Source organism: Pseudomonas fortuita (assembly GCF_026898135.2).
Lineage (GTDB): Bacteria > Pseudomonadota > Gammaproteobacteria > Pseudomonadales > Pseudomonadaceae > Aquipseudomonas > Aquipseudomonas fortuita.
This window is the reverse complement of the sequence record NZ_CP114035.2, coordinates 5303849-5419191: the sequence shown is the minus strand read 5'-3', so window position 1 is coordinate 5419191 and position 115343 is coordinate 5303849. Positions and strand designations below refer to the sequence as shown.

General features: G+C 62.1%; 94 protein-coding genes, 4 tRNA genes, 3 rRNA genes and 1 pseudogene (2 of these 102 running past the window's edge). 61 read left to right on the top strand and 41 right to left on the bottom strand.

What is annotated here, in order from left to right:
* The 15 genes from ftsH to OZ911_RS24755 form a co-directional block, all read left to right on the top strand.
* A protein-coding gene (gene ftsH / locus OZ911_RS24825) for an ATP-dependent zinc metalloprotease FtsH (RefSeq protein ID WP_016489173.1) crosses the window boundary here: on the top strand, window positions 1-829 show its end. It extends 1076 nt beyond the left edge of the window; the window shows 829 of its 1905 coding nt (coding positions 1077-1905); the start codon falls outside the window, past its left edge; the stop codon is at window positions 827-829.
* A gap of 8 nt (window positions 830-837) precedes the next feature.
* A complete protein-coding gene (folP, locus tag OZ911_RS24820) occupies window positions 838-1689 on the top strand; it encodes a dihydropteroate synthase (protein WP_023047603.1) in 852 nt (283 codons plus the stop codon).
* Between the two features lie 16 nt (window positions 1690-1705).
* Window positions 1706-3046, top strand: a complete 1341-nt coding sequence (gene glmM / locus OZ911_RS24815; protein ID WP_016489171.1) for a phosphoglucosamine mutase — start codon at window positions 1706-1708, stop codon at window positions 3044-3046.
* A gap of 65 nt (window positions 3047-3111) precedes the next feature.
* Entirely contained in the window at window positions 3112-3867 is a 756-nt protein-coding gene (gene tpiA / locus OZ911_RS24810; RefSeq protein ID WP_016489170.1) for a triose-phosphate isomerase, read from the top strand.
* A 4-nt stretch (window positions 3868-3871) separates the two neighbouring features.
* Window positions 3872-4270, top strand: a complete 399-nt coding sequence (gene secG / locus OZ911_RS24805; RefSeq protein WP_016489169.1) for a preprotein translocase subunit SecG — start codon at window positions 3872-3874, stop codon at window positions 4268-4270.
* 21 nt (window positions 4271-4291) lie between these two features.
* Window positions 4292-4377 (top strand) — tRNA-Leu (locus OZ911_RS24800).
* A 100-nt stretch (window positions 4378-4477) separates the two neighbouring features.
* Window positions 4478-4554, top strand: a tRNA-Met gene (locus OZ911_RS24795).
* Window positions 4555-4684: 130 nt separating this feature from the next.
* Entirely contained in the window at window positions 4685-5143 is a 459-nt protein-coding gene (gene rimP, locus OZ911_RS24790) for a ribosome maturation factor RimP (protein ID WP_024717415.1), read from the top strand.
* A 59-nt stretch (window positions 5144-5202) separates the two neighbouring features.
* Complete coding sequence (gene nusA, locus OZ911_RS24785) at window positions 5203-6684, top strand: transcription termination factor NusA (protein WP_016489167.1); 1482 nt, start codon at window positions 5203-5205, stop codon at window positions 6682-6684.
* Between the two features lie 27 nt (window positions 6685-6711).
* Entirely contained in the window at window positions 6712-9240 is a 2529-nt protein-coding gene (gene infB, locus OZ911_RS24780; RefSeq protein WP_070086914.1) for a translation initiation factor IF-2, read from the top strand.
* 116 nt (window positions 9241-9356) lie between these two features.
* Entirely contained in the window at window positions 9357-9755 is a 399-nt protein-coding gene (gene rbfA / locus OZ911_RS24775; RefSeq protein WP_016489165.1) for a 30S ribosome-binding factor RbfA, read from the top strand.
* 3 nt (window positions 9756-9758) lie between these two features.
* Window positions 9759-10676 carry a tRNA pseudouridine(55) synthase TruB gene (truB, locus tag OZ911_RS24770; RefSeq protein WP_016489164.1) on the top strand — a complete coding sequence of 306 codons (918 nt, stop codon included), beginning with the start codon at window positions 9759-9761 and terminating at the stop codon, window positions 10674-10676.
* Between the two features lie 147 nt (window positions 10677-10823).
* Window positions 10824-11093, top strand: a complete 270-nt coding sequence (gene rpsO, locus OZ911_RS24765; RefSeq protein WP_016489163.1) for a 30S ribosomal protein S15 — start codon at window positions 10824-10826, stop codon at window positions 11091-11093.
* A 249-nt stretch (window positions 11094-11342) separates the two neighbouring features.
* The gene (pnp, locus tag OZ911_RS24760; RefSeq protein ID WP_023048994.1) at window positions 11343-13448 is read left to right on the top strand and encodes a polyribonucleotide nucleotidyltransferase; all 2106 of its coding nucleotides are present in this window, start codon (window positions 11343-11345) and stop codon (window positions 13446-13448) included.
* 262 nt (window positions 13449-13710) lie between these two features.
* A complete protein-coding gene (locus tag OZ911_RS24755; RefSeq protein WP_016489161.1) occupies window positions 13711-14061 on the top strand; it encodes a BON domain-containing protein in 351 nt (116 codons plus the stop codon).
* Between the two features lie 77 nt (window positions 14062-14138).
* Here the strand turns inward: OZ911_RS24755 and OZ911_RS24750 are convergent, their stop codons facing one another.
* The gene (locus tag OZ911_RS24750; protein ID WP_023048995.1) at window positions 14139-14441 is read right to left on the bottom strand and encodes a heme-binding protein; all 303 of its coding nucleotides are present in this window, start codon (window positions 14439-14441) and stop codon (window positions 14139-14141) included.
* A gap of 60 nt (window positions 14442-14501) precedes the next feature.
* On the opposite strand from OZ911_RS24750, the gene OZ911_RS24745 reads away from it, so the two are divergent.
* A complete protein-coding gene (locus OZ911_RS24745; RefSeq protein ID WP_010955354.1) occupies window positions 14502-14915 on the top strand; it encodes a VOC family protein in 414 nt (137 codons plus the stop codon).
* A gap of 59 nt (window positions 14916-14974) precedes the next feature.
* Here the strand turns inward: OZ911_RS24745 and OZ911_RS24740 are convergent, their stop codons facing one another.
* From OZ911_RS24740 to dksA, 13 genes are all read right to left on the bottom strand, one after another.
* Window positions 14975-17911: a DUF748 domain-containing protein gene (locus tag OZ911_RS24740; protein WP_070087006.1), complete on the bottom strand. Its 2937-nt coding sequence runs from the start codon at window positions 17909-17911 to the stop codon at window positions 14975-14977.
* A gap of 78 nt (window positions 17912-17989) precedes the next feature.
* The gene (locus OZ911_RS24735) at window positions 17990-18859 is read right to left on the bottom strand and encodes an oxygenase MpaB family protein (protein WP_016489159.1); all 870 of its coding nucleotides are present in this window, start codon (window positions 18857-18859) and stop codon (window positions 17990-17992) included.
* A gap of 42 nt (window positions 18860-18901) precedes the next feature.
* A complete protein-coding gene (acs, locus tag OZ911_RS24730; RefSeq protein WP_016489158.1) occupies window positions 18902-20836 on the bottom strand; it encodes an acetate--CoA ligase in 1935 nt (644 codons plus the stop codon).
* Window positions 20837-21034: 198 nt separating this feature from the next.
* Window positions 21035-22699, bottom strand: a complete 1665-nt coding sequence (gene pgi, locus OZ911_RS24725; RefSeq protein WP_096426765.1) for a glucose-6-phosphate isomerase — start codon at window positions 22697-22699, stop codon at window positions 21035-21037.
* 237 nt (window positions 22700-22936) lie between these two features.
* Entirely contained in the window at window positions 22937-23800 is an 864-nt protein-coding gene (panC, locus tag OZ911_RS24720) for a pantoate--beta-alanine ligase (protein WP_060519959.1), read from the bottom strand.
* A complete protein-coding gene (panB, locus tag OZ911_RS24715) occupies window positions 23797-24597 on the bottom strand; it encodes a 3-methyl-2-oxobutanoate hydroxymethyltransferase (RefSeq protein WP_060519961.1) in 801 nt (266 codons plus the stop codon). The genes panC and panB overlap by 4 nt, the downstream gene beginning before the upstream one ends.
* 262 nt (window positions 24598-24859) lie before the next feature.
* Window positions 24860-25339: a 2-amino-4-hydroxy-6-hydroxymethyldihydropteridine diphosphokinase gene (gene folK, locus OZ911_RS24710; RefSeq protein ID WP_016489154.1), complete on the bottom strand. Its 480-nt coding sequence runs from the start codon at window positions 25337-25339 to the stop codon at window positions 24860-24862.
* The gene (locus OZ911_RS24705; protein ID WP_268968495.1) at window positions 25336-26718 is read right to left on the bottom strand and encodes a polynucleotide adenylyltransferase PcnB; all 1383 of its coding nucleotides are present in this window, start codon (window positions 26716-26718) and stop codon (window positions 25336-25338) included. The genes folK and OZ911_RS24705 overlap by 4 nt, the downstream gene beginning before the upstream one ends.
* Window positions 26719-27691: 973 nt before the next feature.
* Window positions 27692-29137, bottom strand: a complete 1446-nt coding sequence (locus tag OZ911_RS24700) for a sigma-54-dependent transcriptional regulator (protein WP_016489152.1) — start codon at window positions 29135-29137, stop codon at window positions 27692-27694.
* A 4-nt stretch (window positions 29138-29141) separates the two neighbouring features.
* Window positions 29142-32117, bottom strand: coding sequence for a sensor histidine kinase (locus OZ911_RS24695; protein WP_016489151.1), 2976 nt, complete (start codon window positions 32115-32117; stop codon window positions 29142-29144).
* Entirely contained in the window at window positions 32101-32277 is a 177-nt protein-coding gene (locus tag OZ911_RS24690; RefSeq protein WP_003250005.1) for a hypothetical protein, read from the bottom strand. The genes OZ911_RS24695 and OZ911_RS24690 overlap by 17 nt, the downstream gene beginning before the upstream one ends.
* A 157-nt stretch (window positions 32278-32434) precedes the next feature.
* On the bottom strand, window positions 32435-33322 hold the full coding sequence (gene gluQRS, locus OZ911_RS24685) for a tRNA glutamyl-Q(34) synthetase GluQRS (RefSeq protein WP_016489150.1): 888 nt from the start codon (window positions 33320-33322) through the stop codon (window positions 32435-32437).
* A 62-nt stretch (window positions 33323-33384) separates the two neighbouring features.
* A complete protein-coding gene (gene dksA / locus OZ911_RS24680; RefSeq protein WP_016489149.1) occupies window positions 33385-33828 on the bottom strand; it encodes an RNA polymerase-binding protein DksA in 444 nt (147 codons plus the stop codon).
* 210 nt (window positions 33829-34038) lie between these two features.
* On the opposite strand from dksA, the gene OZ911_RS24675 reads away from it, so the two are divergent.
* Both OZ911_RS24675 and sfsA read left to right on the top strand, forming a co-directional pair.
* On the top strand, window positions 34039-35211 hold the full coding sequence (locus OZ911_RS24675) for a pyridoxal phosphate-dependent aminotransferase (protein WP_016489148.1): 1173 nt from the start codon (window positions 34039-34041) through the stop codon (window positions 35209-35211).
* On the top strand, window positions 35211-35924 hold the full coding sequence (gene sfsA, locus OZ911_RS24670; protein WP_023049291.1) for a DNA/RNA nuclease SfsA: 714 nt from the start codon (window positions 35211-35213) through the stop codon (window positions 35922-35924). The genes OZ911_RS24675 and sfsA overlap by 1 nt, the downstream gene beginning before the upstream one ends.
* Here the strand turns inward: sfsA and OZ911_RS24665 are convergent.
* Window positions 35914-36231, bottom strand: a complete 318-nt coding sequence (locus tag OZ911_RS24665) for a Rieske (2Fe-2S) protein (RefSeq protein WP_016489146.1) — start codon at window positions 36229-36231, stop codon at window positions 35914-35916. The genes sfsA and OZ911_RS24665 overlap by 11 nt on opposite strands.
* Before the next feature lie 147 nt (window positions 36232-36378).
* On the opposite strand from OZ911_RS24665, the gene OZ911_RS24660 reads away from it, so the two are divergent.
* Genes OZ911_RS24660 through OZ911_RS24645 form a run of 4 tightly spaced genes read left to right on the top strand, consistent with a single transcriptional unit; the run spans window position 36379 to window position 39967 of the window.
* Window positions 36379-37263 carry a heme/hemin ABC transporter substrate-binding protein gene (locus OZ911_RS24660; protein WP_023049290.1) on the top strand — a complete coding sequence of 295 codons (885 nt, stop codon included), beginning with the start codon at window positions 36379-36381 and terminating at the stop codon, window positions 37261-37263.
* A gap of 50 nt (window positions 37264-37313) precedes the next feature.
* Window positions 37314-38297 (top strand): FecCD family ABC transporter permease, encoded by a 984-nt coding sequence (locus tag OZ911_RS24655; RefSeq protein WP_161775545.1) that lies wholly within the window; start codon window positions 37314-37316, stop codon window positions 38295-38297.
* Window positions 38297-39064, top strand: coding sequence for a heme ABC transporter ATP-binding protein (locus OZ911_RS24650; RefSeq protein WP_016489143.1), 768 nt, complete (start codon window positions 38297-38299; stop codon window positions 39062-39064). Before OZ911_RS24655 ends, OZ911_RS24650 begins: the two co-directional genes overlap by 1 nt.
* Before the next feature lie 12 nt (window positions 39065-39076).
* Complete coding sequence (locus OZ911_RS24645; RefSeq protein ID WP_070086834.1) at window positions 39077-39967, top strand: ChaN family lipoprotein; 891 nt, start codon at window positions 39077-39079, stop codon at window positions 39965-39967.
* A gap of 191 nt (window positions 39968-40158) precedes the next feature.
* On the opposite strand, the gene OZ911_RS24640 is transcribed toward OZ911_RS24645, so the two are convergent.
* Window positions 40159-40437 carry a TfoX/Sxy family protein gene (locus OZ911_RS24640; RefSeq protein WP_016489141.1) on the bottom strand — a complete coding sequence of 93 codons (279 nt, stop codon included), beginning with the start codon at window positions 40435-40437 and terminating at the stop codon, window positions 40159-40161.
* A 252-nt stretch (window positions 40438-40689) separates the two neighbouring features.
* On the bottom strand, window positions 40690-42252 hold the full coding sequence (locus OZ911_RS24635; protein WP_070086835.1) for a bifunctional aminoglycoside phosphotransferase/ATP-binding protein: 1563 nt from the start codon (window positions 42250-42252) through the stop codon (window positions 40690-40692).
* Between the two features lie 114 nt (window positions 42253-42366).
* Between OZ911_RS24635 and mrcB the strand changes: the two genes are divergently transcribed.
* The 20 genes from mrcB to yfiB all read left to right on the top strand — a co-directional run bounded on the left by mrcB (window position 42367) and on the right by yfiB (window position 70380).
* A complete protein-coding gene (gene mrcB / locus OZ911_RS24630) occupies window positions 42367-44688 on the top strand; it encodes a penicillin-binding protein 1B (protein ID WP_016489139.1) in 2322 nt (773 codons plus the stop codon).
* 15 nt (window positions 44689-44703) lie between these two features.
* Window positions 44704-45507, top strand: coding sequence for a tetratricopeptide repeat protein (locus OZ911_RS24625; protein WP_016489138.1), 804 nt, complete (start codon window positions 44704-44706; stop codon window positions 45505-45507).
* Window positions 45507-45839 (top strand): YqcC family protein, encoded by a 333-nt coding sequence (locus OZ911_RS24620; protein WP_016489137.1) that lies wholly within the window; start codon window positions 45507-45509, stop codon window positions 45837-45839. Before OZ911_RS24625 ends, OZ911_RS24620 begins: the two co-directional genes overlap by 1 nt.
* A 410-nt stretch (window positions 45840-46249) precedes the next feature.
* A complete protein-coding gene (locus OZ911_RS24615) occupies window positions 46250-47974 on the top strand; it encodes an acetolactate synthase 3 large subunit (RefSeq protein ID WP_031311555.1) in 1725 nt (574 codons plus the stop codon).
* A 1-nt stretch (window position 47975) separates the two neighbouring features.
* Window positions 47976-48467 (top strand): acetolactate synthase small subunit, encoded by a 492-nt coding sequence (gene ilvN, locus OZ911_RS24610; protein ID WP_003250040.1) that lies wholly within the window; start codon window positions 47976-47978, stop codon window positions 48465-48467.
* 54 nt (window positions 48468-48521) lie between these two features.
* Window positions 48522-49538, top strand: coding sequence for a ketol-acid reductoisomerase (gene ilvC / locus OZ911_RS24605; protein WP_003250043.1), 1017 nt, complete (start codon window positions 48522-48524; stop codon window positions 49536-49538).
* 150 nt (window positions 49539-49688) lie between these two features.
* The gene (gene pssA / locus OZ911_RS24600; RefSeq protein ID WP_003250045.1) at window positions 49689-50540 is read left to right on the top strand and encodes a CDP-diacylglycerol--serine O-phosphatidyltransferase; all 852 of its coding nucleotides are present in this window, start codon (window positions 49689-49691) and stop codon (window positions 50538-50540) included.
* 79 nt (window positions 50541-50619) lie between these two features.
* On the top strand, window positions 50620-51633 hold the full coding sequence (gene msrP, locus OZ911_RS24595; RefSeq protein ID WP_070086836.1) for a protein-methionine-sulfoxide reductase catalytic subunit MsrP: 1014 nt from the start codon (window positions 50620-50622) through the stop codon (window positions 51631-51633).
* Window positions 51633-52244, top strand: a complete 612-nt coding sequence (gene msrQ / locus OZ911_RS24590) for a protein-methionine-sulfoxide reductase heme-binding subunit MsrQ (protein ID WP_023046899.1) — start codon at window positions 51633-51635, stop codon at window positions 52242-52244. Before msrP ends, msrQ begins: the two co-directional genes overlap by 1 nt.
* Before the next feature lie 902 nt (window positions 52245-53146).
* Window positions 53147-54683 (top strand): 16S ribosomal RNA (locus OZ911_RS24585).
* A gap of 87 nt (window positions 54684-54770) precedes the next feature.
* A tRNA-Ile gene (locus OZ911_RS24580) sits at window positions 54771-54847 on the top strand.
* A gap of 96 nt (window positions 54848-54943) precedes the next feature.
* Window positions 54944-55019: transfer RNA gene (locus OZ911_RS24575), tRNA-Ala, on the top strand.
* Between the two features lie 235 nt (window positions 55020-55254).
* Window positions 55255-58147, top strand: a 23S ribosomal RNA gene (locus OZ911_RS24570).
* Window positions 58148-58281: 134 nt separating this feature from the next.
* A 5S ribosomal RNA gene (rrf, locus tag OZ911_RS24565) occupies window positions 58282-58397 on the top strand.
* The 16S, 23S and 5S rRNA genes sit together here with 2 tRNA genes alongside, the layout of an rRNA operon.
* A gap of 279 nt (window positions 58398-58676) precedes the next feature.
* Entirely contained in the window at window positions 58677-62159 is a 3483-nt protein-coding gene (gene recC / locus OZ911_RS24560; RefSeq protein WP_102690053.1) for an exodeoxyribonuclease V subunit gamma, read from the top strand.
* Window positions 62156-65830 (top strand): exodeoxyribonuclease V subunit beta, encoded by a 3675-nt coding sequence (gene recB / locus OZ911_RS24555; protein ID WP_210668239.1) that lies wholly within the window; start codon window positions 62156-62158, stop codon window positions 65828-65830. The genes recC and recB overlap by 4 nt, the downstream gene beginning before the upstream one ends.
* The gene (recD, locus tag OZ911_RS24550; protein WP_023046900.1) at window positions 65827-67914 is read left to right on the top strand and encodes an exodeoxyribonuclease V subunit alpha; all 2088 of its coding nucleotides are present in this window, start codon (window positions 65827-65829) and stop codon (window positions 67912-67914) included. Before recB ends, recD begins: the two co-directional genes overlap by 4 nt.
* Window positions 67915-68049: 135 nt before the next feature.
* Window positions 68050-68616, top strand: coding sequence for a regulatory sequestration protein YfiR (gene yfiR / locus OZ911_RS24545; protein ID WP_016489130.1), 567 nt, complete (start codon window positions 68050-68052; stop codon window positions 68614-68616).
* A complete protein-coding gene (dgcN, locus tag OZ911_RS24540; protein ID WP_023046901.1) occupies window positions 68613-69884 on the top strand; it encodes a diguanylate cyclase DgcN/YfiN in 1272 nt (423 codons plus the stop codon). Before yfiR ends, dgcN begins: the two co-directional genes overlap by 4 nt.
* Before the next feature lie 4 nt (window positions 69885-69888).
* Window positions 69889-70380 carry an outer membrane lipoprotein YfiB gene (yfiB, locus tag OZ911_RS24535; protein ID WP_016489128.1) on the top strand — a complete coding sequence of 164 codons (492 nt, stop codon included), beginning with the start codon at window positions 69889-69891 and terminating at the stop codon, window positions 70378-70380.
* Between the two features lie 142 nt (window positions 70381-70522).
* On the opposite strand, the gene OZ911_RS24530 is transcribed toward yfiB, so the two are convergent.
* A complete protein-coding gene (locus tag OZ911_RS24530) occupies window positions 70523-71473 on the bottom strand; it encodes a LysR family transcriptional regulator (RefSeq protein WP_023046902.1) in 951 nt (316 codons plus the stop codon).
* Window positions 71474-71605: 132 nt separating this feature from the next.
* Here OZ911_RS24530 and OZ911_RS24525 point away from each other — a divergent pair, with 132 nt between their 5' ends.
* Together OZ911_RS24525 and mmsB are read left to right on the top strand one after the other, a co-directional pair.
* Window positions 71606-73132 (top strand): CoA-acylating methylmalonate-semialdehyde dehydrogenase, encoded by a 1527-nt coding sequence (locus tag OZ911_RS24525; RefSeq protein ID WP_016489126.1) that lies wholly within the window; start codon window positions 71606-71608, stop codon window positions 73130-73132.
* Between the two features lie 9 nt (window positions 73133-73141).
* Window positions 73142-74029 (top strand): 3-hydroxyisobutyrate dehydrogenase, encoded by an 888-nt coding sequence (gene mmsB, locus OZ911_RS24520; RefSeq protein WP_016489125.1) that lies wholly within the window; start codon window positions 73142-73144, stop codon window positions 74027-74029.
* A 232-nt stretch (window positions 74030-74261) separates the two neighbouring features.
* Here the strand turns inward: mmsB and OZ911_RS24515 are convergent, their stop codons facing one another.
* The 8 genes from OZ911_RS24515 to OZ911_RS24480 all read right to left on the bottom strand — a co-directional run bounded on the left by OZ911_RS24515 (window position 74262) and on the right by OZ911_RS24480 (window position 81530).
* A complete protein-coding gene (locus OZ911_RS24515; protein ID WP_003258412.1) occupies window positions 74262-74606 on the bottom strand; it encodes a cupin domain-containing protein in 345 nt (114 codons plus the stop codon).
* A gap of 119 nt (window positions 74607-74725) precedes the next feature.
* Window positions 74726-75658 (bottom strand): phosphatidate cytidylyltransferase, encoded by a 933-nt coding sequence (locus OZ911_RS24510; RefSeq protein WP_016489124.1) that lies wholly within the window; start codon window positions 75656-75658, stop codon window positions 74726-74728.
* A gap of 1 nt (window position 75659) precedes the next feature.
* Window positions 75660-76283, bottom strand: coding sequence for a lysophospholipid acyltransferase family protein (locus OZ911_RS24505; protein WP_016489123.1), 624 nt, complete (start codon window positions 76281-76283; stop codon window positions 75660-75662).
* A gap of 10 nt (window positions 76284-76293) precedes the next feature.
* Window positions 76294-76725 carry a hypothetical protein gene (locus OZ911_RS24500; protein WP_023046903.1) on the bottom strand — a complete coding sequence of 144 codons (432 nt, stop codon included), beginning with the start codon at window positions 76723-76725 and terminating at the stop codon, window positions 76294-76296.
* Complete coding sequence (locus tag OZ911_RS24495; RefSeq protein WP_070086422.1) at window positions 76722-78173, bottom strand: phosphatase PAP2/dual specificity phosphatase family protein; 1452 nt, start codon at window positions 78171-78173, stop codon at window positions 76722-76724. The genes OZ911_RS24500 and OZ911_RS24495 overlap by 4 nt, the downstream gene beginning before the upstream one ends.
* On the bottom strand, window positions 78174-79928 hold the full coding sequence (locus OZ911_RS24490) for a bifunctional alpha/beta hydrolase/class I SAM-dependent methyltransferase (RefSeq protein WP_016489120.1): 1755 nt from the start codon (window positions 79926-79928) through the stop codon (window positions 78174-78176).
* Window positions 79929-79959: 31 nt separating this feature from the next.
* A complete protein-coding gene (locus OZ911_RS24485; protein ID WP_023046905.1) occupies window positions 79960-80565 on the bottom strand; it encodes a CDP-alcohol phosphatidyltransferase family protein in 606 nt (201 codons plus the stop codon).
* A gap of 83 nt (window positions 80566-80648) precedes the next feature.
* Window positions 80649-81530: a LysR substrate-binding domain-containing protein gene (locus OZ911_RS24480; RefSeq protein WP_023046906.1), complete on the bottom strand. Its 882-nt coding sequence runs from the start codon at window positions 81528-81530 to the stop codon at window positions 80649-80651.
* Between the two features lie 77 nt (window positions 81531-81607).
* Between OZ911_RS24480 and OZ911_RS24475 the strand changes: the two genes are divergently transcribed.
* A complete protein-coding gene (locus OZ911_RS24475) occupies window positions 81608-82372 on the top strand; it encodes a sulfite exporter TauE/SafE family protein (RefSeq protein WP_023046907.1) in 765 nt (254 codons plus the stop codon).
* Here the strand turns inward: OZ911_RS24475 and OZ911_RS24470 are convergent.
* Window positions 82362-82676, bottom strand: coding sequence for a putative quinol monooxygenase (locus OZ911_RS24470; RefSeq protein WP_023046908.1), 315 nt, complete (start codon window positions 82674-82676; stop codon window positions 82362-82364). The two genes, OZ911_RS24475 and OZ911_RS24470, sit on opposite strands and share 11 nt — an antisense overlap.
* A 163-nt stretch (window positions 82677-82839) precedes the next feature.
* Between OZ911_RS24470 and mdaB the strand changes: the two genes are divergently transcribed.
* The 3 genes from mdaB to ggt all read left to right on the top strand — a co-directional run bounded on the left by mdaB (window position 82840) and on the right by ggt (window position 86297).
* Window positions 82840-83433: an NADPH:quinone oxidoreductase MdaB gene (mdaB, locus tag OZ911_RS24465; protein ID WP_016489115.1), complete on the top strand. Its 594-nt coding sequence runs from the start codon at window positions 82840-82842 to the stop codon at window positions 83431-83433.
* A gap of 182 nt (window positions 83434-83615) precedes the next feature.
* Window positions 83616-84512, top strand: coding sequence for a LysR family transcriptional regulator (locus tag OZ911_RS24460; protein ID WP_016489114.1), 897 nt, complete (start codon window positions 83616-83618; stop codon window positions 84510-84512).
* A gap of 117 nt (window positions 84513-84629) precedes the next feature.
* Entirely contained in the window at window positions 84630-86297 is a 1668-nt protein-coding gene (gene ggt, locus OZ911_RS24455; RefSeq protein ID WP_023046909.1) for a gamma-glutamyltransferase, read from the top strand.
* A gap of 134 nt (window positions 86298-86431) precedes the next feature.
* On the opposite strand, the gene OZ911_RS24450 is transcribed toward ggt, so the two are convergent.
* Together OZ911_RS24450 and ypfJ are read right to left on the bottom strand one after the other, a co-directional pair.
* Complete coding sequence (locus OZ911_RS24450) at window positions 86432-88351, bottom strand: HAMP domain-containing methyl-accepting chemotaxis protein (RefSeq protein WP_060517399.1); 1920 nt, start codon at window positions 88349-88351, stop codon at window positions 86432-86434.
* Window positions 88352-88524: 173 nt separating this feature from the next.
* Window positions 88525-89418 carry a KPN_02809 family neutral zinc metallopeptidase gene (gene ypfJ, locus OZ911_RS24445; protein ID WP_016489111.1) on the bottom strand — a complete coding sequence of 298 codons (894 nt, stop codon included), beginning with the start codon at window positions 89416-89418 and terminating at the stop codon, window positions 88525-88527.
* 201 nt (window positions 89419-89619) lie between these two features.
* On the opposite strand from ypfJ, the gene pcaH reads away from it, so the two are divergent.
* Together pcaH and pcaG are read left to right on the top strand one after the other, a co-directional pair.
* Window positions 89620-90339, top strand: coding sequence for a protocatechuate 3,4-dioxygenase subunit beta (gene pcaH, locus OZ911_RS24440; protein ID WP_023048643.1), 720 nt, complete (start codon window positions 89620-89622; stop codon window positions 90337-90339).
* Window positions 90340-90349: 10 nt separating this feature from the next.
* Window positions 90350-90955: a protocatechuate 3,4-dioxygenase subunit alpha gene (gene pcaG / locus OZ911_RS24435; protein WP_003251601.1), complete on the top strand. Its 606-nt coding sequence runs from the start codon at window positions 90350-90352 to the stop codon at window positions 90953-90955.
* A gap of 98 nt (window positions 90956-91053) precedes the next feature.
* Here pcaG and trmA read toward each other — a convergent pair whose 3' ends face one another.
* The 3 genes from trmA to OZ911_RS24420 all read right to left on the bottom strand — a co-directional run bounded on the left by trmA (window position 91054) and on the right by OZ911_RS24420 (window position 94874).
* A complete protein-coding gene (gene trmA, locus OZ911_RS24430; RefSeq protein ID WP_268968494.1) occupies window positions 91054-92139 on the bottom strand; it encodes a tRNA (uridine(54)-C5)-methyltransferase TrmA in 1086 nt (361 codons plus the stop codon).
* A complete protein-coding gene (locus tag OZ911_RS24425) occupies window positions 92136-93431 on the bottom strand; it encodes an NCS2 family permease (protein WP_016489108.1) in 1296 nt (431 codons plus the stop codon). Before OZ911_RS24425 ends, trmA begins: the two co-directional genes overlap by 4 nt.
* Before the next feature lie 222 nt (window positions 93432-93653).
* Complete coding sequence (locus OZ911_RS24420) at window positions 93654-94874, bottom strand: MFS transporter (RefSeq protein WP_016489107.1); 1221 nt, start codon at window positions 94872-94874, stop codon at window positions 93654-93656.
* Window positions 94875-95230: 356 nt separating this feature from the next.
* Here OZ911_RS24420 and OZ911_RS24415 point away from each other — a divergent pair, with 356 nt between their 5' ends.
* The 3 genes from OZ911_RS24415 to OZ911_RS24405 are packed head-to-tail and all read left to right on the top strand — an operon-like array spanning window position 95231 to window position 97843.
* Window positions 95231-96667, top strand: coding sequence for a cytochrome ubiquinol oxidase subunit I (locus tag OZ911_RS24415; RefSeq protein WP_016489106.1), 1437 nt, complete (start codon window positions 95231-95233; stop codon window positions 96665-96667).
* Window positions 96668-96670: 3 nt separating this feature from the next.
* The gene (cydB, locus tag OZ911_RS24410) at window positions 96671-97678 is read left to right on the top strand and encodes a cytochrome d ubiquinol oxidase subunit II (RefSeq protein ID WP_016489105.1); all 1008 of its coding nucleotides are present in this window, start codon (window positions 96671-96673) and stop codon (window positions 97676-97678) included.
* Window positions 97679-97687: 9 nt separating this feature from the next.
* A complete protein-coding gene (locus tag OZ911_RS24405; RefSeq protein WP_016489104.1) occupies window positions 97688-97843 on the top strand; it encodes a DUF2474 domain-containing protein in 156 nt (51 codons plus the stop codon).
* Between the two features lie 174 nt (window positions 97844-98017).
* Here the strand turns inward: OZ911_RS24405 and OZ911_RS24400 are convergent, their stop codons facing one another.
* Both OZ911_RS24400 and OZ911_RS24395 read right to left on the bottom strand, forming a co-directional pair.
* Window positions 98018-99142: a methyltransferase gene (locus OZ911_RS24400; protein WP_023047385.1), complete on the bottom strand. Its 1125-nt coding sequence runs from the start codon at window positions 99140-99142 to the stop codon at window positions 98018-98020.
* Window positions 99143-99238: 96 nt separating this feature from the next.
* Window positions 99239-99946 (bottom strand): annotated as a pseudogene (locus tag OZ911_RS24395) (autoinducer binding domain-containing protein).
* A 212-nt stretch (window positions 99947-100158) separates the two neighbouring features.
* Here OZ911_RS24395 and OZ911_RS24390 point away from each other — a divergent pair.
* On the top strand, window positions 100159-100935 hold the full coding sequence (locus OZ911_RS24390) for a ferredoxin--NADP reductase (protein WP_024718028.1): 777 nt from the start codon (window positions 100159-100161) through the stop codon (window positions 100933-100935).
* 33 nt (window positions 100936-100968) lie between these two features.
* Here the strand turns inward: OZ911_RS24390 and mscL are convergent, their stop codons facing one another.
* The gene (gene mscL, locus OZ911_RS24385; protein WP_016489100.1) at window positions 100969-101388 is read right to left on the bottom strand and encodes a large-conductance mechanosensitive channel protein MscL; all 420 of its coding nucleotides are present in this window, start codon (window positions 101386-101388) and stop codon (window positions 100969-100971) included.
* A gap of 176 nt (window positions 101389-101564) precedes the next feature.
* Here mscL and radA point away from each other — a divergent pair, with 176 nt between their 5' ends.
* Window positions 101565-102935: a DNA repair protein RadA gene (gene radA, locus OZ911_RS24380; RefSeq protein WP_016489099.1), complete on the top strand. Its 1371-nt coding sequence runs from the start codon at window positions 101565-101567 to the stop codon at window positions 102933-102935.
* A gap of 171 nt (window positions 102936-103106) precedes the next feature.
* Here the strand turns inward: radA and OZ911_RS24375 are convergent, their stop codons facing one another.
* Together OZ911_RS24375 and OZ911_RS24370 are read right to left on the bottom strand one after the other, a co-directional pair.
* Complete coding sequence (locus OZ911_RS24375) at window positions 103107-104624, bottom strand: nucleobase:cation symporter-2 family protein (RefSeq protein ID WP_016489098.1); 1518 nt, start codon at window positions 104622-104624, stop codon at window positions 103107-103109.
* Window positions 104625-104887: 263 nt separating this feature from the next.
* A complete protein-coding gene (locus tag OZ911_RS24370) occupies window positions 104888-105253 on the bottom strand; it encodes a PilZ domain-containing protein (protein ID WP_023047384.1) in 366 nt (121 codons plus the stop codon).
* A 177-nt stretch (window positions 105254-105430) separates the two neighbouring features.
* On the opposite strand from OZ911_RS24370, the gene OZ911_RS24365 reads away from it, so the two are divergent.
* The 3 genes from OZ911_RS24365 (at window position 105431) to yjiA (ending at window position 108834) form a co-directional block, all read left to right on the top strand.
* A complete protein-coding gene (locus tag OZ911_RS24365; RefSeq protein WP_016489096.1) occupies window positions 105431-107497 on the top strand; it encodes a carbon starvation CstA family protein in 2067 nt (688 codons plus the stop codon).
* Between the two features lie 17 nt (window positions 107498-107514).
* Window positions 107515-107712 carry a YbdD/YjiX family protein gene (locus OZ911_RS24360; protein ID WP_003251633.1) on the top strand — a complete coding sequence of 66 codons (198 nt, stop codon included), beginning with the start codon at window positions 107515-107517 and terminating at the stop codon, window positions 107710-107712.
* Window positions 107713-107856: 144 nt separating this feature from the next.
* The gene (yjiA, locus tag OZ911_RS24355; RefSeq protein WP_031311797.1) at window positions 107857-108834 is read left to right on the top strand and encodes a GTPase; all 978 of its coding nucleotides are present in this window, start codon (window positions 107857-107859) and stop codon (window positions 108832-108834) included.
* On the opposite strand, the gene OZ911_RS24350 is transcribed toward yjiA, so the two are convergent.
* Window positions 108794-110281 carry a methylenetetrahydrofolate reductase C-terminal domain-containing protein gene (locus OZ911_RS24350; RefSeq protein ID WP_023047382.1) on the bottom strand — a complete coding sequence of 496 codons (1488 nt, stop codon included), beginning with the start codon at window positions 110279-110281 and terminating at the stop codon, window positions 108794-108796. The genes yjiA and OZ911_RS24350 overlap by 41 nt on opposite strands.
* 208 nt (window positions 110282-110489) lie before the next feature.
* Between OZ911_RS24350 and OZ911_RS24345 the strand changes: the two genes are divergently transcribed.
* Window positions 110490-111290, top strand: coding sequence for a 5-methyltetrahydropteroyltriglutamate--homocysteine methyltransferase (locus tag OZ911_RS24345; RefSeq protein WP_375341490.1), 801 nt, complete (start codon window positions 110490-110492; stop codon window positions 111288-111290).
* 168 nt (window positions 111291-111458) lie between these two features.
* Here OZ911_RS24345 and OZ911_RS24340 read toward each other — a convergent pair whose 3' ends face one another.
* Window positions 111459-112637 (bottom strand): acetyl-CoA C-acetyltransferase, encoded by a 1179-nt coding sequence (locus tag OZ911_RS24340; RefSeq protein ID WP_024718026.1) that lies wholly within the window; start codon window positions 112635-112637, stop codon window positions 111459-111461.
* Between the two features lie 175 nt (window positions 112638-112812).
* On the opposite strand from OZ911_RS24340, the gene OZ911_RS24335 reads away from it, so the two are divergent.
* Window positions 112813-113079 carry a PepSY domain-containing protein gene (locus tag OZ911_RS24335; RefSeq protein WP_016489091.1) on the top strand — a complete coding sequence of 89 codons (267 nt, stop codon included), beginning with the start codon at window positions 112813-112815 and terminating at the stop codon, window positions 113077-113079.
* Complete coding sequence (locus OZ911_RS24330; protein ID WP_023047704.1) at window positions 113076-113609, top strand: cytochrome b/b6 domain-containing protein; 534 nt, start codon at window positions 113076-113078, stop codon at window positions 113607-113609. Before OZ911_RS24335 ends, OZ911_RS24330 begins: the two co-directional genes overlap by 4 nt.
* 124 nt (window positions 113610-113733) lie before the next feature.
* Here the strand turns inward: OZ911_RS24330 and OZ911_RS24325 are convergent, their stop codons facing one another.
* Window positions 113734-114843, bottom strand: a complete 1110-nt coding sequence (locus OZ911_RS24325) for an agmatine deiminase family protein (protein ID WP_016489089.1) — start codon at window positions 114841-114843, stop codon at window positions 113734-113736.
* A 3-nt stretch (window positions 114844-114846) separates the two neighbouring features.
* Window positions 114847-115343, bottom strand: partial view of an extracellular solute-binding protein gene (locus OZ911_RS24320; protein WP_031311934.1) — the 3' end only. Its footprint extends 589 nt past the window's final position; only the last 497 of its 1086 coding nucleotides appear in the window; the start codon falls outside the window, past its right edge — the gene reads right to left on this strand; its stop codon occupies window positions 114847-114849.

Below are 115343 nucleotides of genomic sequence, written 5' to 3'. Positions count from 1 at the left end.
CGGTGCCGACCTGGCCAACCTGGTCAACGAGGCCTCGCTGTTTGCTGCGCGTTCCAACAAGCGCCTGGTCGAAATGAAAGAGTTCGAACTGGCCAAAGACAAGATCATGATGGGCGCCGAGCGCAAGACCATGGTCATGTCCGAGAAAGAAAAGAGGAACACTGCGTACCACGAGGCGGGTCATGCCATCGTTGGTCGCCTGGTGCCTGAGCACGACCCGGTCTACAAGGTTTCGATCATTCCGCGCGGTCGCGCCTTGGGCGTGACCATGTTCCTGCCGGAAGAAGACCGCTACAGCCTGTCCAAGCGTGCGCTGATCAGCCAGATCTGCTCGCTGTACGGTGGCCGTATCGCTGAGGAAATGACCCTGGGCTTCGATGGCGTCACCACGGGCGCTTCCAACGACATCATGCGGGCCAGCCAGCTCGCTCGCAACATGGTGACCAAGTGGGGCTTGTCGGAAAAACTCGGCCCGTTGATGTATGCAGAAGAAGAGGGTGAGGTGTTCCTGGGTCGTAGCGCGGGCAGCCAGCACGCCAGTGTTTCTGGCGAGACTGCCAAGCTGATCGACTCTGAAGTGCGCAGCATCATCGACCAGTGCTACGCCACCGCCAAGCAGCTGCTGATTGAAAATCGCGACAAGCTCGAGGCGATGACTGAAGCGCTGATGAAGTATGAGACCATTGATGCCGATCAGATCGATGACATCATGGCTGGCCGTACGCCACGCGAACCGCGTGATTGGGACGACGACAAGCATTCGGGCACCCCTGCTGCCCAGGATGATCGCCCTGAATCGCCAATTGGCGGTCCGGCAGCTCAACACTAAGGGCGTTTATGAGCTCAGTGCAGTACCCGACCCGGTTGCCTTGCGGCAACCGGGTTCTTGATTTGTCGCGTACCCATGTCATGGGTATTCTCAATATCACCCCCGATTCCTTCTCCGATGGCGGGCGCTTCAGTCAGCGCGACGAGGCCCTGCGCCATGCCGAAGCGATGGTTGCGGCCGGCGCCACGCTGATCGACATCGGCGGTGAGTCCACGCGCCCCGGCGCGCGAGCGGTATCGGTGACCGAGGAGCTGGAGCGTGTGGCGCCGATGGTGGAGGCCATCAACGGTCGCCTCGATGTCGTCATCTCGGTCGATACCTCGACGCCTGCCGTCATGCGTGAATCGGCGCGCCTCGGTGCCGGGTTGATCAACGACGTACGTGCCCTGGAGCGCGATGGCGCCCTGGACGCCGCTGCGGATACCGGCCTGCCGGTGTGCCTCATGCACATGCGCGGCGAGCCGGGTAACATGCAGGACGACCCGCACTACGATGATGTGACCGCTGACGTCACGCGTTATCTAGAGCAGCGGATGGCTGCCTGCGCTTCGGCGGGCATTGATGCGAGCAGAATCATCCTTGACCCGGGCTTTGGTTTCGCCAAGACACTGGCGCACAACCTGAGCCTGTTCAAGCACATGGAAGCGCTCTATCGCCTTGGGCGCCCGCTACTGGTGGGCGTATCACGAAAGAGCATGATCGGCCTGACGCTGGAACGTCCGGTCGGCGAGCGCTTGTACGGCAGCCTTGCGCTGGCGGCGTTGGCCATGACTAAAGGGGCGAGCATCCTTCGAGTCCATGATGTGGCTGAAACTGTCGATGTGGTACGCATGATTGCTGCGGTGCAAAACGCCGAATAAGAACATTGGAGTCCCTATGAGCAGAAAATACTTTGGTACCGACGGCATTCGTGGCCGCGTCGGCGAATTCCCGATCACGCCTGACTTCATGCTGAAGCTTGGCTGGGCGGCCGGCATGGCGTTCCGCAAGCAGGGCCATTGCCGGGTGTTGGTGGGCAAGGACACGCGTATTTCCGGCTACATGTTCGAGTCTGCACTCGAAGCCGGCCTGGCTGCGGCAGGTGCCGACGTCATGCTGCTGGGGCCAATGCCTACACCGGCCATCGCCTACCTGACCCGTACCTTCCATGCGCAGGCGGGCATTGTCATCAGTGCCTCGCACAACCCACACGAAGACAACGGCATCAAGTTTTTCTCGGGCCAAGGCACCAAACTGCCGGACGAAGTCGAGCTGATGATCGAAGAGCTGCTCGATCAGCCGATGACGGTTGTCGACTCGGGCAAGCTGGGCAAGGTGTCGCGCATCAACGATGCTGCCGGCCGCTACATCGAGTTCTGCAAGAGCAGCGTGCCTAGCAGCACCAGCTTCGACGGCCTCAAGCTGGTGGTCGATTGCGCCCACGGTGCAACCTACAAGGTGGCGCCGAGCGTGTTCCGTGAGCTGGGCGCCGATGTGACCGTGCTGCATGCGCAGCCAGACGGCCTGAACATCAACGAAGGTTGCGGCTCGACCCACATCGAATCGCTGCAGGCCGCCGTGCTGGTTGGCCATGCCGACCTCGGCATTGCCTTCGACGGTGACGGCGATCGCGTGTTGATGGTCGACCATACTGGCGCCATCGTCGACGGTGACGAGCTGCTGTTCATCATTGCCCGCGACCTGCACGATCGTGGCAAGCTGCAGGGCGGGGTGGTGGGTACGCTGATGAGCAACCTCGGCCTGGAGCTTGCGCTGAAGGACCTGGATATTCCGTTCGTACGGGCCAAGGTCGGCGACCGCTACGTCATGGCCGAGCTGCTGGAGCGTGAGTGGCTGATCGGTGGTGAAAACTCCGGGCACGTCGTGTGCTGCAACCACACCACCACCGGTGACGCGATCATTGCCGCGCTGCAGGTGCTGATGGCGCTCAAGCGCCGTGGCGAAACCCTGGCACAGGCCCGTCAGGCCCTGCGCAAGTGCCCGCAGGTACTGATCAACGTGCGCTTCGGCGCCAGCAAGGTCGACCCGCTGGAGCACCCGGCAGTCAAGGAAGCCAGTGCCAAGGTGACCGAGGCACTGGCGGGGCGCGGCCGTGTTCTGTTGCGCAAGTCGGGTACAGAGCCGCTGGTGCGGGTTATGGTCGAAGGCGAAGACGAAAGCCAGGTGCGCACGCACGCTGAAGCGTTGGCCAAACTGGTCGGCGAAGTTTGTGCCTGAAGGCGCTTGCCAGCGCAGATCTGGTTGGGTAAGATCTGCGCCCACTTTGACCGACGAGGTAAAGCATGCGTCGCCCTATGGTAGCTGGTAACTGGAAGATGCACGGTACCCGCGCTAGCGTCGCTGAGCTGACCGAAGGCTTGAGCAATCTCGCCTTGCCGAGCGAAGTGGAAGTCGCAGTGTTTCCATCGGCCCTGTTCATCAATCAAGTGATCGATGGCCTGGCGGGTAAAGAAATTACTGTCGGTGCACAGAATTCTGCTGTACAACCCGAACAGGGTGCGCTGACCGGGGAAGTTGCTCCGGAGCAGCTGGTCGAGGCAGGTTGCAAGTTGGTGTTGGTTGGCCATTCGGAGCGTCGCCAGATCATTGGTGAAACCGACGAAGTGCTCAATCGCAAGTTTGCAGCGGCCCAGGCCAAAGGTTTGAAGCCAGTGCTTTGCATAGGGGAAACCCTTGAAGAGCGCGAGGCTGGCAAAACGCTTGAAGTTGTCGGGCGTCAACTAAGCAGTATCATCGAGGCATTCGGTGTTAAGGCTTTTGCCAATGCAGTAATTGCCTATGAGCCTGTATGGGCCATCGGCACCGGCCTCACGGCCACGCCACAGCAGGCCCAGGATGTGCACGCCGCCATCCGCAGCCAGCTGGCGGCAGAAGATGCTGAAGTAGCTGCGAAGGTGCAGTTGCTCTACGGCGGCAGCGTGAAGGCGGCCAATGCGGCCGAACTGTTCGGCATGCCGGATATCGATGGGGGTCTCATTGGTGGGGCTTCCCTGAACGCAGACGAATTCGGTGCAATTTGTCGCGCCGCAGGAAACTGAACAAATGCTGGAAACAGTCATCGTTGTTTTTCATCTGTTGGCAGCGCTGTCGCTTGTAGTGCTGGTTCTGTTGCAACAGGGTAAGGGTGCGGAAGCAGGTGCATCTTTCGGCGCGGGTGCTTCAAACACCGTGTTCGGGAGCCAAGGCTCTGCAACGTTCCTAAGTAAATTCACTGCTATACTCGCTGCCACTTTCTTTTTGACAGCACTTGGGTTAGGATACTTCGCGAAGCAACAAGCTCACCAGCTTAGCCAAGCAGGTCTTCCAGATCCAGCAGTGCTAGAAGTGAAAGAGCCGCAAAAACCGGCAGTTAATGATGATGTACCGGTGCTCCAACAGCAGAAGAGCGAAACCACCAATAACACTGGTGATGTACCTCCTCCGGCTCAAGAGCAGAAGTAACGGGTTTCAAGTAGTAATATTGCCGAGGTGGTGGAATTGGTAGACACGCAACCTTGAGGTGGTTGTGCCCATAGGGTGTAGGGGTTCGAGTCCCCTTCTCGGTACCAATTGAAGCTTGAGAGCCCGCTTTAGCGGGCTTTCTTGTAGGTGAACGTTTGGATTTGACCCTTAACAGGGTTCGGTCTTATACTTTCGCCCCAGCTTTGTCGCGGGGTGGAGCAGCTTGGTAGCTCGTCGGGCTCATAACCCGAAGGTCGTTGGTTCAAATCCAGCCCCCGCAACCAGCTTCAGCGGAGCCCCTTTTCAGGGGCTTTTTGCTAACCGAACAGTTTTCGGCGTCGTTGTCCAACGGCGCTTTCAGGGATGGGCGCTTTGCCCATTTTTTATTTGCACAGCATGCACGAGGGGGTTCAGGTGTCGAGCAAGCTAGAACAGTTGCAGGCCTTGTTGGCCCCGGTTGTCGAGGGTCTGGGCTATCAGTGCTGGGGGATCGAATTCGTTTCCCAGGGTAAGCATTCGGTACTGCGCATCTACATCGACAAAGACGGCGGCATCCTGGTGGAGGACTGCGAAGCGGTCAGTCGTCAGGCCAGCGCCATTCTCGATGTGGAAGATCCAATCAGCAGTGAGTACACCCTCGAGGTGTCTTCTCCAGGCATGGATCGCCCACTGTTCACTCTGGAACAGTTTGCCTCGCATGCCGGCGAACAAGTGAAGATCAAGCTGCGCTCACCCTTCGAGGGTCGTCGTAACTTCCAGGGCCTTCTCCGCGGTGTGGAGGAGCAGGATGTGGTTGTCCAGGTGGACAATCAGGAGTTCCTGTTGCCGATCGACTCGATCGACAAGGCCAATATTATTCCCAGTTTTGACTGAGACGTGCCGGGCCCGGCGGACTATCCGGGCCCAATGGCTTGCGCAAGGCGAGGCGTACGATGAGCAAAGAAGTACTGCTGGTTGTTGAATCGGTATCCAACGAAAAAGGTGTACCGCCCGGCGTCATTTTCGAAGCGCTGGAGGTGGCCCTGGCCACTGCGACCAAAAAACGTTTTGAAGACGAAGTTGATCTGCGTGTGGAAATCAACCGCCACACCGGTAGCTACGAGACCTTCCGTCGCTGGACCGTGGTCGACGAAGCCGATCTTGACGACCCGGCGATCGAAACCTGGTTGGACAAGATCAAGGACACTCATCCGGAAGCCAAGATTGGTGACGTGATCGAGGAGAAGATCGAGTCCATCGAGTTCGGTCGTATCGCCGCCCAGACCGCCAAGCAGGTCATCGTGCAGAAGGTCCGTGAGGCCGAGCGTGCCCAGGTGGTCGATGCCTACCGCGAACGCGTAGGCGAGATCATTTCCGGTACCGTCAAAAAGGTTACCCGCGACAACGTCATCGTTGACCTGGGCAACAACGCCGAGGCCTTGCTGGCCCGCGAAGATATCATTCCGCGCGAAACCTTCCGTGTGGGTGTGCGCCTGCGTGCACTGCTCAAGGAAATTCGCACTGAAAACCGTGGTCCTCAGCTGATCCTGTCGCGCACCGCGCCACAGATGCTGATCGAGCTTTTCCGCATTGAAGTGCCGGAAATTGCCGAGGGCCTCATTGAAGTCATGGCTGCCTCCCGTGATCCGGGTTCGCGAGCCAAGATCGCCGTCCGCTCCAAGGACAAGCGCATCGACCCGCAAGGCGCCTGTATCGGCATGCGTGGTTCGCGCGTCCAAGCTGTATCCGGGGAGTTGGGTGGTGAGCGTGTGGATATCGTCCTCTGGGACGATAACCCGGCGCAGTTCGTCATCAACGCCATGTCGCCGGCTGAAGTCGCGGCGATCATCGTTGATGAAGATGCCCATGCCATGGACATCGCCGTCGCCGAGGATAACCTGGCCCAGGCCATTGGTCGTGGCGGTCAGAACGTTCGTCTTGCCAGTCAGTTGACCGGCTGGACGCTGAACGTGATGACCGAGAAGGACATTCAGGCCAAGCAGCAGGCCGAAACCGGTGACATCCTGCGCAATTTCATTGATGAGCTGGAAGTCGACGAGGAGCTGGCCCAAGTGCTGGTCGACGAAGGCTTTACCAGCCTCGAAGAAATTGCCTACGTACCGTTGGAAGAAATGCTCAACATCGATGGCTTTGACGAAGATATCGTCAATGAGCTCCGCGCTCGAGCCAAGGACCGTTTGTTGACCAAGGCCATCGCTACCGAAGAAAAACTGGCAGACGCCCACCCGGCCGAAGACCTGCTCTCTCTTGAGGGTATGGACAAAGACCTGGCGGCTGAACTGGCGGTGCGCGGCGTGGTTAACCGCGAAGACCTGGCCGAGCAGTCGATCGACGATCTGCTCGACATCGACGGCATCGACGAAGAGCGTGCCGGCAAGTTGATCATGGCCGCCCGAGCCCATTGGTTCGAGTAATTAGGCGCGGCCTGAGGAGAGAAGTGCATGACGCAAGTCACGGTGAAAGAACTGGCCCAAGAGGTCGAGGCACCGGTAGAGCGCCTGCTGCAGCAGATGCGTGAGGCAGGTCTGCCGCACACCGACGCCGGTCAGGTAGTGACCGACAATGAGAAGCAGACCCTGTTGACTCATTTGAAGAGCAGCCACAAGAGCAAGGCGGAAGAACCGCGCAAGATTACCTTGCAGCGCAAAACCACCAGCACCCTGCGTGTCGCCGGTAGCAAGAGCATCAGCGTAGAAGTACGCAAGAAGAAAGTATTCGTGCAGCGCAGCCCGGAAGAAATCCAGGCTGAGCAGAAGCGTGAAGTGGAAGAGCGCCGCGCGGCTGAAAACGCCGCTCGCGACAAGGTTGACGCCGATGTTCGCCAGCGCAACGAAGATCAGGCTCGCCGTCAGGCAGCCAACTCTGCTGTAGCCGCCCCTGCGCCTGCCGCCAAGCCAGAGCCGGCACCTGCCGCTGCCCCGGCCCCGGTAGTCGCCGACGCCCCGGCCTCCGAAGACGCTGCAGCCCGTGCTGCCGAGCGCAAGAAGGACGAGACCCGTCGCAACGAAAGCCGCACCCGTGATGACGACCGTCGTCGTGGCGAGGCGCCTCGTGTGTCGATCAAGGTCAAGGTCAAGGAAAAGGAAAAGGCGCCGACTCCGCGTGCTGCTCCGCGTACCACCGACGAAGAGAGCGATGGCGCTCGTCGCGGCCGTGGTGGCAAGGGCAAGCTGAAGAAGCGTAACCAGCATGGTTTCCAGAACCCGACCGGCCCCGTCATCCGTGACGTGACCATCGGCGAGACCATCACGGTTTCCGAACTGGCCAACCAGATGTCCGTCAAGGGCGCTGAAGTCGTCAAGTTCATGTTCAAGATGGGCACCCCGGTTACCATCAACCAGGTGCTCGACCAGGAAACCGCTCAGCTGATCGCAGAAGAGCTGGGTCACAAGGTCACCCTGGTCAGCGATACCGCCCTGGAAGACTCCCTGGCCGAATCGCTGAAATTCGAAGGCCAGACCGAGTCGCGTGCGCCGGTGGTCACTGTCATGGGTCACGTTGACCATGGTAAGACCTCGCTGCTCGACTACATCCGTCGTGCCAAGGTTGCCGCTGGCGAAGCCGGTGGTATCACCCAGCACATCGGTGCCTACCACGTGGAAACCGATCGTGGCATGGTCACCTTCCTCGACACCCCGGGCCACGCAGCTTTCACCCAGATGCGTGCACGCGGTGCCAAGGCGACCGACATCGTCATCCTGGTGGTGGCAGCGGACGACGGCGTGATGCCACAAACCCGCGAAGCCGTTCAGCATGCCAAGGCAGCTGGCGTTCCGTTGGTAGTTGCGGTGAACAAGATCGACAAGCCAGGTGCTGACCTCGATCGCATCCGCAACGAACTGTCTGTCGAAGGTGTTACTTCCGAGGACTGGGGTGGTGACACTCCATTCGTCAAGGTTTCGGCGAAGATGGGTACCGGCGTCGACGAACTGCTCGAAGCCGTCCTGCTGCAGGCCGAGATCCTCGAGCTGACCGCAACCCCGACCGCTCCAGGTCGTGGCGTGGTCGTCGAATCGCGCCTGGACAAGGGCCGTGGCCCAGTGGCCACCATCCTGGTTCAGGACGGTACCCTGCGTCAGGGCGACATGGTGCTGTGCGGCTCCAACTATGGCCGCGTGCGTGCCATGCTGGACGAGAACGGCAAGCCTGTGAAGGAAGCCGGCCCGTCTATCCCGGTCGAGATCCTCGGCCTGGACGGTACTCCGGAAGCCGGTGACGAGCTGTCCGTGGTTGCTGACGAGAAGAAAGCCCGCGAAGTTGCCATGTTCCGTCAAGGCAAATACCGTGAGGTCAAGCTGGCCCGTGCTCATGCGGGCAAGCTGGAAAACATCTTCGAGACCATGGGTCAGGAAGAGAAGAAGACCCTCAACATCGTCCTCAAGACCGATGTGCGTGGTTCCCTGGAAGCGTTGAACGGGTCGCTCGCCGGCCTGGGCAACGACGAAGTCCAGGTGCGCGTGATCGGTGGTGGTGTTGGTGGTATCACCGAAAGCGACGCCAACCTGGCGCTGGCTTCGAATGCAGTACTGTTCGGCTTCAACGTGCGTGCCGATGCCGGCGCGCGCAAGATCGTCGAGCAGGAAGGTCTGGATATGCGTTACTACAACGTGATCTACGACATCATCGAAGACGTCAAGAAGGCCCTGACCGGCATGCTCGGCAGCGATGTTCGCGAGAACATCCTGGGTGTCGCCGAAGTGCGTGACGTGTTCCGTTCGCCGAAGTTCGGCGCCATCGCTGGCTGTATGGTCATCGAAGGTACCGTGTACCGTAACCGTCCGATCCGCGTTCTGCGCGAAGACGTGGTTATCTTCGAAGGCGAGCTGGAATCGCTGCGTCGCTTCAAGGACGACGCCGCCGAAGTGCGTAGCGGCATGGAGTGCGGTATTGGCGTCAAGAGCTACAACGACGTCAAGGTCGGTGACAAGATCGAAGTCTTCGAGAAAGTCCAGGTGGCTCGTACCCTTTAAGGGCGAGCAAGCCGCAAACCTCCGCTACAGGGCGGTTTGCGGCACCTCTTCAGGTAGCGCCCGGTCAGGCATTGGTCTGACCGGGCGTTTGCCGCTTTAAGTTACAGGTAGCAAAAATGGCCAAAGAATACAGCCGTACCCAACGTATCGGCGATCAGATGCAGCGCGAGCTGGCCGAGCTGATCCGTCGCGAAGTCAAGGATCCACGTGTCGGTCTGGTTACCATCACCGCCGTGGACGTCAGCCGTGACCTGGGCCATGCCAAGGTGTTCATCACCGTCATGGGCGAGGAAACGCCAGATGCCGTGAAGCAGTCGTTGAAGGCACTGAACAGTGCTGCCAGCTTCCTGCGTCTGCACCTTGGCCGCTCGATGCAACTGCGCAGCGTGCCGCAGCTGCACTTCCACTTCGATGAAAGCGTCAGCCGCGGTGTGCACCTGTCGGCGCTGATCGAGCGTGCAGTGGCCGAAGACCGCCTGCACAAGGATACCGACGAGCTGGACACCAAGGAGTAAGCGGTGGCCCAGGTCAAACGTATCCGCCGCAATGTCAGCGGCATCATCCTGCTCGACAAGCCTTTGGGCTTTACGTCCAACGCCGCCCTGCAAAAGGTGCGCTGGCTGCTCAACGCGGAAAAGGCCGGCCATACTGGCAGCCTCGACCCGCTGGCAACCGGCGTGCTGCCACTGTGCTTTGGCGAGGCGACCAAGTTTTCGCAGTACCTGCTCGATTCCGACAAGGGCTACGAAACCGTCATGCAGATGGGGCAGACTACCAACACCGGCGATGCCGAAGGTGAGGTGCTGCAGACCCGCGAGGTGACCGTTGGTCGTGCCGACATCGAGGCAGTACTGCCACGATTTCGTGGCCCTATCAGCCAGATACCGCCGATGTACTCGGCGCTCAAGCGTGACGGCCAGCCACTTTACAAGCTGGCGCGTGCAGGAGAGGTAGTGGAGCGCGAGGCGCGTTCTGTTACTATTAACCGCTTGGAGTTGCTGGAGTGTGAAGGCACCCGTGCACGGCTGAGCGTAGGATGCAGCAAAGGCACCTATATCCGCACCCTGGTGGAGGATATCGGCGAGGCCCTTGGTTGCGGCGCCTATGTCGCCGAACTGCGCAGGACCCAGGCCGGGCCCTTTGCGCTGGCACAGACCGTCACGCTCGAAGCGCTCGAACAGGCCCATGCCGAAGGTGGCAACGAAGCGCTCGATCGCTTCCTGATGCCCTCGGACAGCGGTCTGCAGGACTGGCCCATGGTGTGCCTGTCCGAGCACAGTGCGTTCTACTGGCTGCATGGGCAGGCAGTACGCGCGCCGGACGCGCCACAGTTTGGCATGGTCCGGGTACAGGATCACAATGCGCGCTTCATCGGTATCGGTGAAGTGAGCGAAGACGGGCGTATTGCGCCGCGTCGGCTGATTCGGTCGGAATGACCGAAACCGCGGGGTGAGGCTTCGGCCGAGCCCTACGGAATCAAGGGTGGCTGTCAGTAGGCACGGTCACACCTTTCTTATTAATACAGGGATTTGTCCCTGGCCTATTGGACCCCGCTTGCGGGATCCGTTATCAGGAGAAGCCAAATGGCCCTCAGCGTTGAAGAAAAAGCTCAAATCGTTACCGACTACCAGCAAGCTGCTGGCGACACTGGTAGCCCGGAAGTTCAGGTTGCTCTGCTGACCGCGAACATCAACAAGCTGCAAGGCCACTTCAAGGCCAACGGTAAAGACCACCACTCGCGTCGTGGCCTGATCCGCATGGTAAACCAGCGTCGTAAGCTGCTGGACTACCTGAAGGGCAAAGACACCACTCGTTACAGCGCCCTGATCGGTCGCCTGGGCCTGCGTCGCTAATAGCGGCCTGGTCAGTGGTGTGCATGGCGTGTCTCATGCATTGGCAGCGCTGCCTGGCAGCGTTGTCTATGGGCATGCCATGCGTATCTCCGAGGTTGGCAGCCTGGTGAAGTGGAGCGCTTTGCGCTCTTCAACCAGGCTCCCAGCCTCGTGTTGTATCTGGACGGTCAATGGGGCCGATTCCCCGTTCTGCCCACACATTCGCAAGAAACCAGTTCCCCCAAGAGCCACTGAAAAAGGTAGGAAACCGTGAACCCGGTAATCAAGACATTCCAGTTCGGTCAGTCGACCGTTACTCTCGAAACGGGCCGTATTGCCCGTCAGGCAACCGGCGCCGTGCTGGTTACCGTCGACAACGACGTCACCGTGCTGGTGACCGTGGTAGGTGCCAAACAGGCTGATCCAGGCAAGGGTTTCTTCCCGCTGTCGGTTCACTACCAGGAAAAGACCTACGCCGCCGGCAAGATCCCGGGTGGCTTCTTCAAGCGTGAAGGCCGTCCTTCCGAGAAAGAGACCCTGACCTCGCGCCTGATCGACCGTCCGATCCGTCCGCTGTTCCCGGAAGGCTTCATGAACGAAGTGCAGGTCGTCTGCACCGTGGTTTCCACCAGCAAGAAGACCGACCCGGACATCGCCGCGATGATCGGTACCTCGGCTGCCCTGGCCATTTCCGGTATTCCGTTCGAAGGCCCGATCGGCGCCGCCCGCGTTGCCTTCCACGAGAGCACCGGCTACCTGCTGAACCCGACCTACGAGCAACTGGCTGCCTCGAGCCTGGACATGGTCGTTGCCGGTACCTCCGACGCCGTACTGATGGTTGAATCGGAAGCTCAAGAGCTGACCGAAGACCAGATGCTGGGTGCCGTACTGTTCGCCCACGACGAATTCCAGGCTGTTATCCAGGCTGTCAAAGAGCTGGCTGCCGAAGCTGGCAAGCCAACCTGGGACTGGAAACCTGCCGTTGCCAACACCGAGCTGTTCAACGCTATCCGCGCCGAGTTCGGCGAAGCGGTTTCGCAGGGCTACACCATCACCGTCAAGGCTGACCGCTATGCGCGCCTGGGCGAGCTGCGTGATCAGGCCATCGCCAAGTTCTCCGGTGAAGAAGGCCAGCCTTCGGCTGCCGAAGTAAAAGAAATCTTCGGCGAAATCGAATACCGCACCGTTCGCGAAAACATCGTTAACGGCAAACCGCGTATCGATGGCCGCGACACCAAGACCGTTCGTCCGCTGAACATCGAAGTAGGTGTTCTGCCGAAGACCCACGGTTCGGCGCTGTTCACCCGTGGCGAGACTCAGGCACTGGTCGTTGCGACCCTGGGTACTGCCCGTGACGCACAGCTGCTGGATACCCTCGAAGGCGAGAAAAAAGACCCGTTCATGCTGCACTACAACTTCCCGCCGTTCTCGGTAGGTGAGTGTGGCCGTATGGGTGGTGCTGGCCGTCGCGAAATCGGTCACGGTCGTCTGGCTCGTCGTTCGGTACAGGCCATGCTGCCGGCCGCTGACGTGTTCCCGTACACCATTCGCGTCGTTTCGGAAATCACCGAGTCCAACGGTTCCAGCTCCATGGCGTCGGTCTGTGGCGCTTCCCTGGCGCTGATGGACGCGGGTGTGCCGATGAAGGCACCGGTTGCCGGTATCGCCATGGGCCTGGTCAAGGAAGGCGAGAAGTTCGCCGTTCTGACCGACATCCTGGGTGATGAAGACCACCTGGGCGACATGGACTTCAAGGTAGCCGGTACCGCCAAAGGCGTGACCGCGCTGCAGATGGACATCAAGATCAAAGGCATCACCGAAGAGATCATGGAAATCGCCCTGGGCCAGGCCCTGGAAGCGCGCCTGAACATCCTCGGCCAGATGAACCAGATCATTGGTCAGTCGCGTACCGAGCTGTCGGCCAACGCCCCGACCATGATCGCGATGAAGATCGACACCGACAAGATCCGTGACGTCATCGGTAAAGGCGGCGCCACCATTCGTGCCATCTGTGAAGAGACCAAGGCTTCGATCGACATCGAAGACGACGGCTCGATCAAGATCTTCGGCGAAACCAAGGAAGCGGCAGAGGCTGCCAAGCAGCGCATCCTGGGCATCACCGCCGAGGCCGAAATCGGCAAGATCTACGTGGGCAAGGTTGAGCGTATCGTCGACTTCGGCGCCTTCGTCAACATCCTGCCTGGCAAGGACGGCCTGGTGCACATCTCCATGCTGAGCGATGCTCGCGTCGAGAAAGTCACCGACATCCTGAAAGAAGGCCAGGAAGTCGAAGTACTGGTACTGGACGTGGACAACCGCGGCCGTATCAAGCTATCGATCAAAGACGTTGCCGCGGCCAAGGCCTCGGGCGTCTAAGCGACTGCCACGCTACACAGAAAGGGCCCTTCGGGGCCCTTTTTTCATGGGGTACGGGAACCTTTTGCGGACTTGCATCTTGCATGCAGGTTTACCGCGCTGATTGCAAAATGCACGACATTGAGCTTGATAGCAATTAGCTAACTTGTTGATTTTAAAGGGAACAAGCGAAGCGGGAAAGCTGGCACAGCCCATGCAACTACCTTCATACCTGCCGCCAGGACATACGGCGCAGACCTTTCGAAAAACAGGAGTGACCCACATGAAGAAGTTCGCCATTGCTGCCGCTACTGCTACCGCTCTGACCCTGACCATGGCTAACGCGGCATTCGCCCAACAGTCCACCCAGGCCCCGATGACGCTTGCGGCCGGTGAGGTGACCAAAGCCAAGGAAGCCACTTCCGATACCTGGATCACCACCAAGGTCAAATCGGACCTGCTGACTGAGAAAGGCATCCCGGGTTCCGACATCAAGGTTGAAACCAACAAAGGCGTCGTGTCGCTGTCGTCGACCACCGCCGTGACCGAATCGCAGAAAGAAATGGCGATTGCTATCACCAAGAAAATCAAAGGCGTGAAGGCCGTTTCGGCCGATGGCCTGAAAGCCGAATAAGGATTGTCCCGTCGGCCAAACGGATTTGGCCACTTACACATAAAGCCCCGGCGTGAGCCGGGGCTTTTTCATACCTGCTAGTACACCGGGTTGCGTGCGATCACATCGCTTTCGATGCATTCCTGCTCGGCGATCAGCGGTTCTACCAGTGGGCGGCTGTCGCGAAAGTGCGCGGTCTGGGTATGGGCTTCATACGCGGCATCGTCGCGATAGATTTCGTACAGGTAAATAAGCTCTGGGTCGACCCGGTCCTGCGACACATCGAACACCAGGCAGCCTGGCTCGCTGGCGACGGAAGCGGCGGCATTGACCTTGATCGCTGCCAGAAAGGCCTCCGCGCAACCAGGCTTTACACGGGTCTTGATGAACAGGCTATACACAAGTCGCTCCTTTTGTTTTAAATTCAATTATGAATTGTATACAAAAATGGAGCTCCGCCAATGTCTGAATTGCCCGCACGTCCTGGCCGCCTGAATGGCCTGCGCCATATCGCCTTGCTGGTACCCAACCTGGAGGAATGCGAGCGCTTCTACGTCGATGTGCTGGGGATGGAAGTACTGAACCGCGCCAATGAAGACCTGGTGTACCTCACCTGCGGCAACGACAACCTTTCGTTGGGGCGTGGGGCGGGGGCGGCCAATGGGCTGCAGACTCTGGATCACTATGGGTTCATTGTGGACAGCGTGGAGGAGCTGGAAGCGTGGTACCAATACTTCAAGGCCCATGGCGTGACCTTGCTCGACCGGCCGTTCAACCATGGTGACGGGGCGCGCAGCTTCCACTTGCTGGACCCGGCGGGGAACAAGGTGCAGCCGCTGTACCACCCGGCGGTGTCGGGGCAGCGGTTGGTCTGAAGCCTGTGCCGGCCTCTTCGCGGGCGCGCCCGCGAAGCGGCCAAGCCTGCTAGAGGGGTTTACTCGGCATCCAGATGCATCGGCGTCACCACCCGCCCATCGCTTTCAGGCTGGCCCAGGCTGGTATCGATGAAATACACCCGGTCGTCTTCCAGCTTGCCCTTGTCCACCAGGTAATCCTTGATGCTGCTGGCCCGCTCCTGGCCGAGTGTACGCAGCAGGGCGGTGCTTTCGGCCCACGACTTGATCACTGCCTCGCGTAGCCTGGTGGTGCGTTCTTCGCGGCCCAGTTGCTCCCATTCGGCAGGCGGCTGCTGTTTCAGACGGGTGCGGTAGATGCCTTCAAGCATTGCCGGTTTGTCGCTGTCGTCGACCACCAGCATCGAAGCATTGGCCGGCACTTTGTCACCGCGGCGCTGCAGGATCTTGTACCAGGTGGACTGGTACTCGCGCTCCAGGCGTTGCTGGGCGATCAGTGGGCCGTCGCTGGCCTGGGCGCTGGTGCCTTCGATTTCCAGGCGCAGTTCGGGGCGCTCTTTCAGCGCCGCAGCCAGCTTGTCCAATGACGACTGGGCATCGCCAGAGAGTTCGCTGGAGCCTGGGGCAAACGCCACGTTACCCAGGTCTTGCGAGCCCCCGCCGGTAATCAGCCCACCAATGAACTTGAACGGTGCCTGCGCCGCGCGCAGTACCAGGTTGCGCAGTGTTTGCCACACAATCGGCATTACGCTGAATTGCGGGTTGTTGAGGTCACCCGTCACCGGCAGCTCGATCGAGATCTTGCCCTCGGTATCCTTCAGCAGTGCCACTGCCAGGCGGATCGGCAGGTCTACGGCGTCCGGGCTGTCGACTTTTTCGCCCAGTTGCAGCTGCTCCACCACTACCTTGTTCTCGGCCTTGAGCTGGCCGTTGGTAATCAGGTAGTGCAGGTCGAGGTTGAGCCGGCCCTTGCGGATGCGGAAGCCGGCAAACTTGCCGGAATAGGGCGTCAACGTGGTCAGCTCGACCCGCTTGAAGCTGGTGGCGATGTCCAGGCTCGCCAATGGGTTGAACGGGTTGAGTGCGCCCTTGATGGTCACCGGTGCGTAACGGTCGACCTTGCCCTTGACGTCAACCTTGGCCGGCAGCGGCTTGCGGTTGTCGATGGTGCCGATCTGGCCGTTGAGCTGTTGAACGGCGGTGGCGAAGTTCGGGGTGAGCGACAGGTCTGCGAAGTTGGCCGAGCCATCATTGATGTCGATCTGGCCGATGTGGATGCCCAGGGGCTTTTCGTTGCTGGCCGAGGCCGGCTTGGCATGGCTGCTCGCCGGGGCGCCGGCCGGTTGCGGGACCAGCAGGTCATTGACGTTGGTGGTGCGGTCTTCGTTGATGATGAAACGCGCATACGGCTGCAGCAGGGTGACCTTGTCGATCGACAGTGCATCGCCGTGCACGTAGGACAAGCCGTCGACATTCACCTGCTGCCATTTAACGAAGTCGCGGCTCTTGATGGTGTCCAGGGTATGCAACTGGTTGACCTGCGCTTTGCCGGTAATAGTGAAAGCCAATGGCGCGGTGTTCTTCAGGTCGACCTTGAGGTCGCTGGCGAGCATGCCGCTGCGCAGCTCCAGCAGGATGAACGGGTTGATATAGGCCTGTGCCACACGCAGGTCGATGTCGCGGGTGCTCACATCCAGCTTGGCCCATATCGGCGCCAGGTTGACCTGGCCGGCCGCCTGCAGCTTGCCTTGCCTGCCTACGCCGGTGTCGAGCTTAAGCGTGAAGGGTGACTGGTTGAGGCTGTCGAAACCTTGCAGGTCGGCGTTGAGCGGGCCAATGTCCAAGGCTACCGGTTCTTTCTGGCTGCGGTCTGCCAGGTGCACCAGGTAGTTGCGCAGTTGCACGTCCTTGAGCAGCACTTGCCAAGGTTTGCCTGGCTCCTTGGCAGCTTTCTCTTCAGGCGTAGGCTCGGCGGCAGCGGGCTCGGCTTTTTCCTTTGGCGTGGCCTTGGCCGGTTGGCTGGCGAACAGCTTCTGCCAGTCGAGCTGGCCGTCTTTTTCCAGCGCCGCCCAGGTTTCCAGTTTTTCGCTGCGGATCTTGCCGACACTGACCCGTTGCTTGACCAGGTCGACGGAGGTTTCGCTCACGTCCAGGCTGGCCAGGCGCGCCAACGGGCGGCCATCCGGTGCCTTGATGGCGAACGGCGCGATGCGCACCGACACGTTATCCAGCAGCAGCTCGGTCTGTTTGGCGAGGTTGAGCGTGTAATGCGCATCAAGGCTGAGCACGCCATCTTCCAGCACCAGTGGCACGGCATCGCGCACGTAGGGCCAGAACAGCTTCATCTTGGCGTCGGTAACCTTCAGTGTGCCTTCGGAAGCGATCGGCGACAGGCTCAGGGTACCTTTCCAGTCGATCCGGCCACCATTGGGGCCGTTGGCCACCAGCGTCATGTCGGCATTGTCGTTGGGCAGGGTGCTGAGGTTTTTCAGCTCCAGGTTCATGTTGTCGTAGAGAAACTCGATTGGCTCGCTGGGGCGCAGGTCCTCGAAGTGCAGGTAGCCATCGACCAGCTTGATGCTGCCAATGCGTAGCGGGAACGGGTCGCTGGGCGGCTCGTCGGGTTTGGCCTCACTGGCTGGCAGCTTGAACAACCCGGTGAGGTTGAGGGAACCGTCCTTGGCGAACAGCACCTCGTTGCGTGGTTTGTCCAGTTCCACCGCTTGCACATGCAGGGCTTTGGTCCACAGGCTGTCGAGCGAAACGTTAGCGTACAGACGCTCGAAACCGACCTGCTCCTTGCCCGGCTCGCCGATCTGCAGGCCCCACAGCGTCAGCTCAAGGCTGAAGGGGTTGAGTTCGATCCGTTCGAGGTGGGCCGGCACGGTGGCGTACTGGGCCAACTGCTGGTTGGCGACGCGCAGCGCGACACCAGGAAGAATGAGGAAGCCGAGCAGGCTATAGAGGGCTACCAGGGCCACGATTGCGCCGGCGGCGCGAGTCAGTCCTTTGTACATGTGTCGCTTCGTCTGTCTAAGCAGGAGTGCTTGGAGTATGGCACGTTAAATCAGTTCCGCAGGCGCGACCACTTGGCCTCATTCGATGCCCATGCGCCGTTTGGCCCGATGCGCCGAGCCGTCGCGCATGGCCCAGCGCAGTACCGGTGCGGTGCGTTGCAGGCCCAGGCGAATCAGGCGCTGTTGCAAGGCTCCGTGCTGCAGGCCGAGCATGGCCTGTGCCCAGCCCGGCAGCAGGTCGATACCGGCGTGCAGCATCAGCTTGCCAACTGGCTGTGCCAGGCGGCTGGGGGCAGGGGCGTCGAGCAGGATCTGTATGACTTCATGGCTGCGCGTATCGCAATGCAGCTGCGGGCGCATGCGTTGCAGGTAGTCTTCGACCTGCTGACACGAACGTGGCACGTCACGGGCGCCAAGGCGCTCGGCGATCAGGGCGATTTCGTTGTAATAGGCATCCTGCTCGGTGCGCGGCAGGTGCGGGTTGCGATAACGCAGGTGGGCGGCGAGGAAACTGCTGACCTCCGCCACATGCACCCAGGTCAGCAGGTCCGGATCGCTGGCTGCGTAGGGGCGGCCGTCCGGTGCCGTGCCGGTGACCTGCAGGTGAATGGTGCGCACCTTGTCGATCAGCCATTCGGCATCGCCGGTGGCACCAAAGGTGGTACCGGAAATGAACTGGCTGGTGCGGCGCAGGCGGCCGAGCAGGTCTTCACGGAAATTGGAGTGGTCCCACACGCCGGCCAGGGCCAGCGGATGCAGCAGCTGCAGCATCAGCGCGCTGATGCCACCGACCAGCATGCTGGGGAAGTCGCCATGTACCTGCCAGCTGATGCTGTGCGGGCCGAACAGGCCCGGGTCGCCCTTGGGCGATTCCAGGTCGAGCTGGCCGAGGGCCAGCCCGGTGAGGCTCATGACCTGGGTTTCGATGCGGCGACGAAGGGCTTCCATGGCGACCTGAGGTTCAGGGCGGCCATGGACAGTGGCCGCCGGTTACTGGTTGAGGCGTTTATCGATCAGGCCCTGTACCACGCTGGGGTCGGCCAGGGTCGAGGTATCGCCAAGGTTGTCCAGCTCGTTGCAGGCGATTTTGCGCAGTATACGCCGCATGATCTTGCCTGAGCGGGTCTTGGGCAATGCGGGCGCCCACTGAATCAGCTCGGGCTTGGCGAAACTGCCGATTTCCTTGCTGACCAGGGCCAGCAGCTCGGCCTTGAGCGCATCGTCCGGGGTCACGCCATTCATGGGCGTGACGAAGGCGTACACGCCCTGGCCCTTCAGGTCGTGAGGGTAACCGACCACCGCTGCCTCGGCGACGCGGTCATGCAGCACCAGCGCGCTTTCCACTTCAGCGGTGCCGATGCGGTGCCCTGACACGTTGATCACATCGTCGATGCGCCCGGTGATCCAGTAGTCGCCATCGGCATCGCGGCGGGCTCCGTCGCCGGTGAAGTAATAGCCGGGCATGGGCTTGAAGTAAGTGTCGACCATGCGCTGGTGGTCGCCATAGACGCTGCGGATCTGGCCAGGCCAGCTGGCCTTGATGACCAGCAGGCCAGCGCCGGGGCCTTCGATCAGCTGGCCTTTTTCGTCCAGCAGTGCGGGTTGCACGCCGAACATGGGCTGAGTGGCGCAGCCGGGCTTGAGCGATTGCGAGCCGGGAAGCGGGGTGAGCATGATGCCCCCAGTTTCGGTCTGCCACCAGGTATCGACGATGGGGCAGCGTTTTTGCCCCACTTCCTCGAAATACCATTCCCAAGCTTCGGGGTTGATCGGCTCGCCGACGCTGCCCAGCAGGCGCAGGCTTTTGCGCGAAGTGCCCTGCAGCGGTGCGGACCCCTCGCGCATCAGTGCGCGCAGGGCGGTCGGTGCGGTGTAGAAGATGTTCACCTGATGCTTGTCCACCACTTGCCAGAAGCGCGAGGTGTCCGGGTAGTTGGGCACGCCTTCGAACATCAGCGAGATCGCGCCATTGGCCAGCGGGCCATAGACGATGTAGCTGTGGCCGGTAACCCAGCCTACGTCGGCGGTGCACCAGAACACCTCGCCGTCGCGGTAATCGAACACTACCTTGAAGGTCATCGTCGCCTGCAGCAGGTAGCCGCCGGTGGTGTGCAGCACGCCTTTGGGTTTGCCGGTGCTGCCGGAGGTGTAGAGGATGAACAGCGGGTCTTCGGCCTCCATCGGCTCGGGTGGGCAGTCGTCGCCGGCTTTGTCGGTCACCTCGTGGTACCAGACGTCGCGGCCTTCGGCCCAGCTCACATCGCTGCCGGTGCGGCGTACCACGAACACGCTGCTGACCGCGGGGCAGCTGGCCAGGGCCTTGTCGACGTTCTGCTTCAGCGGGATGCGCTTGCCACCGCGCACGCCTTCATCGGCGGTGATCACAGTGCGGCAATCGGCGTCGAGGATGCGGTCACGCAGGGCGTCGGGGGAGAAACCGCCGAACACCACCGAGTGGATGGCACCGATGCGGGTGCAGGCGAGCATGGCGAAGGCGGCTTCGGGGATCATCGGCATGTAGATGCATACCCGGTCGCCTTTTTTCACGCCGCGGGCCTTCATCGCATTGGCCAGGCGGCAGACCTGGCGGTGCAGTTCGCGGTAGGTGATGGCCTTGGCGTCGTGGGGATCGTCGCCTTCCCACAGCAGCGCGGTTTGCTCTGCGCGCTGGGCCAGGTGACGGTCGATGCAGTTGTAGCTGACGTTGAGCTGAGCGCCGTCGAACCAGCGAGCCTTGCCGGTGTTCAAGTCGCATTGCTGCACGCTTGACCAGGGCTTGACCCAGTCAAGGCGCTTGGCCTGTTCGGCCCAGAAGGTGTCAGGGTCGTCGACTGACTGGCGGTAGAGGCGGCGGTAGTCGTCGGGGGTGAGGGTGGCAGACTGGCTGACGGCCAGTGCCTGGGGGTAATTGCGGATATCGAACATGGCGGGTGGTCCTGCTCTTGTAAGGGGCGATGGACTGCAACGGCTATTCGATAGGACAGTGTAGCTGGGAGCGGTGTTCAACCTGTGCTGGCCTCTTCGCGGGTGAACCCGCTCCCACAGGGACCGCACGATGCTTGGAACTTGTGCAGTACCTGTGGGAACGGGTTTACCCGCGAAGAGCCCCGTGCAGGCGTTAGATCACCCGCGGTGACGGCCGCGGAAGTAGTTGATCAGGCCTTGGGTGGAGCCGTCTTCGGCGCTGTCTTCCAGGGTGCCAACCAGGCGTTGGTACACACCCTTGCCCAGCTCTTTGCCCAGCTCCACGCCCCACTGGTCAAAGGCGTTGATGCCCCAGATGACGCTCTGCACGAACACCTTGTGCTCATACATTGCCACCAGCGCGCCGAGGCGGCGTGGGCTGATGCGCTCCACTACCAGGGTGTTGCTAGGGCGGTTGCCCGGGATCACCTTATGCGGGGCCAGCTTCTCGATGTCCGCTTCGTTCAGGCCTTTGCTGCGCAGTTCGGCCTCGGCTTCTTCACGTGTCTTGCCCTGCATCAGCGCCTGGCTCTGCGACAGGCAGTTGGCGTACAGCCACTGATGATGGTCGGCCACCGGGTTGAAGCTCACGACCGGCACGATGAAGTCGGCCGGAATCAGCTGGGTGCCCTGGTGCAACAACTGGTGGTAGGCATGCTGGCCGTTACAGCCGACGCCGCCCCAGATCACCGGGCCGGTGGCGGTTTTCACCGGGGCGCCGTCCTGCAGCACGCTCTTGCCGTTGGACTCCATGTCCAGCTGCTGCAGGTGCTTGGTAATGTTGCGCAGGTAGTGGTCGTACGGCAGGATCGCGTGGCTGCTCGCGCCCCAGAAATTGCCATACCACACACCCAGCAGGGCCAGCAGCACCGGCATGTTCTTGTCGAACGGCGCGGTCTGGAAGTGCTGGTCCATGGTGTGGGCACCTGACAGCAGCTCCTTGAAGTTGGCGGTGCCGATGGCCAGGGCGATGGGCAGGCCGATGGCCGACCATAGCGAATAGCGCCCACCCACCCAGTCCCACATTGGGAAGATGTTCTCTTCGCGAATGCCGAACGCCACTGCGGCGGCCTTGTTGCTGGAAACCGCGATGAAATGGCGGTACAGCTCGGCTTCCGAGCCGCCCTGGGCCAGGTACCAGGTACGCGCAGCCATGGCGTTTTTCAGGGTCTCGAGGGTGTTGAACGACTTCGACGAGACGATGAACAGGGTGGTTTCGGCGCGCAGGTTGGCCGAGAGCTCGTGGAATTCACTGCCGTCGATGTTCGCCAGGTAGTGGCAGCGTACGCCACGCTGAGCGTAAGGCAGTAGCGCTTCGGAAACCAGCTCGGGGCCAAGGAACGAGCCACCGATGCCAATGTTGACCACGTCGGTGATCGGCTTTTCGCTGTAGCCGCGCCACAGGCCGTCATGGATGCGGCCGACCAGTTCGGTGATCTGGTTGAGTACCTTGTGCACTTCCGGCATGACGTTCACGCCGTTGACGCTCAGCTTGTCGCCCACCGGCCGGCGCAGGGCGGTGTGCAGCACCGGGCGGCCTTCGGAAGCGTTGATGATTTCGCCGCTGAACATCGACTTGATGGCGTCCTGCAGGCCCACTTCGTTGGCCAGGTTCACCAGCAGGTCGCGGCTTTGTTCGGTGATCAGGTTTTTCGAGTAGTCGAGGAACAGGCCGCAGCAGCTCAGGGAGAACTGGTCGAAGCGTTGGGCATCGGCGGCGAAGGCTTCGCGCATGCTGAAGCCTTGCATGGCGTCGCGGTGTTGCTGAAGCGCCTGCCAGGCGGGCAGCGCCGTCACATCGTGGGGTGTACGGTAATACGCCATTGCGCGGGGTTCCCTTGGTGCGTGATGAGGCCTTGGACACGGCAGTCATTGCCGGGTTCAGGCTGGCATCATTATAGGCAAAGGCCACGCACTGGGAATGGGTATGGCAGGGTGATTTTGGGGAGCGCTTTGCGCCCCATTCGCGGCACAAGGCCGCTCCCACAGTTTCTGTGTCGGGCTTGACGGCTGTGGGAGCGGGCTTGTCCCGCGAATGGGCTGCATAGCAGCCCCAGGCCGTTATGCGGTCTTTTCTTCCACATGCAGGTAAAGGTTGTCGATCAACCTGGTGTTACCCAGATAAGCCGCAGCAATCACCACCAAATCGCGATCATCGATCATTGCCGGGCGTAGGCTCACGGCATGGCGCACTTCCAGATAATCCGCGCGCAGCCCCGCAGCACTCAGCTGCGCCTGCCCCTCGGCGACCAGCGCGGCAAAATCCCGTTGGCCACGGCCGATGGCCGCTGCGATGTGCTGCAGCGTGCGGTACAGCACCGGCGCGGTCGCACGCTGCTCCGGCGTGAGGTAGCCATTGCGCGACGACAGTGCCAGGCCATCCTCGGCACGCACAGTGGGCTCGCCAATGATCTGAACCGGCATGTTCAGGTCGCGCACCATGGCGCGGATCACCGCCAGTTGCTGGAAGTCCTTTTCACCGAACACGGCAAGGTCTGGCTGGACCATGTTGAACAGCTTGCTGACCACGGTGGCCACACCTTCGAAATGCCCCGGCCGGCTGGCGCCGCACAGGCCTTCGGACAGGTGGGGCACGCTGACGCGGGTTTGCACGCTCATGCCGTCGGGGTACATCTCTTCCACGGTGGGCGCGAACAGCAGGTTGCAGCCGGCCTGCAGCAGGCGCTCCTGGTCTGCGGCCAGGGTGCGCGGGTACTTGTCGAGGTCTTCGTTGGCGCCAAACTGCAGCGGGTTGACGAAGATGCTGGCCACCACGAAATCGGCGCGCTGCGCAGCCTTGGTTACCAGGGCCGCGTGGCCGCTGTGCAGGTTGCCCATGGTGGGCACGAAGCCGATGCGCTTGCCTTCACCGCGAGCGCGGGCGACGGCGGCGCGCAATTCGCGGACGGTCTTGACTGTATTCATGCACTGAACCCGTGTTCGCTACCAGGGAAGCTGACTTGCTTGACCGCCTCGACGTAAGCGACGAGCGCGCTGTGGATATCGGGCTGGCCTTGCATGAAGTTCTTCACGAACTTCGGCACTCGGCCGCTCAGCGACAGGCCGAGCATGTCGTGCAGTACCAGCACCTGGCCATCGGTGGCGCTGCCGGCGCCAATGCCGATCACCGGGATGCCCACGGCGTTGGTGATTTCTGCCGCCAGTTCGCTGGGTACGCATTCGAGCAGCAGCATGGCCGCGCCGGCCTGTTCGAGGGCGATGGCGTCGGCGCGCATCTGCCGGGCCTGGGCCTCCTGACGGCCTTGCACCTTGTAGCCGCCCAGCACGTTGACGGTCTGCGGGGTCAGGCCCATGTGTGCGCACACCGGCACACCGCGCTCAGCCAGCAGGCGGATGGTTTCGGCCAGCCAGGCGGCGCCTTCGATTTTGACCATGTGGGCGCCGGCGCGCATAAGCGTGGCGCTGTTGGCAAAGGCTTGCTCCGGGGTGGCGTGCGCCATGAATGGCAGGTCGGTGAGTATCAGTGCACCGTCATTACCGCGTTTGACGCTGGCGGTGTGGTAGGCCATGTCCGCCGTGGTGACCGGCAGGGTGCTGTCGTGCCCCTGCAGGACCATCCCCAGCGAGTCGCCTACCAGCAACACTTCAATGCCGGCCTGGCTGGCGGCCTTGGCGAAGGTCGCGTCGTAGCAGGTCAGCATGGTGATTTTTTCACCCTTGGCCTTGAGGCCATTGAGGGTGGTAAGGGTTACTTCAGGCATGTCGGAAAATCCTCGTTCAGGCGCTGTAAAAAACGACTGCATTCAACGCGTGTAGTCATCTTCCGGAGCGGCACATCATCGCGCGTGATGTTCGGGCACAGGTCCGTCCGGGCCTAAATACGGGTATGCGGCACTTTGGGGCTGCACGGGACGCCTATAGTCGTGAGCGAGGTGGGGGAAGTCAATCACCCTGTTACCGCATTGTTACGATCAGGGTGTTACTGGCGTTACCGTGCCAGTGTGCAACGCTGGAACGCCCGGTTTACAGGCGTTCAAGGCCGACGAACGGGCAGTCGCCGAGCAATTGCGCGAGGGCGCGGCCATCTGCCAGGTGGAAGTCGTCCGGCACCAGTTCGGCCAGTGGGTACAGCACGAAAGGCCGGGCATGCATGTGGTAATGCGGCACTTTCAGGCGTGGCTCGTCGAGTACCAGGTCACCGAACAGCAGGATGTCCAGGTCCAGCGTGCGCGGGCCCCAGCGCTCCTTGCGCACGCGGCCCTGGCCGTTCTCGATGGCTTGCAGTGCATCGAGCAGCGCCAGAGGCGGCAGTGCGGTGTCCAGGGCGGCGACAGCGTTGGTGTAACGCGGTTGGCCGGGCAGCAGCGAATCGCTGGTGTACAAGGCCGAAGCCGCCACCAGGCGAGTACCCTCCACCTGGTCAAGCGCCTGCAAGGCACTGCGCAGTTGTTCGGCGGGTGCGTCCAGGTTGCTGCCCAGGCCGACGTAGGCGCGAGTCTTCACTCGGACGCCTCGTCACCACCGCGTTTGCGTTTGCTGGTGCTGCGTTTGCGTTTGCGCGGGCCGGCACCTTCGTCACGGCTGCCCAGCTCGCGAATCATCTCGCGACGCTCGCTGTCGTTGGCATCCTGGTAGTCGGTCCACCACTGGCCGAGGTCGTCGGTATCTTCCCCGGCGCTTTCACGCAGCAGCAGGAAGTCGTAACCGGCGCGGAAGCGAGGGTTGTCCAGCAGCATGTCGGCGCGTTTGCCGCTGCGCCGTGGCAGGCGCTCCTGCATGTCCCAGATCTCGCGGATCGGCAGCGTGAAACGCTTGGGGATGGCGATGCGCGCGCATTGCTCGGCGATCAGGTCGTGGGCCGCGCCGTTCATGGCGGGAATCGGCGGCACGCCCTGGTTCTGCAGGTGCAGCACGCGGGCCGGCAGGGCTGGCCACAGCAGTGCGGCGAACAGGAACGCCGGGGTTACCGGTTTGCCCTGCTTCACCCGCAGGTCGGTGTTTTGCAACGCTTGGCTGATCAGTGTGTGGGCGTAGGTCGGGCGCTCGTCCAGGGCGTGTGCGCTGGCCGGGAACAACGGCTCGAACAGCTGCAGGTCGACCAGCATCTCGAAGGCCATGGCGCCTTGGCCTGAGAGGAACAGCTTGAGGCTTTCCTCGAACAGGCGTGCGGGCGGAATCTCGCGCAGCAGCGGGGCAAGCTGGCGGATCGGCTGGACCGTGTGCTTCTCGATACCGAAGTCCAGCTTGGCGGCAAAACGCACCGCGCGCAGCATGCGCACAGGGTCTTCCTGGTAGCGGTGGGTCGGGTCGCCGATCAGCCGCAGCAGGCGGTTGCGCACATCGTGCACACCGTTGGCGTAATCGAGAATGCGCTCGCTGACCGGGTCGTAGTACAGGGCATTGATGGTGAAGTCGCGGCGTTGCGCGTCTTCTTCCAAGGTGCCGTACACGTTGTCACGCAGGATGCGGCCACTGGAATTGTGCGACGAACGGTGGCTGTCGCCCTGGTCGTCTTCCGAGTGAGGGGCGCGGAAGGTGGCAACTTCGATGATCTCACGGCCGAAATGCACGTGGACCAGTTTGAAGCGGCGACCAATGATGCGCGCGTTACGGAATTCGGCACGGACCTGTTCGGGGGTGGCGCTGGTGGCGACGTCGAAATCTTTCGGCGTAATGCCCAGCATCAGGTCGCGGACACAGCCACCGACCAGGTAAGCCTGGTAGCCGGCGCTCTGCAGGCGTTCCACGATATTCACCGCGTGGCGGCTGAACTGGTGGCGCTGCAGCGAGTGCTGGCTCTTGTTGATCACCTCAGGCGTAGTGCGCCTGTGGTGCGTGCCCGGTACGGGCGGGCGGAAAGACTGGAACAGCTTCTTCAGCATGGGATGCACTGTGTGAAGGAATGTTCGGCCAATAATAGGAGAATGGCCGCATGATGGGCGGGGATTCTAGCATTTACTCGGGGAATGGTGTAGGCGGGTAGCAGGATGCCTGCCAGAAGGGTAGAAACGACAAGGGGAGCCTAAGCTCCCCAAGAAGTCGTTGCGTGCTCTTATTGTTTTTTTTGCTGGGCTTTTTGTTTTTGTTGAGTGCCCTGTCCACAAATCTCGAAGCTTGTGGACGACCCCCAATCCAGGGGTTAAGAGCAAACGGATTGCTTTGGCCGCTGATGTCACGTTGATCTGTCGATCCAACCAGTTCAGGCGCTGCTTTTTAGTGCAGTTTTTGTTGTTCTCTGCCTGGTCGTGGGGCAAGCCCCAAACACGCATCCTCTCCAAAAGAATCAGTTAGCTGCGCCTCCGCCGTCTTGTTTTTATTGTGCGTGAGCCGTTTCGTCTTGTTCTTATTTTAGGTTGCAGTGCTTGTTATTGTTTTTGTACTAAGCATATAGCAGGTGCCGTGCCAACTTTTGCAAACCCAGTAAAATCAAGGGGTTGAGGCATTTCAGCAGTTTTCACGACGCTCAAAATGTCGCAATTTCGTTACCGTACGCCTCGGGAACTGTTACGGCGGAAAGGTTGGGTAACAGATTTTTGTGGGAACTGATGTGTTACCTGGGGTGTTTCCGGGCCAGATGTGTTCGCCACACCCCGTTCAGCGCCTGTGAGATCGAGCGCCGCCCGCGCGGCGCTTCGCGGGGCAAGCCCGCTCCCACATTTGTTTCGGGCCAATCAATCCTGAGGCATCGGAGCTCGCCCCTCTGTTGTTCCACTCAATCACGTCGTGCAGCAAGGGGCCGCGGGCCAATGGTGGCAGGAGATCTTGGCCCGAAACAGATGTGGGAGCGGGCTTGCCCCGCGAAGCGCCGCGCGGGCGGCGCTCGATCTCGAAGGCGACAACAATGCTGTGCCGAACTCAATTATCGCTGGTAGCGTTGCTCTTGCGCCGTGGAATGCCCAGGCGCTGGCGGCGTTCCCACAGGCACTTGCGGCTGACGCCAAGCTTGCGTGCCAGTTCGGTCTCGGTCATGTGGTCCTGATGCTCGAGTACGAAGTGCTGGAAGTAGTCTTCCAGCGACAGGTCCTCGGTCGGCTCGTGGCTGGCATTGGCAGCGCTGGCCACCACCAGGGCGTTGTTGAGGATCTCGTCCTCTTCCAGGTCGCTCAGCTCGATGTCGATGCCCAGCAGTTCGGCAGAAATTTCCGCGCTCTCGCTGAGGATCACCGCGCGCTCCACTGCGTTTTCCAGCTCTCGCACGTTACCCGGCCAGCTGTAGTGACGAATGGCTTGCTCGGCTTCGGCCGAGAAGTGCAGGTCGTCGCGGCCGATACGCGCGCTCTGGCGCGCCAGGAAGGCGCTGGCGATTTCGTTGACGTCGCTGCCGCGCTCGCGCAGGGCAGGCAGTTTCAGGGCGATCACGTGCAGGCGGTAGTAAAGGTCTTCGCGGAACTGGCCGGCCTTGGCCAGGTTCTTCAGGTCGCGGTGGGTCGCGGCGATCAGGCGCACATCGACCTTTTGCGATTGCACCGAACCCACCCGGCGAATCTCGCCTTCCTGCAGCACGCGCAGCAGGCGGGCCTGGGCTTCCAGCGGCAGTTCGCCGATTTCGTCGAGGAACAGCGTGCCGCCGTCGGCGGCTTCTACCAGGCCCGCACGCCCGGCGCTGGCGCCAGTGAACGCGCCTTTTTCGTGACCGAACAGTTCGGACTCGATCAGTGTCTCGGGGATGGCTGCGCAGTTCACCGAGATCATCGGTGCCTTGGCGCGGCGCGACAGGTTGTGCAGGGCGCGGGCCACCAGCTCTTTACCGGTACCCGATTCACCCTGGATCAGCACGTTGGAGTCGGTGGGCGCAACCTTGCGGATCTTGCTGTACATGTCCTGCATCGGCGGGCACGAGCCGATGATGCCGATTTCGCCATTGGCCGCAGCCGCGCTGCCTTTGTCGGCCGGGGCGGCCTTGCCATTGGCGGCGCGTGGCTCGGCAGCCGGTGCGGCGGCCGGGGTGTTCTGCCGGTCGCGCAGGATACGCGCCACGGCCTGCAGCATCTCGTCGTGGTCGAATGGCTTGGCGATGTAGTCCACCGCGCCCATTTTCATCGAGTCTACCGCCGAGCGCAGGCTGGCGTAACTGGTCATGATCAGCACCGGGGTGCCCTGACCAAGCTTGATCAGCTCGGTACCGGGTGCGCCTGGCAGGCGCAGGTCGCTGACGATCAGGTCGAAGGTGGCAATGCTGAAGCGTTCCTGGGCTTCCTGCACCGAGCCGGCTTCGCTGACTTGGTACTGGTTCCGCTCGAGCAGGCGACGCAAGGCCGAGCGGATGATGGTTTCGTCTTCGACGATCAGAATATGCGGCATTGATTCAATTCTCTCGACGGTCTCGAATTTCAGGGGACGTCGCTACGACATGCCGGGGCAGGGTCACGCGGATCCGGGTGCCACGTTGCCGTTCGATATCGGCCGGGCTGTCGATGGTGATTTGCCCATAATGCTCTTCCACGATGGAATAGACCAGAGCGAGCCCCAGTCCGGTTCCCTCGCCAGGGTCCTTGGTGGTGAAGAAGGGCTCGAACAGGCGGTCCATGATGTTCTTCGGTATCCCGCTGCCCTCGTCCTCGACGATCAGGTCGACGGTGTGTTCGCTGACCTCGGTGCGCACGCGCACGGCACTGCCGGGCTTTGATGCGTCGCGGGCGTTGGAGAGCAGGTTGATCAGCACCTGGGCCAGGCGCTGCGGGTCCCCTTCGGCCCAATGGTCGGGGTTGCAGAGGTTGAAGAACTGGACTTCGAAATTGCGCCGGTTCAAGGCCAGCAGACCGATGGCGTCCTGCGCCACTTCGGCCAGGCACACCGGTTCTTCGCTGTTCTGGTGGCTGCCGCCGGCATGGGCGAAGCTCATCAATGACTGGACGATGCGCGACACCCGCTTGGTCTGGTCGAGGATCTGGCTGGATAGCTCGATGATTTCGCCATCGCCCTCGCGTTCCTCGCGCAGGTTTTGCGCCAGGCAGGCGATGCCGGTTATCGGGTTGCCGATTTCGTGGGCCACGCCGGCGGCCAGGCGCCCAATGCTGGCCAGGCGCTCGGAGTGCACCAGCTTGTCTTCCAGTGCCTGGGTTTCGGTAAGGTCTTCCACCAACAGCACAAGGCCGCTGTTACCGGGTGCCAGGGGCTCGTCAATGGCTGCCTTGTGCAGGTTCAGCCAGCGCGGTTGCCCGTCCAGTGCCAGGCGCTGCTTGTGCAAGTGCTCGTCGGGCAGGTTGATGAAGCCTTGCAGCAGGCCGCGCCAGGGCTCGTCGATGGTGAGCAGACGCGAGCCGACCACGTGCTTGGCGGCGATGCCGGTGAGCTCTTCCATGGCCTTGTTCCACATCAGGATTTCCTGGTCCTTGGCCAGCGAACACACGCCCATGGGCAGCTCTTGCAGGGTCTGGCGATGGTAGCGGCGCAGGGCGTCGAGCTCGGCGGCCAGGCCGGTCAGGCGCGAGTGGTAGTCTTCCAGGCGGCTTTCGATGAAATGGATGTCTTCGGTCACATAGTTTTCGTTACCGGACTTGTAGGGCAGGAAGGTTTCGACCATGTCCTGGGCCACGCTCGGGCCCATCAGGCCGGACAGGTTGGCCTCGATGCGGTCGCGCAGGCGGCGCAAGGCGTAGGGGCGGCGCTCGTCGAACGGTAAGTAGAGGTCACGCAGGGCCTGCTCCACTTCTTTTTGTGCAGCCTTGGCACCCAGCGGCTTGGCCAGTTGGGTGGCAAACTCCTGCGGCGAGGCGGCGTGCAACTCGCGGCGCTGCGGGCGGCGTACGTTGTCCACGGCGCAGGCTTCTGCCGCGCTGACTTCTTCGCTGCTGGCGTTGGTGAACAGCGAGATCAGGGTGAACAGCAAAACGTTGGCCGCCAGCGAGGCAATGGCCGCCATGTGCCAGCTGGTATCGTCCAGCACATAGATCATGTCCAGCAGCGGTATATAGAAGCCCTGCAGGTTGCCCAGCAGCGGCAGCAGCATGGTCACCATCCACACCAGGGTGCCGGCCAGCAACCCGGCGATGAAGCCGCGCCGGTTGGCGGTGGGCCAGTACAGCACCGATAGTACGCCCGGCAGGAACTGCAGGGTGGCGACGAAGGCGACGATGCCCAGGTTGGCCAGGCTCTGGTGGTTGTTCTGGGTCAGGTAGAACATGAAGCCGGCGGTAATGATGGCGACGATCAGCGCGCGACGGGTCCACTTCAGCCAACGGTAGATGTTGCCTTCGGCCGGGGGCTGGTACAGGGGCAGCACCAGGTGGTTGAGGGCCATGCCCGACAGTGCCAGGGTGGTGACGATGATCAGGCCGCTGGCGGCTGACAAGCCGCCGATGTAGGCCAGCAGCGCCAGTGCTTCGTTGTTGGCGGCAATCCCCAGGCCCAGGGTGAAGTACTCGGGGTTGGTGCTGGCGCCCAGGCGCAGGCCGGCCCACAGCACCAGCGGCACGGCCAGGCTCATCAGCAGCAGGAACAGCGGCAGGCCCCAGCTGGCACTGACCAGCGAGCGCGGGTTGAGGTTTTCGGTGAAGGCCATGTGGTACATGTGCGGCATGACGATGGCCGAGGCGAAGAACACCAGCAGCAGGGTGCGCCATGGGCCTTCCTGCAGCGGGGTGTGCAGGGCGGCCAGGGCGGTCTGGTTCTGCAGTAGCCAGACCTCCAGCTCGTGCGGGCCGCCGAATACGCCGTACAGGGCGTAAAGGCCTATGCCGCCCAAGGCCAGCAGCTTGATCACCGACTCGAAGGCGATGGCGAACACCAGCCCTTCGTGTTTTTCGCGCGTGGCAATGTGTCGCGAGCCGAAGAAGATGGTGAACAGAATGATCAGCGTACAGAACGCAAAGGCTACCCTGGCCTTGACCGGCTCACCGGTGAGGATGCTGATCGAGTCGGCCACCGCCTGTATCTGCAGCGCCAGCAAGGGCAACACACCTATCAGCATGATGATGGTGGTCAATGCGCCGGCCCAGGTGCTGCGAAAGCGGAACGCCAGCAGGTCGGCCAGCGATGAAAGCTGGTAGGTGCGGGTGATCTTGAGGATCGGGTAGAGCAACACCGGTGCCAGCAGGAATGCGCCGGATACCCCCAGGTAACAGGCCAGGAAGCCATAGCCGTACTGGTAGGCCAGGCCCACCGAGCCATAAAAGGCCCAGGCACTGGCATACACGCCCAGCGACAGGGTGTAGGTGAGGGGGTGGCGAATGATCGAACGCGGGATCAACCCGCGCTCGCTGATCCAGGCCACGCCAAACAGCACCATGAGGTACCCGGCGCTGATCAGGATCATCTGGGTCAGGCTAAAGCTCATCGGCATCTCGTTGGCTCTGCAGGATGAAGGTGACGACGATCAGGATCAGCCAGAGCAGGTACGGGCGGTACCAGGCTCCGGTCGGTTCGATCCACCAGTCCATGATGGCCGGGGAGAACAGGTAGATCCCCACGACCAGAAGCAGGACCAAACGATAGATGTACATGCTGGCCTCGATGGTTGGGCGCTGCGGGCTTGGACTTATTATTGGCGCAAATGACTGGGGGGATGCTAGCGGGAATCCATTGCGTTAGCCAAGGGTTTGAAATTATTGGGCTTTTGTTATTGAGGGTTGGTTTGCCCGCGAAAGCGCCGGGCCTGCCTCAGCGCAAATCAGCCTCAGGCACCGTGGTCCGCTGCGCGATCGCCTCCGGCCGCCACTGCTTGCGGGCTATCGCCAACACTTCAGCCGGCGTAGCCAGTAGTAAATCGGGGTCTGTTTCTTGCCCCAGCGCCCGCAATGCCCGCAACAGCAGCGGTGTAGCCTGCTCAGCCTGCAGGGGTGGCGACCGGTACGACTTGCCCAGCTTGTGCCCATCCGGCTGCACGATCAGCGGAATATGCAGATAGCGCGGCTGTGAGAAGCCCAGCAGCTCCTGCAGGTACAGCTGCCGCGGGGTGTTGTCGAGCAGGTCGGCGCCGCGCACGATGTCGGTAACACCCTGCCAGGCATCGTCCAGCACCACCGCCAGCTGGTACGCATACAGCCCGTCGCGGCGCTGGATGACAAAGTCGCCTACCTCACGCCCCAGGTGTTGCTGGTACTCGCCCTGCACCCGGTCGGTAAAGCGGTAGATCAGCTCTGGCACGCGCAAGCGGATCGCCGCACCTTCACGGGCATGGCCGGCATTGCGGCACAGGCCTGGGTAAATGCCGTTGTAGCCCTCCAGCTGCTTGCGCGAGCAGGTACAGGCATAGGCCAGGCCCAGGTTGAACAGGCGGTCGACGACCGCGGCATAGGCGTCGTGCCGCTGGCTCTGGAACACGACCTCGCCATCCCATTCCAGCGCGTAACGCTCCAGGGTTTGCAGGATGGCATCACGGGCACCGGGCATTTCCCGGGGTGGGTCGGTGTCTTCCATGCGCAGCAACCAGCGGCCGTTCACGGCGCGGGCGTCGAGCCAGGAGGCCAGGGCGGCGACCAGCGAGCCGAAGTGCAAAAAGCCGCTGGGGGTGGGGGCGAAGCGCCCGATGTAGCTGGAGTCGGTCATGTCAGGCTGGGCATATAAATGAAACGGGGCGCATGAAGCGCCCCGTTCAGGTGGAAGAAAGGTCAGCCTTTACCGACCGTTTTTTCCTTTTTCTCGGCAATTTCCTTGCAGTCGAAACACAGGTCTGCGGTCGGACGGGCTTCCAGACGGCGCAGGCCGATCTCGATGCCGCAGGAATCACACCAGCCGTACTCTTCGTCCTGGATCTTCTGCAGGGTCTTGTCGATTTTCTTGATCAGCTTGCGCTCGCGGTCACGGTTGCGCAGCTCAAGAGCAAATTCTTCTTCCTGGCTGGCACGGTCGGCCGGGTCCGGGAAGTTCGCAGCTTCATCCTTCATGTGGTCTACGGTGCGATCCACACTGTGCATGAGCTCGCCTTTCCAGGCATTGAGAAGCTTGGTGAAGTGCTTCTTCATGGGCTCACCCATGTACTCTTCGCCCTTGGTCTCTTTATAGGGCTCGACACCGTACATGGTTCCGGTTTTTTGCTTTTCTACGGTGGACATGAATAGACCGCCTCTCACTCATCTGATCCAATGCGCAGGATGCTCCATCCCCGGCGACCGCCGGCCCTGCGACTGCGAGCCGCCGAACTTACCAGATAGATCGGGGGTGCGCTACCCCGCCCGATCCTGCTTATTGACATCGGCGCGAGCCGTACGTTCGTTGGCGTGCAGAGGTAGAATCTCCAGTTTAGACCCAATTGAGAGAAGGTCATGGCCCACCCCTACAGTGCGCGCAGCCGCGCCATCGAACCCTTCCACGTCATGGCGCTGCTGGCCCGGGCCAACGAGCTGCAGGCGGCCGGGCACGACGTGATCCACCTGGAAATCGGCGAGCCGGACTTCACCACGGCCGCACCGATCGTCGCCGCCGGCCAGGCCGCGCTGGCTGCCGGGCACACCCGCTACACCGCTGCACGCGGCCTGCCGGCACTGCGTGAAGCGATCGCCGGCTTTTATGGCCAGCGTTATGGCCTGAATATCGACCCGCAGCGCATCCTGATTACCCCAGGTGGTTCTGGCGCGCTGCTGCTGGCCAGCAGTCTGCTGGTCGACCCGGGCAAGCACTGGCTGCTGGCCGACCCGGGTTACCCGTGCAATCGCCACTTCCTGCGCCTGGTCGAGGGCGGGGCGCAGCTGGTGCCGGTGGGCCCGGAGGTGAACTACCAGCTGACCGCCGACCTGGTCGAACGTTACTGGGACAAGGACACGGTCGGTGCCCTGGTCGCGTCGCCGGCTAACCCGACTGGTACTGTGCTGGGGCGCGAAGCGTTGGCCAGCCTTGCCAAAGCCACCCATGAGCGGCATGGCCACCTGGTGGTGGACGAGATCTACCATGGCCTCACCTATGGCATGGACGCGCCAAGTGTGCTGGAAGTCGACGACTCGGCGTTCGTCCTGAATAGTTTTTCCAAGTATTACGGCATGACCGGTTGGCGCCTTGGCTGGCTGGTGGCCCCACCCGGCGCAGTGGCCGACCTGGAGAAACTGGCGCAGAACCTGTACATCAGTGCACCGAGCATGGCCCAGCATGCCGCGCTGGCATGCTTCCAGCCCGAGAGCCTGGCCATTTTCGAGGAGCGCCGCGCCGAGTTCGCCCGCCGCCGCGACTACCTGCTGCCCGCCCTGCGCGAACTGGGCTTCCGCATAGCCGTCGAGCCGCAGGGGGCGTTTTACCTGTATGCCGATATCAGTGCCTTTGGCGGTGATGCGTTTGCCTTCTGCCGGCACTTTCTGGAAACCGAGCACGTGGCCTTTACGCCGGGCCTGGACTTTGGCCGTCACCTGGCTGGGCACCATGTGCGCTTTGCCTACACCCAGAGCCTGCCGCGCCTGGAAGAGGCGGTGCAGCGCATTGCCCGTGGCCTGCGGAGCTGGCAAGGCTGATGCAGTTCTATCCCCCACTCGAACAGGGCCGCCTGCTGCGCCGTTACAAGCGCTTTCTGGCGGACATCGAACTGGCCAGCGGCGAACAGCTGACCATTCACTGCCCGAACACCGGTTCCATGCTCAATTGCATGCGTGAAGGCGGGCAGGTGTGGTTTAGCCGCTCCAACGACCCCAAGCGCAAACTGCCAGGCACCTGGGAAATCAGCGAAACCCCACAGGGGCGGCTGGCCTGTGTGAACACTGGGCGGGCTAACGCGCTGGTCGAAGAGGCACTGCGGGCCGGCGTCATCGCCGAACTGGCCGGTTTTACCGCGCTCAAGCGCGAAGTCGCGTACGGAGAGGAAAGCAGCCGCATCGACTTTCGCCTGGAGTTCGACGGTGCCCCTGCGTATGTCGAGGTGAAGAGCGTGACCTTGGGTTACCCCGACAGCACGGTCGCGGCTTTTCCCGATGCGGTGACACAGCGCGGTGCCAAGCACCTGCGCGAGCTGGCGAAGCTGGCCCGGCAGGGCGTGCGGGCGGTGCAGTTGTACTGCGTGAACCTGACTGGCATCAATGCCGTACGCCCAGCTGAGGAAATCGACGCAGCCTATGCCCAGGCCCTGCGTGCGGCGGTGGCGGACGGGGTGGAGGTGCTGGCCTACGGCACCCGCCTGAGCGCCGAAGGCATTGTTATTGATTGCCGCCTGCCGGTGCTGCTTACGCCGTGAGCCAGATGCCTTGGCTGTCTTCGTGACAGCCCAGGGCCAGCAGTTGCTCACCCTCGCAAGGGCCGGCTACGCACTCGCCGCTTTCAATCAGGAACAGCGCGCCATGGTGGGCGCAGTGGATGAGGCTGGCGCTGTCATCGAGAAAGGCATCTTGCGTCCAGTTCAGCGGGATGCTGCGGTGCGGGCACCGGTTGCGGTAGAGGTACACCTGGCCCTGGCGGCGCACGCCGAACAGTTCGAGGCCGTCTACGCTGAAGGCGCGGCTTTGGCCTTCGGCCAGGGTGTGGGAGGTACAGAGCAAGTGCATGGCGAGGACGACTCATGAAACAGATGATGACTTGACGCGTCAATGCGAATAATTATCAAATTGCCCGCATTCGCTGCGCCTGGCCCCTATGGTGCGCAGTTCTGTCGCCCGCCACAAGGCGCGCGGCTCGCCTTCAGAAGGAACCCCATGATGCGCCGTCCAGTCGCCTTGCTCGCCCTCTGCGCAAGCCTTGTGCTCTCCACCACGGCCCTGGCGGCCGAGTTGCCGCAACGCTGGGTCAGCGCGGGTGGCGCCCTGAGCGAGTGGATAACTGCATTGGGCGGCGAAGCGCGGCTTGTCGGTGTGGACACCACCAGCCAGCACCCGGCATCGCTGAAATCACTGCCCAGCGTGGGTTACCAGCGGCAGTTGTCCGCTGAAGGCATTCTCAGCCTCCGCCCGGATGTACTGGTGGGCACCGAGGAAATGGGCCCGCCGCCGGTACTGGCGCAAATTCGCAAGGCCGGTGTGCAGGTGGAGTTGTTCTCCAGCAAGGCCGAACTGACGGCGGTGGATGAAAACCTCAAGCATCTGGGGCAGTTGCTTGGCGCAGAGCAGCAAGCTTCGGCGTTGGCGGCGGGCTACCACCAGCAGATCGAGGCGGTGCAGGCCAAGGTCAAGCAGGCTCAGGCAGGGCAAAAGGCACCTGGGGTGCTACTGCTGGTCGGCCATGCCGGGGCCAAGCCGCTGATCGCCGGGCAGGGCACTGCGGGTGACTGGCTGCTGGGCCAGGCGGGTGGGCACAACCTGGCAGAACATCAAGGCTACAAGAACTTCTCCAACGAAGCCTTGGCGGCGCTGGACCCGGATGTGATCGTGTTTTCCGACCGGGCGCTGGCCGATGAGCAGGCCTTGCAGGCGCTGTTGAAAGAAAACCCCGCGCTGGCTGCCTCGCGGGCTGTGCGTGAGAAACGCCTGGTGTCACTGGACCCGACGCTGCTGGTAGGCGGGCTTGGCCCACGCCTGCCATCGACCTTGCAGTCGCTGGCAGCCACCTTCTACCCGGCGGCCCAGGCCAGCTTCGCGCAATGAAACAGCGGGTCCAGCCACGTACGTTGTTCATTTGCCTTAGTCTGCTGTGCCTGTTGGCGGTGTGGTTGTCGCTGGCCTTGGGGCCGGTCAGCCTGCCGCTGTTCGACACCCTGCGCGCCGGCCTGCGCCTGTTGGGGCTGCCGATTGCGGCTGACGGCCTGCAGCAGGCCGAGATGATCCTGGGCCAGATCCGCCTGCCGCGTACCTTGCTCGGGCTGGCGGTGGGCGCGGTGCTGGCGCTGTCCGGCGTGGCCATGCAGGGGCTGTTCCGCAACCCGCTGGCCGATCCAGGGCTGGTGGGGGTTGCCGCTGGGGCGGCGATGGGTGCAGCGGTCGCCATTGTCGGTGGTGCCTGGTTTGGCGGCATGCCGGACGCTTTCGCGCCCTATCTGTTGTCGTTCTGCGCTTTTGTCGGGGGGCTTGGGGTGACCGCGTTGGTCTACCGACTGGGGCGGCGCGATGGCCAGACCAACGTTGCCACGATGCTGCTGGCGGGCGTGGCCATGACTGCGCTGGGCGGCGCGGCCGTTGGGCTGTTCTCTTACCTGGCCGACGACGCCACCCTGCGCACACTGACATTCTGGAACCTCGGCAGCCTGAACGGTGCCAGCTACGAACGGCTGTGGCCGTTGCTACTGGTGGCGGCGGGGGTAGCGGTGTGGCTGCCGCGCCGGGCCAAGGCGCTGAATGCCCTGTTACTGGGTGAGTCGGAGGCGCGCCACCTGGGCGTTGACGTGGAGCGACTCAAGCGCGAGCTGGTGTTCTGCACGGCGCTGGGCGTAGGTGCGGCAGTGGCAGCAGCAGGGCTGATCGGTTTCATCGGCCTGGTGGTGCCGCACCTGGTGCGCTTGCTGGCCGGGCCTGATCACCGCGTGGTGCTACCGGCCTCGTTGCTGGCCGGGGGCGTGCTGATGCTGTTCGCCGACCTGGCGGCGCGGCTGCTGCTGGCACCTGCCGAGTTGCCGATTGGTATTGTCACGGCCTTCATTGGTGCGCCGTTCTTTCTGGTCCTGCTGATAAGAGGGCGCAGCTGATGTTGCAAGTCGAAGGCCTGCACCTGCGGCGGGGGAGCAACGAAGTGCTGCACGACATTCACCTGCAACTGAGCCCGGGGCAGGTGGTGGGTGTGCTCGGCCCCAACGGTGCCGGCAAGAGCAGCCTGCTGGCTGTGTTGTGTGGCGAGCTGGCGCCCGAGCGAGGGCGGGTGACGTTGCAGGGCCGGCCCCTCACCGATTGGCCTGGGCAGGAGCGGGCCAGGCGCCTGGCAGTGTTGCCACAGGTGTCCAGCCTGGGCTTCTCGTTCCGGGTCGAGGAAGTGGTGGGCATGGGGCGCATGCCTCATGGCACCGGGCAGCAGCGCGATGCGCAAATTGTCGAAGCGGCGTTGCAGGCGGCGGATGCCTGGCACCTGGTGGGGCGCAGTTACCTGGCGCTCTCCGGTGGCGAGCGGCAGCGGGTGCACCTGGCCCGCGTGCTGGCCCAGCTATGGCCGGGCGAGGAGGGGGCCACGCTGCTGCTCGACGAACCGACCTCGATGCTCGACCCACTGCACCAGCACACTACCCTTGAATCCGTGCGCCGCTTCGCCGACCGCGGCGCTGCGGTGCTGGTGATCCTGCATGACCTGAATCTGGCTGCGCGCTACTGTGACCGTATCCTGTTGCTGGAGCAGGGGCGCTGCCATGCGTTTGCCACGCCCGAAGCGGTATTGACGCCAGCGGCACTGAAGGCGGTGTACGGTATCGACGTACTGGTGCAGGCGCACCCAGAGCGTGGGCACCCACTGATCATCACACGCTAGGAGGCATTGTCGATGCGTCATCTGCTGCTGTCGGGTTTCTCGCTTTGCCTGATGTTGTCACTGGGCGGCTGCCAGGCCAGCCTGCCGCCACTGCCCTCCTGGCAGAGCAGTGAAGGGCGCACGCATGCCGAGTTGGGGCACATCATCGATCTTGCCAGTGGCCGGGCGATCAGCCCTGAGCAACTGGTGCAGCGCCTGGCAGGCACCCCTCGCGTGCTGGTGGGCGAAAAACATGACAACCCGGACCATCACGCGTTGCAACTCTGGCTGCTACGGGCGATGCAGGGGAACCGCGTGCAAGGCAGTCTCCTGCTGGAAATGCTGCAGCCTGAGCAGCAACCGCTGGTCGACAAGGTTCAGGGGCAGCCGCTGCCGGCGAACTTGCCCAAGGCGCTGGCCTGGCAGGAAGGGTGGGATTGGCAGCTGTACGGGCCGATAGTGCGTGAGGCCTTGCAGGACCGAGTGCAACTGCTGGCTGCCAACCTGTCGCCTGGTGAGATGCGTCAGGCCTATCGACAGCCAGCCCCGCTGACTGGCAAAAGGTCCAATGCACCGGCGGTAAAGGCTGCTTTGCTCGAGCAGGTACGCGCGGGCCATTGTGGGATGCTGCCGGAAAGCCAGTTGCCGGCGATGCTGGCCGTGCAGCAGCAGCGCGACCGGCGCATGGCCGAGCGGTTGCTGTCCGCGCCGCAGCCAGCGTTGCTGTTTGCCGGGGCCTATCACGTGCGCAAGGACCTGGGCATACCCTTGCACCTGGCAGATCTGGGGGCGTCGGCGTCGGGGGAGACCAAGGTATTGCTGCTGGCCGAGGTGGGCGAGCAGGTTGAGCCAGGCCAGGCTGATTACGTGTGGTACACCGCGGCGATGCCGGAGCAGGATTACTGCGCGCAGTTTCGCCAGTAGTGTGGGCCAGGCGGCACAAACCCCCAGGCAAAAAAAGACCCGGCAAAATGCCGGGTCAATAACCGTGATTAGCCTGATGAGGAGATAATCTGAGAGTCCGAACCAGGGGCTCTTAGGTTATCCAACCAGTCTCGCGACCAGTTGTGATAATCATAACAATTCTCATTCAGGCGTCAATCCCTTCCCCACGATTATTTTGGATTTTTTTGCGTAGGATTTTTCGCGTCCAGTTGTTGATTGAGCGCTTCTTTGCGTTCGAGCGGCAAATCGTTCCAGTGCATGTCCAGCAAGGCGCCCTCAATGGCGTACAACAGCACCTTGGAGGCGCGGAACCCTCGTGTCTTGACGGCCTGGTAGGCACCCACCGCACCCAGGCGACGCAGATCCGATGCGCTGTGGATGCCGGCGGCATGCAGCCACTGCGCAGAGGTCTTGCCAAGGTTCTTCAGGTGCTGCAATTCATCGTTCATCGAGCCTCCTTGCGATGGCTGAACGTGGATTGGAGGATAAATCGCGAGCAGGTCAGAGAGGAGTGTAGCGGGGGTTAAGAAATGCGCGGCCTTTTGCCATCGGGGGCGATGAACTGCCTTTGGGAAGTAGCCTGTTCTGGCCCCATCGCCGGCAAGCCAGCCCCCACAGGTACACCGCAGGCCTTGAGGGCGAGGGTGTAACTGTGGGAGCTGGCTTGCCGGCGATAGGGCCGGTACAGGAAAACGGCGAACTTACAGGCCTGGCAACCGCTGGCGAATCTGCTCGATCACCTGGTCCATGCTGCCAGCATCCTGGGTATCGACCCGTGTGCTCTGCACCAGCTCCTGCGCATCCAACGCTTCACGGCTCGCCTGCTGGGCCTTGACCACATCCAGGGTGGCATCGGAGGGGTCGGTGTTTTCGGCCTGACGCTGCTCCAGCCAGCTGGCGATGACGGCCTCGGGTGCGTGGCAGTCGAGGATCAGGAACGGCACACCGGTCTGGCTGGCGACGTCTGCAGCAGCCTGGCGCTGTTCACGCTTGAGGTAGGTGGCATCCAGCACCACCGGGAAGCCGGCGCGCAAAACGGTGGCTGCCACTTCATGCAAACGTTGGTAGGTGGCGGCACTGGCATCCGGGTCATAAATGCCTGCAGTGAGTTGGCCGGCGTGGTCGTGCGGCTGATCGCCGAACAGGCGCTTGCGCTCGACGTCGGAGCGCACGCGAATGGCGCCCAAGGCCTCGACCAGGCGCATTGCCACGTGGCTCTTGCCCACTGCCGAGACACCATGGGTGATGGCCAGCAGCCGCGAAGGGATGGCGCTGTAGCTTTCCGCCAGGTTGGCGTAGTTGCGGTAGGTGCGCAGGGTAGTGGCCCGCTGCACGCCATCGGCATTGGCCGGCATGCTGAACAGCGCGACCTTGGCCCGTACCAGGGCGCGATAGGCTTTGTAGAAGTTGAGCACCTCCAGGCCTTCATAATCGCCGGTCAGCTCCAGGTACTGACTGATGAAACGTCGTGCCAGGCACTTGAGGCCGCGATCTTCCAGGTCCATGGCGAGGAAGCCGGTGTCGGCCCAGACATCGGTCATGCGGAACGGTTCGTTGAACTCGATGCAGTCGAAGATCACCACCTGGCCGTTGATCAGGGTCGCGTTGCCCAGGTGGATGTCGCCATGACACTCGCGGGTAAAGCCATTGGCCTTGCGCGAGGCGAACAGGCCTTGCAGCCGCTCGAAACTGCTCCGCGCCCACGCCTGCAGGTTGTCCAGTTGCAGCAGGTCGGCCTTGTCGCTGAGGAATGGGCGGATCTGCTCGAAGTTCTGCTCGACCGGGGCCATGACGCTTTCAGGCGAACCGTAGGGCTGCTCGGCAGATACCTTGGGGGTCTGCAGGTGAAACTCGGCAATTTGCCGGGCCATCTGGTCAATGTGCGCGGCATTCAGTTCACCATTGGCCTGCAGGGTGCTGAGCATCTGCCCCTGAGGGAACTGGCGCATCTTCAGCGCGTATTCGATGGCCTCGCCGTCGCCACCGATCTGCGGCGCTTCGACACTACCGGTCACCGCCAATACCTCCAGGTACAGGCCATCGGTCATGCGCTGGTTCAGGCGCAACTCTTCGTTACAGAAATGCTGGCGCTGACCCAGTTCGGTGAAATCGAGGAAGCCGAAGTTCATCGGTTTCTTGATCTTGTAGGCGTACTCGCCGGTGAGCAGCACCCAGGAGATATGCGTCTCGATGAGCTGGAACCCATCCACGGGGTGAGGGTACAGGGCGGGGTTCTGCAACGCAGTGATAAGAGCTTGGCTCACGGCAAATCCTTCCGGGGCAGGGAATTCGAATGCGCCATTATGGTCAATGGTGCCGTCCCTGCCTACCGCTGGGCCGTCTGCCCAGCCTTTATAAAGTGCGTATAATCCGCCGCCATGACCCGATCTCGAAATCCTCGTACCCCTCAGAAACCCTCGACCAGCCGTTCTCGCGCCTGGCTGGGCTGGGCTTTGAAGCTCAGCCTGGTAGGCCTGGTGATCGTTGCCGGCTTCGCGGTTTACCTCGATGCTGTCGTGCAGGAGAAGTTCTCCGGCAAGCGCTGGACCATCCCGGCCAAGGTGTATGCCCGGCCGCTGGAGCTCTTTACTGGTCAAAAACTGAGCAAAAACGACTTCCTTACCGAACTCGATGCGCTCGGCTACCGGCGTGAGAGCGCGGCCAACGGCCCAGGTGCGGCGGCCGTCAACGGCAATACCGTCGACCTCAACACCCGTGGCTTCCAGTTCTACGAGGGGATGGAACCGGCGCAGTTCGTGCGCGTGCGCTTCTCCGGCGATTACGTGGCGGGCCTTTCTGCGGCCAACGGCAAGGCGCTCGACGTGGTGCGGCTGGAGCCGCTGATGATCGGCGGCATCTACCCGAAGAACCTCGAAGACCGCATCCTGATCAAGATCGATCAGGTACCCAAGTACCTGCTCGAAACACTGGTAGCGACCGAAGACCGCGACTTCTACAGCCACTACGGCGTGTCGCCCAAGTCCATCGCCCGGGCAATGTGGGTCAACACCTCGTCGGGGTCCATGCGCCAGGGGGGCAGTACCCTGACCCAACAGCTGGTGAAGAACTTCTACCTCAGCAGTGAGCGCAGCCTCAGCCGAAAGCTGACCGAGGCAATGATGGCGATGCTGCTTGAGCTGCATTACGACAAGCGCGAGATTCTCGAGGCCTACCTCAACGAGGTGTTCGTCGGTCAGGATGGCCAACGTGCAGTTCACGGTTTCGGTCTGGCCAGCCAGTTCTTCTTCAGCCAACCGCTGTCTGAGCTGAAACTGCACCAGATCGCCCTGCTGGTAGGCATGGTCAAAGGCCCGTCCTACTACAACCCGCGGCGTTACCCTGACCGTGCCCTGGCTCGCCGCAACCTGGTGCTCGACCTGGTGGCCGAGCAAGGCGTGGCCAGCCAGGCGGAAGTTGATGCAGCGAAGAAGATGCCGCTGGGCGTGACCAAGCGCGGCAGCCTGGCTGACAGCTCGTTCCCGGCCTTCCTCGACCTGGTCAAGCGTCAACTGCGCCAGGACTACCGCGACGAAGACTTGACTGAAGAAGGCCTGCGTATTTTCACCAGCTTCGACCCGATCCTGCAGATGAAGGCCGAAACTTCGATGAGCGAGACCTTCAAGCGCCTGTCGGGGCGCAAGGGTGCTGACGAGGTGGAATCGGCAATGGTCGTGACCAACCCGGAAACCGGTGAGGTACAGGCGCTGATCGGCAGCCGCCTGGCAGGCTTCGCCGGTTTCAACCGGGCCATTGATGCTGTGCGGCCGATCGGCTCGCTGGTAAAACCGTCGGTGTACCTGACTGCGCTGGAGCAGCCGAGCAAGTACACCCTGACCAGCTGGGTGCAGGATGAGCCATTTTCGGTCAAGGGTGCCGATGGTCAGGTCTGGCGCCCACAAAACTACGACCGTCGACCGCATGGCACCATCTATCTGTATCAGGGGCTTGCCAACTCGTACAACCTTTCGACTGCCAAGCTTGGCCTGGAAGTGGGCGTGCCCAATGTGATCAAGACCATTGGCCGGCTAGGGGTAAATGTCGACTGGCCAGCCTTCCCGGCCATGCTGCTGGGTGCTGGTGGCATGTCGCCGATGCAGGTTGCAACCATGTACCAGACCATCGCCAACGGCGGTTTCAACACCCCGATGCGCGGTATCCGCAGCGTGTTGACTGCCGAAGGCGAGCCGCTCAAGCGCTACCCGTTCCAGATCCAGCAAACCTTCGACCCGGGCGCCATCTACCTGGTGCAGAACGCCATGCAGCGGGTCATGCGCGAAGGTACCGGGCGCTCGGTGTACAACACCTTGCCGCGCTCGCTGACCCTGGCGGGCAAGACCGGTACCAGTAACGACTCGCGCGACAGCTGGTTCTCCGGCTTCAGCCAGGACCTGCTGGCCGTGGTGTGGATGGGCCGTGACGATAACGGCAAAACACCCTTTACCGGTGCCACCGGTGCCCTGCAGGTATGGACCAGTTTCATGAAAAAGGCCGACCCGCTGCCGCTGGACATGCCGCAACCGGACAACGTGGTGCAGGCCTGGATCGACCCTTACACTGGCCATGGGTCTGATGCCAGCTGTCCGGGAGCGGTGCAGATGCCGTATATTCGCGGGAGTGAACCGCCCGCCGGTGCGACCTGTGGCGGCGAGCAGAATCCTGCCGAGTCGGTCATGGACTGGGTCAAAGGCTGGATGAATTAAGCACAGGCTGCATTGATGAGGTGTGACGTGAACAAGTGGCTGTTTCCTGCCGTGACGGCGTTGGCTGTGCTCCAGGGGTGCTCCAGCGTCCCGCGCGGCAATATACCGGTGGTCGATTCGAGCACCCGCGTGTCCAACAGCGAGCGCGTGACGGCTAACCGCTCGGCGGGTGGCTATAACACGGGCACCGCGCAAGCGCAGACGCTGCCCGAAGACTCCGGTGTTACCGTGATGATTCCGCAGGGCGCTGGCGCTTCAGGTATCCAGACGTTCCCGGCTGCCAATGGCGCGGCACCGATCAGCACCTCGCCTATCACGCCTGGCCCGATTACCCCGGGCCCGGTCAGTTCGGCGCCGATGACCACAAACCCGAACCCGATCGCCGACGAGCCGTTCGACATCGCGGCCATGAACAGCGCCCCGGCAAGCACCAGCGCGCCAACCGGTATTCCGCGCAGCAGCACCGCTGCCGGTGGTCTGTCGGCCGACGAGCAGCTAGATGGCCCGGTGCTGGCCCTGTTGACCACCGCGCAGACCCAGCAGGGCAGTGGTGACTTCAACGGCGCTGCTTCGAGCCTTGAGCGTGCCCAGCGTATTGCCCCGCGCGAGCCGCAAGTGCTGTACCGCCTGGCCCAGGTACGCCTGTCGCAGGGTGATGCCGCCCAGGCCGAACAGTTGGCGCGTCGCGCCCTGACTTACGCCAACGGCCGGCCAAGCCTGCAGGCCGAGCTATGGAACACCATCGCCCAGGCCCGTGAAAAGCAAGGTGACAGCGCTGGCGCAGCACTGGCCCGGCAGAAGGCACGGGTCAATTCGTGATGATCGAGCAACGTATTCTGGATATTGCCGACCACCTGTTGCTGATCGAACGTGAACTGGTGGTGCAGGGGTGGTGGGATGACGAGCCACCCAGCGACGAGGCATTGGCCAGTACTGTGCCGTTCGCTGTCGATACCCTCAGTTTCGAGCAGTGGCTGCAATGGATTTTCCTGCCGCGCATGAAGATCATCATCGAGCTGGGCCATCCCCTGCCCAACGCCTCCAGCATCCTGGTCATGGCCGAGACCGTGTTTACCGACCGGCCGGAGCAAAGTCGTGAGCTGCGCCGACTGTTGGCAGCATTTGACCAATTGATCGCTCCTTCCGCCTGATTTCTTCAGTTTTTCCTTCAAGGGCCGCAGATTGTGGCCCTTTTTTGTGGAAATCTTATTTATTCTGCTGCTGAAGCGATTTTTAGTGGTGGCAGGAATTCATCTTGGGGAAAAATTGGCAATAATTTTTCTTGACATGTTGGCGCCGAATCACAAGAATCCAACTTCCGCTGTAGAGGGACTGCCAGAAGCAGACCCGCTAGGCAGATCATGAGGTGCACACCCGCGCCGACCTGTTACACCCCGCAACGCGTTACCTCGCGCTGGGTGGGAAAACCCCGCAACACTCTGGGGTGCTCCCAATACTTGCTCAGTCAGTGCTGACGTTTTCGCTCATGCTCTGCTTGGCAGTAAACCTATTAAGACCCGTCCACTAGGGACGGTATTCTGGCGTTTTAGAGGTGAACAACGTGGAGCTTTTATCTGGCGCTGAGATGGTCGTCCGCTTTTTGCGTGACGAAGGCGTTAAGCACATCTACGGGTACCCTGGTGGTGCTCTCCTGCATGTTTACGACGCGCTGTTCAAAGAACCGGAAGTGGAACACATCCTGGTTCGTCACGAGCAGGCGGCAACCCATATGGCGGACGGCTATGCCCGCGCCACCGGCAAGGCCGGTGTGGTGCTGGTAACCTCCGGCCCGGGCGCGACCAATGCCATTACCGGCATTGCCACCGCCTACATGGATTCGATTCCGATGGTCATCCTGTCCGGCCAGGTGCCTAGCACCATGGTGGGTACCGATGCCTTCCAGGAAACCGACATGATTGGTATCTCGCGGCCGATCGTGAAGCACAGCTTCATGATCAAGAACCCGACCGAGATCCCTGAAGTCCTCAAGAAAGCTTTCTACCTGGCGCAATCCGGTCGCCCAGGTCCGGTCGTGGTCGACATTCCAAAAGATATGACCAACCCGGCCGAGAAGTTCGAATACGTCTATCCGAAAAAGGTCAAGCTGCGCTCCTACAGCCCGGCGGTCCGTGGCCATTCTGGCCAGATCCGCAAGGCTGCCGAGATGCTCCTGGCTGCCAAGCGCCCGATCGTCTACTCCGGTGGTGGCGTGATTCTGGGTGGTGGCTCCGAAGCCCTGACCGAAATCGCCAAGTCGCTGAACCTGCCGGTCACCAACACCCTGATGGGGCTGGGTGGCTTCCCGGGTACTGACCGCCAGTTCCTCGGCATGCTTGGCATGCACGGCAGCTACACCGCCAACATGGCCATGCACAATGCCGACGTGATCCTCGCTGTGGGCGCACGCTTTGACGACCGTGTGGTCAACGGCCCGGCCAAGTTCTGCCCGAACGCCAAGATCATCCACATCGACATCGACCCGGCGTCGATCTCCAAGATGATCAAAGCCGACGTGCCAATCGTTGGTCCGGTCGACAGCGTGCTCAGCGAAATGCTCGGCATCCTCAAGGAAATCGGCGAGCAGCCTGACAAGGCGGCGCTGGATGCCTGGTGGAAGCAGATTGACGAATGGCGTGGCGATGGCGAGCTGTTCCCTTACGACAAGGGCGATGGCAACGTCATCAAACCGCAGAAAGTCATCGAGACCCTGTGCGAAGTGACCAATGGCGATGCCTTTGTGACCTCCGACGTGGGCCAGCACCAGATGTTTGCGGCGCAGTACTACCGCTTCAACAAGCCGAACCGCTGGATCAACTCCGGTGGCCTGGGCACCATGGGCTTCGGCTTCCCGGCGGCGATGGGCGTGAAGCTCAACTTCCCGGACCAGGACGTTGCCTGTGTGACCGGCGAAGGCAGCATCCAGATGAACATCCAGGAGCTGTCCACCTGCATGCAGTACGGCCTGCCGGTGAAAATCGTCAACCTCAACAACGGTGTGCTGGGCATGGTCCGCCAGTGGCAGGACATGGCCTACAACGGTCGTCACTCGCACTCGTACGTCGAGTCGCTGCCTGACTTCATCAAGCTGGCCGAGGCCTATGGCCATGTGGGTATCCGCATCACCAGCCTGAAGGACCTCAAGCCGAAGCTGGAAGAAGCGTTTGCGATGAAGGACCGCCTGGTGTTCATCGACATCGCGGTTGACCGCAGCGAGCACGTCTATCCGATGCAGATCAAGGATGGCTCGATGCGTGACATGTGGCTGAGCAAGACGGAGCGTACCTGATATGCGGCACATCATTTCCCTGCTGCTGGAAAACGAACCAGGTGCGTTGTCCCGTGTGGTCGGCCTGTTCTCCCAGCGCAACTACAACATTGAAAGCCTGACCGTGGCGCCGACCGAAGACCCGACCCTGTCGCGTCTGACGCTGACCACCGTTGGCCATGACGAAGTGATCGAACAGATCACCAAGAACCTGAACAAGCTGGTCGAAGTGGTCAAGCTTGTCGACCTGTCGGAAAGCGCTCATATCGAGCGCGAACTGATGCTGGTCAAGGTCAAGGCCACCGGTGCCCAGCGCGCCGAGATCAAGCGCACCACGGATATCTTCCGTGGCCAGATTGTCGACGTGACCGCCAGCGTGTACACCGTGCAGCTGAGCGGCACCAGTGACAAACTGGACAGCTTCATCCAGGCGATCGGCACTGCATCGATTCTCGAAACCGTGCGCAGCGGCGTTACCGGCATTGCCCGTGGCGACAAAGTGCTCAGCATCTAAATTCAAAAATTAGCGATGGCTCCGCAGGGGCCGAGATATAACCAGGGGTATTTCATGAAAGTTTTCTACGATAAAGACTGCGACCTTTCCATCATCCAGGGCAAGAAAGTCGCCATCATCGGTTACGGCTCCCAGGGCCACGCTCAAGCGTGCAACCTGAAGGACTCCGGTGTAGACGTTACCGTCGGTCTGCGTAAAGGTTCGGCTACCGTTGCCAAGGCTGAAGCCCACGGCCTGAAAGTTGCCGACGTTGCAACCGCTGTCGCTGCGGCTGACCTGGTCATGATCCTGACCCCGGACGAGTTCCAGGGCGCGCTGTACAAGAACGAGATCGAGCCGAACATCAAGAAGGGCGCTACCCTGGCCTTCTCCCACGGCTTCTCGATCCACTACAACCAGGTTGTTCCGCGTGCCGACCTCGACGTGATCATGATCGCACCGAAGGCCCCGGGCCACACCGTTCGCTCCGAGTTCGTCAAAGGCGGCGGCATCCCTGACCTGATCGCTATCTACCAGGACGCTTCGGGCAATGCCAAGAACGTCGCCCTGTCTTACGCTTCGGGCGTTGGTGGTGGCCGTACCGGCATCATCGAAACCACCTTCAAGGACGAGACTGAAACCGACCTGTTCGGTGAGCAGGCCGTTCTGTGCGGCGGTACCGTCGAGCTGGTCAAAGCCGGTTTCGAAACCCTGGTCGAAGCTGGCTACGCGCCAGAAATGGCCTACTTCGAGTGCCTGCACGAACTGAAGCTGATCGTTGACCTCATGTACGAAGGCGGCATCGCCAACATGAACTACTCGATCTCCAACAACGCCGAATACGGTGAGTACGTTACCGGCCCGGAAGTCATCAACGAAGAATCCCGCAAGGCCATGCGCAACGCCCTGAAGCGCATCCAGGACGGCGAGTACGCGAAGATGTTCATCTCCGAAGGTGCTACCAACTACCCATCGATGACCGCCAAGCGCCGCAACAACGCCGCTCACGGTATCGAAATCATCGGCGAGCAACTGCGCTCGATGATGCCATGGATCTCGGCTAACAAAATCGTCGACAAGACCAAGAACTAAGTCTTATCGATAGATGAAAAACGCGGCTTCGGCCGCGTTTTTTCGTTCTGGGAGCCCGCTTCTGGTATAAAGCAGACCAGTGGCCTGCTGTCAGAACCTGTTTCGCGGGCCCGTGTCGAACATTTTCCATCCTGTTGCAAGGTACCCTTTATGAGCGAACGTCCCGAAGAGCCGAACAAGCCCTCCGACGCCGAAAGCCTGCTACCTGTCGATGAGCACGTTGAAGAAGGGCATGACGCCGAAGGCCGCAAGGTGCGCCACCGCGGCATCTACCTGCTGCCCAACCTGTTTACCACCGCCAACCTATTTGCCGGCTTCTATTCCATCATCAGCTCGATGAGCGCACAGAGCGCCCTGAGTGCCGGTGACCCGCGCGAGGCGAGCAAGTACTTCGCCTTTGCCGCCATCGCCATCTTCGTGGCCATGGTGCTCGATGGCCTGGACGGCCGCGTTGCACGCATGACCAATACCCAGAGTGCCTTCGGTGCCGAGTACGACTCGCTGTCGGACATGGTTGCCTTCGGCGTGGCCCCTGCTTTGCTGGCATTTGGCTGGGCGCTGGGTGACATGGGCAAGGTCGGCTGGATGGTCGCCTTCATTTATGTGGCCGGTGCAGCGTTGCGTCTGGCACGCTTCAATACCCAGGTCGGCACTGCCGACAAGCGTTACTTCATCGGCCTGGCCAGCCCGGCTGCCGCAGGGGTGGTGGCGGGTACCGTGTGGGCGTTCAGCGATTACGGCATTCAGGGCTCCAAGCTGTCGTTCCTGGTGGCGCTGCTGGTAGCGGCTGCCGGCATGCTGATGGTCAGCAATATCAAGTACAACAGCTTCAAGGAGCTGGACCTCAAGGGGCGCGTGCCGTTCGTGGCCATCCTTGCCGTGGTGCTGGTATTTGCCGTCGTGTTCAGCGACCCGCCGCGCATCCTGCTGCTGATCTTCCTCGCGTATGCGGCATCTGGCCCGATCCAGTTCCTGCTGAAGGCGCGCCGGCGCAAAGCGTGAAAATCGCTTAACGCTGGAATAACCTTCCGGCTCCATAGTCATACTGGTACATCCGTTACCCAGTGCTATGGAGCCGCCCATGCTCATCAAGCTTCCCAGGTCTTCCGAGTGCAAGGCCTCGCAGATCACGCCAGAAGGCATCTACCTTTCCCGTCGCACATTGCTGGGTGGCTCGTTGGCCGGTCTGGCGCTGGGCGCCCTGCCAGGCGGGGCTGGGGCTGCAGAAGTCTCGCGTTATGCCGATGTGCAGGCCGGCACCGCGCCAGCCTGGTTCGCCGACAAGCTCGCTGCCACGCGCTGGCAGGCGATGACGGTGAAGGACGAGGCGATCACGCCGTTCAAGGATGCCACCCATTACAACAATTTTTACGAGTTCGGGCCCGACAAGGGTGACCCGGCAGCCAATGGCGATAGCCTGAAGACCGAGCCGTGGTCGGTTGTGGTGGATGGTGAGGTGGGCAAGCCTGGGCGCTATGCGCTGGAAGACTTCGTCAAGCCTTATCAGCTTGAAGAGCGGATTTATCGGCTGCGTTGCGTAGAGGCTTGGTCGATGGTTATCCCTTGGTTGGGATTCCCTTTGGCGCAGGTGCTCAAGCAGGTGGAGCCCACGTCCAAGGCGCGGTATGTGCGCTTCGAAACATTGAAGGATCCGCAGCACATGCCCGGGCAGCGTTCGGGGTTCGCCCTGATCGACTGGCCTTATAGAGAGGGGCTTCGCCTGGACGAGGCAATGCACCCTTTGGCGATCCTGGCGGTAGGCATGTATGGCCGCGAACTGCCGAACCAGAATGGCGCGCCGTTGCGCCTGGTGGTGCCGTGGAAGTATGGCTTCAAGAGCATCAAGTCGATCGTGCGCATCAGTTTGGTGGCTGAACAGCCCGGCACTACCTGGGAAGGGCTGGCGCCGGATGAGTATGGCTTCTATGCCAATGTGAACCCTGCGGTCGATCACCCGCGCTGGAGCCAGGCACGTGAGCGCCGATTGCCCAGCGGGTTGTTCAGCCCCAATGTGCGAGAGACTCAGATGTTTAATGGCTACGCCGATGAAGTGGCGTCGCTGTATACCGGGCTCGATCTGCGGAAGAACTATTGATGCGTTACCCCTGGTTTCGCCTGGCTATTTTCGTCGTGGGATGTCTGTTCCCGGCGTGGTGGTTATATGAGGCAGCGATGAACCTGCTGGGGCCTGACCCCGGGAAGATCATGATGGATCGCCTTGGGCTTGGGGCACTCACCTTCCTGTTGGTGACCTTGAGCATGACGCCACTGCAGAAGGTGACGGGCTGGTCGGGGTGGATCGTGGTGCGTCGGCAGCTGGGGTTGTGGGTGTTTGCTTATATAGTGCTGCACATCCTTTGTTACCTGTTCTTTATTCTTGGGCTGGATTGGGGGCAGTTGGCGGTGGAGCTGAGTAAGCGGCCCTACATTATTGTGGGTGCGCTTGGGTTCCTGTGCTTGCTGGCCTTGGCGGCTACCTCGAATCGGTATAGCCAGCGGCGGCTGGGGGCGCGGTGGAAGAAGCTGCACAGGTTGGTGTATCTGGTTCTTGGGCTGGGGTTGCTGCACTTTTTGTGGATTGTGCGTTCGGACCTGCGGGAGTGGGCTGTCTATGCGTTTATTGGTGCTGTGCTGATGGTGCTGCGGATTCCTGCTGTTGGGCGGGGGCTTTCGAGGGTTGGTCGGAAGCAGGGCAGGGCGGTTTGAGAGTGAGGTGGGGCTGCCAAGGGTCGGTCTCGAGATAGTAGTGGCTGTGAAAGGTGCTTGCCTTTGATCTTGTGGCGCCTGTGAGATCGAGCGCCGCCCGCGCGGCGCATCGCGACGCAAGGCCGCTCCCACATTTGTTTCGGGCCAGTCCAGCCTGTGCCATTGGCGCGCGCCCCCTTGTTTGTTCCCTTCAATATTGAAGGTTGCGCCGCCCCTTCACTGCAATCTCCAGCCATACACCCAGGGTGCGAGTGCGGAAGAGGCAGGAGTAACTGGCCCGAAACAAATGTGGGAGCGGCCTTGCGTCGCGATGCGCCGCGCGGGCGGCGCTCGATCTCACAGGCGCTGACTGTGTTGTGGCGGACACCTGGTGGCCTTCATAGGGTCTTTCCCCTCATATTTCGATTTCTTGAAATTAAGGGTTGACGCCCTTCTGAATCCCCTTATAATGCGCCCCACTTCCAGCGACATCGGAACGACAAACTCCTTGAGATTCAATGAGTTAGGTAGTTAAGGTGGCGTTGAAAGGGCTACGATCGAATGATCGCAAGCGGTTGAAATGGTGGTTGACAGCGCTTCTAAACGCTGTATGATTCGCCTCCCGCTACGAGAGATCGCAGCGAGCCAAGTGTTTGAAGCTAAACGAGTTTCTCGCAAAAAACTTCAAAATAAACGCTTGACAGGCTCTGAGGAAAGCGTAGAATGCGCGCCTCGGTTGAGACGAAAAGCTCTTAACCAAACGCTCTTTAACAAATCGAATCAAGCAATTCGTGTGGGTGCTTGTGAGTATGGACTGATAGTCAAAAAGATTATCAGCATCACAAGTGACCATGCGAGAAATCACATAGTCATTTGAGATTGCTGAGCCAAGTTTAGGGTTTCTTAAAAACCCAAGCAGTATTGAACTGAAGAGTTTGATCATGGCTCAGATTGAACGCTGGCGGCAGGCCTAACACATGCAAGTCGAGCGGATGAGAAGAGCTTGCTCTTCGATTCAGCGGCGGACGGGTGAGTAATGCCTAGGAATCTGCCTGGTAGTGGGGGACAACGTTTCGAAAGGAACGCTAATACCGCATACGTCCTACGGGAGAAAGCAGGGGACCTTCGGGCCTTGCGCTATCAGATGAGCCTAGGTCGGATTAGCTAGTTGGTGAGGTAATGGCTCACCAAGGCGACGATCCGTAACTGGTCTGAGAGGATGATCAGTCACACTGGAACTGAGACACGGTCCAGACTCCTACGGGAGGCAGCAGTGGGGAATATTGGACAATGGGCGAAAGCCTGATCCAGCCATGCCGCGTGTGTGAAGAAGGTCTTCGGATTGTAAAGCACTTTAAGTTGGGAGGAAGGGCATTAACCTAATACGTTAGTGTTTTGACGTTACCGACAGAATAAGCACCGGCTAACTCTGTGCCAGCAGCCGCGGTAATACAGAGGGTGCAAGCGTTAATCGGAATTACTGGGCGTAAAGCGCGCGTAGGTGGTTTGTTAAGTTGGATGTGAAAGCCCCGGGCTCAACCTGGGAACTGCATCCAAAACTGGCAAGCTAGAGTACGGTAGAGGGTGGTGGAATTTCCTGTGTAGCGGTGAAATGCGTAGATATAGGAAGGAACACCAGTGGCGAAGGCGACCACCTGGACTGATACTGACACTGAGGTGCGAAAGCGTGGGGAGCAAACAGGATTAGATACCCTGGTAGTCCACGCCGTAAACGATGTCAACTAGCCGTTGGAATCCTTGAGATTTTAGTGGCGCAGCTAACGCATTAAGTTGACCGCCTGGGGAGTACGGCCGCAAGGTTAAAACTCAAATGAATTGACGGGGGCCCGCACAAGCGGTGGAGCATGTGGTTTAATTCGAAGCAACGCGAAGAACCTTACCAGGCCTTGACATGCAGAGAACTTTCCAGAGATGGATTGGTGCCTTCGGGAGCTCTGACACAGGTGCTGCATGGCTGTCGTCAGCTCGTGTCGTGAGATGTTGGGTTAAGTCCCGTAACGAGCGCAACCCTTGTCCTTAGTTACCAGCACATTATGGTGGGCACTCTAAGGAGACTGCCGGTGACAAACCGGAGGAAGGTGGGGATGACGTCAAGTCATCATGGCCCTTACGGCCTGGGCTACACACGTGCTACAATGGTCGGTACAGAGGGTTGCCAAGCCGCGAGGTGGAGCTAATCTCACAAAACCGATCGTAGTCCGGATCGCAGTCTGCAACTCGACTGCGTGAAGTCGGAATCGCTAGTAATCGCGAATCAGAATGTCGCGGTGAATACGTTCCCGGGCCTTGTACACACCGCCCGTCACACCATGGGAGTGGGTTGCACCAGAAGTAGCTAGTCTAACCTTCGGGAGGACGGTTACCACGGTGTGATTCATGACTGGGGTGAAGTCGTAACAAGGTAGCCGTAGGGGAACCTGCGGCTGGATCACCTCCTTAATCGACGACATCAGCCTGCTGATGAGCTCCCACACGAATTGCTTGATTCATTGTATAAAGACGATCAAGACCCAAAGTTTTACCCTTAGGTCTGTAGCTCAGTTGGTTAGAGCGCACCCCTGATAAGGGTGAGGTCGGCAGTTCAAATCTGCCCAGACCTACCAATTTTGGTTGGAATGATGAGCACCCCACGCCTCTTAATAAAGAGTGGTGAGGACGGCTCTTCTGCAGTTCAAATCTGCCCAGACCTACCAATATGCGGGGCCATAGCTCAGCTGGGAGAGCGCCTGCCTTGCACGCAGGAGGTCAGCGGTTCGATCCCGCTTGGCTCCACCACTCGCTTTACTTGATCAGAACTTAGAAATGAACATTCGTAGATGAATGTTGATTTCTGACTTTTGTCAGATCGTTCTTTAAAAATTCGGATATGTGATAGAAATAGACTGAACACCAGTTTCACTGCTGGTGAATCAGGCTAAGGTAAAATTTGTGAGTTCTGCTCGAAAGAGCGACGTGCGAATTTTCGGCGAATGTCGTCTTCACAGTATAACCAGATTGCTTGGGGTTATATGGTCAAGTGAAGAAGCGCATACGGTGGATGCCTTGGCAGTCAGAGGCGATGAAAGACGTGGTAGCCTGCGAAAAGCTTTGGGGAGTCGGCAAACAGACTGTGATCCAGAGATCTCTGAATGGGGGAACCCAGCCAGCACAAGCTGGTTATCTTGTACTGAATACATAGGTGCAAGAGGCAAACCAGGGGAACTGAAACATCTAAGTACCCTGAGGAAAAGAAATCAACCGAGATTCCCTTAGTAGTGGCGAGCGAACGGGGACCAGCCCTTAAGTTGGTTTGAGATTAGTGGAACGCTCTGGAAAGTGCGGCCATAGTGGGTGATAGCCCCGTACACGAAAATCTCTTATCAATGAAATCGAGTAGGACGGAGCACGAGAAACTTTGTCTGAATATGGGGGGACCATCCTCCAAGGCTAAATACTACTGACTGACCGATAGTGAACTAGTACCGTGAGGGAAAGGCGAAAAGAACCCCGGAGAGGGGAGTGAAATAGATCCTGAAACCGTATGCGTACAAGCAGTGGGAGCCTACTTTGTTAGGTGACTGCGTACCTTTTGTATAATGGGTCAGCGACTTATATTCAGTGGCGAGCTTAACCGAATAGGGGAGGCGTAGCGAAAGCGAGTCTTAATAGGGCGTTTAGTCGCTGGGTATAGACCCGAAACCGGGCGATCTATCCATGGGCAGGTTGAAGGTTAGGTAACACTGACTGGAGGACCGAACCGACTACCGTTGAAAAGTTAGCGGATGACCTGTGGATCGGAGTGAAAGGCTAATCAAGCTCGGAGATAGCTGGTTCTCCTCGAAAGCTATTTAGGTAGCGCCTCATGTATCACTGTAGGGGGTAGAGCACTGTTTCGGCTAGGGGGTCATCCCGACTTACCAAACCGATGCAAACTCCGAATACCTACAAGTGCCGAGCATGGGAGACACACGGCGGGTGCTAACGTCCGTCGTGAAAAGGGAAACAACCCAGACCGTCAGCTAAGGTCCCAAAGTCATGGTTAAGTGGGAAACGATGTGGGAAGGCTTAGACAGCTAGGAGGTTGGCTTAGAAGCAGCCACCCTTTAAAGAAAGCGTAATAGCTCACTAGTCGAGTCGGCCTGCGCGGAAGATGTAACGGGGCTCAAACCATGCACCGAAGCTACGGGTATCATCTTATGATGATGCGGTAGAGGAGCGTTCTGTAAGCCTGTGAAGGTGAGTTGAGAAGCTTGCTGGAGGTATCAGAAGTGCGAATGCTGACATGAGTAACGACAATGCGAGTGAAAAACTCGCACGCCGAAAGACCAAGGTTTCCTGCGCAACGTTAATCGACGCAGGGTTAGTCGGTCCCTAAGGCGAGGCTGAAAAGCGTAGTCGATGGAAAACAGGTTAATATTCCTGTACTTCCAGTTATTGCGATGGAGGGACGGAGAAGGTTAGGCCAGCCTGGCGTTGGTTGTCCAGGTTTAAGGTGGTAGGCTGAAATCTTAGGCAAATCCGGGATTTTAAGGCCGAGAGCTGATGACGAGTTGCCATTAGGCGACGAAGTGGTTGATACCATGCTTCCAAGAAAAGCTCCTAAGCTTCAGATAACTGGGAACCGTACCCCAAACCGACACAGGTGGTTAGGTAGAGAATACCAAGGCGCTTGAGAGAACTCGGGTGAAGGAACTAGGCAAAATGGCACCGTAACTTCGGGAGAAGGTGCGCCGGCGAGGGTCAAGGACTTGCTCCGTAAGCCCATGCCGGTCGAAGATACCAGGCCGCTGCGACTGTTTATTAAAAACACAGCACTCTGCAAACACGAAAGTGGACGTATAGGGTGTGACGCCTGCCCGGTGCCGGAAGGTTAATTGATGGGGTTAGCGCAAGCGAAGCTCTTGATCGAAGCCCCGGTAAACGGCGGCCGTAACTATAACGGTCCTAAGGTAGCGAAATTCCTTGTCGGGTAAGTTCCGACCTGCACGAATGGCGTAACGATGGCGGCGCTGTCTCCACCCGAGACTCAGTGAAATTGAAATCGCTGTGAAGATGCAGTGTATCCGCGGCTAGACGGAAAGACCCCGTGAACCTTTACTATAGCTTTGCACTGGACTTTGAATTTGCTTGTGTAGGATAGGTGGGAGGCTTTGAAGTGGGGACGCCAGTTCTCATGGAGCCATCCTTGAAATACCACCCTGGCAACTTTGAGGTTCTAACTCAGGTCCGTTATCCGGATCGAGGACAGTGTATGGTGGGTAGTTTGACTGGGGCGGTCTCCTCCCAAAGAGTAACGGAGGAGTACGAAGGTGCGCTCAGACCGGTCGGAAATCGGTCGTAGAGTATAAAGGCAAAAGCGCGCTTGACTGCGAGACAAACACGTCGAGCAGGTACGAAAGTAGGTCTTAGTGATCCGGTGGTTCTGTATGGAAGGGCCATCGCTCAACGGATAAAAGGTACTCCGGGGATAACAGGCTGATACCGCCCAAGAGTTCATATCGACGGCGGTGTTTGGCACCTCGATGTCGGCTCATCACATCCTGGGGCTGAAGCCGGTCCCAAGGGTATGGCTGTTCGCCATTTAAAGTGGTACGCGAGCTGGGTTTAGAACGTCGTGAGACAGTTCGGTCCCTATCTGCCGTGGACGTTTGAGATTTGAGAGGGGCTGCTCCTAGTACGAGAGGACCGGAGTGGACGAACCTCTGGTGTTCCGGTTGTCACGCCAGTGGCATTGCCGGGTAGCTATGTTCGGAAGAGATAACCGCTGAAAGCATCTAAGCGGGAAACTTGCCTCAAGATGAGATCTCACTGGGATCTTGAATCCCCTAAAGGGCCGTCGAAGACTACGACGTTGATAGGTTGGGTGTGTAAGCGCTGTGAGGCGTTGAGCTAACCAATACTAATTGCCCGTGAGGCTTGACCATATAACACCCAAGCAATTTGCTGACGCAGATTGCGGTGGTGAAGATGATACGAACCGAAAGTTCGCAACGAACCACAAATATCACATATCCGGATTCGCTGGGCTGTCCATCTGGACATTCTGGCTACAGAATTTCTTGACGACCATAGAGCATTGGAACCACCTGATCCCATCCCGAACTCAGCAGTGAAACGATGCATCGCCGATGGTAGTGTGGGGTTTCCCCATGTGAGAGTAGGTCATCGTCAAGATTCATTTCGCAAAACCCCTATCTGCGCATGCAGGTAGGGGTTTTGTCTTTGTGGGCAAAAAAATTCTGCGCAGCTCGAATCCCTGTGGGAGCGGGCTTGTCCCGCGAACACGGGCGAAGCCCGTGCCATCCACCTCGCAGCCTGTTTCGCGGGCACGCCCGCTCCTACAGTGAAAGGGGCAACGCCAGCCAAGGGGGCTCAAAATGATGGCATTCGGCCCTTTCATGTTCGCGTGATATCGTTCCCCCTCAGCCACCAGCGCCTGCCAGAGATCCGCCGATGCCCAACATCACCCACCTCCACCCCGGCTTCATGATCGTCCACGGCAACCGCCTCGACGACCTGCGCAGCCTGGTGGTGAGCTGGATGCGTCGCTACCCCTTGGCGCCGCTGGAAAACGAAATTGCCCTGGTGCAAAGCAATGGCATCGCCCAATGGCTCAAACTCGCGCTGGCTGAAGACCCGCAGGCAGATGACCTGGGCGGCTGCGGCATCGCCGCCGCAATCGATGTGCAACTGCCCGGCAGCTTCATGTGGCAGTTGTACCGAAGCGTGCTGGGCCGTGACGAAATTCCCGAGGTTTCCCTGCTCGACAAGGCCCCGCTGACCTGGCGACTGATGCGCCTGCTGCCGGCCCTGATCGAGCGCCCGCATTTCGAGCCGCTGCGGCGCTTCCTCACCGACGACAGTGACCTACGCAAGCGTTACCAGCTCGCCGAGCGCCTGGCTGACCTGTTCGACCAGTACCAGGTCTACCGTGCCGATTGGCTCAAGGACTGGGCTGCGGGCGAGCACATCCTCAACACCGCCCGCGGCGAGCGCAAAGCGCTGCCCCCGGGCAACCGCTGGCAAGCCGAACTGTGGCGTGCGCTGCTGGAGGATGTTGGCCAAGAGGGGATGGCACAGAGCCGCGCCGGCGTGCATCAACGCTTCGTCGAGCGTATCAACAGCTTGCAGCAGGCACCCGCAGGGCTCCCGCCGCGGGTGATCGTGTTCGGTATCTCTTCGCTGCCTGCCCAGGCCCTGGAGGCATTGGCGGGCCTGGCGCGTTTCAGCCAGGTGCTGCTGTGCGTGCACAACCCCTGCCGCCACCACTGGGCCGATATCGTTGCCGACAAGGATCTGCTGCGCCATCAGTACAAGCGCCAGCAGCGCAAGCAGGGCATGCCCCTGCAACTGGACGACCAGTCGCTGCATCAACATGCCCACCCGTTGCTGGCAGCCTGGGGCAAACAAGGTCGCGACTATATCAACCTGCTCGACAGCTATGACGACCCTGGCAGCTACCAAGGTGTGTTCAGCGATGGCCGCATCGACCTTTTCAGTGACGGTTCGCCCACAACCCTGCTTAACCAACTGCAGGACGACATTCTTGAACTGCGCCCGCTCGCCGAAACCCGCGAGCTGTGGCCGCCAGTCGACACGGCGAAGGACCGCTCTGTTCGATTCCACATTGCCCACAGCCCGCAACGTGAAGTGGAGATCCTGCACGACCAACTGCTGGCCCGCTTCAGCGCCGACCCGACGTTGCGCCCGCGTGACGTGATCGTCATGCTGCCGGCTGTCGACACCTATGCGCCTCATATCCGCGCAGTGTTCGGCCAGTTGCACCGCAATGATCCACGCTACATTCCATTCACCCTCACTGACCAGGGCCAGCGCGGTCGCGAGCCTTTGCTGATCGCCCTCGAACACCTGCTCAAGTTGCCAGACAGCCGCTTTGCGGTCAGCGAAGTACTTGACCTGCTGGACGTCCCGGCAGTCCGCGCCCGCTTCGGTATCCGCGAAAACGAATTGCCCACGCTGCACCGCTGGATCGAGGGCGCAGGTATCCGTTGGGGCATCAACGCCGAGCAGCGGGCCAGCCTGGGCTTGCCCGCCGGGCTTGAACAGAACAGCTGGCGCTTCGGCCTGCGGCGCATGCTGCTGGGCTATGCCGTGGGGGTGGGCGAAGCCTGTGACGGCATCGAACCCTATGATGAAATCGGTGGCCTGGACGCGGCACTGATCGGCCCGCTGGTCGCACTGCTTGATGCGCTCGAAGTGGCCTGCCAGGCCTTGTCCGAGCCTGCGACCGTCAGCGAGTGGGGCGAGCGCCTGCATGCTTTGCTGCAGGTGTTTTTCCTCGCTGAGGGCGAGCGTGACGAGCTCCTGCTGATGCAGCTGCAGGAGCTGCGCGATGGCTGGCTTGAGGTGTGCGAGGCCGTCGGCCTGCAAGACCCGTTGCCGCTCACCGTAGTGCGTGAAGCCTGGCTGTCGGGCCTCGACCAGGGCAAGCTGTCGCAACGCTTCCTCGCCGGCTCGGTGAACTTCTGCACCCTCATGCCTATGCGCGCCATCCCGTTCCGGGTGGTCTGCCTGCTGGGCATGAACGATGGTGATTACCCGCGCGCCCAGCAACCACTGGACTTCGACCTGATGGCCAGCGACTACCGCCCCGGTGACCGCTCACGGCGCGAAGACGATCGTTACCTGTTGCTGGAAGCGCTGCTGTCGGCGCGTGACCAGCTGTACGTCAGCTGGGTCGGGCGCAGTATCCGCGACAACAGCGAGCGACCTGCCTCGGTCCTGGTAGGCCAGTTGCGTGATCACATCGCTGCAGGCTGGCATCTGGTCGGGGCGCAGGAGGGGTCGCCAGCGCAACCGGGCGAGCAACTGCTGCACGCACTGACCCAGGAGCATCCCCTGCAGCCTTTCAGCTCACGCTACTTCCAGAAGGGCAGCCCGTTGTTCAGCTTCGCCCACGAATGGCAGCTGCTGCACCAGCAGGGCGAGGAGGATGAGCAGATTGATACCGGCCTGCCGCCTTACCTTGACGATGAAGCCCTGAGCCTGACCCAGCTCAATGACTTTTTGCGCCACCCGGTGCGGCATTTCTTCAGCCAGCGCTTGAAGGTGTACTTCGAGGCGCTGGAAGCGCCCACTCCGGACGAAGAACCTTTTGTCCTTGATACCCTGCAGCGCTATGGCGCCAGTGAAAGCCTGCTTGGCGCCGCGCTGGCCGAACCGGATAACGCCGAACAGGCCTTGCGGGCCCAGGCCAGGCGCCTTCAGGCCTGTGGTTTGCTGCCGCTGGCCGGTTTCGGCGAGCTGCTGCAAAGCGAGTTGATCGAACCGCTCCCCGACCTGCTGCAACGTCACCAGCAGTTGCTGCAACGCTGGCCGCAGCCGGTCGAGGGCGCCTTGCCGGTGCATTTCAAGCACGGCCAGCACCGCCTCGAAGGCTGGCTGGGGCGGGTCTTCCAGGCGGATGACCAGAGCCTGCTCAGTATCACCACCGTACCCAATACGATCAGCGCAGGGCGCAACAACCTTAAGTGGCACCGCCTGATCGCCCCTTGGGTTACGCACCTGGCGGCCTGTGCGGCGGGCTATTCCTATTACAGTGCCTTGGTAGCCAGCGACCTGACCCTGTTGCTCGCACCGCTGGCGCAACAGCAGGCTGCGCAGCTGTTGGGCGACCTGCTGGTGGCCCGTCAGGCGGCGATGAATGCGCCGTTGCCCGTCGCGGCCAAGACCGCGTTCGCCTGGCTGGCCGAGGACGATGCGGATAAAGCCCTGGCTGCAGCTGCGCGCGCCTACGAAGGCGATGAACGCACCCGTTTCGGCGAGCGAAGTGAGAGCATTGCCTTGGCCCGCCAGTTCCGCGACTTTGCCGCACTCACCGCTGACGAAACCTTTGAAGGCTGGTGCGAAACCTTGTACCGCCCATTGTTCACCGCCCCTTGGCAGACCCTGGGCAACTCGGAGAAAGGCGCATGACCCAGGACCGTCCCCTGGCACTGAGTTTCCCCCTGCACGGCAGCCAGCTGATCGAGGCCAGCGCTGGCACGGGCAAGACCTTCACCATCTCGGCGCTGTACTTGCGCCTGATCCTCGGTCATGGGGGCGAGCAGGGCTTCGCACGCGAGCTGCTGCCACCGCAAATCCTCGTGGTCACCTTCACTGATGCAGCCACCAAAGAGCTGCGCGAACGCATCCGCGCGCGCCTGGCGGAGGCTGCACGGTTCTTCCGTGGCGAACTGGAAGGCGCCGATCCGCTGTTGCACCAACTGCGTGACGATTACCCGCAAGAGGCTTGGCCACGTTGTGCCGGCCGCCTGGAAATCGCCGTGCAGTGGATGGACGAGGCGGCGGTATCGACCATCCACGGCTGGTGCCAGCGCATGCTGCGTGAGCATGCCTTCGACAGCGGCAGCCTGTTCACCCAGACCCTGGAAACCGACCACAGCGAGTTGCTGGGCCAGGTGATGCGCGATTACTGGCGGCGCTTCTGCTATGGCATGCAAGGTGACGCACTGGCCTGGGTGCGTGACAACTGGGGTAGCCCCGATGCTTTGCTGCCGCGCATTCGCCCACTGTTCGGCCGCGTGCGTGCCCAGCAGGATGGGCCAGAGCCAGCCGCATTGATCCAGGCCTCGCTGCAGCAACGTGGCGAACAGTTGGCCAGGCTGAAAGCACCGTGGGCGCAGTGGGCCGAAGAACTGCGGCAGATCTGCCGCGATGCGCTGGCCGCCAAGCAGGTCGATGGCCGCAAGATGCAAGCCCGTTACTTCGAGCCTTGGTTCGACAAGCTCTGCGCCTGGGCCGGGGATGAGCAACGGGTAGAGCTCGACTTGGGCACGGGCTTCACCCGCCTGACCCCGGCGGGCATGGCCGAGGCCTGGAAGGGGGAACCGCCCGAGCACCCGGGCCTGAACGCCATGCAGAGCTTGCAGCAGCAATTGCAGGCCCTGGACAGTCCGGATGCCGCCCTGCTCGAGCACGCGGCCAATTGGGTATCGGCGCGTTTCGAAGTGGAGAAGCGCCGGCGTGCAGAAATGGGCTTCGACGACATGCTCGTGCGCTTGCAGCACGCCCTCGCCAGCGAGGCCGGCGAGCGCCTGGCCAGCCTGATCCGCGAACAGTTCCCGGTAGCCCTGATCGACGAGTTTCAGGATACCGACCCGGTGCAGTACGGCATTTTCGAGCGCATCTACCCTGTCAGCGAAAACCGCGCAGAAACCGGCCTGTTCATGATCGGCGACCCCAAGCAGGCGATCTACGCCTTTCGAGGGGCCGACATCTACACCTACCTTGCTGCCCGGCGCGCCACCAGCGGCCGCCTGCACAGCCTGGACACCAACTACCGGTCCAGCAAGGCCATGGTCGCGGCGGTCAACCAGGTGTTCCTGCAGGCCGAGGCGCGTGAGGCGGGGCGGGGGGCGTTCCTGTTCCGCGAGGCCGATGACAACCCGTTGCCGTTCGTCGAGGTCCGCGCCAAGGGCCGTGGCGAACAGCTGCTGATTGACGGGGTTGCCAGTGCAGCCCTGCACTGCTGGCAGCTGCAAAGCGAAGAACCAGTCTCCAGCAGTGTCTACCGCCAGCAGCTGGCAGCCAGTTGCGCCAGCCATATCGTCGCCTTGCTCAATGGCGGTCAGCAGGGCACGGCGGGCTTCCAGAATGCCGAGGGCGAATTGCGCCCGTGCCTGCCCTCCGACATTGCCATCCTGGTGCGTGACGGGCATGAAGCGCAGATGGTGCGCGCCGAATTGGCCGCACGCGATGTGCGCAGTGTGTACCTGTCAGACAAAGACTCGGTATTCACGGCTCAGGAGGCCCACGATGTGCTGGCCTGGCTCAAGGCCTGCGCCGAGCCAGACTCGGAGCGCCTGCTCAAGGCGGCCCTGGCCAGCCTCACCTTGGGCTTGTCGCTGGTAGCGCTGGACCGCTTGAACCAGGACGAACGGGTCTGGGAAGGCTGGGTCATGCGTTTTCGCCATTATCGCGATACCTGGCAACGCCAAGGCGTGTTGCCCATGCTGCGGCACCTGCTGCATGACTTCGAGCTGCCGCGCACGCTGGTCCGCCGCAGTGATGGCGAGCGTGTCCTGACCAACCTGCTGCACCTGGCCGAGCTGTTGCAGCAGGCGGCGGGTGAGCTGGACGGCGAACAGGCGCTGATCCGCCACCTCGCCGATCATCTGGCCAGTTCCGGGCAGGCCGGTGAAGAGCAGATCCTGCGCCTGGAAAGCGACGAGCAGCTGGTCAAGGTGGTGACCATCCACAAGTCCAAGGGCCTGGAGTATCCCTTGGTCTACCTGCCGTTCATCTGCACCAGCAAGCCGGTGGATGGCAGCCGCCTGCCACTGGCCTGGCATGACAGCGAAGGTAACGCCCACCTCACCCTCACCCCGGACCCGCTACAGATCGAGCGCGCCGATGACGAGCGCCTGGCCGAAGACCTGCGTCTGCTCTACGTAGCCCTGACCCGTGCCCAGCATGCTTGCTGGCTAGGTGTTGCCGACCTCAAGCGCGGTAACCAGAAGACTTCGCAGCTGCACCGCTCGGCTTTTGGCTACCTGCTGGGTGGCGGCCTTGCCCTGGCGGGCTCGGAGCAGCTTGCAGGCTGGTTGCAAGCGTTGGCGTCAACATGCCCGTACATCACCTGCTCGGGCCTGCCGCAGGCTGATGACCGGGTGTATCGCATGCCGCACGCCGAATGTGAGCGTGTGCCCGCACGCAAACCGCGCCGCGCGGCAGCCGAGCATTGGTGGATCGCCTCGTATAGCGCCCTGCGCATCGGCGATCAGACGCTTGTTGCCGACAGCTCGCAGGCACAGCAGTTGCTGGATGACGAAGTGGTCGATGCCCAGATACTGCGAGAGGTACCGGCCGACAGTGGCGATATCCACCGCTTTCCGCGAGGCCCGAACCCTGGCACTTTCCTGCATGGCTTGCTGGAATGGGCCGGCCGGGAGGGCTTCAGCCAGGTCAGCGAAAACCCTCAGCAGATCGAGCGTACCGTGGGCCAGCGCTGTAATCGCCGTGACTGGGCGGGCTGGATTCCCACCCTCAGCCACTGGATGCAACGCCTGCTGGGCGAGACGCTGCCATTGCCGGGCTGTGAAAAGGGCGTGACGCTCGGGCAGTTGCGTCATTACCAGATCGAAATGGAGTTCTGGTTCGCCAGCCACCGGGTTGACACCGAACAACTCGACCGCTTGGTGGCGCGCCACACCCACCCCGGCCTGGCGCGCCCGGCGGCGCAGCCGACCGTGCTCAACGGCATGTTCAAAGGTTTCATCGACCTGGCGTTCGAGCTGGACGGGCGTTACTACGTGACTGACTACAAGTCCAACTGGCTGGGCCCGGATATCCAGGCCTACGACGCCATGGCCATGGAAAAGGCCATTCTCGAGCACCGCTACGACCTGCAGTACGTCTTGTACCTGCTGGCCCTGCACCGCCAGTTGCGCGCTCGCTTGCCGGACTACGATTACGACCGCCATGTTGGCGGTGCATTGTTCATCTTCCTGCGGGGCGCCAGCAGCAGTGGCCACGGTGTGTATCACACCAAGCCACCGCGCGAGCTGATTGAACGCCTTGATGCGCTGTTCCGTGGCGAGCACCCGCCGGCACAGCAAGACCTGTTTGCCGGAGCCGTGATATGAGCCGCGCCAAGAGCCGAAACCTGGTCGACCTGTTGCCCACCCCGTTGCACGCCGAACACCTGCTGGCGCTGGCGCCACAGCATGACAGCGGTGACCTGCTGCAACTGCTCGACCGCTGGGTAGAGCGGGGCTGGCTGCGTGCCCTGGACCGCGCGTTCGTCTCGTTCCTCGAAGAGCGCGCCCCCGGTAGCGACCCCTTGCTATTGCTGGCGGCGGCGCTGGCCAGCCACCAACTGGGCCACGGGCATGTCTGCCTGGACCTGCAACAAACCCTGGCCGAGCCCGATTTTGCATTGTCACTGCCGCCGGAAGGCGACGCCTTGACAGGCCCCTTGCTGCTGCCCTCGCAGTTGCTGGCCAACCTCGATTTGAAGGACTGGCGCCAACGCATCGCCGCCAGCGCGCTGGTGGCTGCCGGCGATACCCCGGGGCAGCAGGCGCGGCCACTGGTGCTCAGCGGTGAGCGCCTGTACCTGCGCCGCTACTGGCGCTACGAGCGGCGCATCGACCAGATCCTGCGCCAGCGCCTGACCCAGGCCGAGGCGCCGCTGGCCGATCTGTCAGGTCGCCTGTCGCAACTGTTCGAAGGGGGAGCGCCAGCTGGCCAGGTGGACTGGCAGAAGCTTGCCTGTGCGCTGGCAACCCGTGCCGGTTTCAGCATCATCACCGGTGGCCCCGGCACAGGCAAAACCACTACCGTGGTGCGCCTGCTGGCCTTGCTGCAGGGGCCGGCAGTGGAGCAGGGCAGGCCGCTGCGCATCCGCTTGGCCGCGCCGACCGGCAAGGCTGCTGCGCGCCTGACGGAGTCGATTGGCCAGCAAGTCGAGCGCTTGCAGGTCAGCGCCGAAGTACGTGATCAGATCCCCACTGAAGTCAGCACTGTGCACCGTCTGCTCGGCAGCCGCCCCGGCTCGCGGCACTTTCGCCACCATGCAGGCAACCCGTTGCCGCTGGACGTGCTGGTGGTCGATGAAGCGTCGATGATCGACCTGGAAATGATGGCTAACCTGCTCTACGCCCTGCCACCCCGCGCGCGCCTGGTGCTGCTGGGCGACAAGGACCAGCTGGCTTCGGTCGAGGCCGGTGCGGTGCTGGGCGACCTGTGCCGGGATGCCGAGGGGGGCCACTATTCGTCGGCGACCTCTGCGTGGCTGGAACAGATCAGCGGTGAGTCGCTGGCCGCCAGCGGCCTGAAGGCCGGTGATGAGCAGCGCAACCCGCTGGCCCAGCAATTGGTGATGCTGCGCTTCTCACGGCGCTTCGGGGAAGGCAGCGGTATTGGTCAACTGGCGCGGCTGGTCAACTGCCAGGACTCCCATGCGGCGCGCAACCTGCTGGCCACGCCGCCGGCCGATGTGCACAGCCTTGCCCTCAAGCACGAGCAGGACCGGGCTTTCGACCGCCTGCTACTCGACGGCCTGAACCGCGGTGCCGAAGGCCCGCAAGGCTATCGCAGCTACCTGCGCACACTTGGCCGCTACCGGCCTGCACTCGAAACTGCATTTGACGACCCCGCGTGGGAGCAATGGGCGGGCAAGGTGCTGCACAGCTTCGAGGACTTCCAGTTGCTGTGCGCGGTGCGTCGTGGCGCCTGGGGTGTCGAAGGCCTCAACGAACGGGTGGCGCGGGTGCTGCACGCTGCCGGGCTGATCGATAGCCAGCAGCCCTGGTACGAAGGCCGTCCGGTGCTGGTGACCCGCAACGACTACGGGCTGGGGCTGATGAACGGCGACATCGGTATTGCCCTGCGCCTGCCGGACGAGCGTGGTGAGCCGCTGCTGCGGGTGGCCTTCCCGCGTAACGACGGCAGTGGTGGTGTGCGTTTCGTGCTGCCGAGCCGGCTCAATGAAGTGGAAACGGTATTCGCCATGACCGTGCACAAGTCCCAGGGCTCGGAGTTCAGCCACACCGCCCTGGTGCTGCCGGATGCGCTCAACCCGGTGCTGACCAAGGAACTGGTGTACACCGGCATCACCCGGGCCAAGCACTGCTTCAGCCTGGTCGAGCCACGCCAGGGCATTTTCGAAGAAGCGGTGGCGCGCAAGGTGCGGCGTATTTCCGGGTTGATGCTCGAACAGGTGTAAGACCGCGAGGCCCTAGCGCTGGCTTGCCGGCGAAAGGGCCATCAATCCCGATACATGAGGGGCTCCTTCCTACAACGATGCGGCCATGTGCTATCGTTGCGCCGATAGCGGTAAGGACTTTAAGAGATTTCCCACATGAACGTGGCCGCAAGGCGAGTGACAAGCTGTGCGCTTTCGCTACTGCTGGCCGGCCTGTTCTATTGCGCAGACCCTGCCCGGGCAGACCCCGGCACAACCGCCGCCCAGGCGCAGCAACGTGCAAAGGCCGTCACCCAGGTGGTCCTGGGCATCTTCAGTTACGCCCGCTGGCCCGTCGAACCCTCACCCTTGCGTTTGTGCCTGGTCGGCCCGACCGAGTACGCCGATGACCTGATCAAAGGCCATGTTCAGGAGTCCGGGCGCCCGCTGCAGGTGCGGCGCCTGCTGGCAGAAGACACCCAGGTCGCTCAGGCCTGCGATGCCATCTACATCGGCAAACTCGACCAAGGCCAGCGCGACCGGCTGTTCGAGCGCGTCAGCGGCCACCCGGTACTGAGCATCAGCGAAGCGAACGACCCGTGCACGGTTGGTAGCCTGTTCTGCCTGCGGGTCAGCGATCAGCAGGTGGCCTTTGACGTCAACCTCGACTCGGTGGCGCGTTCCGGCGTACGCATCCACCCCAGTGTGCTGCAATTGTCGCGGCGCCGGGCGGTGCAGCCATGAAGCCGACCCGCAAGCATGGCGTGCGCCCAACCCTGCGTTCGGTGCTTGGGCGTGGCCACCTCAGCGTTGCCTTGCTCGCCGTGGGCCTGGCCGGTATTTCACTTACCCTGCTGGGCGTGCTGGCCTTGCGTGTCTATGCCAATCACAACCTGCACCTGATCGCCCGTTCGATCAGCTACACCGTGGAAGCGGCGGTGGTATTCGATGACAGTGCCGCAGCCAATGAATCGCTGGTGCTGATCGCCAGCAAAGAGGAGGTGGCCGAGGCCAAGGTCTTCAACGACGAAGGCGAGCTGCTGGCGCACTGGCAACGGGGCGATACGGGCATGCTCGCCAAGCTTGAAGTGCAGGTTGCCACCGCCTTGCTGGATGAACCGATCAACCTGCCGATCCTGCACCAGCAGCAGCAGGTCGGGCACATCGAACTGGTTGGCCAGGGCCGTAGCCTGTTGCTGTTCCTGCTGAGTGGCTTGGCCGGCATCCTGTTCTGCACAATACTCAGTGCCTTGGCTGCGCAATACCTGTCTCGGCGCCTGCTCAGCGATATCGTCCGCCCGCTGCGTGGCTTGGCCAGCGTCGCCCACGCCGCCCGCCGCGAGCGCAGTTTTGACCGGCGCGTGCCGGAAGCGGGGATTGCAGAACTCAACGAACTGGGCAACGACTTCAATGCCTTGCTCGACGAACTCGAGGTATGGCACAGCCACCTGCAGAACGAAAACCAGACCCTGGCGCACCAGGCCAGTCACGACAGCCTGACCGGCCTGCCCAACCGCGCCTTCTTCGAGGGGCGGCTGAGCCGTAGCGTGCGTAACGCGGCGCGGCAGCAGGAACACCTGGCGCTGCTGTTCCTCGACAGCGACCACTTCAAGCAGATCAACGACACGCTCGGCCATGCCGTGGGCGACGAAGTGCTGATCAGCGTGGCCGACCGCGTGCGGGCCCAGCTGCGCGAACACGACCTGGTGGCACGCTTGGGCGGTGATGAGTTCGCGGTGCTGCTGACGCCTTTGCAGTCGCGCGAGGACGCCGAGCACATTGCCGAAAAGATCATTGCCAGCATGCAGCTGCCCGTGCAGTTGGACAGTGGCCGCAGTATCGCCACCTCACTGAGTGTCGGTATTGCCTATTACCCGGATGACGGCGCTGACCCCGCCAGTCTTCTCAATGCCGCCGATGCGGCGATGTACCAGGCCAAGCGCAAGCGCCGTGGCCATTGGCAAGTGGCGCAGACGGAACGGTCCGCCAGTGAAATCAAGAACAGGAGTTGAACACGTGATACACGCTTTACGCTTTTCCCTTTGGACCTTGTTACTCGCCGTGCTGGCGCTGACCGGTTGCCAGAGCGCACCCCCCAAGGGCCTTACCCCAGAACAGATTGCCGTACTCAAGCGCGAAGGGTTTACCCCGACCGATGAAGGCTGGGCTTACGACTTGTCTGGCAAGGTGCTGTTCGGCAGCGATCTGGACGGCCTCAACGGCCAGAGCCAGGCGATTGTCGAACGCATTGGCAAGGCGTTGCTTGGCGTTGGCATCCAGGGCGTACGGGTGGATGGCCATGCCGATTCGTCGGGCAAAGCGGCGTACAACCAGCAGCTGTCCGAGCGCCGCGCGCAGAGCGTGACCAGGGCGCTGGTCGGGGTTGGCATGCAGGCGCAGAACATCCAGAGCCGCGGCCTGGGCAGCACACAACCGGTGGCGGACAACCGTACCAGTGCGGGGCGCACCGAGAACCGTCGGGTGTCGATCGTGGTGGCGTCCTACTGACCGCTGTCCGCTGAGCTATCACACTTCTCTGTATGAGCAGCCTTGTGCTGCGAAGAGGCCAGACCAGGCACAGCAGCCGTATTGCCATGACTGGCCCCTTCGCAGCACAAGGCTGCTCCTACAAAGGCGCTACGCAGCACCATCACTCCTGGGCAAAGCGCATCTCGCGAGTTTCGCCCATCAACAACGGTGCATTCGCCTCGGTCACCCCACGGATGTAATCCCACAGCAGGGTAATGCGCTTCAATTTGCGCAAATCCTCCCGGCAGTACATCCAGAACTGCCGCGTCACCTCGATCTCCTCGGGCAGCACCGTCACCAGTCGCGGGTCTTGCGCCGCAAGGAAGCACGGCAGTATCGCCAGCCCACGCCCCTGCAACGCGGCGGTGTACTGCGCAATCACACTGGTACTGCGCAAGTGTGCGCTGGCGCCGGGAATCAGGTTGGCCAGGTACAAAAGCTCCGAACTGAACGCCAGGTCATCCACGTAACTGATGAACGGGTGTTTGGCCAAGTCCGCTACCTGGCGGATCGGTGCATGGCTGTCCAGGTAGTCCTGGGTCGCATACAGCCGCAAGCGGTAGTCGCACAGCTTGCAGCACACATAAGGCCCATGCTCCGGTCGCTCCAGGGCAATTACGATGTCCGCCTCACGCTTGGACAGGCTGATGAAGTGCGGCAGCGGCAGGATATCCACAGAAATCGCCGGGTAGGCATCGACGAAGTGGCTTAGCTGCGGGGTAACGAAAAAGCTGCCGAAGCCTTCGGTGCAGCCCATGCGTACATGCCCCGACAATGCCACGCCCGACCCGGACACCTGCTCGCACGCCATGTGCAGCGTGCTTTCGATCGATTCGGCATAACCGAGCAAGCGCTGCCCCTCGGCGGTAAGGACAAAGCCGTTGGTCCGCGACTTTTCAAACAACAGCGTGCCCAACGCCCCCTCCAGCGAGCTGATGCGCCGCGACACCGTGGTGTAGTCCACGCTCAGGCGTTTGGCAGCGCTGCTGGCCTTGCGGGTGCGCGCCACTTCGAGGAAAAACTTCAGGTCGTCCCAGTTGAGCGCGCTCAGGGATGTGAGGTCTTTTTGCATGATGATCCGGTTTTTTTGTGCGTTCTTGTTGGATGTTTGCACATCTATACTCGAAACAAGCCTCAGGACGCCACCTCGCGTTTGCTTGGCGCTGGCGATCTCGTCCCGACAATAATTCCAAGGAGAACGCAGATGAACGCACCGCAATCCCCAAACCAGGCCAAGGTAGAGCAGGTGAAGCTGCTGATCGACGGCCAGTGGGTCGAGTCAAAGACCACCGAATGGCGCGACATCGTCAACCCGGCCACCCAAGAGGTGCTGGCGCGGGTGCCGTTCGCCACCGTCGAGGAAGTCGACGCTGCCGTGGCCGCTGCCCACCGCGCCTTCCAGACTTGGCGAAACACCCCGATCGGCGCGCGCATGCGCATCATGCTCAAGCTGCAGGCGCTGATCCGCGAACACACCAAACGCATTGCCCAGGTGCTCAGCGCCGAGCAGGGCAAAACCCTGGCCGACGCTGAAGGCGATATTTTCCGCGGCCTGGAAGTGGTCGAACACGCCGCGTCCATTGGCACCCTGCAAATGGGCGAATTTGCCGAGAACGTCGCCGGCGGTGTCGATACCTACACCCTGCGCCAGCCAATCGGCGTATGCGCCGGTATCACCCCGTTCAACTTCCCGGCCATGATCCCGCTGTGGATGTTCCCCATGGCCATCGTGTGTGGCAACACCTTCGTGCTCAAACCGTCCGAGCAAGATCCGCTGTCGACCATGCTGCTGGTCGAGCTGGCGCTGGAAGCCGGCGTACCGGCCGGCGTGCTCAACGTGGTGCATGGCGGTAAGCAAGTGGTGGATGCCATCTGCACTCACCCGGATATCAAGGCCATTTCGTTCGTCGGCTCTACTGAAGTCGGCACCCACGTGTACAACCTCGGCAGCCAGCACGGCAAGCGCGTGCAGTCGATGATGGGTGCCAAGAACCACGCAGTGGTGCTGCCCGATGCCAACCGCACGCAAACCATCAACGCCCTGGTCGGTGCCGCCTTCGGCGCGGCGGGCCAACGCTGCATGGCCACCTCGGTGGCGGTGCTGGTGGGCAAGGCCCGTGAGTGGCTGCCCGACATCAAGGAAGCGGCAAGCAAACTGAAGGTCAATGCCGGCTGCGAACCGGGCACCGACGTTGGCCCGGTGGTTTCCAAACGCGCCAAGGAGCGTGTGCTGGGCCTGATCGAAAGCGGCATCAAGGAAGGCGCCAAGCTGGAACTCGACGGCCGCGAGGTCACGGTGCCCGGTTACGAGCAGGGCAACTTCGTTGGCCCAACCCTGTTCTCGGGCGTGAAGACCGACATGCAGGTCTATACCCAGGAAATCTTCGGCCCGGTACTGGTTACCCTGGAGGTCGATACCCTCGACGAGGCCATCGCCCTGGTCAACGCCAACCCGTTCGGTAATGGCACCGGGCTGTTCACCCAGAGCGGCGCGGCAGCGCGCAAGTTCCAGAGCGAAATTGATATCGGCCAGGTCGGCATCAACATCCCGATCCCGGTACCGGTACCGTTCTTCAGCTTCACCGGCTCCCGCGGCTCCAAGCTCGGCGACCTCGGCCCGTACGGCAAGCAAGTGGTGCAGTTCTACACTCAGACCAAGACCGTCACCGCTCGCTGGTTCGATGACGACAGCGTCAATGACGGTGTGAACACCACCATCAGCCTGCGCTAAGGAGAAGTCATGCGTATTGCATTCATTGGTCTGGGCAATATGGGTGCGCCCATGGCCCGCAACCTGATCAAGGCCGGGCATCAACTGAACCTGTTCGACCTCAACAAGGCCGTGCTGGCCGAGCTGGCAGAGCTGGGTGGGCAGATCAGCCCATCACCCAAGGACGCGGCAGCCAACAGCGAGCTGGTGATCACCATGCTGCCGGCTGCTGCCCATGTACGCAGCGTGTACCTGAACGAAGATGGCGTGCTGGCCGGTATTCGTGCCGGTACGCCTACCGTGGACTGCAGCACCATCGACCCGCAAACCGCCCGTGATGTGTCCAAGGCGGCAGCGGCCAAAGGCGTAGACATGGGCGACGCGCCGGTGTCCGGTGGCACTGGCGGCGCGGCGGCCGGCACCCTTACCTTCATGGTAGGCGCCAGTGCCGAGCTGTTCGCCACGCTCAAGCCGGTACTGGAGCAGATGGGCCGCAACATCGTGCACTGCGGTGAAGTCGGCACCGGGCAGATCGCCAAAATCTGCAACAACCTGCTGCTGGGCATCTCGATGGTCGGTGTGTCCGAGGCCATGGCCCTGGGCAACGCGCTGGGCATCGATACCAAGGTGCTGGCCGGCATCATCAACAGTTCGACCGGGCGTTGCTGGAGTTCGGACACCTACAACCCGTGGCCGGGCATTATCGAAACGGCGCCGGCATCGCGTGGTTATACCGGTGGCTTTGGCGCCGAACTGATGCTCAAGGATTTGGGGCTGGCCACTGAAGCGGCACGCCAGGCTCACCAACCGGTGATCCTGGGTGCTGTGGCCCAGCAGCTGTACCAGGCCATGAGCCTGCGTGGCGAGGGTGGCAAGGACTTCTCGGCCATCGTCGAGGGTTATCGCAAGAAAGATTGACGCAAGAGGTGGGCTTCATCGCGGGCCAGGCGGCCTTCCCTCTGTAACTGCGCACCAGAGGGAAGGGCACCTGCCCCGCGATTTTTTTTGCCCGTATTTCAGGCTAGAGATGGTTGTAGGAGCAGCCTTGTGCTGCGAAGAGGCCAGCCAAGACAACACAACTGCTGTGTCTGAACTGGCCTCTTCGCAGCACAAGACTGCTCCTACACAGGGCTATGTGTAGCTTCAGGGATCAGGCGAAGACAAAATACTTGCGCACGGTCTCGACCACTTCCCAGGTGCCTTTCATACCTGGTTCGATCACGAACACGTCGCCGGCCTTCAGGTGCTTCGGCTCTTCGCCTTCCGGGGTGATGATGCAGTAGCCATCGAGGAAGTGGCAGAACTCCCACTTCTCGTAGTTGACCTCGAACTTGCCCGGGGTGCAGATCCAGGTGCCCATGATCTTGCTGCCGTCGGCCGACAGGTAGGCATTGAGGTTGACGGTGTGCGGATCGCCGCCGATGCGCTTCCACTTGGTGGCGTCCACGACCGGCGTCGGGCAGGTTTCGCGCAGGACGGTGATGAAATCGGACATGTGGCAACTCCTGGTGACTGGCTGAATGACGGGTCACCATAGGGCCATCGGCCGAGCCGCAGTTGCCTGGGCTCGACGTCCAGCTGTCTGGTCGCGCTATGCCAGACGTTTGATATTCGCTACGCCCACCAGTACCGCACAAAGTGGAAGAACACTGGCGCGGCAAAGCACACCGAGTCCATGCGATCGAGCATGCCGCCGTGGCCTTCGATCATGTGGCCCCAGTCCTTCACCCCGCGGTCGCGCTTGATCGCCGACATCACCAGCCCGCCGAAGAAGCCCATGGCGTTGACCGCCAACGCCATCAGCGCGGCCTGCCAGAAGGTGAACGGGGTGATCCAGCACAACAGGGCGCCGATCAGGGTGGCCAGTGCCACGCCGCCGGCCAACCCTTCTACGGTCTTGGACGGTGACAGGTTGGGGGCCACCTTGTGCTTGCCAAACAGCTTGCCGCACACGTACTGCAGCACGTCGCTGATCTGCACCACCAGGATCAACCAGGCGATCAGCAGCAGGTTCCGCCCCTCGTAGCCGGGGATGTCCAGGGTCATCAAGGCGGGCACCGACGATACGCAGTACACCGCGATCATCAGCCCCCACTGCACCTTCGACGCACGTTCGAGAAAGCGCGTGGTATCGCCGCCGAAGCTGGCCAAAATCGGCAGCAGCAGGAACAGGTACACCGGGATGAAGATGCTGAACAGGCCGTACCAGTCCATGGCGATCAGCACGTACTGCACCGGCAGTGCCACATAAAACGCTGCCACCAGCGCCGGGTAGTCGCTGCGCCGGGTCGGGGTGAGGGTCATGAACTCGCGCAGGGCGTAGAACGACACACCATAGAACAGCACGATCACGCCGTATTTACCGAACAGGAAGGCAATGCCGATTACCAGCACCATCACCCACCAGGCGTTGATGCGGGCGTTGAGGTTGTCGATTACCGCGTGTGGCGCCGGGCCGGCGCGCCACTTGAGCAGGCGGCCGGTCACGCTGGCGAGCAGCAGCAGGGCGCCGATGCCGGCGAACAGGGAAAGGGTGTTGTCGTCCATCTCAGGCATCCTTCGGGGCCAGGTTCAGCAGGGCCTGGCTGGCCCGCTCGAGAAAGGCCTGCTTGCTTTCGTCAGCGTGCAGGTGCAGTGGTTCGCCAAAGCTCAGTGTGCACAGCAACGGCAGGGGCAGGGCACGGCCCTTGGGCATCACGCGGTTGAGGTTGGCGATCCATACCGGTACCAGCTCGACATCGGGATGGGCCGCGGCCAGGTGGTACAACCCGCTCCTGAACGGCATCAGTGGCTCGTCACCCAGGTTACGCGTGCCTTCCGGGAAGAAGATCAGCGAGTCGCCTTGGGCCACGGCTTCAAGGATCGGCTGTAGCGGGCTGCCTTGCCCTTCGCTGCGTTGGCGGTCGATCAATACGCCGTTGAACACCTTGCGAATGAGAAAATCGCGGATGCCCGGCTTGGCCCAGTAGTCCGCGCCGGCCACCGGGCGGGTGCGTTTGCGCAAGGGCTGCGGCAGTGAAGCCCACAGCAATACGAAGTCACCGTGGCTACTGTGGTTGGCGAAGTACAGGCGCTGCACTGGCAGCGGCGTGCAACCCAGCCACAGGGCGCGGGCGCCCGTGATCAGGCGGGCGGCGGAGGTGATGAGGTAGGCGGTCAGGTTGGCGAGCATGGATCGGTGGTCATCCCTTCAAAGGCAGTGTCAGCAGGGTAGCCAAGGCCAGCGACAACTGCAGGCCCAGGCACACTGCCTGGCGGCGCAACAGGCCCAACGCGGCCTGGCTGCGTTCAGGCCAGGCGCGGGCGTCCGTGGCCTGCGGTTTCAGTTTCAGCTCGAACAGGGCGCGGTCCAGGGCCTGGGTGTCCGCTGCCAGGTGGTTGCTGCTGGCGAGGTGGGTGAACAGTTCGGCATCCATGGCCACGCGGATGGCCCAGTACTTGTGCACTACGCCAAGCACCAGCAGCACGCCGCACAGCAAGCTGGCCAGCGTTTGAAGGGGCGCACCCAGCAACGGCGCAAGGCCGTAGGCCAGGGCCAGCAGGGTGAACCCGTCGGACACGCGTTCCAGCTGTTTGCCGCGGCCCAGCAGGCAGGCCACCACCCGCAGGTTCATGGCTGTGCTCCAAGCTGTTGCAGGGCCCGGCGGTGTGCCGGGTGCAGGACGATGCCGGGGCGGGCTTTGCGGATCAGTGCTTCGGCCTGCTGGGCGTCGCTGCAGCGGCCGGAGAGCAGCAGCCAGGCGGCCACGGCGCTGGCGCTGCGTGAATAGCCCAGAGCGCAGCAGACCAGTACGGGGCCTTGGGCGCGCAGGCGTTCGATGGCGTCGGCGGCCTGCTGTAAAAGGGCAACGTCCGGCGCTATCAGGTCCAGGGTAGGGAAACACTGATACTCAAAGGCTGGCGCGGCCGTTGTAGGAGCGGCCTCGTGTCGTGAAAGGGGCGCGAAGCGGCCCCGGTTTTTCAGCTTTGCGGCAGACATCGCCGGGGCCGCTGCGCAGCCCTTTCGCGACACAACGCCGCTCCCACAAATGTGCGCAGCAGGGCGGCTGACAGCGCACGGCAGCTCGGCGCACAAATCGACAATTGCGGCGAACGGCGTGCTGCGCCCAGGGACCCTCCCCAGATACACGCCATCGCACACCTCATCGGCCTGCGGGTGGTGCCAGGTCCAGAGCCGCGAATTGACCCACGCTCCGACCAGGTACGGTGTCAGCAGCCATATGGCCGCGCTCGACAAGCGCCCATCGGCGCCTTTCTGAAACCCGCCTGCACCGAACACGGCATAATTCAGCGCAACCAGCGCCAGCGATAGACTCGGCCAAGCCAACCACAACCAGGCACCGCTCAATTCAACGGCAGGCACTGCGCACAACACTGCGCCCAGGGCATAACAAAACGCGACCCACCAGCGCTTGGCATCCCGTGCAAAGTGCACCTGCTGCCAGGGCAGCCGCCCTTGATACGGCCACAGCCAGACGCAGGCAAACCCCGCCAGTGCCCCCGTGGGTACATCGATGAAATGGTGCTGCCAGGTGGTCAGTACCGACACCCCGATCAACGCCATCCAGCCATGCATCAGCCATCGCCAGGGCTGACGCCGCACATGCCGGGCAAACATCGTCCAGATGATCACCAGCAGCGCAATGTGCAGCGAAGGCGCCTGGTTGAACGGCTTGTCGAACCCCATTAGCACATCGAACAGCCAGCCGAACAGCCCGCCCAGCTCCGGCCGTTCGAAGGTGAACCGCAGCGGCCACAGCAGGAAGCAGGTGACACTGATCACTTGTGCGCTGAGCAGTGCCAGCGCATGCCGGTCCATTTCCTGGCGCGTACGCGGCAGCAGAAAGGACAGCCCGTAGAGCAAGTCGATCGACCAGTACGGGATGATCGTCCAAGGCCACAGCGGCATGCTGCGCTCCCAGCCGAACACCAGGCTGCCGACATCACTGCGGCCGGCGGTATGGTTGTTCGCCAGCCCGTAACTGAGGAAGAACAACGGCCCCAGCAGCAGAAGCCAGCACACCCCTCGGCGTACCAGCCCAGGCTCGCGTGGTGGGTTCATTCAGCGCACCCGCTGTGCCAGGCTGACGCTGAAAATACCCCATTCATCGATGCGCTGGGCCAGCTTGCGGAAGCCGGCTGCTTCTACCAACTGGTCCATTTCGGCCTGGCTGCGGCGTCGCATCACCCAGGCCTCGCCGCCTCGGTGGCTGGTGAGCGCGCGGGCGATCATTTCCAGTTGTGGGTGCCACGGCTGGCCGGTGTAGACCAGATAACCGCCATCTTCCACGGCATCGGCCAGGCCGGCCAGCGAATTGCCCACCAGTTGGTTGCTGGGGAACAGTTCGTAGAGCCCCGATACAACGGCCAGGGTCGGTGGCTGTTCCAGCGTGGCGAGGCTCTGGCGGTCGAAGGCATCGCCCTGGACGAAACGGGCGATGTCAGCCAGGCCCTTTTCGGCGATCAGCGCGCTGCCTTGCTGCACGTTCAGCTCGCTGTAGTCGCGCAGCAGGATCGAATCAGGCAACTGCTCAAGGTCTTGCAGGGCTTCGAGGATGTAGCGGCCATGACCGGCGGCGATATCGACAATGTGCACTGGCCGTTGTTGTTCGCGCAGCCGGTTGATGGCCAAGCGCAGCAGCTCTTCGACGTGGAGCTTGCGCTGGCGAATACCGCGCCAGCCGATGGCGTCGAGGTAGTGCTGGTCGATCAGGCGGCCCAGCTTGCCCTTGCCGGTCGGTTGGTTGCGGTACACATAGTCGAGCGTGCTGCCCGAGTCGAAGCCGGTGTCAAAGCCCAGTTTCACACCCGCAGACAGTCCCTTGCCCAGGCTTAGCCCAGCGCGGGTAGCGCGCCAGTAAAGGTCACGCGGCGAGTGGCGTGGCAATGGTGCGGCCAGGCTTTCGGCTTCGGCGCAACTGGCGCCGGTCTTGTCGGCATCGAGCAGTGAGGGCAGCGCGGCGGGGCTGGCGAAGCAATGCTCCACAAATCGCTCGATGCGCTTCAGGGCATGGGCCCGGTCACGTTCGCCAAGGGTATCGTGGAAGAAACCCGGCAGGAGGTGCATTTCCTTGCGCGTGCTGCCCAGCCGTTCGAAAAAGCGTTCCTGCGGCTGGCGCTCGACCACGAAATCGGCCCCGGATACCAGCAACTGGGTCGGTACCTGAATGGCCTGGGCATCCGCCACCACCCGGTCAGCGGCTTCGTATAGGCCCAGCAGCATGGTCACCGAAATCGGCCGGCTGATCAGCGGGTCGGCCACGTATGACATGACCCGCTCGGGGTCGTGCGTGAGCAGGCGGGGCTTGACGTAGCTGTTGACGAAGAAGTTGCCGCGCAAGGCCTTGAGCAGCTTCAGGCCCGGGCGGGCGAACGGCACGTAGAGCTTGACCTTGAACGCTGGTGAGGCCAGTACCAGGCAGCGCACCTTGGGTGCATAGTCGTGGGCCCAGGTGGCAATCAGTACAGCGCCGACGCTTTGCGCCAGCACCACCATGTCGTGCTCGGCGATGCCGTGATGTGCCTGGATATGTTCGATGAAGGTTTGCACGTCGCGCACGCTGGTGGCAAACCCCGGGCTGTCGCCACGTGCGCCTGGCGACTGGCCATGGCCGCGGGCATCCCAAGCGAAGAAGTCATAGCCCGGCATGTCCAGTTCATCGGCCAGGTGGGCCATGCGCCCACCGTGTTCATGGCCGCGGTGGAACATCACCACGGCCCGGCGTGGCTGGTGCTCGTTGCGGGTGGCAGGCCAATGACGGTAGTGCAACTCGACACCGTCATGGGTGGAGAAGTGCAGCGCTTGCGCTTGGCGCATGATCAACGTCCTTTTTGCGGCGGCTTTGGGCTCAGCGGGTTTCGGCCAGCCCCTGGCGAACCCGGTTGTAGAGGGTATAGAGCGAGAGCGCGAGGATGACCAGCAGCAAGCCATTGACCCAGCTGCCGTTCAGCAGGCCAAAGGCGACCCCGGTGCCCAGCACGCCGAAGGCAAAGGCCCGGTCGCTTTTGCCCATGGGGCCGTCATAACGCCGCGATGCACCGGCCAGCGGGCCCATGACACCGGCGTATTCACTGAAGGTGGCACACAGCACCAGCAGCACCACCAGCGTTGGTGAAACCCCGGCCAGCAGGGCGAAGGGCAGGTACAAGGCGGCGTCGGCGATTACGTCGCAGAGTTCATTGAGGTAGGCGCCGAGGGTGGATTGCTGGCCGAACTCCCTGGCCAGCATACCGTCGACCGCATTCAGCGCCATGCGCAGCAGCATCCAGACCGGTATCAGGATGAACAGCCAGGTAATGTGGGGCAGGCTGGCCAGCAGCAGGCCCAGCAGGATCGACACCACTGCGGCGGCGACGGTGACCTGGTTGGCGGTGACGCCGCGGTCGTAAAGGCGCTGGACTGCCGGGCGCAGCAGGGCCTGGAAGCGTGGTTTGAGCTGGTAGATCGATGCCACTGTGAAATCCTTTTTCGTGGTGCGATGGGAGGATTGTGTGCGACCGGCCAAAAAAATGCACTTCCTGTGCAGGAACTGCCGCTTCAACGGGTGAAGGTGGTTACCAATGCTGCGGCATAGCCCGGTAACGCCGCAAAATCCCGCGCGCACACCAGCAACTTGCGGTTGGCCCACGCCTCTTCCAGCGCCACCCAGTGCATTGGCAACACGCCCTGCCAGCGCTTCACGGCTGCCAGCGGCACCACCCCGACGCCGGCCCCGCCAGCAACCATGCGGATCACCCCATCGAAACCCTCGGCCCGCACCCGTACTTGCATGCGGCGCCCCTCGCGCAGTGCCTGCTCCTCCAGATACTGCGCCAACGCGCTACTGGCGCCCAGCCCGACATGGCCATGGACCAGGCTGTCGATGAAGCGGGGCGCGGCCTCACTGGCCAACGGGTGGCCCAAGGGTGTCACCAGCACCAGCGGGTCATCGCGAAACGGGCGGGTCTGCAGGTGTTGATTGGGCGCGGCGGTCGATACGATGCCAAGGTCCGCCATGCCCTGGGTAATCGCCTGCACGATGCGCAGGCTCGGCAACGCCTGCACATCCACGCTGACCCCGGGGTTTTCAGCCAGATAGCTGGCCAGCAGCTCCGGCAGGTACTCTGTAAGTGCTGCTGTGTTGCACAGCAAGCGCACCTGGCCCTGCTGCCCTTGCGCGTACTGGCCCAGATCAAACTGCAGGCGCTCGACCTGCTGGCCTATCAGACGTGCATGCTGCAGCAGTGCCTGGCCAGCCGGGGTCGGCTGCACGCCACGGCGGTTGCGCGCCAGCAACGGGATACCCAGCGATGCCTCCATGGCGCGGATGCGCGCGCTGGCGGCCGGCAGCGACAGGTGGCTGCGGCTGGCGCCGGCGGTGATGTTGCCGCATTCCAGGGTGTGCTGGAACAGTTTGAGGTCGATCAGGTCGAAATGCATGTGGCTCTGTCATTGCAAGAGTCTGGCTGAGTATATGGCAGATTTTCCCGCAGCCCGGAACCGGCCATCATCCGCCCATGACTACTTCGCTCGCTTTCTACCAGAACATTGGTCCGGCATTGTCGCTGCTGGTGGTACTGACCTTCCTGCTGGCGGGTGCGGTGAAGGGGGTAATCGGCCTGGGCCTGCCGACCATCGCCATGGGCCTGCTGGGCCTGGCTATGCCACCGGCGCAGGCTGCAGCATTGCTGATCGTGCCTTCGACCCTCACCAACATTTGGCAACTGGCCAGCGGCGGGCACCTGCGTGCGTTGCTGGCGCGGCTGGGGCCGATGCTGGCGCTGATCTTCATTGGCACCCTGCTGGGCAGTGCCTGGTTGGGGATCGACAGTGGTCCATGGGCCGCGCACGCACTGGGTGCGGCCTTGTTGGCATATGCGTTGTACGGCCTGCTCGGCCCAAGCTTGCACCTGGCGCCGGCGCACGAGCGTTGGCTAGGGCCGGTCTGCGGGCTGATGACGGGGGTGATCACGGCGGCAACCGGGGTGTTCGTGATACCTGCTGTGCCCTACCTGCAGAGCCTGGGCCTGAGCCGTGAACAGATGATCCAGGCCCTGGGCCTGTCGTTCACGGTTTCAACCGTGGCGCTGGCGGTTGGCCTGGCCGGGCAGGATGCCCTGGGGGGCCAGGCGTTGGGGGCTTCGCTGCTGATGCTGGCGCCCGCCTTGCTCGGCATGCTGGCCGGGCAGTGGTTGCGTCAGCGCATCAGCGCGCTGCTGTTCAAGCGTTGCTTTTTCATCGGCCTGGCCGCACTCGGCGGCCACTTGCTGATCAACGGCTAGCGGACGAGGCACTGAGCATGTCGACCCGCTGGATATCGAAATCGCGCTCCAGGTAGTCCATGCGCTTTTCAAAAAACGCCTTCATGTGCGGCAAAGCCGAGTGCACGTCCAGTGCAGCCTGGTCGGCCCACACTTCAAAGAACACGAACAGGCTTGGGTCCTGCTGGTCGCGCAGCATGTGGTACTCGATGCAGCCCGGTTCCTGGCGGCTGGGCTCGACGTAGGGGCGGAACAGGGTTTCGAACGCATCAGCCATTTCCGGGCGGGTCTTGGCTTTGAGGATGAAGGCGAACTGCTCACTCATGGGGCACTACTCGATGATGGGTGGTGAAACGATTCTAAGGCAATAATGCTTTACCCATTCGTGACTTCTGCTCAATTGTATTTTGCCCCGTCATTGCTGTATCCCAGCCCCGCGAGCCTCTAACCTGCCGGCATCAAATTTTCACTCGGCCCGGGAGGCCAGCATGAAAAAGATCCTTCTGCTTAATGGTGGTAAACAGTTCGCCCATTCCGAAGGCCGCCTCAACGCGACCTTGCACGAAGCGGCCATCGCTCACCTGGACCGTGCCGGTTACGATGTGCAGCAGACTTTCATCGACGGCGGCTACGACGTGCAGGCCGAGGTCGAGAAGTTTCTCTGGGCCGATGTGATCGTGTACCAGATGCCGGGCTGGTGGATGGGCGCACCCTGGACCGTGAAAAAGTACATCGACGAAGTCTTTACCGCGGGCCATGGCAGCCTTTACGCCAACGATGGCCGTACCCGTTCGGACCACTCGCAGAAATACGGCAGCGGTGGGCTGGTGCACGGCAAGCAGTACATGCTGTCGCTGACCTGGAATGCGCCGCAGCAGGCGTTCGATGACCCGAGCGACTTCTTCGAAGGCAAAGGTGTGGATGCCGTGTACTTCCCGTTCCACAAGGCCAACCAGTTCCTTGGCATGACTGGCCTGCCGACTTACCTGGCGGTGGATGTGATGAAGCGCCCGGATGTGCCGGCGGCGTTGGCTGCTTATGAGGCACATCTGGACAAGGTGTTCGGCAGGGCACAGCAGTAGGTTGCCTTTTCCGGCCTCTTCGCGGGGCAAGCCCGCTCCCACAAGTTCTCCACAGTTCCTGATGGTTGTGCAAAACCTGTGGGAGCGGGCTTGCCCCGCGATGAGGCCGGTAAAGGCGCTGCTGGACGTGGCCTCGACAAGCGGCTATCTAATCCTTGCGCAGACCAACCACAGGCCCAGATGTGAAAACCCGATCCGAAGAACTCCAGGTATTCGTCGCCGTCATCGACTGCGGCTCGATTTCTGCTGCCGCCGAGCAGATGGGCCAGACCCCATCCGCCGTCAGCCGCACCTTGTCGCGCCTGGAGGGCAAGCTGGGTACCACCTTGGTCAACCGCACCACCCGGCGCATGGACCTCACGGAAGAGGGCCGTTACTTCCTTGAGCGCTCGCGGCAGGTTCTGGAGCAGATGAACGAGATGGAAGAGCGTCTGTCGATGAACCGCCAGACACCCAGCGGGCGCTTGCGTATCAACGCCGCTGCGCCGTTCATGCTGCATGCCATCTTGCCGTGGATCGGCGAGTTTCGTCGCCAGTACCCCGGCATCGAGCTTGAACTGAACACCGATGATCTGATCATCGACCTGCTGGAGCAAAGCACCGATGTGGCGATCCGCATTGGCGAGTTGGCCGATTCCAGCCTGCACGCACGCAACCTGGGGTGCAGCCCGGTACAGGTGCTGGCCAGCCCGGCCTACCTTGAGCAGCACGGCACGCCGCAGCGGGTCGAAGACCTTGCCAGCCACTGCCTGCTCGGTTTCAGCCAGCCCGAATCGCTCAACCATTGGCCGCTGCGCCACGCTCAGGGTGACCGCTTCAGCATCCGCCCGGCGCTGATCGCCTCCAGCGGTGAAACCCTGCGCCAGCTGGCGTTGGCCGGCGAGGGCATCGTCAGCCTGTCGCACTTCATGACCCACGAGGACATCCGCACCGGGCGCCTGCAGGTGTTGCTGAGCGAGGCCAACAATGGCTACCGCCAGCCGATCCACGCGGTGTACTACCGCAACACCCAGCTGGCGCTGCGTATCCAGTGCTTCCTCGATTTCATCCAGCGCAAGCTGGCGATGTACGCCTGCTGAGTTGCCTGAACGCGACAGATCCTGTCCACAGGCGGCGAAATTTCCTACGGTTGATTGCACAGTCGAAACGCTTGGGTCTTACTGAGTGCTCAACAAAAACAACACCAAGGAAGTGTCATGCGTATTGTCCCGTTCCAGTACCTGGCTCTCGCAGCCGCGATCCTGAGCTGTTCCTCGGTTTATGCCGCCACGCTGGAGGGCGGCGCGGTGGCTGCACCCGATCAATATGGTGCACAGGTGGCCGCCGATATTCTGAAAAAGGGCGGTAACGCGGTAGATGCCGCAGTGGCCACTGCCTTCACCCTGGCGGTGACTTATCCGGAGGCCGGTAACATTGGCGGTGGTGGGTTCATGACCCTGTTCGTCGACGGCAAACCGTACTTCCTCGACTACCGCGAAGTCGCGCCAAAGGCCGCTACACGCAACATGTACCTGGACGACAAGGGTGAGGTCATCGAAAACCTGAGCCTGGTCGGGGTTCGCGCTGCGGGTGTGCCAGGCACGGTGATGGGCCTGTGGGAGGCGCACCAGAAGTTCGGCAAGCTGCCCTGGAGCGAGCTGCTGACCCCGGCCATCGGCTATGCGAAAAACGGTTTCAAGGTGGCTGAAAAACAGTACCAGTACCGCAACGATGCCCAGGGCATGTTCAAGACTGCGACCAACTTCAATGACTACTTTGGCAACATGAAGGTCGGCGAGTTGTTCAAGCAGCCAGAAATGGCTCAGACCTTGGAACGCATTGCCGACAAGGGCGTGAGCGAGTTCTACCAGGGCAAGACCGCCGACCTGCTGGTGGCACAGATGCAGGCTGACAAGGGCCTGATCACCAAGGATGACTTGAAGGATTACAAAGCCGTATGGCGTGAGCCGATGGCGGTGAGCTGGCGTGGCAATGTGGTCTATACCGCACCACCGCCAAGTTCTGGCGGTGTCGCCCTGGCCCAGCTGTTGGGCATCAAGGAAGACCGCGCGGCGGACTTCAAGGGCGTAGCGCACAACTCGGCGCAGTACATTCACCTGTTGGCCGAAATCGAGAAGCGCGTTTTCGCTGACCGTGCCGACTACCTGGGCGACCCGGCCTTTACCAAGGTGCCGGTGGACCAATTGGTGGCCAAGGACTACCTGGCCAAGCGCGCCGCGCAGGTCAACCCCAAGGCCATTTCCGACACCGACAAGGTCAAACCGGGCCTTGAGCCGCATCAGACCACGCATTTCTCGATCGTGGACAAGCAGGGCAATGCGGTCAGCAACACCTACACCCTCAACCTTGACTACGGCAGTGGCGTGGTGGTGAAGGGCGCAGGCTTCCTGCTCAACGATGAGATGGACGACTTCAGCGCCAAGCCAGGCGCTGCGAATGCCTTTGGCGTAGTGGGTGGCGATGCCAACGCAATCGAACCGGGCAAGCGCATGCTGTCCTCGATGAGCCCCAGCCTTATGACCCGTGATGGCAAGGTCGAGCTGGTCATCGGTACCCCAGGCGGTTCGCGGATCTTCACCTCGATCTTTCAGGTGATGAACAACATGTACGACTACGGTATGCCGCTGGACAAGGCGGTGGCGGCACAGCGCGTGCACCATCAGTTGCTGCCCAAGGACACTATCTACTTTGACAGCTATGCACCCCTGACCGGGCCGGTGGCGGATGAGCTGAAGAAGATGGGCTACGTGCTTGAGGACCAAGGCTGGGAGATGGGCGATATCCAGGCGATCCGGGTGGATGGAGCGAAGCTTGAGACCGCTTCCGATCCGCGTGGGCGTGGGGTGGGGATGATCGTCAAGTAAGCGGACACCTGTACCGGCCCTATCGCCGGCAAGCCAGCTCCCACAGGGATGCCGATGCCCACGAGGCCTGTGCGGTCCCTGTGGGAGCTGGCTTGCCGGCGATAGGGCCGCAAAGCGGCCCCGGGTTACCCAGGTCAGACGCGGAACTGGCTGACCAGCATTTGCAACTGCCCACCCAACCGCGCCAGCTCCACACTCGACGCTGCCGTCTCGTCACTGGCCGCCGCCGTCTGCTCGGACACATCACGCACATTCAGGATGCTGCGGCTGATCTCTTCAGCCACCGCACTCTGCTGCTCCGCCGCCGCCGCAATCTGCTGGTTCATCGACTGGATGCCCGACACCGTACTGGTGATGTTCTCCAGCGAGGCTCCGGCCTTGCGCGCCAGCTCGACGCTGCTGTCGGTCAAGCTACGGCTGCCCTGCATGGCGTTCGCCACTTGCTGGGTGCCATGCTGCAGGCTGGCAATCAGCTCTTCGATCTCTTCGGTGGACTTTTGCGTGCGCTGGGCCAAGCCGCGCACTTCGTCGGCGACCACGGCAAAACCACGCCCGGCCTCGCCAGCCCGTGCCGCCTCGATCGCCGCATTGAGCGCCAGCAGATTGGTCTGTTCGGCCACCGACTTGATCACGTCCATCACGCTACCGATCTTCTGGCTTTCCTGCTGCAGCAGGTTCATGGCTTCGGTGGAACGGTGCATGTCCTCCGCCAAGCGCTCGATCTGGCCAATCGCTTCGCCGACCACGCGGTCGCCGGCGCGGGCTTCGTCGTCGGCACCGGTGGCGGCATGCGAGGCCTGCTCGGCGTTGCGCGCCACTTCCTGAACGGTCGCGGCCATTTCGTGCATGGCAGTGGCCACCTGGTCGGTTTCGACCTTCTGGCTGTTGGCGCCGGCACTGGTCTGCTCGGTGACCGCCGACAGCTCTTCGGCGGCGCTGGCGATCTGGGTGACGCCATCACGGATGCCGCTGATCAGCTCGCGCAGGGTGGTGCCCATGCGCGCGATGCCTTGCTGAAGCACGCCCAATTCGTCGCGGCGGGTGATGCGCGCGTGGTGGGTGAGGTCGCCGCTGGCGATCTTTTCCACCGCTACCAGGGTTTCACGCAGTGGGCCGGTGATCTGGCGGGTGATCAGTACCGCTGCCAGGATGCCGACCAGCAGTGCCAGCAGGGTAGCGATGGCCTGCAGGCTACGGGCCTGGGTGCTCTCGATGTCGCGGCGTTCCAGCTGGATCTGGTACAGCGCATCGCTGCGCTTGACGATATCGGCGCCCTGCACGGTCATTTCGGCGCGTGAGGTGGTGATGTTGGCGACCGCGTCGCGGAACTGGCGCACGGCGTCACGGTAGGCCAGTACCGCGCTTTCGAACTGTTGCAGGCGGGCGTCTTCGGTGGGCAGCTGGCGCTTGAGGTTGTCGATATCGGCTAGCGCTGCATCCAGCTGGCGCAGGGCGGCCTGCTCGTTGGCAGCGCTGTTGTCGGCAATGTAGCCGCGCACGTCGATGCGCACCTGCAGCAGTTGCTGGCGGGCCTTGCTGATCAACAGGTACTGGGCCAGGCGTACGCTGTCGGCCTCTGGGCGCGCCATGACTTCCTGGCTGAGGGCGTCCATCGCCTGATCGGCGCGGGTGGCCGAGCTGTCCATGGAGACGCGGGCTGCGCGGGTGGCGTCGTAGCCTTGGCGCATCTTGTTGAGCGACACCTTGTAGGCGCTGATGGTTGCGCCCAGCTCATTCAGCAGTTTGACGTTGTCCGGGCTGTTGAAGGTGCTGGCCAGGTAGGCCTGCTGCTTGCTGAAGGCATCCAGCTTGGTCTGGGTGTTGGCGGCGGCGGCATCGTCGCCGTTGGCGATCATGTACTGCAGACGCGCAATACGCAGGTCGGTCAGGTCTTTGTTGAGCTGGCCGATGTCACCCATCCAGTTGCTGCGGTCGATGAGGCTGCCCAGGCTGGTCCAGCCAGTCAGGGCCAGCAGGCCAGTGAGGATCAGCACCAGGCCGAAGCCCAGGCCAAGTTTTAGGTTGACGCTGATGTTGGCGAACCAGCTGTTCATGCACGCACTCCAGAAGTAGTTTTCGCTCTCTTGATCTTCGATCGCAAGGCGTTGTTGTTCTGGGTGCCCGCTGACTCGTGCAGGGGTTATCGGCAATGATCCGGGAAGCTGAAACGCTTTTTCAGCAGATTTGTAACTGGATAACCAGGGGCCGCTATGCAGCCCCGGCAGTTTCAGAGGCTGCGCGCGCTGAAGGTATCGCAGCTGTTCACCTCACCTTGCGCAAACCCGGCCTTGAACCAGCGCACTCGCTGCGCCGAGGTGCCATGGGTGAAGGAGTCCGGTACCACGCGGCCGCGGCCTTGCTGTTGCAGGCGGTCATCGCCAATGGCGTTGGCCGCGTTCAGCGCTTCCTCGACGTCGCCCGGCTCCAGCCAGTTCAGGCGTTTTTGCGCCTGGTAGGCCCATACGCCGGCCAGGCAGTCGGCTTGCAGCTCCTGGCGTACCAGCAGCCCGTTGTCGCCCTCCATGCGCTGGCCGTTGCGGCGGGCGGCGTCGACCTTGGCCGAAACGCCCAGCAGGGTCTGCACATGGTGGCCGATTTCGTGGGCAATCACGTAGGCTTGGGCGAAGTCGCCGGCCGCAGCGAAGCGGGTTTCCATTTCACGGAAGAACGACATGTCCAGATAAACCCGCTGGTCTGCCGGGCAGTAAAAGGGCCCCACGGCCGCCGAGGCAAAGCCGCAGGCCGAATTGACCTGGCCACTGAACAGCACCAGCTTGGGGTCACGGTATTGTTTGCCGGCTTCGGCAAACAGCGCTTTCCAGGTGTCTTCGGTGTCGCCCAGGACCGAGGCAACGAACTCGGCTTGCTGGTCGTTGGCCGGTGGCGCCTTGCCGCCCGCACCACTGGGCGCTGTCTGCTGTTGCTGCTGCGCCATCTGGCCGGTGAGCTGGCCAAGAATCTGCAAGGGGTCTTGCCCGGTGAGCCAGCCGATGCCGACGATCAGCAGAATTGCGCCGAGCCCCAGCCCCTTGCCGCCGCCGAAGCGCATGCCGCCGCCACCGCCACCTTCGCCCCGGGCATCGACCACGTTGTCGCTGCGTCGGCCTTTTCGCCATTCCATGTGTGCTCTCCCGAGCCGTGAAACAAGAAGACAAAGATTAGTTCACGGCAGCGTCAGGTGTCAGGCCAAAGTGTTCATCCATAACCATTTGGTTATGGAACTAGTGGTCGATTTCAATATTCAATGGCCGCGACCTGCCGGAAACTGTAAGTCCGCCTGCCACGCCCAGGCGTTCACATAATTCCAAGAGAGGAAACCGGCATGCCCGCCCAGGACAACAGCCGCTTCGTGATCCGTGATCGCAACTGGCACCCCAAAGCCCTTACGCCTGACTACAAAACGTCCATTGCCCGCTCGCCGCGCCAGGCACTGGTCAGCATTCCACAGTCGATCAGCGAAACCACTGGTCCGAACTTTTCCCACCTGGGCTTCGGCGCCCACGACCATGACCTGCTGCTGAACTTCAACAACGGTGGCCTGCCAATCGGCGAGCGCATCATCGTGGCCGGCCGCGTCGTCGACCAGTACGGCAAGCCTGTGCCGAACACCCTGGTGGAGATGTGGCAAGCCAACGCCGGTGGCCGCTACCGGCACAAGAACGACCGTTACCTGGCACCGCTGGACCCGAACTTTGGTGGTGTCGGCCGTTGCCTGGCCGACAGCGACGGCTACTACAGCTTCCGCACCATCAAGCCGGGCCCGTACCCATGGCGCAACGGCCCGAACGACTGGCGCCCGGCGCACATCCACTTCGGCATCAGCGGCCCGTCGATTGCGACCAAGCTGATCACCCAGTTGTATTTCGAGGGTGACCCGCTGATCCCGATGTGCCCGATCGTCAAGTCGATCGCCAACCCTGAAGCTGTACAGCAGTTGATCGCCAAGCTCGACATGAGCAACGCCAACCCGATGGACTGCCTGGCCTACCGCTTTGACATCGTGCTGCGCGGCCAGCGCAAGACCCACTTCGAAAACTGCTGAGGAACCCGCCATGCCAATCGAACTGCTGCCGGAAACCCCTTCGCAGACCGCCGGCCCCTACGTGCACATCGGCCTGGCCCTGGAAGCGGCCGGCAACCCGACCCGCGATCAGGAAATCTGGAACCGCCTGGCCAAGCCGGACGCGCCAGGCGAGCACATTCTGCTGCTCGGCCAGGTGTATGACGGTAACGGCCATCTGGTGCGCGACTCGTTCCTGGAAGTGTGGCAGGCCGACGCCAATGGCGAGTATCAGGATGCCTACAACCTGGAGAACGCCTTCAACAGCTTCGGCCGCACCGCCACCACCTTCGATGCTGGCGAGTGGACGCTGCACACGGTCAAGCCGGGTGTGGTGAACAATGCTGCTGGCGTGCCGATGGCGCCGCACATCAACATCAGCCTGTTTGCCCGTGGCATCAACATCCACCTGCACACGCGCCTGTACTTCGATGATGAAGCCCAAGCCAACGCCAAGTGCCCGGTGCTCAACCTGATCGAGCAGCCGCAGCGGCGTGAAACCTTGATTGCCAAGCGTTGCGAAGTGGATGGGAAAACGGCGTATCGTTTCGATATCCGTATTCAGGGGGAAGGCGAGACCGTCTTCTTCGACTTCTGAGTTGAAGCCCGGGGCCGCTTTGCGGCCCATTCGCGGGGCAAACCCGCTCCCACAGGTACTGCACTGTCCTGTGGGGGCGGGCTTGCCCCGCGAATGCTTTAACGCCGAACCAGCAACACCCCACTCTCCATGTGGTGGGTATAGGGGAACTGGTCAAACAGCGCACAGCGCTCGATGCGGTGGGTGTCCTGCAACTGGGCGATGTTCGCCGCCAGGGTTTCCGGGTTGCACGAGATGTACAGAATCCGCTCGAAACGCCGGGTCAGCTCGCAGGTGTCCGGGTCCATCCCTGCCCGCGGCGGGTCGACGAACACCGTACCGAACGCGTAGCTCTTCAGGTCGATGCCTTCCAGACGACGGAACGGCCGCACCTCATTCAGCGCCTGGGTCAGCTCTTCTGCCGACAAACGCACCAGTCGCACGTTATCCACAGCGTTCTCTTCGAGGTTGCTGAGCGCAGCATTGACCGAGGTCTTGCTGATTTCGGTCGCCAGGACCTGACGCACGCGGGTGGCCAGTGGCAGGGTGAAGTTGCCGTTGCCGCAGTACAGTTCCAGCAAATCGTCCTGGCGCTCGCCAATGGCCTCGTAGGCCCAGCTCAGCATTTTCTGGTTCACCGCGCCGTTGGGCTGGGTGAACGCACCTTCCGGCTGGCGATAGCTGAACACACGGCCGGCCACGTAGAGTTTTTCCACCGCGTGGTCGCGGCCGATCACCAGGCGCTTGCCCTTGGAGCGCCCAATCACGCTCACACCCAGCGCTTCGGCCAGTTGCCGCGCTTGCGCTTCCCAGGCCTCGTCCAGCGGGCGGTGGTAACACATCGTGATCATCGCATCGCCGGCCAGGGTGGTGAGGAACTCCACCTGGAACAGGCGATTGCCCAGTTCCTCACTGGCTTGCCAAGCCGCCTTCAGGCGCGGCATCAGTGCATTGATGCGCTCGCTGGCAATGGGGAAATCGTCGATCAGAATCGCCTTGTGCTTGTCGCCCGGGGCGAACATGGCGTAGTGGCGCTGGCCGTCCTCGCGCCACAGGCGGAACTCGGCGCGCAGGCGGTAGTGCTCGCGCGGCGAGTCGAAAACTGCGGGTTCCGGCGCACCGAAGGGCGCCAGCAGCTCGCGTAGCCGGGCCACCTTGGCGTCCAGCTGGGTGGCGTAGGAGGAGGGGTCGAAAGCAGCACTCATGCGTTGAACCAGCCCAGCTTGATGACGAACAGGATGGAAAGGATCACCAAGGCCGGATTCAGGTCGCGGTGGCGGCCGGAGATCAGCTTGACGGCGGTCCAGGAGATGAAGCCGAAGGCGATACCGTTGGCGATCGAGTAGGTCAGCGGCATGGCCAGGGCGGTCACTACCACCGGCGCGGCTTCGGTGACGTCGTCCCAGTTTATTTCTGCCAGGCCCGAGGCCATCAGCACCGCGACGAACAGCAGCGCCGGTGCGGTGGCGAACGCCGGCACGCTACCGGCCAGCGGAGCGAAGAACAACGCCAGCAGGAACAGCACGGCAACCACGATGGCGGTCAGGCCGGTGCGGCCACCGGCGCTCACGCCCGCAGCGGACTCGATATAGCTGGTGGTGGTCGAGGTCCCCAGCAGGGAACCGGCCATGGCGGCGGTGCTGTCGGCGATCAGGGCGCGGCCCATCTTCGGCATGTGGCCGTCCTTGCCCATCAGGCCGGCGCGCTTGGCCACGGCGATCAGGGTGCCGGAGTTGTCGAACAGGTCAACGAACAGGAACGCGAAGATCACGCTGATCAGGCCCACATCGAGGGCACCGGCGATGTCCAGCTGCAGGAAGGTGGGTGCCAGCGAAGGGGGCATCGACACGACCCCGCCGAACGGCGTCACACCCATTGCGATCGACGCGACGGTGACGGCCAGGATGCCGATCAACACCGCGCCGCGCACTTTCAGCGACTCAAGGCCGACGATCAGGAAGAAGCCCAGCGTGGCAAGAATCACCGAGGGCTGCTTGAGGTCGCCCATGCCCACCAAGGTGGCTGGGTTATCGACGACGATGCCCGCGTTATGCAAGGCGATCAGCGCCAGGAACAAACCAATACCAGCAGCGATGGCCGAGCGCAGCGGCAGCGGGATGCTGTTAACGATCCACTCGCGGATGCGGAAGATCGACAGCAGGAAGAACATCACCGCCGACAGGAACACCGCGCCCAGCGCGACTTGCCAGGTGTGGCCCATGTGCAGCACCACGGTGTAGGTGAAGAACGCGTTCAGGCCCATGCCCGGCGCCAGGGCGATCGGGTAGTTGGCAATCAGGCCCATGGTGGTGGAGCCGATGGCCGCTGCCAGGCAGGTGGCGACGAAGATCGCGCCCTTGTCCATGCCGGTCTCGCCGAGGATGCTCGGGTTGACGAACAGGATGTAGGCCATCGCCAGGAAGGTGGTGACGCCCGCGAGAATCTCGGTGCGCACGTTGGTGTTGTGTGCTTTTAGTTGAAACAGCCTTTCCAGCATGCCCGCTCCCCAAGGCGCCCCCGGCGCCATGAATGTATCGACCCCATCAGCAAAGCACAGACCGTACCGGTTGCCGTGGTTTTGTGTGGGGAGGAAAAAAGCCGCGCATCATACCAGCATGCTTGGCGGGGGCCTATGGCCGTTGGGGAATGGGTTTCCATAGCCGGTACCGGCCCTGTGGGAGCGGGCTTGTCCCGCGAAGAGGCCGGCACAGGCAACTGATCAACCGTTATGCAACCGGTCCCGCTTGGCCAGTGTCGGGAACATTTTAATCCACACCCCGGTCACCACCAGCGTGCCCACCCCGCCCATCACCACTGCCGGCACTGTGCCAAACCAGTGCGCCGTCACCCCGGATTCGAACTCGCCGAGCTGGTTCGAGGCACCAATGAACAACCCGTTCACCGCGCTTACCCGGCCACGCATTTCATCTGGTGTCTCCAGCTGCACGAACGAACTGCGAATGACCATGCTGATCATGTCCGCCGCGCCTAGCACCACCAGTACCGCCAGCGAGAACCAGAACGAGGTCGACAGGCCGAAGGCGATGGTGGCCACGCCGAACACGCCGACAGCGGTAAACATGGTCCGCCCGACGTTGCGCTCGAACGGGAAGCGTGCCAGCCACAGCGACATGCACAACGCCCCCACCGCCGGTGCCGAGCGCAGCAGGCCCAGGCCCAGCGGGCCGGTCAACAGGATGTCCTTGGCGAACACCGGCAGCAGCGCGGTGGCCCCACCCAGCAATACAGCGAACAGGTCCAGCGAAATGGCGCCGAGAATATCGGGCCGGCTGCGGATGAAGCGGATGCCGGCCAGCAGTGATTCGATGCTGGCGCGCCCGCGCTGCACGACCTGGCCGCGTGCCTGCAGGCTCAGGGTGAGCACGCAGGCGATGGCGTACAGGGCCACGGTGGGGCCATACACCCAGAGGCTGCCAAAGGCATACAGGAAGCCGCCCACCGCCGGCGCCACGATGGTTGCCGACTGGGTCGCCGACGCCGACGCTGCTACTGCCCGAGGGAACAGGCCGGGCGGCACCACGTTGGGTAACAGCGCCTGGGTTGCCGGCATTTCGAACGAGCGCGTGGCGCCGAGCAGGAAGGCGAGGGCGAAGATCAACTCGCGGGTGACGTTGTCGGTGGCGCTGCCTACGGCCAGTGCCAGGGCAATCAGCCCCTGCAGGCTCTGGCACAGGGCAGCGACCTTGCGCCGGTCATAGCGGTCAGCCACATGCCCGGTGTGCAGCATGAACAGCACACGCGGGGCGAACTCGACCAGGCCGACCAGCCCCAGGTCCAGCACATTGCCGGTCAACTGGTAGAGGTGCCAACCAATGGCCACGGTGAGCATCTGAAAGCCGCTGGCGGTGAATACACGGGCCAGCCAGAAGGCCAGGAAGGGACGGTGGTGACGCAACAACTGCGGTGCGGAATCGGACATCGGAAACCAAGGGCCTCGGCGCAGTAGAGGGGGTGCGCAGCGTATCACCTGTTTGTAACAAGTGGTTACTGTTTGCCCGGATCGGCACTTTTTCACGCTGTATGAAAGAGGGTGGGGCAACGGGTCACGCGACAAACAACCACACGGCTCGCCGGCCTATTCGGGACTATGCTTCTAGGCATTCGTTGATCTGGGTCAACCGTTGCTTTTGCAACAACCGACGAACGAATTGGCCTGCGGGCCGGAATCCCCACGATCGAACAGAACAATTCCAACGCGCCGCACTCGACTACCGTGGGGGCAGTGGGCGACGGGGCCACAAGCCCGGACGCCGGATTATCTGAAGAGGAAGCACCATGTTCGGAATAGAGGCCTTAGAGCTCGCCCGAATGCAGTTTGCCTTTACCGTGTCGTTCCACATCCTGTTCCCGGCCATCACCATTGGCCTGGCCAGCTACCTGGCAGTCCTCGAAGGGCTATGGCTGCGCACCCACCAGCAGGTCTACCGCGACCTCTATCACTTCTGGTCGAAGATCTTCGCCGTCAACTTCGGCATGGGCGTCGTCTCTGGCCTGGTCATGGCCTACCAGTTCGGCACCAACTGGAGCCGTTTCTCCGAGTTTGCCGGCGCCGTGACCGGACCGCTGCTGACCTATGAAGTACTGACCGCCTTCTTCCTCGAGGCGGGTTTCCTTGGCGTCATGCTGTTTGGCTGGAACCGTGTGGGCCGCGGCCTGCATTTTTTCTCCACGTGCATGGTGGCGCTCGGCACGCTGGTCTCCACGTTCTGGATCCTCGCTTCCAACAGCTGGATGCAAACCCCCCAAGGCCACGAGATCATCGATGGCCGGGTGGTGCCGGTGGACTGGTTTGCAGTGGTGTTCAACCCATCGTTCCCCTACCGACTGATGCACATGGCCACGGCCGCGTTCGTTTCCACAGCCTTTTTCGTCGGCGCCTCGGCGGCCTGGCACCTGCTGCGTGGGCGTGACAACCCGGCTGTGCGCAAAATGCTCTCGATGGCCATGTGGATGGCGTTGATCGTGGCTCCGGTCCAGGCGGTGATCGGCGACTTCCACGGCCTCAATACGCTCAAGCATCAGCCGGTGAAAATCGCGGCGATCGAAGGGCATTGGGAGAATGTACCTGGCGAGCCGACCCCGTTGATCCTGTTCGGTATCCCCGACATGAAGGCCGAGACCACGCGCTTCAAGGTGGAGATCCCGGCGCTCGGCAGCCTGATCCTGACCCACAGCCTGGACAAGCAGGTGCCGGCGATGAAGGAGTTTCCACCCGAGGACCGGCCCAACTCCACCATCGTCTTCTGGTCGTTCCGGATCATGGTCGGGCTCGGCTTCCTGATGATCTTCGTTGGCCTGTGGAGCCTGTGGCTACGCAAGCGCGGCACGCTCTATACCTCCCGCCCGTTCCTGTATATGGCGCTATGGATGGGGCCCTCCGGGCTGATCGCATTGCTCGCCGGCTGGTTCACCACCGAGATCGGCCGCCAACCGTGGGTGGTGTATGGCCTGATGCGTACGGCGGACGGTGTGTCGAATCACAGCTACGCCCAGCTTGGTTTCACGTTGGTGGCCTTTGTGGTGGTGTATTTCGCCCTGTTCGGCACCGGGCTTGGCTACATGATGCGCCTGGTGCGCAAGGGCCCGCAGACTGGAGAAGGCGACGCGCCTACACCGGGCGGACCTGGCCAGAAGCGCACGCCCGCGCGGCCGCTGTCTGCCGCCGATGATGGCCATGAGGCCAAGACTGCCAGCCTGAGCAAGGAGGACTGAGCCATGGGTATCGACCTTCCGCTGATCTGGGCCGTAATCATCATCTTCGGCGTCATGATGTACGTGGTGATGGACGGTTTCGACCTGGGGATCGGCATGCTTTTCCCCTTCGTCAAGGGCGAGCAGGACCGTGATGTGATGATGAACACCGTCGCCCCGGTATGGGACGGCAACGAAACCTGGCTGGTCCTGGGCGGTGCCGGGCTGTTCGGGGCGTTCCCGATGGCCTATGCAGTGATACTCGAAGCATTGTACCTGCCACTGATCCTGATGCTGATTGGCTTGATCTTCCGCGGTGTTGCCTTCGAGTTCCGCTTCAAGGCCACGTCCGACAAGCGGCATATCTGGGACAAGGCGTTCATCTGGGGCTCACTGGTCGCTACCTTCTTCCAGGGCGTGGCCCTGGGCGCCTTCCTCGAAGGCTTCAAAGTGGTCGACCGGCATTTTGCCGGTGGTACCCTCGACTGGCTCACCCCGTTCAGCCTGTTCTGTGGCGTGGGACTGATCGTTGCCTACACGCTGTTAGGGTGCACCTGGCTGATCATGAAGACCGAAGGGTCGCTGCAACAGAAGATGCACGATCTTGCACGGCCGCTGGCGCTGGTATTGCTGGTAGTGATCGGTATCGTCAGCCTGTGGACACCCATCGCTTATCCACAGATCGCCGACCGCTGGTTCAGCATGCCTAACCTGATCTGGTTCATGCCGGTGCCGCTGCTGGTACTGGTGACGTTCTACGGGCTGCTCAAGGCGGTGGCGCGCAATGCGCACTACACGCCGTTCCTGCTCACCCTGGTGCTGATCTTCCTCGGCTACAGCGGGCTGGGTATCAGCCTGTGGCCGAACATCATCCCGCCGTCGATTTCGATCTGGGATGCTGCAGCGCCACCGCAAAGCCAGGGCTTCATGCTGGTGGGCACGCTGTTTATCCTGCCGTTCATCCTCATGTACACCTTCTGGAGCTACTACGTGTTCCGCGGCAAGGTGACCCATGAAGACGGCTATCACTAGGAGGGCCGCATGATGACCGGCAAACATGGCCTGGAAGAGAAGAAACCGCTGTGGCAGCGACTGGGTTGGCTGGTGCTGATCTGGGCAATGAGCGTTGCGGCCCTGGGGGTGGCAGCGTGGGTGATGCGGCTTTTCATGGGAGCAGCAGGATTGACCACCCATTGAGAACAACGGGGACATCTGTGGGAGCGGGCTTGCCCCGCGAACACCGGCAAAGCCGGTGCCATGCACCGCGCGGCCCCCTTCGCGGGACAAGCCCACGCCCACAATGACCGGTGTTCTCTGCGTGACAGCGCAGCCCAAGGGCTGGGCAACCTCCCACAGGATGCCCGCAGGGGCTTACTTGCGGGCTTTCAGGATGACGAACTTGGGCGTCGCCGCCACCTGCTCCACCCCTCGGAACAACCGCGCCAGCTTGCTGTGATAGCCCAGGTGGCGGTTACCCACGATATACAACGCCCCACCCACCACCAGCGCTTCGCGCGCCTGCTGGAACATGCGCCAGGCAAGGAAATCGCCCACCACCTGCTGCTGGTGGAACGGCGGGTTGCACAGCACTACATCGAGCGACTGCTTCTCCACCCCTGCCAACCCATCGGCTGCAATGAAAGTCGCCGGGCGCTCGCCCAACGCGGCTTGCCAGTTTTCCTGCGCCGATTGCACCGCCATGTACGATTCGTCGACTAGCGTGTACTGGGCATCGGGGTTGGTCAGTGCGCTGGCAATTGCCAGCACGCCATTGCCGCAGCCAAGGTCCGCCACCCGTGCGTTGCCCAAGTCGCGTGGGAGGTGTGGCAGGAATGCCCGGGTGCCGATATCCAGGCCTTCACGGCAGAACACGTTGGCGTGGTTGACCAGCTCCAGCGCAGGCGCGTCGAGGCGGTAGCGGCTCGGGTAGGGCGAGCTTGCGGCCGGCCGTTCGGCCAGCGTCGCGGTCAGCAGGCGAGCCTTTTTCTGCGCCAGCGAGGCTTGCACCGGGCCGATGTACTTTTCCATCAGGTCGCCGGCTGCGTGTGGCAAGTGCTTGATCATCGCCCCGGCAATCACCTGCGCGCCTGGCGCCAGGTGGCCCTGCAGGCGGATCAGTTGTTCTTCAAGCAGGGCCAGTGTCTTGGGCACGCGCACCAGCACCCGGTCGAACGTGCCATTCCAGTGTTCGCTGGCCGGTACGAAGGGCACGCTGTCGAACGGCAAACCGTTGCGCGCCAGGTTCTTTTCCAGGGCAAGGTGCGCCAGGTGAGAATCGCCGCTGCTGACCACCTGCAGCCGGCCCGCCAGGCTGGCGGCCAGGGCACCGAAGCTGTCATTGAGCACCAGTACCCGGCAGTTGGCGTCGGGTGCCTGTGCGTGCAACTGCGCAAGCAGGTACTCGTCGGCGGCGTCGAACGCCTGCAGCGGGTCGTTGGCCTGTTCCGGCTGGCGGATCAGGTCGAGTTCGGCGTAGGGGGTGGTCAACAGGGGCATGGCGTCTGGCTCGGGTATGAAACTGCCCGTTGCGGTTCGCCCCGGGCTTTGCCGGGCAATTCTACAGGGCTTTGCCCAAGGTCGCAGGTCTGAAGGTCAGATCCAGCCACGCAGGGCAGCGATGGCGATGGCGCCGGCCTTGTTGGCGGCATTGGTCTTGGTGATCACGCTGCGGATATGGAAGTTCACGGTGCTCTGCGACAGTGACAGGATGCAAGCCACGTCGGCTGCGGTCTTGCCAGCGGCCGACCATTTCAGTACTTCCAGTTCACGCTCGCTCATTTTAGGTTGCGGTGGGCACAGTGCGCTCAGGTGGTGTTCGCCGAGTACGGCATGCAGGGTATGGCACAGCCACTATACGCTGCCGGCCTTGTCGTACAGCTCCACGATGTCGATTGATTGGGCTGGTCTGGCCACGCTGATCTGGCTTTCATTGTGCTGCAGGTCGTGCAGTGATTGCGTCCAGCCATGACGCAAGCCGTACTGGCAGGCCGCTTCGCGAAACTGCGGGGCCTCACGATACAGTTCGTCGGTCCACAGCACCGGCATGGTCGAACTGTGGCTGACGCTGGCGGCCGGGTCCTGTTTGTAGAACTCATCGCGCTGGTAGCGCTCGATCCACTCCGCCGGGTAGTTGCTGTAGAGGTACACCCTGGGTGTCTGCGTGGCGATCTGGATGCGCATGTTCAGCCCGAGGTACTCCATGTCCAGGTCTTGCGCCAGATGTACCGCGATGTCGAACAGCTTCCGTGGGCTGCGTTCGTTGACGAACGCTTGAAGGTGTTCGGGATTCCAGTGAAGCATCAGAAATTCCTCGGGTGCGTCGGATCCAATCCATTTGGGTACCCGGCTTATTGTAGGAAAAGACCTACCATGGCGTTGGGAATTTTTTGTTATAGCGCTTAGGGGTTTCTGCAAATTCGGCACGATCCGGTTGTGTGAGGCCCTACAAAGCAGTGGTTTTTATCCGCGCCACTTTGCGCGACACTGTGCGCACGTCAACCCTGGAGCCCGATATGACCGCTAGCGCCGAAAAGTTCACCCGCCAGACCCTGCTCGATGTTCAGCCGCTCACGCCGAACCTCTTCAGCCTGCGGGTTACGCGCGATGCGGGGTTCCGCTTCCGTTCCGGACAGTTCGCCCGCCTTGGTGTGACCAAGGCCGATGGCAGCGTGGTGTGGCGCGCCTACTCAATGGTCAGCGCACCCCATGACGAGCACCTCGACTTCTTCTCCATCGTGGTGCCAGGGGGGGAGTTCACCAGTGAGCTGAGCCGGCTGGGGGCGGGTGATACCTTGCTGATCGACCGCCAGGCCTTCGGTTTCCTTACCCTTGACCGCTTCGTGGGCGGGCGCGACCTGTGGCTGCTGGCGACCGGCACCGGTATTGCGCCATTCATGTCGATCCTGCAGGACTTCGAAGCCTGGGAGCGTTTTGACAGCATCAAGCTGGTGTATTCGGTGCGTGAAGCGAAAGAGCTGGCCTACGTGGATGAAATCGCGGGGCTGGAGCAGCGCGACTATCTGGCTGAGTATGCCGGCAAGCTGCAGTTCATTCCGGTGGTGACCCGTGAGCAGCACCCCGGGGCTTTGAATCAGCGGATTACCACGCTGATCGAGAATGGCGAGCTGGAGCAGGCGGCGGGGTTGGAGCTGTCGCCCGAGCATTCGCGGGTGATGCTGTGCGGTAACCCGGAGATGATCGATGAAACTCGCAAGGTGCTGAAGGCGCGTGACTTGCAGCTGAGCCTGAGCAAGCGGCCGGGGCAGGTGGCGGTAGAAAACTATTGGTAATGCTATTGGGGCCGCAAAGCGGCCCCAGCAACCTCAAGGCAACCGATTCTGGTTCTGCGTCTTGAGCAAATCGCGAATTTCGGTCAGCAGCGTCTCTTCAGCAGAAGGCACCGGCGGCGCAGTCGGTGCCACGGCTTCTTCGCGCTTGAGCCTGTTGATCGCCTTCACCCCCATGAAGATGGCAAAGGCAACGATCAGGAAGTCGATCACGGTCTGGATGAACTTGCCATAGGCCAGCACCACTGCCGGAATGTCACCGTCGGCAGCCTTCAGGGTAATGGCCAGGTCGCTGAAGTCCACCCCCCCGATCAACAGGCCCAGTGGCGGCATGACCACGTCGCCGACGAAGGACGAGACGATCTTGCCGAAGGCCGCGCCGATGATGATACCGACCGCCATGTCGACGACATTGCCTTTGACCGCGAAGGCCTTGAACTCACTGATCATGCCCATGTTTGGTTCCTTGTAACAAAAGGTAAGGTTAACGCAGTGTAAGCCACTAAAACGCTTCATGCGTTGTGTTCAGGGCTACTGACTGCGCTTAGAACGAATAGTTTTGTCGCATCCCGAAGCGTTCGAGACACGTCCTGCTCGGCTATGATGGCGGTTTTTTCCAGGAGACCCCACCCATGGCCAAGGCCAAGCGCTTGTATGGCTGCACCGAGTGCGGCGCGACCTTCCCCAAATGGGCCGGCCAGTGTGGCGAATGCGGAGCCTGGAACACGCTGGTCGAAACCATGATCGAAAGCGGTGGTGCGGCTGCGCCCAGCAGCGGCCGCGCCGGCTGGACCGGCCAGCAAGCGCAGATCAAGACCCTGGCCGAAGTCAGCGTTGAGGAAATCCCGCGCTTCACCACCAGCAGCACCGAACTGGACCGCGTGTTGGGCGGTGGCCTGGTGGATGGCTCGGTGGTGCTGATTGGTGGCGACCCAGGCATCGGCAAATCGACCATCCTGCTGCAGACCTTGTGCAACATTGCCTCGGGCATGCCGGCGCTGTACGTCACGGGTGAAGAGTCGCAGCAGCAAGTGGCCATGCGCTCGCGGCGCCTGGGCTTGCCCCAGGACAAGCTCAAGGTCATGACCGAAACCTGTATTGAAACCATTATCGCCACCGCGCGGGTCGAGAAGCCTCGGGTAATGGTGATCGACTCGATCCAGACTATTTTCACCGAGCAGTTGCAGTCGGCTCCTGGCGGGGTAGCCCAGGTGCGCGAGAGCACGGCGCTACTGGTGCGTTACGCCAAGCAGAGCGGCACGGCGATCTTCCTGGTCGGCCACGTGACCAAGGAAGGCTCGCTGGCCGGCCCACGGGTACTGGAGCACATGGTCGATACCGTGCTGTATTTCGAAGGTGAGTCCGACGGCCGCCTGCGCTTGTTGCGAGCGGTGAAAAACCGCTTTGGTGCGGTCAACGAACTGGGCGTGTTCGGCATGACCGACCGGGGCCTGAAAGAGGTGTCCAACCCGTCGGCGATCTTCCTTAACCGTACCCAGGAAGAAGTACCGGGCAGTGTGGTGATGGCGACTTGGGAAGGCACCCGGCCAATGCTGGTCGAGGTACAGGCGCTGGTCGACGACAGCCACTTGGCCAACCCGCGCCGGGTAACCCTGGGCCTGGACCAGAACCGCCTGGCCATGTTGCTGGCGGTGCTGCACCGCCACGGCGGTATTCCCACCCACGATCAGGACGTGTTCTTAAATGTGGTAGGCGGGGTCAAGGTGCTGGAAACGGCGTCGGACCTGGCGCTTCTGGCGGCAGTGATGTCCAGCTTGCGTAACCGGCCACTGGCCCATGGGCTGCTGGTGTTTGGCGAGATCGGCCTGTCGGGCGAGGTGCGGCCGGTGCCTAGCGGGCAGGAGCGGTTGAAGGAAGCGGCCAAGCATGGCTTCAAGCGGGCGATCGTGCCCAAGGGCAATGCGCCGAAAGAGGCGCCGGCGGGGCTGCAGGTAATTGCCGTCACCCGCCTGGAACAGGCCCTGGATGCATTGTTCGAGTAATCCGTAGTCAGGCCCGGCCCTATCGCCGGCAAGCCAGCTCCCACAGGACAACAGTTTCCAGGTCCTGTGCAGTACCTGTGGGAGCTGGCTTGCCGGCGATAGGGCCAGTACAGTCAAACGAAAAAGGGGCCGACGATGCGCGTCGGCCCCCTCTCACCGCTCAGTCAGCGGTCAATGCTCGGCAACTGCCTCGCGCCTGACCGTCTGGTTGCCGTGCTCGTCCAGCTCCAGCATCGGCACTTCGTTGCCTTCGGCATCGAACAGCTTGCCATCCTTGAAGTAGTCGCCATCACGCAGCGCGGAAATGTCGGAGTACTGGATGGTGCGTTCGTAAGCTGCAGCGAACACGGACTGGTTTTCCGAGTTGCCGGTGGTGAAGTGGTTGAATATCAGGTTCAGCAGGATGGCCATGATTGCCGCCGAGCTGATGCCCGAGTGGAAGATGGTCTCGAACCAGTTCGGGAAGTGGTGGTAGAAGGTTGGTGCGGCGATCGGGATCATGCCGAAGCCCAGCGAAGCCGCGACGATGATCAGGTTGACGTTGTTCTTGTAGCTGACCTTGGACAGGGTGCGGATACCGCTGGCCGCCACGGTGCCGAACAGCACGATGCCCGCGCCGCCCAGTACCGGGGTCGGTACTGCCGCAATCACCCGGCCCATGACCGGCAGAAGGCCGAGTACCACCAGAATCACGCCACCCGTGGCCACCACGTAACGGCTCTTGACCCCGGTCACGGCCACCAGGCCAACGTTCTGGGCGAACGCGCTCTGGGTAAACGAGCCGAAGATCGGCGCCAGGATGCTCGATGCCATGTCGGCGCGCAGGCCGTTGCCCAGGCGTTTGGAGTCGACCTTGGTCTCGATGATCTCACCCACGGCGAGGATGTCGGCCGAGGTTTCCACCAGGGTTACCATGATCACGATGCACATCGACAGGATCGCGGCGATGTGGAATTCCGGCATACCGAAGTGGAACGGCGTGGGGAAGGCGAACATCGGGCCTTCGGCGACCTTGCTGAAGTCGGTCATGCCCAGCGCCCAGGCGATGAGGGTGCCGAACACCATGGCCAGCAGGATCGACAGGCGCGAGATGGTCGCGCTGCCCAGCTTGCTCAGCAGCAGCACGATGGCAAAGGTCAGCCCCGCCAGGCCGATGTTGGCCACGCTGCCAAATTCCGGCGAAGCGCTGTTGCCGCCCATCACCCAACGAGCGGCGACCGGCATCAGCGTCAGGCCGATGGTGGTGATGACGATGCCGGTCACCAGCGGCGGGAAGAACTTGGTGATGCGCGAGAACACCGGGGTGATCAGAAAGCCGATCAGCGATGCTGCCATGACTGCGCCGAGCACACCGGGCAGGCCACCGCCGCCCTCGCTGCTGAGGATGGCACCCATGGTCGCCACACCGGCAAACGACACGCCCTGCACCAGCGGCAACTGGCAGCCGAAGAACGGCAGGCCGAGGGTTTGCAGCAGGGTGGCCAGGCCACCGGCAAACAGCGAGGCGGCAATCAGCATGCCGATCTCGGCGCCGTTGAGGCCTGCGGCCTGCCCCAGGATCAGGGGTACCGCGACAATCCCTCCGTACATGGTCAGCACATGTTGCAGACCGTAGGCCAGGTTGGCACCAAGGCCGAGGTTTTCGTCCTCGGGGCGCTTGGCGGGAGACGTGCTAGGGGACGTAGTCATGGAGCAGGCTCTCTGTTTATTTTTGTGTCGCTACTGTAGACAGTTCCTGCAAATGATTGCCACTAGAATTGTATACAATATTTTGATCGGAGCGCGCACATCGGCGGCCTCCGGATGTGCGAAAACCCAATGCAGAAGGCGTACCAACTCATCAAATGCTGTATTAGAGGGGTGTGTACAAAGTGCAGCTACCCAGCCTTAAAGCTGTCTGGGTAGACAGGAAACACAACGCGGGAAGGCTATTAGCTAGCTAAAAGATTTCATTATTCGATGAGTTCGCGCAGCTCACGCATCATTCTGGTGCTGTCAGCCCCGTTCAATTCCACAAGACGGTGCAAATGGCTCATCGAATCAATGTCGATGTACAAGCAGATGAAGCCCAGTCGGTTCGGTTCTTCGTGGCGCAGTTCGACCTGCATCTGCACCTCGGTCACTTCGTCGTTGAGCACAATGTAGGCTTCGAAGTCCTGGCTCAGGTCGGGATCCCAGGGTTGCGGGCTTTCGACCAGCAGGCCTTTGAGGGACAGGTCGAGCAGTTTCACCTCCCAGCAACGTTCGCCCTGGCACAGCCTGGTCGGGGCGTCGAACGGGATACGCAGGAAGCGGCGGCGTTCGTCGTGATCGCTCATGGCATGGATCCTCGGGTAGGTCCTAAAGTGACATCCTGACTATAGTTAAAATGCTACGTGCATCAGGTACCGCAATCTGGCCGCAGAGGCTCTAGACCAAAGCAAGTGTGGCAATGCGCGATGACTCGCCCTAGACTCGGTGGGCGGTCTTTCCAATCCACCAGCTGGAAGCTAACCATGAACAACAATAATAGCCTGCTACGCCACATTCCGTGGCTGGCGCTGGCAGTCATAGGGGCCTGCGCGCTGGGTGTGGTCGCCCTGCGTCGCGGTGAGGCAATCAACGCCTTGTGGATCGTGGTCGCGGCAGTGGCCATCTACCTGGTTGCCTACCGTTACTACAGCCTGTTCATCGCTACCAAGGTGATGCAACTGGACCCGCGCCGTGCTACCCCTGCGGTGCTCAACAACGACGGCCTGGACTACGTCCCGACCAACAAACACATTCTTTTCGGTCACCACTTCGCTGCCATCGCCGGCGCAGGCCCCTTGGTCGGCCCGGTGCTCGCCGCGCAAATGGGCTACCTGCCCGGCACGCTGTGGCTGATCGCCGGCGTGGTGCTGGCCGGTGCGGTGCAGGACTTCATGGTCCTGTTCCTGTCCACCCGCCGCAACGGCCGTTCGCTGGGCGACATGGTGCGCGAGGAGATGGGCCGCATTCCGGGCACCATCGCCCTGTTCGGCTGCTTCCTGATCATGATCATCATCCTCGCGGTGCTGGCGCTGATCGTGGTCAAGGCCCTGGCCGAGAGCCCGTGGGGCATGTTCACCGTCATGGCGACCATCCCGATCGCGATGTTCATGGGCATCTACATGCGCTATATCCGTCCGGGCCGCATTGGCGAGATCTCGGTCGTTGGCGTGGTACTGCTGCTGGCCTCGATCTGGCTGGGCGGCGTAATTGCTGCGGATCCGGTCTGGGGCCCGGCGTTCACCTTCACCGGCGTGCAGATTACCTGGATGCTGGTGGGCTACGGCTTCGTCGCCGCAGTGCTGCCGGTGTGGCTGGTGCTGGCGCCGCGTGACTACCTGTCGACCTTCCTCAAGATCGGCACCATCGTTGGTCTGGCCATCGGTATCCTGATCATCGCGCCCGAGCTGAAAATGCCCGCGCTGACCCAGTTCACCGACGGCACTGGCCCGGTATGGAAGGGCACCCTGTTCCCGTTCCTGTTCATCACCATTGCCTGTGGTGCGGTGTCCGGCTTCCACGCGCTGATCTCTTCGGGGACCACGCCCAAGCTGCTGGACAACGAAACCAACGCCCGCTACATCGGTTACGGCGGCATGCTGATGGAATCGTTCGTTGCCATCATGGCCATGGTCGCCGCGTCTGTGATCGAGCCGGGCGTGTACTTCGCCATGAACAGCCCGGCCGCCGTGGTGGGCGCAGACGTTGCCTCGGTGGCGCAGACGGTCAGCAGCTGGGGCTTCCTGATCACCCCCGAGCAGCTCGAAGCCGTCGCCCGTGACATCGGCGAGCACACCATCCTGGCCCGTGCCGGCGGTGCGCCAACCCTGGCGGTCGGTATCGCGCAGATCCTGCACCAGGTGTTGCCAGGTGAGAACACCATGGCGTTCTGGTACCACTTTGCGATCCTGTTCGAGGCGCTGTTCATCCTCACGGCGGTGGACGCCGGTACCCGTGCCGGGCGCTTCATGCTGCAGGACCTGCTTGGCAGCTTCGTGCCGGCGCTCAAACGCACCGAGTCGTGGGGGGCCAACCTGCTTGCCACCGCGGGTTGCGTGGCAATGTGGGGTTATCTGCTGTACCAGGGCGTGATCGACCCGCTGGGTGGCATCAACACCTTGTGGCCGCTGTTTGGCATCTCCAACCAGATGCTGGCCGGTATCGCCTTGATGCTCGGTACTGTGGTGCTGATCAAGATGAAGCGTCAGCGTTACATCTGGGTCACCTTGGTGCCGGCCGTGTGGCTGCTGATCTGCACCACTGCCGCAGGCCTGATCAAGCTGTTCGACCCGAACCCGGCCGTTGGCTTCCTGGCCCTGGCCAAGAAGTACAGCACGGCGCTGGACGCCGGCCAGGTACTGGCCCCGGCCAAGGACATCGGGCAGATGCAGCACGTGATCTTCAACGCCTACACCAACGCGGGCCTGACGATTCTATTCCTGCTGGTGGTCTTCAGCATCCTGTTCTTCGCCATCAAGGTCGGCTACGCCGCCTGGGGCCGCAAGGAGCGCAGCGACAAGGAAACCCCGTTCCAGGCCCTGCCTGACGCGTAATCGAGAGGACTGCAATCATGTTCAACGACTTGGGTCGACTGGGAAAATACCTGGGGCAGGCAGCCCGCCTGATGGTCGGTATGCCCGACTACGACAACTATGTCGAACACATGCAGAAGACGCATCCGGACAAGCCGGTGATGAGCTACGAGGCGTTCTTCCGCGAACGCCAGGAAGCCCGTTACGGCGGCAAGTCCGGGCCCAAATGCTGTTGAACCCTAAGCGTTGACCTGTCCGGCCTCATCGCCGGCACGCCAGCTCCCACAGGTACTCCATAGGCCACAAGTCTGTGCAGTACCTGTGGGAGCTGGCTTGCCGGCGATGAGGCCACTGTTTTTTCCGCACAGGAGATGTTCTGCGTGCAGACGCCTATTCCCGTAACCGTACTCACAGGTTTCCTTGGTGCTGGCAAGACCACCTTGCTCAAGCACATGCTCAAGGCCGAGCACGGCCTGAAGATTGCCGTGATCGAAAACGAATTCAGCGAGGCCGGCATCGACAGCCAGCTGCTGGGCGACGAGCCGGTGCAGGTGATGACCCTGGCCAATGGCTGCGTGTGCTGCAGCATCCACGGCGACCTCACACGCGCCTTGTACCTGCTGCTCGAACGCCTGGACGCAGGCGAGATCGCCTTCGAGCGCCTGGTCATCGAATGCACCGGCCTGGCCGACCCGGCGCCTGTGGCGCAAACCTTTTTCATCGACGAGGAGCTGCGTGAGCGCTATATCCTTGACGGCATCATCACCCTGGTCGATGCGGTTCATGCCGAACTGCACCTGACCCAGACCATCGCCCAGGCCCAGGTCGGCTTTGCCGATCGCCTGCTGCTGAGCAAGACCGACCTGGCTGAACCGGCTGCGGTGCAGGCTCTGCGCGAGCGCCTGGCGCGCATCAATGGCCGGGCCGCCATCGGTGTCGTCGAACACGGCCGCATCGACCTGGCTGAGCTACTGGATGTGCGTGGTTTCAACCTCAACCCTGACCTGGGCGCAAACCTGAAACCGGCGCTTCGCCCGGTGCTCAAGCCCGCCACGCCGGACAGGATCTCGACGCTGGTGCTGCGCACGGAAACCGCGCTGGATATCGACCGCCTCAGCGGTTTCATGAACGAGCTGCTGGAAACTCATGGCAAACAGCTGCTGCGCTACAAGGGCGTGCTGAACATCGCCGGTGAAGACCGCAAGCTGGTCTTCCAGGGCGTGCTCAAGCTCTACGGCTTTGACTGGGACGCCCAGTGGGCCGAGGGTGAAACCCGTGAGAGCGTGATGGTGTTCATCGCCGATGAACTGCCCGAGGCTATGATTCGGGCTGGCTTCGAGGCGCTGGCTGCGGGCTGACCCGCCGCGGCGTTGCGGCCTGGAACCACTGCGGCCACGAGCTGCGGTGGCGGGTTTCAACCTCGATGCACGGGATCAGGCGCTCGGTCAGCACAGCGGTCTGCCGCACTGCCTTGGCGGTGCGGTACTTGACGCTGTGGATGCACTCGCGGTCGCCGAACTCGCAGCGGTTCAGTGCGGTACCGCCGCAAGGGCCGTTGGCCAAGCCCTTGGGGCAGGTTTCCGGGCAGACGTACAGCGTGTCTTCCAGACGGCAGCGGCCGCACGTATCGCAACCCACCCATGGCCGTTTCACCGCACGTTCCACTTTGTGCAACACCTGAGCACCAACGCGCGTAGCCCACAGCGGCCGGCGAACCGCCCAGCCAAATGCCTTGCTCAAGCCATTGCGGCGGCTGAACAGCAGCGAATGCATGCCGTGCATCAGGTGATAGCGTGCTTTCTCTTTGAAGGAGGCATCGACCCGCGATTCGCCCTGCCGCCAGGCCGCTTGCGGCGGATGGAAGATCACCGCCGGCAGCCCGGGCATCTGCCAACTGGCCTGCCAGGCGGGCGCCCACTGCTCCAGCGTGTGGACCTGGGTTTGCCAGTGCTCGATACGGGCTTCCAGAGCCAGCAGCTGTTTGAGTTCGTGAACCCCTGACAGGTGCACACCGGCGTAACCCATCAGCTTTACACCGATGATCTGCAAGGCCAGGCGGTCAACACTGCGCGCCTGGGCAAACACCTTGGACTGCGCGGTCTCCGCTTCGAGCATGTCACGCATGGACGGGGTGACAGTGACGCCGGCCACGTGGTCGAGCATGGCCGCACGCCCGTGGGTAAGGCTCATGAGGCAGGCCAGCATGGGCAGGGGCGTGGGCTGGCGGCGCATCCAGTGCATGGCTTCCTGATGCTTGGCGGCGTCGAAGCCCAGTTGCAGCGTGAGGAAGTCGGCCCCCGCTGCCAGCTTTTTCTCGGCCTTGAAATACTGGGCGCCGCCTTCTTCCTCACAGTACTTGAACGGGTTCAGGGCAGCGCCCAGCAGCCAGTGCGGGCAAGCCTGGCGGGCGAGCTGCAGGGCGGCGACCGATTCCAGGTAGCGTACGGGGCGTTGGCCGGGCTCGTGGCCGGGCAGGCGGTCGCCGGTCAGCAGCAACAGCTGGTCGAGGCCCGCGGCGTCCATACGCTGCAGTTGGGCGAGCAGGTGGTGACGCTCGCGGTCCTTGCCGGAAAAGTGCGGCAAGGCAGGTACCGGGTTGCTGAAAGCGGCGAGGGCGTCCAGCGGCGACATGTCCAGCGGGCTGCCGACGCGATCGCCGATGGCCACGGTCATCGGCCAGCCGCACAGGTGCGCACGGGCCATGATCGCTTCCATGGCGGCGAAGCGTTCTGTGGAAGGCTTGGGGACGAACTCCATGACGCAGACGAAGTTCTGTTCGCGCAGCGCGGTTTTCAGCAGGCTCATGTGGCCGGGCACCTGGTGTGGTCAGGGTGGCATTGTGCGGCACAAGGCGGGCGGGGTCATGTCCGGATGCGCAGGGTGGTGCTCTGAATGAGACATCAGCATGATCATGAAAAAATCTTGGGTTCATCTCAAATTTAATGAGTTTGTCTCAAACCATTGTCAACCGGACAATCCCCTCATTCATTTATGCATGCTGAAGGGACAAGACATGGCACTGGCACACAACCTGGGCTTTCCACGCATCGGTGGCAACCGCGAGCTGCGTGCCCGCCACTGGCAGGTGCAGAAAGACGCCGGCATCGAACTGCTGCCCGTTGGCGACTTTGCCTGGCTTGACCAACCGTTCGACCTTGGCTGGGCGCAACTCTTCGACGAAGTGGCGCAAGCCAAGGCCTTGGGCCACGCGGTCAAGCCAGTGGTAATCGGCCCATTGACCTATTTGTGGCAGGGCGAAAACAACGACGGGACCGACAAGCTGGAGCGCCTCGAGACCCTGCTGCCGCTCTATGACCAGTATCTCAACCGCCGGGCTGCGCTGGGCGTCGAGTGGGTACAGATCGATGAGCCGATTCTCGCCGAACATCTGCCTCAAGACTGGAAAAACGCTTTCGAGCGCGTCTATAACATCCTTCAGCGCGCGCCCTTGAAGAAGCTGATTGCCACCTACTCGGGTGGCCTTGGCGGCAACCTCGGCCTGGCCGCCAACCTGCCGGTCGATGGCCTGCACATCGACCTGGTGCAGGCACCCGACCAGTACGTGACCATCCTCGACCGCCTGCCGGCCTACAAAGTGCTTTCGCTGGGCCTGGTTGACGGCGTCAACCCCGCGCCTTGCAACCTGGGACAGACCCTGGACCTGCTGTACGATGCCCATGAGCGCCTGGGAGAGCGGCTGTGGCTGGCGCCATCTTGTGCGCTGCTGCACTGCCCGCTGGACCTGGCTGTGCAGAAGTGCCAGGAAGTCGCGGTGCTGGCTGCTGCACTGGAACAGAACCGCGCTGCGGCTTGATCATCGGCTGCCTGTGCCGGCCTCTTCGCGGGTAAACCCGCTCCCACAGGTACAGTGCAAGCCTTGAAAATTCATGTGGTCCCTGGCCCCACAGGTACAGCATAAACCTTGAAACTTGTGCGGTCCCTGTGGGAGCGGGTTTACCCGCGAATAGGCCGGGCCTGCTGATCAGCGCTCGATCGCCAGCGCCACGCCTTGCCCACCCCCGATGCACAAGGTCGCCAGGCCTTTCTTGGCGTCCCGCTTGATCATCTCGTGCAGCAAGGTCACCAGCACCCGGCACCCGGAAGCGCCAATCGGGTGGCCCAGGGCAATCGCCCCGCCATTCACGTTGACCCGCGCAGCATCCCATTCCAGCACCTTGCCCACTGCCAGCGCCTGTGCGGCAAAGGCTTCGTTGGCTTCGATCAGGTCCAGTTCGGCCAGTTGCCAACCGGCCTTGTCCAGGCAACGCTGAGTCGCTGAAACCGGGCCGATACCCATGATTGCCGGGTCTACCCCTGCACTGGCATAGGCGGCGATCTTCGCCAGCACCGGCAGGCCCAGGGCTTTGGCCTTGGCGGCACTCATCAGCAGCACGGCGGCGGCGCCGTCATTCAGGCTGGAGGCGTTGCCAGCGGTAACGCTGCCATCCTTCTTGAACGCAGGACGCAGTTTGGCCAGGGAGTCAGCGGTGGTGTCCGGGCGTGGCTGTTCGTCCTGGGCGAACACCTTGGGCTCACCTTTTTTCTGCGGCAACACGATCGGGGTGATTTCATCGTTGAAGCGCCCGGCCTCGATGGCCGCCACGGCCTTGCGCTGCGACTCGGCGGCGAAAGCGTCCTGCTGTTCACGGCTCAGGCCGTACTTGTCCACAAGGTTCTCGGCGGTGATGCCCATGTGGTAGTCGTTGAAGGCATCCCACAGGCCATCGGTGATCATGCTGTCGATCAGCTGGCCATGGCCCATACGCTGGCCAGTGCGGGCTGAAGGCATCACATAGGGGGCAAGGCTCATGTTTTCCTGGCCACCGGCAATCACAACATCGGCATCACCGCAGCGGATGGCCTGTGCGGCCAGGTGCAGTGCCTTGAGGCCCGAGCCGCAGACCTTGTTCAGGGTCAGTGCCGGTACGCTGTAGGGCAAGCCGGCCTTGATCGCGGCCTGACGCGCCGGGTTCTGGCCGGCACCGGCGGTGAGCACCTGGCCGAGGATCACTTCGTCCACCTGCGCCGGGTCCAGCCCGGTCTGCTCCAGCAGGCGCTTGATCACGGCGGCACCGAGGTCGACCGCAGGTACCGTGGCCAGGGCGCCCTGAAAGCTGCCGATGGCGGTGCGGGTAGCGGCGACGATGACCACGTCATTCATGTTGTTGTTCTCCGTGCGATGGGCGTAATGCCCAAGCATCGGTGGCTTTGGCTCATTTGTTAAGTTTGTTTTTCTTTCGGATTGATGTGAAAAACAAATCAATGGGCGCTCGGCGGGCTATCCAACTAAGCTGAATTCCGTGCTGTTTTCACTCAACTGAATGGAGCCCATACCCATGCGCACCCTCATCGCCTTGATGCTACTGATCGGCAGCAGCACAGCATTCGCCGCCACCCAATGCACCACCGCAGACAAAAGCACCTGGCAAGACCAGGAAAAGTTCCAGGCCCAGCTCAAGGAGCAGGGTTACAAGATCAACAAGTTCAAGGTTACCAAGGGCAACTGCTACGAGATCTATGGTCTCGACAAGGATGGCCGCAAGGTCGAGATCTACCATGACCCGGTGAGCGGCAAGGCGGTCAAGTCCGAGTACCACGATTGAACAGCGACGGCACGGTGCAGCTGTGGGACCCGCTCCTGCGGCTGTGCCATCTCTCCATCGCCGGTGTGTTCTTCGCCGACTATTTTTTCAACGAAGAAGGTGACGACTGGCACCAGTGGCTGGGTTACTACGCACTGGCCTGTGTCGTGGCGCGCGTGGTCTGGGGCTTTGTCGGGCCACCCAGTGCGCGCTGGGCCGATTTCTGGCCAACCCCGGCGCGCCTGGCAGTGCATGCCCGTGCGCTGCTGCGCGGCGAGCCTTGTCATCGCCTGGGGCATTCGCCAATTGGCGCCCTGGTGATGCTGTTGATGCTCACCGGTATCGCAGGGCTGGTCCTGACCGGCTGGGCGTCCCAGGAGGTGGACGCGCTGTGGGGCGCCGATTGGCCGACCGACCTGCACAGCTGGTTGGCCGATGCGGTGTTGGCGTTGGTGTGTGTGCATGTGCTGGCGGCCATCTACGAGAGTGTGCGCCTGCGCGAGAACCTGCCGTTGTCTATGATCACCGGGCGTCGACGGCGCCGGGATTGAATTTAACTGTGCCGGCCTCTTCGCGGCTAAAGCCGCTCCCACAGGTATTACACAGCCCTTGAGAGCGGCGGGGCCCTTGTGGGAGCGGCTTTAGCCGCGAAGAGGCCAGGTCAGGCAACACAACTCAAACAGCCGGACACTGATGGGTCACACAGTGAATCCCGCCACCCCCGGCGGCAATGGCATCAATATCCAGCTGCACGATATCGCGCCCCGGGTACAACGCCGCCAGCAACGCCCGAGCCTCTTCATCCGCCTGCGCATCACCAAACTGCGGCGCGATGATCGCGCCATTGATCACGAAGTAATTGACGTATCCGGCCGCAAAGTCTTCATTGCCCTTGCTGAACCTGTTACGCCGCCCGCGCTGTGGCGGTGACACGACATGAATCTGCAACGTCCGGCCTTCTGCATCGGTAGCGCGCTTGAGGATCTCAAGATGCTTGCGCGTCACGCCGTGGTCATACGATTCCGCGTCGTTGTCCAGGTTGGCAATCACCACCCCCGGCCGCACGAAGCGGGCATAGAAATCCACATGCCCGTCAGTGATGTCCTCACCGGCGATGCCCGGCAGCCAGATAACCTTGCTCAACCCCAAGCGCTCCTTGAGCTCGGCCTCGACCTCGGCCTTGCTCCAGCCCTTGTTGCGGTTGGCATTGACCCAGCTGCTTTCGGTCATGATGCCGGTGCCATGGCCATCCACTTCGATGGCACCTCCTTCACCGACCAACTCGCTGCGCTGATAGCGCGCGCCGGCGAGTGTGGCGATCCGCTTGGCCAGCTGTGCATCGTTGCGGTGGCGCTGCTTGTTGCCCCAGCCGTTGAAGTTGAAATCCACCGCGCCCAGCGCGCCGTCGTCATTGAGGACGAAGTTGGCGCCGATGTCGCGCATCCAGATGTCGTCCAGTTCGCACTCGACAAAGCTTGTGCGCGGGCTGGCGCAGTGCTGCTCGGCCAGCTTTCGTTCGCTTGCCCGGCAGAACACGGTGACCGGCTGATAACGCGCGATGGCTTGGGCTATGCGGCCCAGGGCAGCTTGCACATCGGCGGTGAAGTCTTCCCAGATGACATCCTGGGCGCCGAAGGCGATGAAGGCGCGCTGCTGCGGTTCGCCCTCGTCAGGCATGAGCCAGCGCCCGGGCTCGTCGGCGCGAGTCAGGCCCAGGGGCAAGCCAAGGCCGGTGCCGAGGCCGGCCGCCAGTGACAGTTGCAGGAAGGTTCTACGGCTTGGCATGGCTCAGTCCTGTGCAGTCTTGAAGCGTGTCCACACGCGCATGCGTGCCCGCATGTCAGCCTGTGGAATATCGCGGCCCGGTATTAGTCGGGCATAGGTTGCTTCGTCGAGGTAGATATCGGGGTTGTCGCGCATGCGTGGGTCCACCGCCTGGCGCGCCTTGGCGCTGGCTGTGGGGTAACCGGTGAAGTTGCTGATGGCAGCCATGTTCGCCGGGCGCATGACGAAGTTGATGAAACGATAGGCGTATTCCGGGTGCCTGGCGTCGGCCGGGATGGCCATGGTGTCCATCCACACCGTGGTGCCTTGGCGGGGCACGCGGTACTGGAAGTCCAGGTGCTTGCCTGCGGCCTCGGCCGTGCGCTGGGCCTGGATCACGTCGCCGCTATAGCCCAGGGACACGCACAGGTTTTCGTTGACCAGTTCGGTCACCGGCTGCGACTGGAACTTGCGCACATACGGGCGTATGGCCTTGAGCAGCTCGCTGGCGGCGGCCAAGT

Excerpts from the sequence above, each read along its gene's own strand:
- OZ911_RS24405 (WP_016489104.1), top strand. The coding sequence starts at position 97,688 with ATGATGACCGGCAAACATGGCCTGGAAGAGAAGAAACCGCTGTGGCAG.
- OZ911_RS24660 (WP_023049290.1), top strand. The coding sequence starts at position 36,379 with ATGATGCGCCGTCCAGTCGCCTTGCTCGCCCTCTGCGCAAGCCTTGTG.
- OZ911_RS24390 (WP_024718028.1), top strand. The coding sequence starts at position 100,159 with ATGACCGCTAGCGCCGAAAAGTTCACCCGCCAGACCCTGCTCGATGTT.
- OZ911_RS24470 (WP_023046908.1), bottom strand. The coding sequence starts at position 82,676 with ATGAGTGAGCAGTTCGCCTTCATCCTCAAAGCCAAGACCCGCCCGGAA.
- rbfA (WP_016489165.1), top strand. The coding sequence starts at position 9,357 with ATGGCCAAAGAATACAGCCGTACCCAACGTATCGGCGATCAGATGCAG.
- mscL (WP_016489100.1), bottom strand. The coding sequence starts at position 101,388 with ATGGGCATGATCAGTGAGTTCAAGGCCTTCGCGGTCAAAGGCAATGTC.
- nusA (WP_016489167.1), top strand. The coding sequence starts at position 5,203 with ATGAGCAAAGAAGTACTGCTGGTTGTTGAATCGGTATCCAACGAAAAA.
- OZ911_RS24510 (WP_016489124.1), bottom strand. The coding sequence starts at position 75,658 with ATGGACGACAACACCCTTTCCCTGTTCGCCGGCATCGGCGCCCTGCTG.
- trmA (WP_268968494.1), bottom strand. The coding sequence starts at position 92,139 with ATGAGTGCTGCTTTCGACCCCTCCTCCTACGCCACCCAGCTGGACGCC.
- OZ911_RS24525 (WP_016489126.1), top strand. The coding sequence starts at position 71,606 with ATGAACGCACCGCAATCCCCAAACCAGGCCAAGGTAGAGCAGGTGAAG.
- OZ911_RS24450 (WP_060517399.1), bottom strand. The coding sequence starts at position 88,351 with ATGAACAGCTGGTTCGCCAACATCAGCGTCAACCTAAAACTTGGCCTG.
- secG (WP_016489169.1), top strand. The coding sequence starts at position 3,872 with ATGCTGGAAACAGTCATCGTTGTTTTTCATCTGTTGGCAGCGCTGTCG.
- radA (WP_016489099.1), top strand. The coding sequence starts at position 101,565 with ATGGCCAAGGCCAAGCGCTTGTATGGCTGCACCGAGTGCGGCGCGACC.
- OZ911_RS24505 (WP_016489123.1), bottom strand. The coding sequence starts at position 76,283 with ATGCTCGCCAACCTGACCGCCTACCTCATCACCTCCGCCGCCCGCCTG.
- pcaH (WP_023048643.1), top strand. The coding sequence starts at position 89,620 with ATGCCCGCCCAGGACAACAGCCGCTTCGTGATCCGTGATCGCAACTGG.
- infB (WP_070086914.1), top strand. The coding sequence starts at position 6,712 with ATGACGCAAGTCACGGTGAAAGAACTGGCCCAAGAGGTCGAGGCACCG.
- OZ911_RS24400 (WP_023047385.1), bottom strand. The coding sequence starts at position 99,142 with ATGCCCCTGTTGACCACCCCCTACGCCGAACTCGACCTGATCCGCCAG.
- OZ911_RS24475 (WP_023046907.1), top strand. The coding sequence starts at position 81,608 with ATGACTACTTCGCTCGCTTTCTACCAGAACATTGGTCCGGCATTGTCG.
- OZ911_RS24700 (WP_016489152.1), bottom strand. The coding sequence starts at position 29,137 with ATGCCGCATATTCTGATCGTCGAAGACGAAACCATCATCCGCTCGGCC.
- OZ911_RS24740 (WP_070087006.1), bottom strand. The coding sequence starts at position 17,911 with ATGTACAAAGGACTGACTCGCGCCGCCGGCGCAATCGTGGCCCTGGTA.
- cydB (WP_016489105.1), top strand. The coding sequence starts at position 96,671 with ATGGGTATCGACCTTCCGCTGATCTGGGCCGTAATCATCATCTTCGGC.
- OZ911_RS24625 (WP_016489138.1), top strand. The coding sequence starts at position 44,704 with ATGAGGTGTGACGTGAACAAGTGGCTGTTTCCTGCCGTGACGGCGTTG.
- OZ911_RS24735 (WP_016489159.1), bottom strand. The coding sequence starts at position 18,859 with ATGGAAGCCCTTCGTCGCCGCATCGAAACCCAGGTCATGAGCCTCACC.
- tpiA (WP_016489170.1), top strand. The coding sequence starts at position 3,112 with ATGCGTCGCCCTATGGTAGCTGGTAACTGGAAGATGCACGGTACCCGC.
- ilvN (WP_003250040.1), top strand. The coding sequence starts at position 47,976 with ATGCGGCACATCATTTCCCTGCTGCTGGAAAACGAACCAGGTGCGTTG.
- gluQRS (WP_016489150.1), bottom strand. The coding sequence starts at position 33,322 with ATGACCGACTCCAGCTACATCGGGCGCTTCGCCCCCACCCCCAGCGGC.
- OZ911_RS24325 (WP_016489089.1), bottom strand. The coding sequence starts at position 114,843 with ATGCCAAGCCGTAGAACCTTCCTGCAACTGTCACTGGCGGCCGGCCTC.
- OZ911_RS24745 (WP_010955354.1), top strand. The coding sequence starts at position 14,502 with ATGTCTGAATTGCCCGCACGTCCTGGCCGCCTGAATGGCCTGCGCCAT.
- dgcN (WP_023046901.1), top strand. The coding sequence starts at position 68,613 with ATGAAGCCGACCCGCAAGCATGGCGTGCGCCCAACCCTGCGTTCGGTG.
- OZ911_RS24340 (WP_024718026.1), bottom strand. The coding sequence starts at position 112,637 with ATGAATGACGTGGTCATCGTCGCCGCTACCCGCACCGCCATCGGCAGC.
- OZ911_RS24675 (WP_016489148.1), top strand. The coding sequence starts at position 34,039 with ATGGCCCACCCCTACAGTGCGCGCAGCCGCGCCATCGAACCCTTCCAC.
- mdaB (WP_016489115.1), top strand. The coding sequence starts at position 82,840 with ATGAAAAAGATCCTTCTGCTTAATGGTGGTAAACAGTTCGCCCATTCC.
- OZ911_RS24500 (WP_023046903.1), bottom strand. The coding sequence starts at position 76,725 with ATGAACCTGCGGGTGGTGGCCTGCCTGCTGGGCCGCGGCAAACAGCTG.
- ypfJ (WP_016489111.1), bottom strand. The coding sequence starts at position 89,418 with ATGGAATGGCGAAAAGGCCGACGCAGCGACAACGTGGTCGATGCCCGG.
- folP (WP_023047603.1), top strand. The coding sequence starts at position 838 with ATGAGCTCAGTGCAGTACCCGACCCGGTTGCCTTGCGGCAACCGGGTT.
- OZ911_RS24360 (WP_003251633.1), top strand. The coding sequence starts at position 107,515 with ATGTTCAACGACTTGGGTCGACTGGGAAAATACCTGGGGCAGGCAGCC.
- panB (WP_060519961.1), bottom strand. The coding sequence starts at position 24,597 with ATGCCTGAAGTAACCCTTACCACCCTCAATGGCCTCAAGGCCAAGGGT.
- OZ911_RS24365 (WP_016489096.1), top strand. The coding sequence starts at position 105,431 with ATGAACAACAATAATAGCCTGCTACGCCACATTCCGTGGCTGGCGCTG.
- OZ911_RS24495 (WP_070086422.1), bottom strand. The coding sequence starts at position 78,173 with ATGAACCCACCACGCGAGCCTGGGCTGGTACGCCGAGGGGTGTGCTGG.
- yfiR (WP_016489130.1), top strand. The coding sequence starts at position 68,050 with ATGAACGTGGCCGCAAGGCGAGTGACAAGCTGTGCGCTTTCGCTACTG.
- ilvC (WP_003250043.1), top strand. The coding sequence starts at position 48,522 with ATGAAAGTTTTCTACGATAAAGACTGCGACCTTTCCATCATCCAGGGC.
- OZ911_RS24375 (WP_016489098.1), bottom strand. The coding sequence starts at position 104,624 with ATGACTACGTCCCCTAGCACGTCTCCCGCCAAGCGCCCCGAGGACGAA.
- dksA (WP_016489149.1), bottom strand. The coding sequence starts at position 33,828 with ATGTCCACCGTAGAAAAGCAAAAAACCGGAACCATGTACGGTGTCGAG.
- OZ911_RS24640 (WP_016489141.1), bottom strand. The coding sequence starts at position 40,437 with ATGAACGATGAATTGCAGCACCTGAAGAACCTTGGCAAGACCTCTGCG.
- glmM (WP_016489171.1), top strand. The coding sequence starts at position 1,706 with ATGAGCAGAAAATACTTTGGTACCGACGGCATTCGTGGCCGCGTCGGC.
- mrcB (WP_016489139.1), top strand. The coding sequence starts at position 42,367 with ATGACCCGATCTCGAAATCCTCGTACCCCTCAGAAACCCTCGACCAGC.
- OZ911_RS24645 (WP_070086834.1), top strand. The coding sequence starts at position 39,077 with ATGCGTCATCTGCTGCTGTCGGGTTTCTCGCTTTGCCTGATGTTGTCA.
- OZ911_RS24650 (WP_016489143.1), top strand. The coding sequence starts at position 38,297 with ATGTTGCAAGTCGAAGGCCTGCACCTGCGGCGGGGGAGCAACGAAGTG.
- panC (WP_060519959.1), bottom strand. The coding sequence starts at position 23,800 with ATGAATACAGTCAAGACCGTCCGCGAATTGCGCGCCGCCGTCGCCCGC.
- OZ911_RS24665 (WP_016489146.1), bottom strand. The coding sequence starts at position 36,231 with ATGCACTTGCTCTGTACCTCCCACACCCTGGCCGAAGGCCAAAGCCGC.
- acs (WP_016489158.1), bottom strand. The coding sequence starts at position 20,836 with ATGTTCGATATCCGCAATTACCCCCAGGCACTGGCCGTCAGCCAGTCT.
- OZ911_RS24690 (WP_003250005.1), bottom strand. The coding sequence starts at position 32,277 with ATGTACATCTATCGTTTGGTCCTGCTTCTGGTCGTGGGGATCTACCTG.
- recC (WP_102690053.1), top strand. The coding sequence starts at position 58,677 with ATGCCCAACATCACCCACCTCCACCCCGGCTTCATGATCGTCCACGGC.
- pssA (WP_003250045.1), top strand. The coding sequence starts at position 49,689 with ATGAGCGAACGTCCCGAAGAGCCGAACAAGCCCTCCGACGCCGAAAGC.
- msrQ (WP_023046899.1), top strand. The coding sequence starts at position 51,633 with ATGCGTTACCCCTGGTTTCGCCTGGCTATTTTCGTCGTGGGATGTCTG.
- OZ911_RS24415 (WP_016489106.1), top strand. The coding sequence starts at position 95,231 with ATGTTCGGAATAGAGGCCTTAGAGCTCGCCCGAATGCAGTTTGCCTTT.
- OZ911_RS24620 (WP_016489137.1), top strand. The coding sequence starts at position 45,507 with ATGATCGAGCAACGTATTCTGGATATTGCCGACCACCTGTTGCTGATC.
- OZ911_RS24425 (WP_016489108.1), bottom strand. The coding sequence starts at position 93,431 with ATGCTGGAAAGGCTGTTTCAACTAAAAGCACACAACACCAACGTGCGC.
- recB (WP_210668239.1), top strand. The coding sequence starts at position 62,156 with ATGACCCAGGACCGTCCCCTGGCACTGAGTTTCCCCCTGCACGGCAGC.
- pcaG (WP_003251601.1), top strand. The coding sequence starts at position 90,350 with ATGCCAATCGAACTGCTGCCGGAAACCCCTTCGCAGACCGCCGGCCCC.
- OZ911_RS24420 (WP_016489107.1), bottom strand. The coding sequence starts at position 94,874 with ATGTCCGATTCCGCACCGCAGTTGTTGCGTCACCACCGTCCCTTCCTG.
- OZ911_RS24335 (WP_016489091.1), top strand. The coding sequence starts at position 112,813 with ATGCGCACCCTCATCGCCTTGATGCTACTGATCGGCAGCAGCACAGCA.
- OZ911_RS24515 (WP_003258412.1), bottom strand. The coding sequence starts at position 74,606 with ATGTCCGATTTCATCACCGTCCTGCGCGAAACCTGCCCGACGCCGGTC.
- OZ911_RS24490 (WP_016489120.1), bottom strand. The coding sequence starts at position 79,928 with ATGCGCCAAGCGCAAGCGCTGCACTTCTCCACCCATGACGGTGTCGAG.
- msrP (WP_070086836.1), top strand. The coding sequence starts at position 50,620 with ATGCTCATCAAGCTTCCCAGGTCTTCCGAGTGCAAGGCCTCGCAGATC.
- recD (WP_023046900.1), top strand. The coding sequence starts at position 65,827 with ATGAGCCGCGCCAAGAGCCGAAACCTGGTCGACCTGTTGCCCACCCCG.
- OZ911_RS24480 (WP_023046906.1), bottom strand. The coding sequence starts at position 81,530 with ATGCATTTCGACCTGATCGACCTCAAACTGTTCCAGCACACCCTGGAA.
- OZ911_RS24370 (WP_023047384.1), bottom strand. The coding sequence starts at position 105,253 with ATGAGCGATCACGACGAACGCCGCCGCTTCCTGCGTATCCCGTTCGAC.
- OZ911_RS24345 (WP_375341490.1), top strand. The coding sequence starts at position 110,490 with ATGGCACTGGCACACAACCTGGGCTTTCCACGCATCGGTGGCAACCGC.
- OZ911_RS24705 (WP_268968495.1), bottom strand. The coding sequence starts at position 26,718 with ATGCTGAAGAAGCTGTTCCAGTCTTTCCGCCCGCCCGTACCGGGCACG.
- ggt (WP_023046909.1), top strand. The coding sequence starts at position 84,630 with ATGCGTATTGTCCCGTTCCAGTACCTGGCTCTCGCAGCCGCGATCCTG.
- rpsO (WP_016489163.1), top strand. The coding sequence starts at position 10,824 with ATGGCCCTCAGCGTTGAAGAAAAAGCTCAAATCGTTACCGACTACCAG.
- OZ911_RS24350 (WP_023047382.1), bottom strand. The coding sequence starts at position 110,281 with ATGAGCCTGCTGAAAACCGCGCTGCGCGAACAGAACTTCGTCTGCGTC.
- sfsA (WP_023049291.1), top strand. The coding sequence starts at position 35,211 with ATGCAGTTCTATCCCCCACTCGAACAGGGCCGCCTGCTGCGCCGTTAC.
- OZ911_RS24695 (WP_016489151.1), bottom strand. The coding sequence starts at position 32,117 with ATGCCGATGAGCTTTAGCCTGACCCAGATGATCCTGATCAGCGCCGGG.
- mmsB (WP_016489125.1), top strand. The coding sequence starts at position 73,142 with ATGCGTATTGCATTCATTGGTCTGGGCAATATGGGTGCGCCCATGGCC.
- pgi (WP_096426765.1), bottom strand. The coding sequence starts at position 22,699 with ATGGCGTATTACCGTACACCCCACGATGTGACGGCGCTGCCCGCCTGG.
- OZ911_RS24530 (WP_023046902.1), bottom strand. The coding sequence starts at position 71,473 with ATGCAAAAAGACCTCACATCCCTGAGCGCGCTCAACTGGGACGACCTG.
- OZ911_RS24755 (WP_016489161.1), top strand. The coding sequence starts at position 13,711 with ATGAAGAAGTTCGCCATTGCTGCCGCTACTGCTACCGCTCTGACCCTG.